Source organism: Rickettsia fournieri (assembly GCF_900243065.1).
Classification (GTDB): domain Bacteria; phylum Pseudomonadota; class Alphaproteobacteria; order Rickettsiales; family Rickettsiaceae; genus Rickettsia; species Rickettsia rickettsii.
In genome coordinates this window covers 47,501-162,843 of record NZ_LT978484.1, presented here as the reverse complement: position 1 = coordinate 162,843, position 115,343 = coordinate 47,501, and the positions used below count along the sequence as shown (strand labels likewise).

Sequence of the window (115,343 nt, the reverse complement as noted above, 5' to 3'; positions counted from 1 at the left end):
GGTCGATTGTCCCTTAATTAAGTCATCGGCAGCACCTATTCGGCTAAATATTTTGTCGACTACCCCTATTTTAGCACTTTTTGCCGGCACAAACGAACCTATTTGAGCAATGATTGCAATAATGGCGTTTTGACGTAAAAAAGTACTTTTACCTGCCATATTAGGACCGGTAATTAACCAAATACGCTCAAGCTCTGATAAATGACAATCATTATATACAAAGCTTTTGCTTTCTTGCTGTAGTGCTTTCTCTACTACAGGATGCCGTCCTTTAACGATATCAAAGCTTAAATCATCGGTAAACTCAGGCTTAACATAATCATATTCATCAGCGATGTAAGCAAAATTACAAAATACGTCAAGCCCGCTTAAGGAGTTTGCAAACATTCGTAAATAGGAAGCTTTTTCGATTACTTGGCTACAAATATCCGCATATAATTCTTTTTCTAAGCTTATTACTAAGGTTTTAGCGTTGACTAACTCACTTTCAAGCTTTTGTAGTTCAGCAGTAGTGTAACGAACATGATTAACCGTTGTTTGACGGTGAATAAATTTGGGATCAAGGATTTTATTAACATTTTTAGCGGTGATATCGATAAAAAGCCCTATAACATTATTATGAGATATTTTTAAACTGTCTATTCCCGTTTCTTTGCGATATTGATCTTTTAGCTTTTCAATATATAATTTTCCGTTATTAATTAAATCATGTAATTGGGCTACTTTCGGATGATATTCATGTTTTATTATACCTCCGTCATTTAAATTATTTGGTGCATCTTCTCGTATTGTTTCGTCTATTAAATTATATAATTCTGCATCGCCTGATAGAGGTTTAATAATTTTTTCGATAAAATCAGGTAAATTAAAACCGTAAGCGTCAAAGAATACTCCTTTAATAATCGTTGCCGTTTCTAAAGTATATTTAATGCTCAGTAAATCACGACCTGAACTTCTGTTCATCGTAATACGTGTTAAGCAGCGTTCTATATCACTAGTTTTTTTTAGAAGTTCTCTAATTTTTTTGACTATTTCTAAGTTGGAATAAAAGAACTCGGTAATATTTAAACGATGATTTATTTTAGCAATGTTGGTTAAAGGACTTGAAAGAAAATTATATAATAAACGTCCGCCTTGTTTAGTAACCGTATGATTAAGGGTGCTTAATAAACTTCCTTGCGAGCCGCCTTGTGAGTTTGTTACAATTTCAAGGTTGCGTCTAGTAGAGAAATCAATAGTCATATAGCTATGAAAATTGATAATTCTAGGGATTGGCAAATGAGGAATATTTTGTTTTTGTGTTAACGATAAATATTCTAAAACGCTACCTATGGCACAAATTTGACTACTAGATATCTCGCCAATTCCTTTAATATCTTTCATTTTATAAAAATCTAAAATGATTTTTTCGCATTTATTAATCGCAAAAAAACTATCAACTTGATAGGTAATACGAAAATTTAATTGTTTGAAAATACTATCCGCAAGATTAGAAGATCTCAGATTTTCGCTAAGCAGAATTTCACGAGGTTTTAAACGAGCCAGCTCATTAAGAATTTCCGTTTCCGGTACATTAACTACAACAATTTCGGAAGTAGAAAGATCAACATAACAAAGGCTAGCTGTTTCTTTATTTTTCGGTATTACGAGACTTGCTAAATAATTAGGTTCGGCTGAAGCAATTAAATTTTCTTCAATTATAGTTCCCGGAGTTATAATACGTGTAACATCCCTAGTAACTACCGCTTTATAACCGCCTCTATTCTTTGCTTCTTCAGGTGTTTCTAGTTGATCACAAATAGCAACCTTATAATTTTCTTCAATTAACTTAGTTAAATAATTCTCAAGGGCATGATAAGGTACCCCGCACATCGCAATTTCTTCTTCGCCGTTTTTGCCGCGCTTTGTTAAAGCAATGCCAAGTACATTGCTTGCTAGAATTGCATCTTCATAGAACATTTCATAAAAATCACCCATTCTAAATAGTAGTAAACAATCTAAATGAGCAAATTTAATGTCTAGATATTGCTGCATCATTTTCGTTGCAACATCGTAATTATATTTTTGTTTCAACTCTTGAAGATTCATATTAAGCAGCATAATTTATATTATAGTTTGGCTTTATTGCATGGATACCGAATCGTCATTGCGAGCGACTACAAGGAGAGTAGCAATCTTATGAAATAGTGCAAAATGCCTGAGATTGCCACGTCGAGGCTTTGCCTCTTCTCGCAATGACGGATAATAACAATGTTTAACAGTTTATACAACTATTTTATCTTTGATAGGCGGGTGCTATGTCTGCCGCCTTCAAATTGGGTAGTTAAAAACTTATCTATAATATCAAATACTATTTTTGGGTCTATGGTTTTTGCTCCGAGTATCAAGATATTAGCGTCATTATGAGCTTTAGCATTTTCGGCAGTTAATATATTGTTGCACAAAGCGGCTCTTATTTCCGAGCTACGATTCGCAGCTATAGACATACCAATCCCCGTATCACTAATTAAAATACCGATAGGTGCTGATTTTTCAATAATAATATCTACTACTTTCTTAGCATAATCAGGATAATCAACGGTTTGTGTATTATTTGTTCCGCAGTCATAAATCTTTAGAGATTTCTGCTCTAAATAATTGATAATTTCAGACTTAAGCTCATAACCTGAATGATCACTAGCGATGACAATATTATAAGTTTTCATAGTTAATTTTTTGATGGAAAATAATGATAAAAATTATATACTATGTAAGATTTGTTTTCTAATGTAAATAATAGTTTTGTTAAATATATGAAATATCCTGTTGTACTTAGTATCGTTATATGTTTTTGTTTAGTTGCTTGTGTTGATCAGACACCGGCTCCAATTGAGTATAAAGTGGGAGATGTTACTGCAAATAATAATTCTACTGCACTAGATCACGATGAGGGTATGATAGTTCAAAGAACTATGGAAGACAATCCCGCGTCAGAAAAAGTTAGCGGTAGACTCGAAGAGCCAAAGGCAAAAATTATAGAAGATGATAATGATGATATTGAGATTCCTATGTCTCGGAATGAAGACGAAGATGAAGAAGCGATAGAACAATTAAACTTTGTAAAACCGTTAAATGGGGTAATTATTAACGAGTTTAAAGCTGGTAAAAGTAAAGGGATAGATATTGCAGCTAAAGAATATAGTGAAGTTAAATCGATAGCTGCAGGAACGGTAATATATTCAGGTTATAATAAGCAATTCGGTAATTTAGTAATAGTTAAATTAGATAAAGACGATCTAGAAGTAGCATATGCGAGTTTAGATGATTTATTACTGAAAAAAGGTGATAAAATTGCTAGAAATAGTGTTATCGGACATGTAGAACATAAATTATATTTTGCTATGCGTAAAAATAAAATAGCAGTTGATCCTAATAAGTATATAGAATTTTAAATGGAAGATGTTATTACTCTTACCAAATATGGTGAACCTCAAAATGTTATAGTAAGAAGGAGTAGCAAAGCTAAAAATATAGCCATCCGCATTACGTCTAAAGGTGCAGAGCTTGTATTACCTCTTAAGGTAAAAGCCAAAAAGGGTCATAATTTTTTGTTAAGTCAAGAATATTGGGTTAGGCAAAAATTACGTCGTAATGTAACTGCGATACCAAAAGATGAAGATAAGATTTCTATTTTGGGTAAATCTTATGAAATAATACATATTGATTCGTCTAAAAATCAGATAAAATTAAATGATTCTACGTTAGAAGTGTATTGTTGTAGTCAGGTACTAAAAAAACTTAGTATAGAAGTATTCCTTAAAAAGAAATTATTAGCAGAAATAAAAATAATAGTAGAGAATATATCTAAAAAACATAATTTGACTTATTCCAATATTAGAATAATGGAAAATGTTAGCCGTTGGGGGAGTTGTTGTAGCAAAGGGAATCTTGTTTTTAATTGGCGGGTAGTTTTTGCCCCCTTTGAAGTACTGAAATATTTAGTAGCTCATGAAATGGCACATTTAAAAGAAATGACCCATAGTAAAAATTTTTGGGAGCTAGTTGAGGATATATATCCCGAATACCAACCGGCAAAATTATGGCTAAAAAGAAACGGTAAGAATTTATATAGTTATTTGCCATAACTTTATGTCATTCCCGCGAAAGCGGGAATCCAATCCAATACTTTAAAGCTTTTTAAAAGCTCGATTTATCTTGCTTTACGCTGGATTCTTGTTTTTGCAGGAATGACATCGGAAAGGTTAATTTAAAGAAAAACATAAAGGACAAATAGAATGCATAACACCACAAAAAGAGTAACAGTCCCGGCACTTGAAGAAATCTTATATGAGCCTATAAAAGTGTTAGATTACGGCTTTATTAGAGTTATCGACTATATGGGGGATGATAGTGCTATAGTACAAGCAGCTCGTGTTTCTTACGGTAAGGGTACGAAGCAATTAAACCAAGATAAAGGGCTGATAAACTACTTGTTTCGTCATTATCATACCACTCCTTTTGAGATGTGTGATATCAAGTTCCATATTAAACTACCGATATTTATTGCAAGGCAATGGATTAGGCATAGAACAGCTAGCGTTAACGAATATTCGGCAAGGTATTCTATTTTAGGTAATGAATTTTATCTACCTGAACCGGCAAATATTGCTTCCCAATCTGCTGTAAATAAACAATGTAGGGAAGGGGGTAGCTTACCGAAAGAAGTGGCTGAAAAGGTCCTTGCAATTTTAAAGGAAGATGCTAGACAGTGCTACGGGCATTATAAGGAACTGATGAATGCCGATGAAGATGGTAATATTATAGATGAGAACGCCACAGGGATAGCAAGAGAGCTTGCTCGTATGAATTTAACTTTAAATTATTATACGGAATGGTATTGGAAGATTAATTTACATAATTTACTTCATTTTTTAAGATTGCGAGCCGACCCTCACGCTCAATATGAAATTAGAGTTTATGCTGAAAAGATGCTTGAGATAGTCAAAGCTTGGGTTCCTTTTGCTTACGAAGCTTTTGAAGAATATAGTTTGCAGGGAGCAAATATTTCACGTAAAGGTTTGTATGTAATTAAAAGAATGATAAATGGTGAAAAAGTTACCTATGAAACTAGTGATATGACTAAGAGAGAATGGGAAGAACTGATGAAGATTTTTGGGTAATGTATGTCATTCCTGCGAAAGCAGGAATGACATACAACAACCATAACGGAATTTGATAAAAAGGAGTATTTTAAGTGCGAAATATTATATATTTTATACTATCACTATTATTTAGCGTTACCAGCTATGCACTTGAAACAATAAACATTGAGCATGGGCGAGCTGACCCGACACCTATAGCGGTCAATAAATTTGATGCCGATAGTTCTGCCGCTGATGTATTAGGTTACGATATGGTTAAAGTTATCTCTAATGATTTAAAGCTTTCTGGGTTATTCCGTCCTATTTCTGCTGCCTCTTTTATAGAAGAGAAGACAGGAATAGAATATAAACCGCTTTTTGCTGCATGGCGTCAAATTAATGCTAGTCTTTTAGTAAACGGTGAAGTTAAAAAACTAGAAAGCGGTAAATTTAAAATTAGCTTTATATTATGGGATACGTTGCTTGAAAAACAGCTCGCCGGTGAAATTCTTGAAGTACCGAAAAATCTATGGAGAAGAGCAGCACATAAAATTGCCGATAAAATTTATGAAAAAATTACCGGTGATGCCGGTTATTTTGACACTAAAATAGTGTATGTATCAGAAAGCAGCTCTTTACCGAAAATAAAAAGAATTGCTTTGATGGATTATGACGGGGCTAATAATAAATACCTTACCAATGGAAAGTCACTAGTCTTAACCCCAAGATTTGCTCGTTCGGCGGATAAGATTTTTTATGTTTCATATGCTACTAAAAGAAGAGTACTCGTTTATGAAAAAGATTTAAAAACAGGCAAAGAAAGTGTAGTAGGTGATTTTCCCGGTATATCTTTTGCTCCTAGATTCTCACCGGACGGTAGAAAAGCTGTAATGTCGATAGCTAAAAACGGCTCGACGCATATTTATGAAATCGACCTTGCTACTAAACAGCTTCATAAATTAACTGATGGATTCGGTATTAATACCTCTCCTAGCTATTCACCGGACGGTAAAAAAATTGTATATAATTCCGATAGAAACGGTGTGCCTCAATTATATATCATGAATTCAGACGGAAGTGACGTTCAGCGTATTAGTTTTGGCGGTGGTTCTTACGCAGCTCCTAGCTGGTCGCCTAGAGGAGACTATATAGCATTTACTAAGATTACTAGAGGAGACGGAGGCAAAACTTTTAATATCGGAATTATGAAAGCATGTCCTCAAGATGATGAGAATAGTGAAAGGATAATAACAAGCGGATATTTAGTCGAAAGTCCTTGTTGGTCGCCTAACGGACGAGTTATTATGTTTGCTAAAGGTTGGCCGTCGAGAGCTAAAGCTCCGGGAAAAAACAAAATTTTTGCAATTGATCTAACAGGTCATAATGAAAGAGAAATTATGACACCGGAAGATGCTTCTGATCCAGAATGGTCAGGTGTACTGAACTAATGTCATTTCTACGAAAGCATTGTTGGGTGGATCGTTTTTCCGTTGTCATACCGTGACTTGATCGCGGTATCCAGTAAAAATACTATTGTTGTTTTTGGATCCTGTGGTCAAGACATGGGATGACAGTCCAATAAGGCTTAAGCTACTTCTCTACTATGGTTTAAAATAAACTTCTTTATTTTTTCAAAAGCCGTATTTTCTATTTGTCTAATACGTTCCTTAGAAATATTATACTCATTGCTTAGAATATCTAGAGTTTTAGGAGTATCCGTTAATTTACGCTCTGTTAAAATACGAAGTTCCCTGTCGTTTAAAATCTTCATAGCATTTGATAGTAACTGCCTTTTACTGGTAGAATTTTGCTTATTAATAGCCATAGCTTCAGGAGTAGGGCGTGTTTCCGGTAATAGTTCTATTAATTCTCCGGATTCTGCATCGTCACTATTTATAGAGTTATTTAACGATAAATCAGGACCTGAAATTCTAGTATTCATTTCAGAAACTTCATTAACCGAAACACCTAGCTCATCTGCTATTTGTACAAAATCATCGGTAGTAATAGCCCTTGAGTATAAATTAGTAATTTTATGCTTAACTTTATTAAGACTAAAAAATAATTTTTTTTGTGCGGCCGTTGTTCCCATCTTTACTAATGACCAAGATTTTAATATATATTCTTGTATGGCTGCTTTAATCCACCACATCGCATATGTTGATAGGCGAAAACCAAGTTCGGGATTGAATTTTTTTACTGCCTGCATTAAACCTATATTACCTTCTGAAACCAATTCGGTAATAGGAAGACCGTAAGTCCTATAGCCGCTTGCAATTTTTGCAACAAGTTTAAGATGGCTTGTTACTAATTTATGTGCAGCTTGTAAATCATTCCCTTCTAAATAGGATTTTGCTAATAACAATTCTTCTTCTTGCGTAAGTGAAGGAATTTTATTGATTTTCTGTAAGTAGCTATAAAATCTTGATTCGCTAGAAATTGCTAATGCATTATTATTAGTCATACTAACCTTAAAAACTATTTTTTTATACTAACTTTATACTAACACATATATGATCTAAAATAAACTTTTTCTAGAGTATTTTTAAATAAAATCAAATAATGTCTAAAAAATCCAATAAAAATTTAGCTTTTTCCTTGCTGGGATTAATAATTAGTATGGTGTTACTCAGTTTTGCTTCCGTACCTATCTATAATTTATTTTGTAAAGTTACAGGATATGGCGGTACTACTGCAAAAGAAACGGTGAGTGTATATTCTAAGGTAAAAGGCACTAAACCTATAATTATCGAGTTTGATGCTAATGTTGATAAAGATTTACCTTGGCGGTTTATTCCAAGGCAGCAAAGAGTGCAAATTGTTCCGGGGCAGAATACTATAGTGTTCTATGAAACGGAGAATCTAAGCGATAACGATATAATAGGTACTTCCGTATATAATGTTACTCCAAATAAAGCAGGAAAATATTTCGTAAAAATTCATTGTTTTTGTTTTGAAGAACAATTATTAAAAGCCGGCGAAAAAGTCTTAATGCCGGTTACATTTTATATAGATAAGGATTTTGAGCTTGACCCTGAAATGCAAGACATTAAAGTACTTACTTTATCTTATAGTTTTTTTAAAGTACGAGAGATGTCGTCATTGCGAGGAAATTACGTAAGTAATTGACGAAGCAATCTCAGGAGTTTGTTATTATTTCATGAGATTGCCACGCTTTCTACGTTCGCTCGCAATGACGGCTTTGGAATTATGCAACAACACCGGCTCATTGAGTATACTCGATAACCCATTTACGAAGTCTAACAATCGGCGGAGTATTTATAAGAGCGGTAGCAGGTAAAACTTTGCCGTTAGTATTAAAATTAATTATAGGATCTATACCGTATATGCTATACCAAGGTTTTAACGGTGAGCTATTTGAATATTTACGGTGGAACCAAGATAAAGAAGGTGTTGTTTCTCCATATTCTATTACTTTAACCGATTGTGGATTTTTATGATATATAAGGCTCAGTACCGATTGATCGGAATGATGCCATTTATATTCATCGTAATTAGGATGGATATTATAATCTTTACCTGAAAGAATTCTAATATCTTCACAACTTTTTAGCCATTTTTCAATGAAAGAACGAGAAAGCTTGGTATTACGCACAATAATAACGGCACTCCAAATGTGATCGTCATTTCTGCATTCATCTGTAAGGCAATCCATTAAAGCAAAAGTTTCGCCTTTAACAAAACTACCGTTTTTACGATTGCGATCATGTACCAGTAATATATCATTATCGCCTAAAAGATTTGTTAAATTACTGATATGCTTTTTAATAACAAATGCTGAATCTAAATATACTATAATAGCTCCTTCTGGTGCATTTTTCATTGTTTCAAGTATAATATAAGGCTTCCATAGCCATAACCCCGCTCCTGCAGGTTCATTAAAAATTTCTTGGTTTTTTTCTATAAACGCTTGATTTATGTGCTTTTTCTTATAGTTAAATATGAAGTCTATACCTTTATTAATTGCATAATGAGTGGTTGCATTTTGATTACGATAAACATACTCCGGACCGTCGGCATAAGAAACTAAATAAATTGGTTCTTTTATGGAATTCTGAATAGATAAATCTACTTTTTGTAACGATAAGTCATTAATAAAACCTTGACGTGCATATTCTAAAATAATCAGTATGAAATAAATTAGAGCTAATGTAATAACTGTTTTGTATAATATTTTAAATAACATATAATTTTTGCATTATTTGAAGCATCTTGTCATTCCCAGGTGGATTAGTAAATCGTCATTGCGAGGAAATACGAAGTATTGACGAAGCAATCTCAGGAGTTTGTTATTATTTCATGAGATTGCTACGCAGCCTACGGCTGCTCGCAATGACGAAATCGATAATTATTAGACAACGCCAATATAGCATTTTAATATATTAAAAGATAGTGTTGTAATTTAATTATAAATTTAGTATAATTTGCTGTTTGTTTAAGGTTGGTATGATTAATTTAGGGGATAAGCAGTCTACTATAGTTGTCGCAATGTCAGGCGGGGTTGATAGTTCGGCGGTTGCCGCAATGCTGCATGAACAAGGACATAATGTTATAGGTATTACCTTGCAGCTATATGATTACGGTATGGCAGTAGGGAAGAAAAATGCCTGTTGTGCCGGTCAGGATATTTACGATGCTAAAATGGTAGCGAATAAGCTAGGTATTCCCCATTACGTACTTGATTATGAGAGCAAATTTAAAGAGTCGGTAATAGATAATTTCGTTGATAGCTATTTACAAGGTGAAACACCGCTTCCATGTGTGCAATGTAATAAATCGGTAAAGTTCAGGGATCTAATTAAAACGGCTAGAGAGCTTGGAGCAGATAAGCTTGCTACCGGTCATTACGTACGAAAAATAAACGGTGATAACGGAGCGGAATTACATACAGGGCTTGATCCAGCAAAAGATCAAAGTTATTTTTTATTTACGACAACTAAAGAACAATTAGAATATTTACGTTTCCCTCTAGGAGGGCTTACTAAGGATGAAACACGAAAGCTTGCTAGTAAATTTGGGCTTGAGGTAGCTGATAAGCCCGACAGCCAAGATATTTGTTTCGTACCTGACGGAAATTATAAGAGCGTAATAAATAAAATACGTCCAAATAGCAGTGCAAGCGGTAAAATTATTCACGTAAACGGGGTTGAGCTAGGAGAGCATAGCGGTATAATTAACTACACCATAGGGCAACGTCGTGGTCTTGGTATAGCTTATAATGAGCCTTTATATGTAGTAAAGATTGATCCTAAGGACAATATAGTATATGTAGGACCGGAGTCCGCATTAAACGTGCAGGAATTTATCATTAGAGATGTGAATTGGCTTGCAGATGAGATTAAAGATAACGAAAAGTTAGAAGTAGCAGTTAAAATTCGCTCGACAAGACCGCCGCGTCTAGCCGAAATAAGTAAACTCGGTAATGATAAAATGAAAGTAAAATTTTTATGCGAAGAAAAAGCCGTTGCCCCTGGACAAGCATGCGTTATTTATGCCGGTGAAAGAGTACTTGGCGGCGGATGGATTACTAGAGAGATAAGGTAATTGCGTCATTGCGAGGAGCGAAGCGGCATGGCAATCTAGTTAGACTTTCTGAGATTGCCACGCTCCTTTTAGTCGCTCGCAATGAGACACAATTCACAAAAAAATAAGCTCACTAAAACAGGAGAAACTAATGAGTTGTTTAAGGAAGAAAAGTTTTGAATCAGTAAAAGAGATAGGCAGCTCAAGCGGTCTTAGCAAGACGCTTGGAGCATTCGATTTAATATTACTGGGTCTTGGTGCAATGATCGGCACAGGCGTATTCGTCGTTACCGGTATAATTGCTGCTAAATATTCAGGACCTGCAGTAATGTTATCTTATGCGATTGCAGGTATTACCTGTATCTTTGTAGCGCTTGTTTATACTGAACTTGCTGCAATGCTTCCGACATCAGGAAGTATTTACACTTATTCCTATGTAGCATTTGGCGAAGTATTTGCTTGGATGATCGGTAGTGTTATAATATTAGAACTTGGTGTTGCTGCAGGAATAGTAGCTGCAGGCTGGTCGGGCTACGTACAAGGAATACTAGCAGCAGGTGGAATCAATTTACCGAAAGAATTAACTACTGTACCGACAAACGGCGGTATAATAAATTTACCGGCATTTTTAATCTCGGGATTTATTGGATTTATTTTATATTTAGGTACTAAAGATAGTAAGAGACTAAATGCAATTTTAGTTTTCATAAAAATGGCTGCAATATTTGTATTTATACTCGCTGCTGCCCCTCATTTTGATGCTACTAACTGGAGTAATTTTATGCCTTTCGGTTTTAGTAATGTTTTAGTAGGTGCGTCTATTTTATTCTTAGCTTTTACGGGTTTTGGAACGATTGCAACCGCAGCTGAGGAGTGTAAAAACCCAAAACGCGATATAATGATCGGTATTATTGGCTCACTTGTTCTAACTACTATAGTTTATGTAACGATGGCAGGGCTTGTTACCGGTATTGCACCTTTTGATCAGTTAAATAACGATCAACCGCTTGCTTATGCTTTAACTATCAATAATAGCAAGATCGGCTCTGCTATTGTTGCAACCGGAGCAGTTTGCGGTATGATGACGGTGTTGATGATGAATATTTACGGTACTTCTCGTATTTTTTATGCTATTGCACGTGACGGTTTACTACCGAAAAGTTTTGCAAAGCTGCACCCAAAATATGATAGTCCGTATATTATGATTATAATATTTGCTTCTTTAGCCGCTATCCTTGGAGGATTTTGTTCTACGGAATTATTAACGCAATTAACTTCAATGGGAGCTCTTATTGATTATATAACCGTTACAATAATAGTGGTATTATTTAGGGTAACGCTACCTGATGCTCAAAGACCTTTTAGATGTCCTTTAGTATTTATTATCGTACCGTTTATTTTAATTGCTTGTGCATATTTACTATTTATTCAAATATATGACGGTGAATTTAATCTATTAACCGCAGGTCGTGCATTAATATATTGGTTTATTATAATATTTGTTTTATATATTATAAGATCGTTTTTTATGCAAAAAGAGCAGAATTAAGAGGGGGCTATCCGTCATTGCGAGCGAACGTAGAGAGCATGGCAATCTCATGAAGTAGTACAAAATTCCTGAGATTGCCACGTCAAGGCTTTGCCTCTCCTCGCAATGACGAGTTAGTAGTATCCACGCAACAAAACAAAATTAACCAAATGACTGAAAAACTACAACCACTCCGAGGAATGAAAGATCTCTTGCCGGATGATTATAAAGTTCACGACTATATAATTAACAAAGCAAGAGATGTTGGAGTATTGTACGGCTATAAACAAATGAGTACTCCTATTTTGGAGTATACTAAAGTCTTTAACCGTTCGATGGGTAAAAGCTCTGACGTAATCAGCAAAGAAATCTATAGTTTTTTAGATAAAAGCAATGATTCCGTAGCATTACGACCTGAATTTACAGCATGTATTATAAGAAGCCTCATCTCAAACGGATTACAACATAAATTACCATTAAAGTTTTTCTCTACCGGTCCTGTTTTTCGTTATGATAGACCGCAAGCAGGGCGTCAAAGACAATTTCACCAACTAAATTATGAGTATATCGGTGCTAAAGGAGCAATTACTGATGCTGATACTTTGAAGTTAGCCGTTGATATATTAAAAGCACTCGAAATAGAGCAGGATACTACCTTAGAGCTTAACTCTCTTGGATGTAATGAATCAAGAAGCGTTTATCAGCAAAAATTAGTAGAATATCTAAATGATTTTAAAGATCAATTATCAGAAGAAAGCAAAATAAGGTTATCCAAAAATCCAATGCGGATACTTGATTCTAAAAGTGAGACCGATCAGAAAATAATAGCAAACGCACCGGTTTTATCTGAATATTACACTGATGAATCCAAAGAATATTTTGAGGAGTTAATAAAGTATCTAGATATTTTAGGTGTGAAATATAGTATAAATCCACGCTTGGTTAGAGGGCTTGATTATTATTGCCATACTGCTTTTGAATTCACTACAAAAAAGCTAGGGAGCCAATCTACTATTCTAGCCGGTGGACGTTATGACGGGCTTGCTAAAATCATGGGTGATAACGATGATGTGCCGGCTATCGGTTTTGCTGCCGGTATTGAGCGAATTGCTTTAATGCGGGAATATAATATATCTGAAGTTAAGCCGGTATTTGTATTACCTATAGGCAAAAATAATATTTGCTATGCTTTAGAAATTGTAGATAAATTGCGAACAGAAAATATTGCTATTATCATAGAATCCCTAGGTAAAATAGCTAAAAGAATGCAACGCATTTTTAATGAAAATGCTAAATTTATTATTTTTATAGGTGACGAAGAGCAGGCGAATAATAACTTAAAAATTAAAGACTTACAAAAAGAAGAAGAATATATAGTAGATTTTGCAAAAGCTCTTGAGCTATTGAAGAAATAAGATTTTTTATTGTTATACCGTGAACCTTCCATGGTATCCATCAAAACTAACTTTAAGTAATAAGCATTTATGAATCTTGCCACAAGCTCGGCATTGCCCGCATGGCTCTTATGTTATGCCTGCATAGGTCTTGTTGTGTGGATACTGAAGGTCGTCATTGCAAGGAAAAACTGTAAGTTTTGACGAAGCAATCCAGTAAAAAATTCTGATTTACAGAATTTTTTTATTATTGTTTTGGACTGCCACGCAGTCTACGACTGCTCGCAATGATGGGCGGTATCTATGCAACAATGCCTTCGCAGGAATGACATAAAACGAGCCATGCAACAAGACTTGCAGTTGTTCACAATGGCGATTAGGTGTCTATACAATAACACCATTTAACCACGACATCTAAAAATATGATTATTATAAACGATTTAGCCATGAGTTATGGTACAAGAATACTATTTACCGATGTAAATTTGCATATTAAAAACAATAAACGATATGGTTTAGTAGGTGCCAACGGAGCAGGTCAAACAACTTTTTTCAAAGTCTTAACTAAGGAAGAAGAGCCAGCTTTCGGTGAGATTAACATACCAAAAAACTCTAAAATAGGTTATTTAAAACAAGATCAGTTTCTTTATGATAAAATTATAGATACGGTAATAGCATGGAAGAAGGAGTTATGGAAAGCTTTACAGGAAAAAGAAGAGATATTAAATCGGCAGGAATGTAGCGATGAAGATGGGTATAAGTTTGGTGAACTTGAACAGGTAATATACTATAATGACGGTTATACTGCTGAAATTTTTGCAGCTAGCTTGCTTGTAGGTCTTGGAATAGCCGAAAAATACTATTATGAGCCGCTTTCTGCGTTGTCAGAAGGTTATAAGCTTCGTGTATTACTCGTACAAAGTCTATTTAATAATCCCGATATTTTACTACTCGACGAACCGACAAACCATCTTGATATTATTGCAATATATTGGCTTGAGAATTATTTAAAAAACTCTTTTAAAGGAATATTAATTTTTATATTGCATGATTTAGTTTTTTTAAATAATGTCGCAACGGATATTTTGGACATAGATTATGGAGAAATAAAACTGTATACGGGCAATTATGATAATTTTGTTCAAGAAAAGCAGATAATAGCTGCTCAGAAGCTAAGCAAGCGAAATTTCTTAGAAAAGAAAATAGAAAATATGCAGGCTTGGGTTGATAAATTTGGAGTAGGGACGAGAGCAAGGCAAAGTGCCTCCCGAGAAAAGCAGTTAGAGAAAATAGAATCGGATATACAGAAATCTTCAAGAATTAGTCCGTTATTTAGATTTAAGCAGCTAAGCAATTCAGGAAAATTAGTATTAAAAATATAACTAAAGATTTTGAGAATAAGCAAATATTAAATAAAGTTAGTTTTAACGTATCATGAGGAGAAAAAATTATTATTATCGGTGTAAACGATATCGGTAAATCTACTTTATTAAAAATCTTAATGAATAAAATATCAGCAGATCAAGGTAGCTATGAGTGGGGATATGAATCGCAAATAGCTTATTTCGCTCAAGACCATCATGAGCTACTTAATGAAAATATTAGTATTATTGATTGGCTTAAAAGGCAATCTGAAAAAGAAATGGGAAATACAATTAGAAATACGCTCGGACAAGTATTATTTCGTAGTGATGAAGTAAATAAAAATATTTTAAGTTTAAGCGGCGGTGAGGGGGCAAGATTATTACTTGCTAAAATTATGCTAGAAAAAAGTAATATTTTGGTTCTTGATGAACCGACAAATCATCTTGATATAGAGTCAAGAGAAGCTCTTAAAAAATCTCTAATTGATTTTGATGGTACGGTAATATTAGTAACGCACGATCGGAATTATTGCTCTTTCCCATAGGAAAAAGATTGTTGATTTTAAAGGTAAATATGATAATTATATTGAGAAATACGGCAACGATTATTTAAGTTCTACTACAAAATTATCCTAAGTTTTAGGCATTGCTCATTAAATATAGATATCGTCATTGCGAGCAGCCATAGGCTGCGTAGCAATCTCGTCAAATATCCTGAGATTGCTTCGTCAATTGCTATGCAATTTCCTCGCAATGACGATAAAAATCGAGTCATACAACAAAGCAGAATCTTAAAGTTAATCACTCCACATTATAAAACTCCAAATGATGACCGCTAATAAACTTTTTTATTTCAGCATGGTTACCATACTCATCAACATTTAATAATAACCCTTGTTCATTAAAATATAATATATTCGTAAATAATCAGTCATCACAGTCCCACTTAGCTTTAAAAGCATTTTCCTTAATAAGTTTCACTCCGTTTACTCCGTGTTTGTGATATATTATTCCTTTTTTTAAAGCAGAAACAAAAGAGGTAACTTTACTTTTATAAAAGGTGTTATAGATTTTTTTAGACATTGTACCGTAACAATTAAATCCTCTATATTTGCCAAGAAATTTATCTGTACCTTTTGTTATTTCCTGATTATCAATTTTAATTTGACCTTCTTTAGGAATATTCCAAGAATTATTATTGAAGTTGCTAATCTTTTGAATGGCTAGATAAAATTCATGTTTCTTTTTTAGTTGATAATATTGATAGATTTTTTTTGTATCATATTGAAGGGTTAATTGTTCTAAGTTTTCTATTGGCTTATTATCGGGGGAATAGCTTGCAATAATCCCTTCTTGTTTTTTTGACTTCATTTACTTGCATATTCTTGTACTTTTTTGGGTTATTATTTAATAAGGCGGTAACTACTCCAATTTCTAAAGTGTTTTCATTGCAAGAATCATTTTGCAGAGCATTTTCAACATTTTGGGAAATCTTTTCAGATTTTTCAGAAGTTAATTTAGTCTCGTTATCTGCTATTAAACCGGTGTTAACGGCGTTAAGAACCTATGCTTTTTCATTGGACGTTAGAGTATTATTTTTCGGTAACGGGACTGTTGCGAGATGAGAGGATAGCAGGTATAATTAAAAAAAACAAAAAATATGTTCATATGTCTGAGTATCAAATGATAATGGTAAGTTTAGATGAGTTAATAAGTGTGGATCATCAATATCGTAAATTCAAAAGTTTATTCAATTTTAAAGCAGTTGAAGCTGAGTTATTAGCAGTAGAATGCGAAGCTAACTATAAAGGCTATGGTATAGTGAGGCTGTTTAAATGTTTGCTGCTGCAATTTATGGAAGACTTATCGGATCGGGAATTGGAACGTTATTTAGCTGATAGCACAGCGGCAAAATGGTTTTGTGATTTTGCTCTTACAGAGAAGACGCCTGATTATAGTGTATTTAGTAAAATACGTAAAAAAATAGGCACTAATTTACTATCAAAAATATTTGTAAAATTCCGAGATCAACTACGAGCACAAGGCTATATGGGTGAAGTATTTACCTTTGTAGATGCTTCTCATTTAATCTCAAAAGCTAATCTTTGGGAGGAACGTGATAAACTAAGAACACAAAAATATGATAAATTGAATAATGAGACTCTGCCTAAGGTTGTAAAGGATAAACAAGCTAAAATTGGCTGTAAGGGAGCAAATAAATTTTGGTATGGTTATAAAAAACATGTGAGTGTCGATATTCAATCAGGAATGATCAATAAGGTTGCAGTTACCCCTGCAAATGTTACTGATAGCAAAGGTTTTAAGCATGTTATGCCAAGCTCCGGTGCTACATATGTTGATAAAGGTTATTGTACAATCTCTGCCAAGAATGCAGCAGCTAAAAAGGGGTTCCATCTTTGCTCAATAAAGAAAAATAATATGAAAGATAAGAATTTTGACCTTGATAAATATTATACGAAAATCAGAGCACCTTTTGAGAGGGTATTTTCAAAAGATAATAAACGGGTTAGATATATAGGAATTGCCAAAAATCAATTCTCTGAATTTATGAATGCCATATGTTTTAATTTAAAACGATTAGTGGTTTTAACAACTTTAATAGCTTAGAGAAATTTGTTAATAAAAATCCTAACTCTGTAAACAAATCTCTATTAAATTACTATACTATTGAATAAATTTTATCTCAATATTAAACAGAATTTCTTTTTAAAAATATTTGGACAGAGCTAAATATTTATTTATCTGTTTTCCTCTCATTTTACTATTAAAAATTATCTCGCAACAGTCCCACAAAGGTTAGCAGAACAGGTAACGGTAGATGAGATAACAAGAATAGAGCAGCGTTCATTATATTTAGAAAGTATAAAATAATTATAATAAAGTTTGTTAACTGTTACGATTATGTTATTGCCTAGAAACGGTTGATGTCGTCATTGTAAGCGACTAAAGGCCTTGTTGTATGGCTCGTTTATGTCATTTCCACGTAAGCGGGAATCCAGTAAAAAATGCTAAAACAAAGAAAATTACATAAAAATTTAGTATATAATTTGCTTAAAAAACTAGATTCCTACTTTCGCAGGAATGACATCGGCATCCGTGCAACAATGCCCCGCAGCAATGACATCGGTAACTTAGAAACAATGCCACGATTATAAATACAAGCAATCCTTGAAAGAAATTTATTATGTCTCTATTATTAAATATAATTCATTAAATTTAAGGCTAAGTAATCGTGACTGATAAATCTTCTTCTAATTTAGTACCGGTAAATATCGAAGATGAGATGAAAGTATCTTATCTTGATTATGCTATGAGCGTTATAGTCAGTAGAGCTATACCGGATGTTCGGGACGGCTTAAAGCCGGTACATCGCCGAATTATCTATTCCATGCATGAAGCCGGTAATCATGCTAGTAAACCTTATAGAAAATCCGCTAGAATAGTCGGTGACGTGATGGGTAAATACCATCCGCACGGCGATAGTGCTATTTACGATGCGTTAGTACGTATGGCACAAGATTTTTCCTTGCGTTTACCGCTTGTAGACGGGCAGGGTAATTTCGGCTCGATGGATGGTGATGCGGCGGCAGCAATGAGATATACCGAATCTCGAATGGCCAAAGTTTCGTATAAGCTCGTAGAGGATATCGATAAAGAGACTGTCAGCTTTAACCCTAATTACGATGGTTCTGAAGAAGAGCCTTCCGTACTTCCTGCAATGTTTCCCAATTTATTGGTGAACGGTAGCGGAGGTATTGCGGTCGGTATGGCAACTAATATCCCGCCTCATAATCTTGGTGAGGTTATCGATGCGTGCTGTTTATATATAGATAATAACGATATAGAAATATTAGATTTACTTGAAGTTGTTAAAGGACCGGATTTTCCTACAGGTTCAATGATTTTAGGCATTAGCGGTATTAGATCGGCATATCTTACCGGTAGAGGTAGTATCATTATGCGAGGTCGAGCCGAGATTGAGAATATCGGTAATGGCCGTCAAGCAATTATTATTACCGAAATACCGTATATGGTAAATAAGGCAAGGCTCGTTGAGAAAATCGCTGAAATGGTTAAGGAAAAGCGTATAGAAGGTATAAGTGATTTACGTGATGAATCAAATAAAAACGGTGTAAGGATTTTTATTGAGTTAAAGAAAGACGTAGTTGCTGAAGTAGTCTTAAATCAAATATACGCATGTACGCAGCTACAAACTAGCTTCGGTGTTATTATGCTTGCTCTTAAAGATGGGCTACCGAAAGTGATGAATTTGAAAGAAGTAATTGCAGCTTTCGTTAGTTTTAGGGAAGTAGTAATTACTAACCGTACTATATATTTACTCAATAAAGCAAGAGATAGAGCTCATATTTTACTAGGACTAACTATTGCCGTTAGTAATATCGATGAAATAATACGTATTATTAAAGCTTCAAATGACCCGCATGCAGCTAAACAAGAATTAATGGCTCGTCAGTGGGAAACATTAAATATCCTACCTCTTGTAAAGTTGGTTGATGATAAAGCAATGTTAAACGAGCAGGGTAAATGTAACTTTACCGAATTGCAAGCTAAGGCAATCTTAGAAATGAGATTGCAACGCCTGACCGCTATGGAGAAAAACAAGCTTGAAGAGGATTTAAAGAACCTCACTACGGAAATCACCGAATATCTTAATATACTCGGCTCTCGTACAAGGTTACTTGAAATTTTAAAGGAAGAGCTCATTAAAGTTAAAGAAGAATTTGCGACTCCTCGTCTTACTTCAATTGAATTCGGCGAATTTGATCAAGATATAGAAGATTTAATTCAGCGTGAAGAAATGGTTGTAACCGTAACGCTTGGTGGGTATATCAAGCGTGTACCTCTAAGTAGCTATCGTGCGCAAAAACGTGGCGGTAAAGGAAGATCAGGGCTTTCAATGCGTGATGAAGATATTACCACGCAAGTTTTTGTCGGTAGTACCCATACTCCTATGTTGTTCTTCTCAAATATCGGTCAGGTTTATAGTTTAAAACTGTATAAACTGCCTTTAAGTAATCCGCAGGGTAAGGGTAGACCGATGGTTAATATATTACCGTTGAAAGCAAATGAGCATATTACGAATATTATGCCGCTACCTGAAAATCAGGATGAGAGGGATAATTTAAACATTATGTTCGCAACTGCCAAGGGTAATATCAGAAGAAGCGATTTATTAGATTTCAAAAAGCTTCAGTCGAACGGTAAAATTGCTATTAGGCTTGATGAGGACGATAAATTAATAGATGTAAAACCATGTAAAGAAGACGAGCATATTTTACTTGCTACCAAAGCCGGTAAAGCTTTAAGATTCCCTGTTGAATCGCTGCGTGTTATTAAGAGTCGTACTTCTGATGGGGTACGAGGTATGAAGCTTGCCAAAGAGGATTCCGTAATTTCTATGACTGTGCTTAAAGGTATTAGTAGTACAAAAGAGGATAGAGATGCTTATTTATCCGTGCCGTGGGAGCAGAGATTAGAGATTGCTAAAGGTGAGGCGTTTAATCCTGAAGAACTTGGCGTAAGCTTAACTGCCCCGGCTGTTGTAGAAATGGCAAATTCCGAAGAATTCATTTTAACCGTAACTGAGAACGGTTTTGGTAAGAGAAGCTCAGCTTATGGCTATAGAATTACTGACCGTGGCGGTAGCGGTATAATCAATATGGATATTAACGACAAAACTGGTTTAGTCGTCGGTGTTATGCCGGTTAAAATGGATGATGAGTTAATGCTGATTACCAATAGTGGTAAGTTAATTCGCTGTAAACTTGAGTCAGTACGTATTACGGGACGTAACACTAGCGGCGTAATCCTATTTAAGCTAGATGATGGTGAAAAAGTCGTGTCTGTCTCTTTAATTGCTGAAACTGCTGAAAGTGAAGAAGATAGTGAGTTAGAGGAAGAGGGATTAGAGCAATCTGAAGAGGTGTAAGGGCTGAGGCGTTGTTATTCCCGCATAGCTCTTAAAAAGCTCTCGATGTCATTCTTGCGAAAGCATTTTGCATAGATACCTAAGTAGTCATTGCGAGGAGGTATTGTTGCGTGGACCGGTAAAACCCACTTATCACCCCGTGGTCAAGCCACGGGATGACAGAGGTGAAATTGCTTCACGCAACAATGCCTCCTCGCAATGACGTTAATTTATTAATTGATCTGCTTTTAGTTAACAATACCCCCCAAAGAACTTCTAGAAAAGTATTGCAACAATAATTTTTCTCTCTATAATAACTGTATATTGAATTTATGAATATGCAAATATTAACTTTCCAGTCTTTTTTTACTACTACAACCGGTCTAAGCCGGTAACAATATCTCATCTTTCTTTTAATTATATCCATCTATTTAAATTAACTAATTATTATTATAGGTAAGTTTTATGTTGTGTAAAATGCCACTTATTTTAATGGCTATTATCATAGCTATCATATTGTTAAACCCACTAATGAGTTTAGAAGTACAAAGGTTATTGTATTCAATAAGTCTATCTATTAAATCTATAATTGGATTATTTCTACCTTTATTTTTGGTTTACTTTTTAAATCTGTTGTAATGCTAGCCAAAGATGCAACACGTATAGTTTTCTTAATATTATTACTAGTATGTGGGTCTAATGTTTGTTCTAGTCATTATGTAGGTATATACATGTATCAATTCGCTTTATCAATGATCTCTCCTATAGAAAATGATAGCTTAAAGCCTTTATGATTGCTTAATTTTCCTAATATTATTGCTAATGATAAAATCGTATTTAGTAGTATTATCTTAGGCTTTATTTCCTCAAAATTGTGTGCTGAAGTTGCAATTGGATTGGCTTGTAAGCTAGAAGCATTTGTTGCAAAAATATTGCGATTGTTGATCTATATAATTCCCTTATTTATAATGGGCTTTATCGTAAAACTACAGTTTGATGAAGTATTAGATATAATTATTAAAGATTATATGTTCATTTTTGTGACGATCGTATTTGCTCAGTTTGGTTATATCTTTCTTGCTTATTTTATTTTAAGTAACTGTCGAGTTAAGGAATTCATAGCTAGCCTTAGTAATATGATGCCAGCGTCTATAAGTGGATTTAGTGCAATGTCTAGTGTTATAAGTATGCCACTTAGTATAATAGGAGCGGAAAATAATACAAATAATAAAGCACTCGCTCGTACCGTTGACCAATAACAGTCAATATTCATCTTGTTGGCGATTGTTTTGCCATACCGATTTTGGCTTATACTATACTAAAAAGTTATGGATTAGCTGAACCTACTTTATTTAATTATTTTATTTTTACTTTTTATTTTGTATTGGCAAAATTTTCAGTAGCAGCTATACCAAGTGGTGGAATTATTGTAATGTTTCCTATACTTGAACAATATCTAGGTTTTAATACTAATATGATGTCTCTGATTACAGCTCTTTATATCTTATTTGATCCTGTGATCACTTGTGCTAATGTTTTAGGAAATGGTGTTTTTGTTAAACTGATAGATAATATATATTAGTGTAACTCAGAAAGCTTAATTTAAGCAAATTTGCATAGAGCAAGTCATGTTCCACCGTGGGCATTAATAAATATTTTAGCAATAGGACGAGGTTTCTCAAAATACTCTAGGTTCTTGCGTGCAGAAAATTAAATTATTTGTATTGTTAGATATTTTTGAGCAAAAATTAATAAGAACGCAAGAGCCTAATATCTCTTTTTCTTTTAAAGTAATTGTTGAATTATCTATATTTGATAAATTAGATATTTGTGTTCCTTGAATTATTATTTTTTACGAAGAATTAGTGAATTTTTTAACCAAATCTCAAATATTAGATAATTGATTTAAAAGAGAAAAAGCATATAATCTTTGTGTGGAAAGTGATATATTGGTAATAAATTATGATGTGGTTATTAATTGCGATTGGTTTAACCGTTGCGGTTCTTATTATAGGAGTAGTATCGATGGCTATCGGAGGAAAGTTTGATAAGAAATTTAGTTCAAAGTTAATGACTTTAAGAGTTTTTTTTCAGGCAGTTGCTATATTTTTATTGATTATAATGTATTTTTATAAAGTTAATTTATAAATGTCTGAAAATAACTCAAAAGCTACTTAATCGATTTCTCTAATTTCTTCACGTAATTCTTCCCATTTGTCTAAAATTTCTTCTAATGTAACTTCTGCGACTTTTTTCGCTCCATCTTCAAAGTCCTTTAAATCTCTAATCAGTTTCTCTAGCTTTAATAATGAAATTTTTTTTTCATTATACTGATCGCTACAATGTTCTTCGAGTTGTTCGGCAATTTCTTCAATATCACCCCAATGCATGATTATTCCTCCTTAATTTTATGCAAGCCTTATTTATTAAACATGTTATCTGATATTTGCTATTATTTTGTACTAAATATTATTAATTCGACAAATTATTGCAAATAGGTAAGTTTATTATGCAACTATTGCCGGAATTAGGCAGGTTTGCTTTCTTTACATTTTGGTGATTTTATAGTATATTAAAATAAAATATTAAGATTTAATTATTATGTCAATATTACCGATAGTAACGGCACCTGATGAAAGATTAAAGCAGAAATCTCAGCCGGTTTTAGAGTTTACCGATCACACACGAAAATTTATGGATGATATGCTTAAAACTATGTACCATGAAGACGGTGCAGGGCTTGCAGCAGTACAAGTAGGGGTATTGAAACGTATTTTAGTAATTGATATAAAAGATCATGATTCGGTAGCAAGACCAAAAGATTTTTATCCGCTTTTTATAGTGAATCCTGAAATAATAGAAAAATCAGAAGAGCTAGTTGCGGTTAACGAAGGTTGTATCTCATTACCGGAGCAACGTATTGAGGTCGCAAGACCGGAATCTATAAAGATTCGGTATTTAGACTATCATGGTAAATCGCAAAAGCTTAAAGCAAATGATTGGCTTGCAAGAGTTATCCAGCATGAGTATGATCATTTAGAAGGTAAGCTTATGATTGATTATTTAAGTAATTTAAAACGAGATGTAGTACTTCGTAAGCTTAAGAAACTCAAAAATAATATAGTGTGAAAGTAATCTTTATGGGAACGCCTGAATTCGCTGTTCCCGCTCTTAAAAAACTTATAACTCATCACGAAGTTAAAGCTGTTTTTACACAGCAGCCTAAAGCTAAGGGCAGAGGACTTAACTTAGCTAAATCGCCAATACATCAATTAGCATTTGAGCATCAAATTCCTGTTTATACTCCTTCTACTCTTCGTAATGATGAAGTAATAAATCTAATTAATAAAGTTAATGCTGATATTATAGTTGTTATTGCATATGGTTTTATTGTGCCGAAAGCTATATTAGAAGCTAAGAAATACGGCTGTCTTAATATCCATCCATCCGATTTGCCTCGTCACAGAGGAGCGGCTCCTCTGCAGCGTACTATTATAGAGGGTGACCGGAAAAGTAGTGTATGTATTATGCGTATGGATACAGGGCTTGATACAGGTGATATATTTATGAAAGAAGATTTTGATTTAGAAGAAAGAACAACATTGGAAGAACTGCATAACAAATGTGCAAATCTCGGAGCGGAGTTATTAATTAAAACACTTGCAAATATCGATAATATAGTACCAATAACACAGCCAAGTGATGGTGTTACGTATGCTCATAAATTAACTAAAGAAGAAGGAAAAATTAATTGGCATGAATCCGCATATAAAATAGATTGTAAAATAAGGGGCATGAATCCTTGGCCCGGAGCATATTTTAGTTATAATGATAAAATAATTAAAATCCTTGAAGCAGAATATTTAAATGCGGATCATCACTTTACTTCCGGTACCGTTATTAGCGATAAGCTGGAAATAGCTTGTGGAAGCGGTATATTAAGAGTGAAAAAACTTCAGCAAGAGAGTAAAAAAGCTTTGAATATAGAAGAATTTTTACGTGGTACAAATATTTTAAAAGATACAGTATTAAAATAAGAGTATTATTATGGGTAAAGATAAAAAAGAAGTTAGGTTTAATGATAATTGAGACGTTAAGGAGTTTACCTCAAAGCTTGAAAAGAATAATGATATTTATTCTGTAAAAAGGAAAGTCATTAATATAGTAGATGATGAAGTAGAGGATCAAACTAAGCTACTTACGGAAACTCAATTTTTTGTGAAAAAAACTCCACATGGTAAAACATCTCAATATGAAATTAGCGGCTTTATTAATAAAGCAGGCAAACATATAAACAATCCAAAGCAAATAAAAGAAATTTCAAAATTATACGCTCATGCCGTATTTGCTGATTTACAGAAAAATATTTTAGGTACATTTGATAAGAACGGTAATTTAAGTATAACTAAAGATTTTGCAATTGATGAAAATCCAGTCTTTAGAAAAGACGGTAAATTATTGTTGGTTAAAACTCAAAGCGGTTTGGTAAACAGAGAAGGAGAAATGACAGCAGTAAATCATGTTTTACAAAAAGGCAGATTTTTGTTGGAAGATTTAGGCGGTAAGGTAGATACAAAATTAGGGACCGCAAATCTAAACAAAAAGCCGACAAAGCCTACTTTAAAAAGAGGTTAAAATAACTTTAAGCTCTCTCATAAGAAATAAAATTAAAATTATTTGAAATTAGTGTTTGACAAGCTTTAAAAATATAGATATAAAATCATCACACAAAGTTTGAAACGTAAAACTTTGTAGCTGTTTAAAAAGTTGATAAAGCTAAAAACTAAATACACCGCGATAATAAAAATTTATATCGTGAGTAGATGCTGAAAATAATTGTGAAATTAATTCTGTATGCATTGTGTAATCTCAAGTTAAAAGCGTAAGTAAATATAATAAGAGCATTTGGTGGATGCCTTGGCACTAGAAGGCGATGAAGGACGTAATACGCTGCGATAAGCTTCGGGGAGTTGCGAATAAACTTTGATCCGAAGATTTCCGAATAGGGAAACCCACCTAATTTATTAGGTATTGTATAGTGAATACATAGCTATATGAGGCAAACCCAGCGAACTGAAATATCTAAGTAGCTGGAGGAAAGGACATCAACCGAGACTCCGTTAGTAGTGACGAGCGAACGCGGACCAGGCCAGTGGCTTCAAAAAAATAACTAAAACAACATGGAAAGGTTGACCATAGAGGGTGATAGTCCCGTATAGGTAAAAAGTTTGAAGTCCTTGAGTAAGGCGGGACACGTGAAATCCTGTTTGAACATAGGGGGACCACCCTCTAAGCCTAAGTACTCTCTAGTGACCGATAGTGAACAAGTACCGTGAGGGAAAGGTGAAAAGTACCCCGACAAGGGGAGTGAAATAGTATCTGAAACCAAATGCTTACAAGCAGTCGGAGCAAGCGTATTTATATGTCTTGTGACGGCGTACCTTTTGTATAATGGGTCAGCGACTTAGTTTATCTAGCAAGCTTAAGCCGTTAGGTGTAGGCGTAGCGAAAGCGAGTCTGAATAGGGCGTTTAGTTAGATGAATTAGACCCGAAACCGGGTGATCTAGTCATGGCCAGGTTGAAAGCGGAGTAAAATCCACTGAAGGACCGAACCCACTACTGTTGAAAAAGTAGGGGATGAGCTGTGGTTAGGGGTGAAAGGCCAATCAAACTCGGATATAGCTGGTTCTCCGCGAAATCTATTTAGGTAGAGCGTTATAGCGATTACCATCGAAGGTAGAGCACTGAATGAGCTAGGGGGTCCCACAGGCTTACCAAACTCAATCAAACTCCGAATGTCGATGAGTACAGCATAGCAGACAGACTATGGGTGCTAAGGTCCATAGTCGAGAGGGAAAAAGCCCAGACCGCCATCTAAGGTCCCTAAATCATGACTAAGTGTTAAAGGATGTGAGAAGACCAAAACAACTAGGATGTTGGCTTAGAAGCAGCCATCATTTAAAGAAAGCGTAATAGCTCACTAGTCTAAATAAGTTTTCTTGCGCCAACAATGTAACGGGGCTCAAGTCATGTACCGAAGATGCGGGTTTATGCATTTGGCATAAATGGTAGCGGAGCGTTCCGTAAGCCTGCGAAGGTGAACCGTAAGGTTTGCTGGAGGTATCGGAAGTGAGAATGCTGACATAAGTAGCGATAAAGAATGTGAGAAACATTCTCGCCGAAAGTCCAAGGGTTCTTGCGTAAAGTTAATCTGCGCAAGGTTAGTCGGCCCCTAAGATGAGGCTGAAAGGCGTAATCGATGGGAATCAGGTTAATATTCCTGAACCTGAAGGATGTGACGAAAATAGTAAATTGTACAGTCTTATTGGATTGATTGTGCGGTGAATATTTTCCAGGAAATAACACCTTCATTATAGACCGTACCCGAAACCGACACAGGTGGACAGGTAGAGTATACCAAGGCGCTTGAGAGAACGATGCTGAAGGAACTAGGCAAATTGCATCTGTAACTTCGGAAGAAAGATGACCTGTATATGGGCAACCATGTGCAGGTGGCACAAGCTAGGGGGTAGCGACTGTTTATTAAAAACACAGGGCTCTGCAAAGTCAATAGACGACGTATAGGGTCTGACGCCTGCCCAGTGCTGGAAGATTAAAAGGAGGGGTGCAAGCTCTGAATTGAAGTCCCAGTGAACGGCGGCCGTAACTATGACGGTCCTAAGGTAGCGAAATTCCTTGTCGGGTAAGTTCCGACCCGCACGAATGGCGTAACGATTTCCCCACTGTCTCCAGTATCGACTCAGCGAAATTGAATTCTCCGTGAAGATGCGGAGTTCCCGCGGTCAGACGGAAAGACCCCGTGAACCTTTACTATAGCTTTGCACTGGTGTTAGGAATCAGATGTGCAGGATAGGTGGAAGACTACGAAGCGAAGGCGTCAGCCTTTGTGGAGTCACCCTTGAGATACCACCCTTTTGGTTCTTGACATCTAACCGAGATCCTTGAATCAGGATCCGAGACAATGCATGGTGGGTAGTTTGACTGGGGCGGTCGCCTCCCAAAGAGTAACGGAGGCGCGCGATGGTTAGCTCAAGTTGGTCGGAAATCAACTTTTAGAGTGTAATGGCATAAGCTAGCCTGACTGCGAGTCTGACAAGACGAGCAGAGACGAAAGTCGGTCATAGTGATCCGGTGGTCCCGAGTGGAAGGGCCATCGCTCAACGAATAAAAGGTACTCCGGGGATAACAGGCTGATGATTTCCAAGCGTCCATAGCGACGAAATCGTTTGGCACCTCGATGTCGGCTCATCACATCCTGGGGCTGGAGAAGGTCCCAAGGGTTCGGCTGTTCGCCGATTAAAGTGGTACGTGAGCTGGGTTTAGAACGTCGTGAGACAGTTCGGTCCCTATCTGCCGTGGGTGTAGGAAGTTTGAGAGGATCTGCCTTTAGTACGAGAGGACCGAGGTGGACGTACCCCTGGTGGACCAGTTGTCGTGCCAACGGCACAGTTGGGTAGCTAAGTACGGAAGGGATAACTGCTGAATGCATCTAAGCAGGAAACCCCCCTCAAAACTAGACTTCCCCATTAGAGCCGTGGAAGACCACCACGTTGATAGGTCGGGTGTGGAAGCACAGTAATGTGTGTAGCTAACCGATACTAATAGCTCGATTGATTTACTTTACTGTGAGATTACATATGCATATAGTGTTAATGTTATAAGAGTGTAGTATCTATTCACAAAGTTATCAGGTTAAATAGCTTTTTATCAACTAATAAAAATGTTATTGCATAACTAATGTTATACTGTAGCCCTGCCACGATATCCAGCGAAAATTATTTTGCTGAGTATCGTAGTAAAAGTTAAGATATGATATTAAGAATTTTTTTGAGTTGTGCAACAACATTAACAGCAAACTATAATACAAATCTATCTTTTTAAAAGTTTGTATTGCTAGCTTGGTGGTTATAGCATGAGTGAAACACACGATCCCATCCCGAACTCGAACGTGAAACCTCATAGCGCTAATGGTACTATGTCATAAGGCATGGGAGAGTAAGTCGCTGCCAAGCTTGTAATGCAAATTTTTAATTATCTTTCTTTCTCTTTATGAGATATTTTATATTCATAATTTTTACCTTTCTCTATATTAGTAATGCTTACGCATTAAAAAATAAACATCAATTTATTTCCATAGAATCGCTAAAATCTAACATAGAAATTAAAAAGCTATTTAAAGAAAAAAATACTGGTCAATTTATTTTAGAGTTACCAAACGGCACAGTAATTAATGAAGGTGGAATTTTAACTCAAGAAGGTTATATTCTACAAGATACTCAAACAAGCTTAGGTGATCAACATAGTTTATTAAAAAAAACGAGATATTAATACTGAAAATCCTTTATATTTTAATGGACAATTAGCAGTAATTTCATCTTCTGGTTCTGAAAATTGGTATCATTGGCTGCTACAAATTTTGCCTAGATTAATTATATTAAAAGAATCAGCTCTTGAATATGATCGTATCTATATTAATAATTTAAAATATTCATGGCAAATTAAGTCATTAGAAATAGTATTAAATTATTTAAATATACCGGAAGATAAGCTTTTTGTAGTAAATAGTGACTGTATAATTCAAGCTACTAGACTAATTGTTCCATCTGTACCGTTTATTCCGGTAAAAGGTACGCCTTTGCCTTTATGGTTAAAAAAAGATTTAAGAAATATTTTTATTAAAGATAATGGTAAAGCATACGATAAAATATATATTTCTCGTAAATACGCTTCTACCCGAAAAATAGTTAATGAAGAGGAATTAATAGAAAAAATTTAGAGATCCGGTTTTAAAGTAATATATCTAGAGCTATCCTTCCCGTATAAACAGGCCCAGCTTTTTAATAAAGCAAAAATAATAGTTGGATCGCACGGATCAGGATTTGCTAACTTTATTTTTGCGGCTCCAAAATGCAAAGTAGTAGAGATTGATCACGGTACAACTCCCTCTAGAAGTTTTTATAAAAGAATGGAAAATTATATGTCATGCGATTATTATCCTTTTTATGTAGATCAGACAACAGAAGAGTATTTAGAAGACAATATAAAGATCAATATTGATGAATTTATTAAGTTTCTTAGAGGTCATCTGTAAATAAATTTTAATTAGTAATTAAAGAGTTTTTTTAGCGAAAATTGAAGTTAATTCTTAAAATCATTATTTAATAAATAAGATTCGCTATTCATTTCATTTAGTCTTGAAGTAGTGCGTTTAAATTCTGCGGCTCGTGCTGAACCTTGATATATTTTATTTGGGTTATCTTCTAGGCTCATAAATAAGAGTATTTTATAGAAATAGGCATTATCGATAAAGTTGATAAATCTAACGGCTGTATTTGTATCGTTAGCATCGATAGTATGAACGTTCCCCACTATAATAACGTTGAAATTTTGGCAAATATTAACATAATCGATATAGCTTAAGTCTCTTGTAAATAATTCATTATAATCTGTTACTAATATTCTTTTATGCACTTTTTGAAAGGATATTTCTCGACCTAGAACCTGTATATTTTGAGGAGCAAGATTATTATCACTAATATCCGTGATAATTTTTTCAAGTTTGTTTTGGTTTTCTAAAGTTAAAGGATAAATTATCCTTGCCTCTTTAACTCTTAACGCCTTATCAAATCGATAATCATGTTGATTATCTAGATATTTAACATAAAATGTATTATTGATTATCTTTATAAAAGGTAAGAAAGATTCTCGTTGTAATCCATCTTTGTACAGATTATTGGGACTCGTGTTAGAAGTTATAAAAATAAAAATATTTTGCTTTATTAATTCATTAAATAATCTACCGATTATCATTGCATCAGTAATATCTTTAATTTCAAACTCATCTATACATAACACTTTAGTTTGTTTAGCATAGTTTTTAGCAATTTTATGGATGATATCTTTCTGATTTGCTGTTTGTAATTTATGCATAGATTTATGAATTTCCTGCATAAAGTTCTGATAATGTATTATTATTTTAGGTGTGGTTAATTCTTCAAAAAAAGAATTCATGAGCATAGTTTTACCGCTGCCCACCGGACCGTATAAATAAGTTCCGCTTTTTAAGTTGTTTTGATTAAAGAATTTGAATAAACTTTTAGGCTTATTAAGTGCTGTTGCCAGCTGTTTTAATTCTTCTCGTAAAGCAGTTTGTTTTGAATCTCGTATTAATAAATTAGAGGATTTAATCATCTAAAATATTTTTTATCTAGTTTGTTATAGGTTTTTTCTAAAATGTCGTTCCTAGCTAAAAGCAGGAAGGCTTTGTTACGTGGATCAATTTCACCTCCGTCATCCCGTGGTTTGACCACGGGATCCAGTGAAAAATGCTAACCTTTAGCATTTTTTGTTATTTTTGCTAGATTGCCACGCTCCTTTTAGTTGCTTGCAATGACGGTTGTGATTATCATTTCCTACATAAAAGCGTTGCATCGCCGTAGCTAAAAAAACGCATTGCTTCTTTTATAGCATATTTATATAATTCATGCATCTCTTTAAATCCGGCAAAAGCACATATAAGCATAAATAAAGTCGATTTAGGAAAATGGAAATTAGTAAGTAGCATATCGGCTGTTTGAAATTTAAAACCTGGGGTTATGAAAATATCGGTTTCAAAGCTACCTGCTTTTATGATGCCGTTATTGCAAGAACTCTCAAGTGTTCTAAGTGTTGTAGTGCCGACTGCGATAATACGTTTCCCTTCTTGCTTTGCTTTATTTATGATTTCAGCAGTGTCAGGAGTAATAGAGCAATATTCGGTATGCATTTTATGTTCATGAATATTTTCGGTTTTTACAGGTAAAAAAGTTCCAGCTCCCACATGTAATGTTAAAAATGTAGCTTGTATGCCTTCTGCCTTAAGCTTATCAAGTATATCCTTTGTAAAATGCAAACCTGCCGTCGGTGCTGCAACTGAACCTTCTATTTGGCTATAGACAGTTTGATAGCGGTCGTTGTCGTTTTGAGTGTTTGTCATCCCGTGGTTTGACCACGGTATCCAGTCATTATTTAAATATTTTTTGGATCCCGTGGTCGTAGCCACGGGATGACATAATGAGTGTGAACGCCTAATATAAACCGGTAGCGGCATCTCACCGTATTTATTTAAGAACTCGAATACAGAAATATCATTAAGCTCAAATTTTACTTTAATCTCACCCATTGCAAGTTTTTCGGTAATAATTACCTTATGATTATCAAAATAAAATTCATCATTTACATGAAGCTTTCGAGCTGGTTTAGCAAAAGCCGACCAACTATCATCTGATAATTTTTGATTCAAATTTATTGTAACATTTTTCCCCAAATTTAACTTTGCTTTTATTACCTTACTATTATTAAAGACTAATAAGTCCCCTTCTTTTAAGTAATCTATTATGTTGTAGAATTTGGTTTTAATAGGCGGCGTAACAGCAATTAGTAAATCTGAGTTATCACGTTCACTAGATGGATATTGTGCGATCAGTTCGCTTGGTAAATCAAAGTCAAAATCAGATAGTTTCATTGTTTAAATATTAGTGGCTAAAAAAGTGATTATAACAGCATATGACAATATTTAATATAATATTTTAGTTTATTGATTGCTTACTAATAAATAAACTATTTGTTGATAAAATGATTTTTTTCTGTACGATACAAAATACTATCAATTGAATCATTAAGGGAAATACTATGATAACCGATGATATAATTAGAAATAAATTTCATGAGATATTAAGCAGTAAAGATATAGAAGAACAGCAAAATATGGAATTTAATAATATATATAAAATAAAAAGATATGAATTTTTTAGAGAAAGTTTTGTCAAAGAATTCAAAGCTTTGATTGAAGATCCAAATACAAATATTTCTAGTGTGTCCAATATGGCATACTGCACTGTAGATAAAATAGCAAGATCTCCTGACACTGCTATAGTTAAAGCAATTTGTCAAGGTGATTATGATTTAGTTGATAGTATGTTAACCGCTTTAAATATTGATCCAAATACAGAAGTATATACATTGGAAGGTGAGGCTAAATCTTTTTTATATTTTGCGTGTCATAATAATTAGAAAGGGATAGTAAGGCTTCTACTTGCAAAAGGTGCAAATATAATCCTTGACCACAACAGCGGCATGACCGTTTTTCACACTGCCCTAACAGCTCAACATTTTGATATGGCAGCATTTCTAATTGAAAATGGTGCGGATCCTAATTACGTAACAGGTGACAATATGACTTATTTAGAAATATGTACGTTCCTATACCTAAATATAGCCATGGTAACTAAATTGCTCGCTTATGGTGCTAATATGGAATTTATCCGTTGTGAAAAAACCGCATTTAAAAGTTTAGTAGACCTAACTAGAGAGCTTAATGATAGGAAGCAGAGTACAGATATGGTAAAAGTATTTTTACAATATGGTGCTAATCCGGATATACTCGATCTTGACGGTCAAATGGTCCGTGATAAGGAAGCAATTTATGAACCTCTGAAAGCTCTTTTAACGCTTGAATCCGTATTTCGTAAGAATGATTACAAGAAAATTAAGGCTATTGACAAGAAAGATTTAGCTGCATTTGTTCAATGGAAAGCAGCAATATTACCGGTTGTAAAAGATATTTCTAAGGATGAGTATATAAAACGCCTATTAGAACTATATAAATTTTCAAATCAAATGAGTTTGGATTCGGATGATTCTATAAAACAACCATTAATAGAATTAGAGGAAAAGATAGCTAAATTGATACCGCCTTTAGAGTTTTTATGCATTTTAAAAATTGAAGATATTATTGATAGTAACGCTACAGATAAGATAGAATTACCTGAGAGTGCAATAAAAGCGATGACAGAGTACGGACTACTGCAAGTTGAAGCAACAGGAGAAATAGTGGCTCATAATGATTTAGTTTAAAGGTTGAGGCTGGTATTATGTCATTCCTGCTTTCGCAGGAATGACATAATACATGGGTAATACCTCCTCACACTATTAACCCTTTAACTTGAGAGTTCCATAATTTTTGATATAGCTTACTATTTTTTAGTAATTCTGTATGGCTACCGTCATCGATTATACTTCCCTTTTCAAAAACTAAAATTCTATCCATATTGAGTAAAGTAGATAATCTGTGGGCAATGACTATCACGGTTTTATTTTGCATTAAATAATCCATTGACTCTTGAATCAGGCTTTCCGTCTCGCTATCTAAGCTACTTGTTGCTTCATCGAGAATTAAAATAGGAGCATTTTTTAAGATGGCTCTTGCTATGATAATTCTTTGACGCTGACCGCCTGATAAGTTATTCCCCCGTTCACCGCACATAGTATCGTAACCGTCCGGTAGATTATCGATAACATCATGAATATGTGCAGCTTTTGCTGCTTCTATAACCTCCTCAAGAGTAGCTTCTTTTTTCCCGTATCTGATATTGTCCAAAATGGTACGATGAAAAAGCACCGGTTCTTGAGGTATAAGGCTAATGGCTTTTCTTAAAGAATCTTGAGTTACGTTTTTAATATTTTGATTATCTATTAAAATCATTCCTTCTTCTATATCATGTAACCTAGTGAGTAAACTAATAAAAGTGGTTTTCCCTGAACCTGAAAATCCAATTAGTCCTACTTTTTGTTTACTCGGTATTAATACCGATTTATTATAAAATAGATTGTTATTATGATGATAATTAAATGTAACATTTCTAAATTCAATAACCCCTTCTTTGATATCTAATGGAGTAGCGTTTTCAATATCAGTTATAATATGCGGTGCCATTAAAGATAAGCCTTGATTAAATGCCCCGACCTGCTCGAACATATCACCGATTTCTTGCGTTAAATCCCAAATATCGTCTGCTACATTTATACATAATGTTAGCACTAATACGCAATCACCTATGCTTATAGATAATTCGCTACGAAGTTTAGATAAATAATAAATCATTATAAAAATCATTATTGAACAAGAAGTCCCAAGAGCATAACGCAATTTGAACATAAAGAATTGCATAGTCTGCTCATCGGCTACGGCATTTTCTACTCTTGTTTCTAGATGTTGACGTTCAAATTTATGGGCTGTAAACATTCTAACCGCATTAATGTTGCTAATTGCATCTACGATACTACCGGCAACAAAAGATTGGCTTCTAGCATAATTTAATGAGTATTTATTGATTTTATCGGAGAAAAGAACACTAAGTCCTAAAAAAACCGTAATCCATAAAATAAATATCGTAGCAAAAACGTAATGTACCGAATATAAAGCAATTAATGCAAATACAATAATAGCGAGTTTACGAAGAATTTTTTCACCGAATATTGAAATAATCATCTCAAACGATCTTGCAGTTTCGGTAATACGATTGCTAATATGTCCTGCTAGATTATCCTGAAAGAATTTATGGCTATGATATTGGGTATAATTATAAAGTTCATTTAGTATTTTCCCTTTTATTACGGGCATAGTCTTGAGATACAAATAATCATATGAACGATATGCTATATTAATACTCTCCCACCAAAGAGCATAAAATACTGCCCAGTAAATCATGGAAGATAAAAGATTATTAGCGTTCTTATCGCTGAAAGATTCTATTAAATCAATGATTTTCTGAAGTAATATACTATCAATCGCCGGAATCATACCGAGTAAAATACAAATTACAGTCAATAAAGTCATTTTAACTTTATCGAATTTTAAAAAATAAATACCTAAGCTAAATGTTGATTTAGATAAAGTAGGGTATTTTATCACGATAATGTACCTCGATTTTAAAATAATATATTAATTCGTGTTATTTTGGAGCATATTTTAATTTAATTATTTTAAAATATACCTAAAAAATATTAAATCTGTGGAAAAATAATAAACAAGCCTTGCTTCTTACCTTAAATAATGCTACAAAATTCAGAAAATAACTTCAACATCATTAGAAATGCAAGAAAAAGAATTATCTAATAATTTTTTAGAAGAACAAGAAAAGTCTAAGGAAGACGATTCTCCGTTCTTTGATGTAAAATATATTTGTCAAGCAAGTTTATTAATTACGGATTCTATCCGAAAAGGGTATGATGTAACGCAATTGCCCAATGGTGATATTAATGTTACAGAAGTAAGAATAGTAAATGTTCATTATAATTGGAACTCCGAAAAAGGAAAATTTGTTAAAACTAATCAGATAGAATTTAATAATAGCAAAGGTTGATAATGAAATCAAATACTGTATACTCGTTTAATTTGAAAAATTGGCTACGTCGTCCTATAAGTACTGTGGTACTCACGTATTAAGTATACGTTATTACACTGGGAGTATATTGTTATTGTCACAAAGCTTATTATCTTAAAACAGCAGCCTAAATATGGAATTTGATCAAGGATTATTATCAAGGATTCAATTTGCTTTTACCATAAGTTTTCATATAATATTCCCTGCTTTTACTATAGGGCTTGCAAGCTTTTTAGCGGTAATTGAAGGGTTATGGTTGAAAACAAAAAAGCCGGTTTATCAAGAAATATACAAATTTTGGGTGAAGATTTTTGCCGTTACTTTCGGTATGGGAGTAGTTTCGGGCGTTGTAATGTCTTATCAATTCGGTACTAACTGGTCGAATTTTTCAGATAAGGTTGGAAATGTCCTCGGTCCGCTTCTCGGTTTTGAAGTATTTACTGCCTTTTTCCTCGAATCTTCTTTTTTAGGTATAATGTTATTCGGCTTTAATAAAGTCAGTAAAAAAGTACATTTTATTTCTACGTTAATAGTTGCCGTTGGTACTGTAATCTCAGCTTTTTGGATACTTGCAGCTAGTAGCTGGATGCATACGCCTGCTGGTTTTGAACTGCGAGGCGAAGGATTCTTTTATCCTTTAAATTGGCTAGAAATTATCTTTAACCCTTCTTTCCCATATCGCTTTTTCCATATGATTACGGCGGCTTATTTAACTACTTCTTTTGTTATCGGTGGTGTAGCTAGCTTTTATTTACTAAATAATCGTTATAAAGAGCATGCTAAAATTATGCTTTTTATGGCGGTGTTAATGGCGTTAATCGTTGCACCTATTCAAATAGTTATTGGTGATCTGCATGGTTTAAATACTCTTAAATATCAGCCGGTCAAGGTCTCGGCTATGGAAGGTATTTGGAATACAGAAAAAGGGGCAGCTTTTAATCTTATCGGCTTTCCTGACTGGGAAGAAGAAAAAACAAAATATGCTGTAGAAATACCTTATGCTAGTAGTTTAATCTTAACGCATAGTTTAGACGGTGAAGTGAAAGGATTAAAAGAATGGACAAAAGAAGAGCGTCCGCCAGTTGCAGTAGTATTTTTTAGCTTTCGTATTATGGTAGGAATCGGTTGCTTAATGGTATTTATAGGTATTGTAGGGTTATATCTTTACTTGAAGAAAAGATTATATACTACGCATTGGTTTCAATATTGGTATATATTAATGTCACCTTCAGGTTTTATTGCAGTACTTGCCGGTTGGTTCGTAACCGAGGTAGGTAGACAACCTTATATAGTATATAATATTTTAAAAACCGTGGATACGGTATCACCGGTACTCGGCAAATATGTATTTATTTCTCTAATTGCTTTTATAGTAGTGTATGTGATCATTTTCGGAGCGGGTATATATTATATAATGCATTTGATAAAGAAAGGTATAGAAGTGATAGATAATAAAGAAATGTACGGAGAGAGTGGTTTGAATAACCCATTATTAGAAAAGTAATAAGCTTATGTTAAATTTTGCACCTTATATAGATTTACCGCTTGTTTGGGGTGGGCTTATAGCTACCGCTATTTGTTTATATGTTTTATTAGACGGTTTTGATTTAGGAGTAGGAATCTTATTTCCGTTTGCACCTACCGATGATTGCCGTCATAAAATGATCAATTCTATTGCTCCTGTTTGGGACGGTAACGAAACTTGGTTAGTACTTGGCGGCGGTGGTTTATTTGCGGCTTTCCCGTTGGCATATTCGCTATTAATGCCGGCTTTATATATTCCTATTATATTGATGTTACTCGGTCTAATATTTCGTGGTGTAGCTTTTGAATTCCGTTTTAAGGCTCATATAGGTCATCGTTATATTTGGGACTACGCTTTTCATTTCGGTTCTATGCTTACTGTTTTTTGTCAAGGTTTAATGCTTGGTACGTTTGTCCAAGGAATAGAGATAGAAGGACGAGAATTTGCAGGAGGGAGCTTTGATTTTCTTACTCCCTTTTCCGTTATGACGGGGATAGCATTAATATTCGGTTATGCACTATTGGGTGCTACTTGGCTTATTCTGAAAACAGAAAAGACAACACAAGATTGGGCTTATAAATCTGTTTTATATATTTTATTTTACGTTGCACTTTTTATGGGGCTTGTAAGCTTATGGGTTCCTTTCTTAAATAACCACATAAATCATCGTTGGTTTAGTGTACCTAATATTTACTATTTATCTATTGTACCTATTGTAACTGCTTTAATATTTATCAAGTTAATTAAAGCCGTTAAGCAGAAAAAAGAAGTAAAGCCGTTTATTTATACGATCTTGTTATTTTTATTAGGATATTTAGGGCTCGCGATAAGCATATGGCCATATATCGTTCCTTATAAAGTTACGCTTGAAACTGCAGCAGCAGCACCGGAGTCACAGTCTTTACTGTTGATAGGGGCTGGGATATTCCTACCTGTCATACTTGGCTACACATTCTATTGTTATTATATATTCCGTGGCAAATCATCTCATCATCCGATATATTAAAAAATTTAAGAAAATAACCTATTGTCTCAAAGGGTGGCAATGGTTTATTATCCTATGGCTTAGCGGATTATTATCCACATTACTTTTAACTTATGTAGTTAAGCTGGTGTTTAGGGTGATAGTAGGAATATAACCTTGACAAAACGTACTGTTTATAGTACGTTATTAATATTAAGTCTCACTAATTAATAAGGAAAAAATAATGGAAATATATAATACAAGTGAAGCAAGAAGTAAGCTTTATAAACTTATAGATTATGTTTCTGATGTACACAAACCTGTTTATATTAAAGGTAAAAGAAATAATGTAGTTATAATTTCAGAAGAAGATTATCGTAATATGGAAGAAACTTTATATTTATTATCTATTCCAAATATGCATAAGTCTCTAATTGAAGGACGAGCAGAGCCTATAGCAAAGTGTAGCGATAAATTAAATTGGTAATTTTTTATAAATGTATATAATTCGTTATACTACACAAGCACAAAAAGATGCTAAGAAAATAGTGCAAGCCGGTTTAAAGAATAAAGTAGAAGTTTTATTAAACATAGTTAGTACTGATCCTTGGAAAATTTACCCTCCATATGAAAAGCTCGTTGGTGACTTTAGCGGTTGCTATTCAAGAAGAATTAATATTCAACATAGGTTGGTTTATGAAGTTTATAAACAAGAAAAAGTTGTAAAAATTCTTAGAATGTATACGCATTATGAATAAGTCATTAACTGAAAAAATCTCAGCATTTATTATTACCAAAAATGAATCCGCAAGGGTAGCACGAGCTATAAATAGCGTAAAAAATATTACTGATGAGGTGATAGTAGTCGATAGCGAAAGTACTGATGATACGGTAGCAATAGCTGAAAAATTAGGAGCAAAGGTAGTAATAAAACCGTGGCTTGGTTATGTAGGACAGAAATCTTTTGCCGAAAGCCTTTGCGTAAATGATTGGGTTCTTAATATTGATGCCGATGAGGAGTTGTCTAAAGAGTTACAAGACGAAATAGAGTATATTTTTGCCTCTCATAATCAAGATCGTTATTTAGCTTATCAAATAAAGCTGTTAATAATGCATCGTAATGACCAAAAGCCACGAATGTTTGCTCCATTTAATAAATGTACTCGGTTGTATAATAAAAAATTTGCAAGCTTTGCAAATACCGTAAATAGTACTACTCATGATTCGGTAATATTTAATAAAGATGTTGATTTTGCAGGTAAAATTTATCTATTAAATGAAGCTGCTTATCATTATTCGGGTACTTCAATTGAGCAGTTGGTCACTAAAGCAAATTTTTATTCTAGCGAGCAAGCAAAAGATTTAGTTAAGCAAGGAAAAAAGCTTTCAAATTTTCGTTTAACAACTGAAATGATATGGTGGTTTTTTAAAGCGTTTTTTATCAGACGCTATTTTGTATTTGGTTTTGACGGTTTTGTAGATTCAATAATTTTTGCTTTTGCAAGATTTCTAAGGCTTACGAAGTTAAGAGAGTCATCGCTTAAATCAAAAAACGTCATTGCGAGCGACTATAAGGAGCGTGGCAATCTCATGAAGTAATATAAAATTCCTGAGATTGCCACGTCGATGCTATGCGTCTCCTCGCAATGACGATTTAGAAAATAAAAGATAAATTATGAAAGAAAATTTTAATGTTAGTAAATTAAAAAACGGTTTGACAATTTTAACATATAATATGCCTTATGTTAATTCGGTAGCAATAAATTTAATTGCTAAAGTTGGAGCACGTTATGAGAATGCAGAAGAGGACGGCATATCTCACTTTCTTGAGCATATGGCTTTTAAAGGTACAAAAACTAGAACGGCAAAACAGATAGCGGAAGCGTTTGACTCTATAGGTGGACATTTTAATGCCTATACCGGTCATGAGAATACGGTATATTATGCACGAGTCTTGTCTGAAAATTGTGATAAAGCACTTAATATACTTGCCGATATAATTCAAAATTCTATTTTTGCTGATGAGGAAATAGCTAAGGAATATCAGGTGATCATGCAGGAAATTGCTCATCATCAGGATAATCCAGATGACCTAGTATATGAGAAATTTTATAATAAAGTTTATAGAGAACAACCGTTGGGTAAGTCAATCTTGGGTACTGCTAAAACCCTTGCAACTTTTACGAAAGAACATTTTTTTAATTTTATAGATAAACATTATAATGCTGAAAATCTCTATTTATCAATTGCCGGTAATATTGATCATGATAAAATAGTAATTATAGCGGAACAGTTATTTTCTTCTTTGAAGCAAGGAGTAAAAAGTAGCTTTATTCCGGCAAAATATATAGGTGGGAACGGCTTTATTAATAAGGAGTTAGAGCAAACTAGTTTAGTGCTAGGGTTTGAAGGTACATCATATATTAATTTAGAAAAGCTTTACCAAACCCATCTACTTTCTATAATATTCGGTGGCGGTATGTCATCGCGTTTATTTCAAAGTATTCGTGAGAAATTAGGTTTAGCATATGCAGTAGGTAGTTATAATAGTGCTTATTTTGATAGTGGAGTGTTTACAATTTATGCATCCACTGCACATGATAAATTAGAATTATTATATAGAGAGATTAAAAACGAAATAATAAAAATGACTGAACAAGTAAGCACAGAAGAGATTCTTAGAGCTAAAACACAACTGCGTAGTAATTTACAAATGGCTCAAGAGAAAAATACCTATAAGTCAGAAGAAATAGGTAAAAATTATTCTGTTTTCGGTCAATATATTTCTCCTGAAGAGATTATGGAAATTATCATGAGCATAAAAGCTGATGATATTATTAATACGGCAAATAAAATATTTAGTGGTACTACTACGTCGGCAATTATCGGTCCGAATGATCTTCAGGGATTTTAATGATATGCTTGTGTGGATACCAGAGTCGTCATTGCGAGCGGCCGTGGGCTGCGTGGCAATCTCATGAAATAATAACAAGTTCCTGAGATTGCTTCGTCAATTACTTCGTAATTTTCTCGCAATGACGAGGAAAATGAATTTTGAGACAAATAAATGAAAAAAAAATTATATGAAGGTTCAAGTAAAATTTTATATTCTGCCGAAGAAGATTTTTTACTTATAATGGCTTTTTCCGATAAGGCTATTTTAGAAACAGGTGAGATTGTTGATATATCAGGTAAAGGAGTACTTAATAATAATATTTCTTCCTTTCTAATGGATAAACTGGAAATGATCGGCATTGAAAATCATTTTATCGAAAAAATAAATATGAGGGAGCAATTAATTCAATATGTTGAGGTTTTCCCGATACAAGTAATAATATCATCAGTAGCGTGCAGTAGATTTGTAAAAGAATTCGGAATTGATGAAGGGTATGTATTTGATAAACCTATCATTGATTTTAAGGTCCGAAGTCGTGAATTTAAATATCCGATAGTTAATGAGTATCAAATATTAAATTTCGGCTGGTTAACTAGGGATGAAATTAAAGCGGTAAAAGAGCAGGCTTTGCGTATATATGATTTTCTAAGCGGCTTATTTATCGGTGTCGGGATTCGGCTTGTTGAGTGTAAATTAGAATTTGGGCGTGTGTTTAACGGTGAAGAATCTATCATTATGTTAACTGATGAAATTAGTCCGGATAATTGTAGATTATGGCATATTAACAGTAATGAAAAATTGGGATTTGAATTGCTTGAAAAAGAACCAAATAAGGTTTTTGAATCATATCAGCTAATAGCTGATCGTTTAAAAGAAAAATAAATATATTTTTTAAGCGATATATGCTATTTTGGACTGTTTAAGGTTTTATTACAAAGTTCGGTTTTTCGTCATTGCGAGGAAAATTACAAAGTAATTGACGAAGCAATCTCAGGAACTTGTTATTATTTCATGAGATTGCCACGCAGCCTACGGCTGCTCGCAATGACGATTAGGTGTCTACGCAGGAACAACATTTCTGATTTTTAATAATTTTTTACAGTAAAAAAGATGAAAATACGATTTATTATAATAAGCTTTATAGCTCTAATCCTAGTAGGGTGGGGATATGCTGCCTATAAATTTGAACATCAAAGTAAAGAAAATATTATCTCTATTCTTGATAAATATGAAGAATATATAACTTATGATGCAATAAAAGTTAATAAATATGGATTTAGTGTTACTTTAAATAAAGTAATGTTAAAACCTATAGATTTTTATTTTGATGAAATAGTTATTAGACATATACCGTTTTTGAATATTACAAAAATTGATTCTTACGGAAATAATGTAAAAATTACTACCGCTCAAGATGAAAAAAATATTTTTTACTCACCTGATCATCATACAACAATTTGGTTTAGAAAATCTTTGTTTAATAGAGAGCCTGATTATTGGAAATTAAGCTTGAGTGACAATAAATCAACGCTTTATAGTTTTCTAGATGCAGAAAAATTAGCAGAGAGTGATATTAGTAATTCTGTAATTACTAATACTAAGACATCGGATAACCTTAATTTGTTAATTTTGGATGGAAAAAATACTGTTTCTTTTATTTCTGAAAATTACAGAAGAAATTTATATGATAAAATTTTTGAATTTTTGAGAGATCAAATAGCTAATGACTCTGATACTGCTTTCTTTGAGTATGGTTTGACAAAGTTAGATATATTGAATTTACCTATTTCTTACAATTCCAAATTAAAACTAAAATATAGTGATGAGTTAGTAGCGCTTGGGAAATTATTAATTCAAAATTTTTCTCTAGATCAAAAGCAAGATGAGAATATGCATGCTGTTATTTTTATGCAGATGTTAGGAGAATTAGTAAAAGGTAAGCCGTTTTTATTTGCTTGTGATATTGAAAGAAAAGGAAAAGTAGAAAGTAATTTATATAAATTAAATATAGAAAAAGATAAAATTTTTGATTTTGCTTTAAATCTACTATAGAACCTTCTGAAACATACCAAAAAACGGCAGCTGAAGCTTTAGGAAGCTACTTTAGTAATAGTTTAAACAAAAGAGCTGAGTTAGATAAAATTTTTAAACTAACTAGCCCTATTACTCAAGAAGATGGGGAAAGAGTAATGGGTGTTTTTGCAAAAATAAATAATTCCGAATTTAATTTAAAAGGTGAGTTTGATCCTGAAGCAAAAAAATTATCCGGTAAAACTAATCTTGTAATGGATGATTTTAATTTTGCTATTGATATTGATATGCCTACTATAGATAATCCTCTGAATCTAGAAAGCGTAATAAAATTATCGGATCCGAGTGCGGTTATAAATAATTTTGTGCATTATACTAATAATGCTATTGTACCGGTGCTTAATAAAATAGAAGATTCTAAGGAATTTGCTTTAAATCTAGGAAAACAATCTTCAGTAATAAAGCAATACGGCTTTAGGGCAATAGAAGTTTTTAGTAAAAATTCTGAATTAAAAGACGGTGAATCTTTAGTCGTGGATGTAAAAAGTAAAGACGCCGGACTAACCTTTAACGATAAAGCTATTGATCAGATCCTTAGTGATACAAGAGTATTAGAATTTATGAATGCCATGGCTATGATAGATCAAGAAAGAAAGTAGTCTAAGTGTCATTCCTGCTTTTGCAGGAATGACATAAGAGCTACGAGATAAGGTCTACAAGTAAAAAATTTGAAGAAAAAATAAGTTATAAAAGAATGATTAATATTTCCTTTCCCGATGGGAGTATAAAACAATTTGCAAAAAACATTACCGCCTATGAAGTAGCAAGTGCAATTTCAATGTCACTTGCTAAAGCAGCAATGGTTGCTGAAATAAACGGTGAGCTTCAAGACTTAAGTATCGTAATTGAAAATGATTGCAAGCTTCGTATTTTAACTGCGAAAGATCCTGAATGTCTCGAGATAATAAGGCACGATGCGGCACATTTAACAGCAGAAGCAGTAAAGGAACTATTCCCTGAAACTCAGGTAACGATTGGTCCTGCAATTGAAAACGGTTATTATTACGATTTTGCTCGTGATAAACCTTTTACCACTGATGATTTAGCCGTTATAGAAGCTAAAATGCAAGAACTTTCACAAAAGAACGAGCAAGTAACAAGAGAGCTATGGGATAGGGATAAAGCCGTAGAGTTTTTTAAATCGATAGGAGAGCATTATAAAGCCGAAATTATTGATTCAATTCCGGCAGGTGAGCCAATTACTTTATACAGGCAAGGTAATTTTATTGATCTATGCCGAGGCCCACATGCTCCTTCTACAGGGGGTGTTAAGCATTTTAAGTTGATGAAAGTTGCAGGAGCGTATTGGCGAGGTGATAGTCGTAATGAGATGTTGCAGCGTATATACGGCACTGCTTGGGCCACGAAGGAGCAGCTAGATAGTTACCTCTTGATGCTTGAAGAAGCCGAAAAGCGTGATCATAGAAAGCTTGGGCGTGAGCTTGATTTATTCCACTTCCAAGAAGAAGCTCAAGGAATGGTATTTTGGCATGATAAAGGCTGGAGTATATATAATACCATTGAGCAGTATATTAGGAAAAAGATTCGTAAAAACGGTTATACCGAAGTTAAGACTCCTGTTTTGGTTGATAAAAGCCTTTGGGAGGCTTCAGGACATTGGGAAAAGTTTCGTGATGATATGTTTGCGTTAGAAACAGACGACAAGACATTAGCTTTGAAGCCGATGAATTGCCCTTGCCACGTGCAGATTTTCAAACAAGGTATCAAGAGTTACCGTGATTTACCTCTTCGTATGTCGGAGTTTGGTTTGTGCCATCGTAATGAGGCATCCGGTGCGTTGCATGGTTTAATGAGGGTGCGGAGTTTAGTGCAAGACGATGCACATATATTTTGTGCTGCGGAACAAATTACCGATGAAACGGTTAATTTTTGTAAATTACTGACTGAAGTTTATAAGGATTTCGGCTTTACTGATATAAAGGTAAAATTCTCTGATCGTCCTGAAATCAGAGCAGGGAGCAATGAAGTTTGGGATAAGGCTGAGAATGCTTTAAAAGAAGCAGTAGAACAAGCAGGGTTTACTTATACACTCAACCCGGGCGAGGGGGCATTTTACGGTCCGAAGCTTGAGTTTGTATTAACCGATGCGATAGGGCGGCAATGGCAATGCGGTACGCTTCAGATGGATTTTGTTTTGCCGGAGCGGTTAGACGCTAGCTATGTTGCAGCAAGCGGAGAGAAAAAAAGACCCGTAATGCTACATAGAGCGATCCTTGGCTCACTTGAGCGTTTTATTGGTATATTGATCGAAGAATATGCAGGTAGGTTTCCGCTTTGGCTTGCACCAGTGCAGGTTGCTATTGCAACTATTACCAGCGATTTGAACGATTATGCTTTGGAAGTGCAGAAAGCTTTAATTGATAACGGGGTAAGAACGGATTTTAATATCTCACCTGATAAAATTAACTATAAGATTCGTGAGTTTTCTAATCAAAAAATACCGATGATTGCAGTAATCGGTAAACAAGAGCAAGAAAATAAACAAGTAGTGATTAGAAGGCTCGGAACTACTGACCAAGAAGTATTATCTGTTAAGCAGTTAATAGCTGTGGTTAAAGAAGAGAATGAGAAATATTTGTAGATTTTAAATCTAAAGGATTATATAAGATAATAATACGTATCATAGGGATATGATATCCTAATTAGGAAAAAATCCTAAGGAGATTATGTGAGAACTATTATTAATATAGCTGATTCGCAAATTAAAATTCTAGATAAACTATCCAAGAAAAAAATATCAAGAGATAAAACTATTGGGCAAGCTTTAACTAGTTACATTGCTAGTAATGATCACAATAATAAGGCATTTGAAAACGCTTTTGGACTCTGGAAAGATAAAAATCTAGATAGTTTAGAATATCAGGCTAAATTACGTAATGAGTGGAACGAATGAAAGCTACTTTTGATACTAATATATTAATAGATTATCTACAATAATGTCATTCCGTTGATCGCACATGGGTGACAACTTAAGGATCGATGTCATTCACGCGAAGGCAGGAATCCAGGGTAAAGCGAGATAAATCGAGCTTTCCAAAAAAATCTTTTAGACCAAGATTTTTTTATAAATTTTACTTTTCAAATAAAGCTTTAAGGTACTGGATTCCCGCTTTTGCGGGAATGACATAAGAGTCATGCAACAAGGGCACGCAGGTATGATATGAAACGGGCCATGTAATAAGGCCGCTTTTATCTAAGAATTATATTTCTCAACTTATGAAAATCAAAACTTATCCTGTTTCTTTTTTATGGTCTGTTATAAAGCCGTATAAATATTGGTATTTTGTTATGATGCTTGGGCCTATTGCAAGCGGCTTTCATCCTATTATATATAATTATGCCGTAAAGCTTTTGCTTGATTTATTTACCCAAAATGAAAAGATTATATTTGCTCAAAGTTATAAACCGATAATATGGTTTGTAGCAGCACAAGCTATACTTGATGGTGCTTGGCGTGCTCATAGCTTTGCACAACTTAAAGCAATGCCTCATATCTTTCAAGGCATGATGAATAAAATATGTAATCACTGTTTTAATTTGCCGTATACTTATTTTCAAAATAACCTTTCCGGTTCTATCGTTGGAAGAGTACGGGGAATAGGTGATAATTATTATAAAATGCACCAAGCAATCGAGTATCAATTAAGCAAACCGTTATTAATTACCTTGCTTCCCAGTATTGCACTGGGTCTTACTAATATTAAAGTATTTGTTGTCATTAGTACCTTTATGGCTATTGACTTATCGCTTGCTTTACAGTTTTTTACTAAACTTGCTAAAATGGAACAAGATAAGCAAGATTCTTGGTAGCTGATTGTATTATAAACATCTTTACTATTTTTTCGTTTGCAGCAAAGCAGCGAGAATTAAATAAAGTAAATGATTATTACCATAATGTACATATTGCTTTTATTGTGTCCCTTACTTTTTTAGTTACTGAAAATTCGTGGCATGCCACTATGGAACTTAAAGACTTTTTAGAAGATATAGCCGCGTTTCGCTCCGCCTTTACAATAATGCAAATCCCACAAGATATAAAAAATGCTGCTGAATTAAAAATCTTCAAAGGGGAGATTATATTTAAGGATATATCGTTTGCTTATAAAGAAGGGAGTAGTGTATTCCAGTCTCTTAATTTGTATATTAAAGCCGGTGAGAAAGTGGGTATTGTCGGGCATGCAGGTAGCGGTAAATCCACTTTAATTGTATTATTATTGAAAAATTTTAAGCCGGAATTGGCAATATTATAATCGATAACCAAAGCCTTTACGATACTTCCTCTGACAGCCTGTGGGAGCAGATATTATTAATTCCTCAAGATATTATGCTTTTTCATCGCTCAGTAGGTAAGAATATCGGATATGCAAAAGAGAATGCTTTGCCTTGGGAAATAGAAAATGCCGCCAAAGCTGCAAATATCCATGAATTTATCGAAAGTTTACCGGAAAAATATAACACCATTGTCAGTGAGAGAGGAGTAAAGCTAAGTGGCGGACAGAGGCAACGTATAGCAATTGCCCGTGCTATTCTTAAAAACGCTCCGATTTTGGTTTTAGATGAAGCAACTTCAAGCTTTGATAGCCATACAGAGCAAGAAGTACAAAAATCTATTAATACCATGCTTGATATTGAGAATGTAACAATAATTGCTATAGCCCACAGATTATCTACTATCAAGCATATGGATAGAATTATTGTTATGGATAAAGGCAAGATCGTAGAAGACGGCACTTTTAAGGAACTCTGGGAGCATCAAGTTAACGGATTTGTTTAAACCGGCGTTATTAAGAATATGTAAGGTGTCTCTAGGCAACAAAAAGCTAACTATGAAGTTCATAACCTAATAAAAGGCATTTATTACATTTATAATCAAATATTTCATGAAATGTTGTTTTGAATTGCCAATCTTTTTTACAAGATGGACAATTTGAATAATTAGAACGTGCATAGGAGTTTCCTGATACCGGTGCTGCTATAGGATAAAAAACTTTCTTTTTTAAACATTTTTGTATTCGCTTACTCATTTTTCTTCCTTTTATAGAAATATCACTATCTAATTCTGCTAATTGTTTTTCCATTAAAGGTTCTAATGTTTATAGCTTGAAAGCCATAAGCTGTAAGCTGCCGCATAATCATTTTGCCAAGAAGTAATTGTTCCTCCGAGATATCGGTCTTCATTTATTATATATAAAGGTAGATATCTCCCCTCATCTGTACGTAATACAAGCTGCTCTTCATAAGCTTTTGACCATGAAATAGGATATAAATAGAGAAATTTTGCATTTTCAATATCAATAGGTGTTTCACTAACATAGTCTGCTGTTATTTTATAACTAATTATTACGCCAATTGCTCTAATTCATCTTTATCTTTCAATGCATGATAGCTTAAATGTGAAGCATGCAAAGCATCTTTATTAGGAATTACTGCATAAAAAACCAATTTATTTTTTGTAGGACTAAAAATTCTCCATTATTTAATATATTACCGTTTTGGTATAAAGAACCGATAAAACTACAAAGTAAATGCCAAGCTTTTCCGTAAGCATTTAATAAGAATTGCTTACTTTTATTAAACGATATAGTAACAAGATATATATTGGGACTGTTGCGAGATAATTTTTAATAGTAAAATGAGAGGAAAACAGATAAATAAATATTTAGCTCTGTCCAAATATTTTTAAAAAGAAATTCTGTTTAATATTGAGATAAAATTTATTCAATAGTATAGTAATTTAATAGAGATTTGTTTACAGAGTTAGGATTTTTATTAACAAATTTCTCTAAGCTATTAAAGTTGTTAAAACCACTAATCGTTTTAAATTAAAACATATGGCATTCATAAATTCAGAGAATTGATTTTTGGCAATTCCTATATATCTAACCCGTTTATTATCTTTTGAAAATACCCTCTCAAAAGGTGCTCTGATTTTCGTATAATATTTATCAAGGTCAAAATTCTTATCTTTCATATTATTTTTCTTTATTGAGCAAAGATGGAACCCCTTTTTAGCTGCTGCATTCTTGGCAGAGATTGTACAATAACCTTTATCAACATATGTAGCACCGGAGCTTGGCATAACATGCTTAAAACCTTTGCTATCAGTAACATTTGCAGGGGTAACTGCAACCTTATTGATCATTCCTGATTGAATATCGACACTCACATGTTTTTTATAACCATACCAAAATTTATTTGCTCCCTTACAGCCAATTTTAGCTTGTTTATCCTTTACAACCTTAGGCAGAGTCTCATTATTCAATTTATCATATTTTTGTGTTCTTAGTTTATCACGTTCCTCCCAAAGATTAGCTTTTGAGATTAAATGAGAAGCATCTACAAAGGTAAATACTTCACCCATATAGCCTTGTGCTCGTAGTTGATCTCGGAATTTTACAAATATTTTTGATAGTAAATTAGTGCCTATTTTTTTACGTATTTTACTAAATACACTATAATCAGGCGTCTTCTCTGTAAGAGCAAAATCACAAAACCATTTTGCCGCTGTGCTATCAGCTAAATAACGTTCCAATTCCCGATCCGATAAGTCTTCCATAAATTGCAGCAGCAAACATTTAAACAGCCTCACTATACCATAGCCTTTATAGTTAGCTTCGCATTCTACTGCTAATAACTCAGCTTCAACTGCTTTAAAATTGAATAAACTTTTGAATTTACGATATTGATGATCCACACTTATTAACTCATCTAAACTTACCATTATCATTTGATACTCAGACATATGAACATATTTTTTGTTTTTTTTAATTATACCTGCTATCCTCTCATCTCGCAACAGTCCCATAATACCAATCGAGATAAGATAATTATATTATCAGGTGAACATATTGCTTTTGATGATAATCCATACGCTTAATAAATACGTTCTTCTCGTGGAAGATTGGTTGCGTGGATACATGCACCGTCATTGCGAGGAGCAAAGCGATGCGGCAATCCAGAGCAATAATAAAAAAAGGCTATAAATTAGCATTTTTGGCAATGACGGGAACACTGATCCACTTAGCAACTTTCTAAGACCCAAGCAGTACCTGATTTTGTAGTGTAAATAATTCCGCAGCTCCGCCTTTAGCAAGTTTTAACATTGCTAAAAACTGCTCTTCGGAAAAAGGATTTTTCTCTGCCGTGCCTTGTACTTCGATTAAATTACCGTTACCTGCAAACACAAAATTACTATCCACGTCCGCATCACTATCTTCTAAATAATCCAAATCTAGTATCGCCTCACCTTTATATATACCGCAAGAAATAGCTGCAATTTGACTAATTAACGGGTTCACCTTTAAAACTCTCTTTTTCATCAAGGACCTAATAGCTAGGTGCAATGCTACGTAGCTCCCTGTTATTGCTGCAGTTCTAGTACCGCCGTCAGCATTAATAACATCACAATCTATGATAATTTGCCTCTCGCCGAGTTTCCTCACGTCAATTACACATCGCATCGCCCTACCTACTAAACGCTGTATCTCTTGCGTTCTTCCGCCTTGTTTCCCAAGTGCCGCTTCTCTTTTAATACGCTGTGATGTAGAACCGGGAAGCATACCGTACTCGGCAGTAATCCAGCCTTGATTTTGTCCCCTCAAGAATGGCGGTACGGTAGTTTCACAAGTAGCACTACACATGACATGTGTATTACCGATTTTAATAAGACATGAACCTTCCGCATTAATAAGCGGGGATAATTCTAATGAAATAGGACGTAATTGATTGCTTTTTCTTCCTGACTGTCTCATAATACAATTTGTACTCCATAAGTAAAAATAAATAGTAGACGAAGTTTAATTTGGAAAAGAGTAAGGCGTTTCATATTTTTTGACCGCAGCGTACATACTAATAAGTGAGGATAAAAAAATACGAAACAACGACACCAATTTTTCAAATTAAACGAGTATACCATTGAAAAAATTTTTATTAATATATATATATATATATATCTCAAAAAAGAACATAAATATAAAGTAAATAATATGATAGACGATAATATAGAAAATAATGAACAAACAATAAATGATATTGCTGAAGAGGTAGTGGAAACGGCAAATCCGGAGATAACAGCGTTAAAAGCCGAGATTGAAGAGCTAAAAGATAAGCTAATAAGAACTACTGCTGAAATAGACAATACAAGAAAGCGTTTAGAAAAAGCACGTGACGAAGCAAAAGATTATGCAATTGCTACATTTGCTAAAGAACTACTAAATGTTAGTGATAATCTTTCAAGAGCATTAGCACATAAACCGGCAAATTCTGATGTAGAAGTCACAAATATTATTGCAGGCATTCAGATGACTAAAGACGAGCTAGACAAAGTCTTTCATAAACATCATATTGAAGAAATAAAGCCGGAAATAGGATCAATGTTCGACTATAATTTACATAATGCAATTGCGCAGATAGAACATCCTGATCATGCACCGAATAGTATTATTACTTTAATGCAATCAGGATATAAAATTAGAGATAGACTACTTCGTCCTGCTACCGTACAAGTCGTTAAAAAACCTTAATACTCGATCAACTTCAAAAATTGGCGTCGTCGTTTTACAAGAGCTTCAATTCTCACGTATTAAGTATATGCTGTGATCTTCGCCTTGTGAACTCCTAGCTTCTTTTTGAAGTTGATCTTCGTATAGAAAATGAGGAAAATAATAATGAATAGAACCGTTATATTTTGGCTAGTTTTTTTAGGGCTTTTTATCAGCGGTTTTATGCTAATTTCAGACGCAGTAAAGCCATTTTTTATCACATTTATAATATCTTACTTACTACAACCTGCTATAGGTTTTATCGCATCAAAATTTAAAATATCAAATAAATTTGCATCAAGCATAATTTATCTGATATTTTTGAGCATATTTTTCTTAAGCTTAACTATTTTGGCGCCGATAATTTATGGACAAATTTTTACTTTTATAAATAATATTCCAAAATATAACAATTATTTACAGGCAGAAATATTACCGCCTATAATGGTAAAAATTTATTCGATAGAACCTGATATTGCCGATAAAATCAAGAATTCTTTAAGCAATTTTATAAATAGTATATTTACTATACTTGGCAGTATTGCTAATAATTTTTGGCGTTATACTATTATAACTATTAACATATTTGTTTTATTTTTACTTATACCTATAATATTATTCTATTTCCTACGTGATTGGGCTAAAATTATTGCAAACATGAAATCATTATTACCTATAAAAACCCGACCGAAAATCCTTGAAATATTATCGGCAATTAATAATCTGTTATCTGCTTACATAAGAGGACAGCTAAATATTTGCTTATTATTATCTACTTATTATAGTATTGCATTTACCGTAATAGGTATTGATCTCGCTCTTTTACTTGGCATTTTAACAGGATTTTTAGTTATTATTCCTTTCCTTGGTACTTTTATATCGTTTCTTTTAACTCTAATTATCGGCTATTTAACTTTTGGTGTAACTACCAAATTACTATATATAATGATAATTTATCTAGTTGGAAATATTTGCGAGTCCTATATTTTCACCCCTAAAATTATCGGTGATAAAATAGGGTTGCATCCTCTTTGGATTATATTCTCAATTTTTGCCTGCGGCAGTTTATTGGGAATTATTGGAATATTTTTTGCTATACCGATTGCAGGGATTACAAAAATTTTACTTTTGAATCTAATTAAATTTTATAAATCTAGCAAATTCTACCAAATAGACGACTAAAAAATTCTTATAACAGTGCAGCAATATATATTTCGTTTTATTACTTCTAATAAATATCATCCTGATGAATTTATTGTTTCTAGTTCTAACGATCAAGCTTATAATATTATAAAAAATTGGCAGTGCGGCTTTGGCGTTAACCCTTATAAATTTACTTTATTAATTAAAGGACCTTCTTCGTCAGGCAAAACTTATTTAACCAAAATATGGCAAAATTTAAGCAATGCCTATATTATTAAAGATATTTTTTTTAATGAAGAAATTTCAGAAAAATATAATGCTTTCATCATTGAAGATATTGAAAACTGGCAAGAGCCGACATTACTTCATATATTTAATATTATTAACGAAAAACAAAAATATCTTTTACTTACCGCATCTGATAAAAGCAGAAATTTTACTTTACCCGATTTATCTTCACGTATTAAATCAGTACTTAGTATTCTATTAAACTCACCTGACGATGAATTAATCAAAATTCTAATATTTAAGCATTTTGCTATTTCTTCGGTCACAATATCCGGACAAATAATAGATTTTCTTTTAGTAAATTTGCCTAGGGAATATTCTAAAATTATAGAAATATTAGACAATATTAACTATTTTGCTTTAATTGCCAAAAGAAAAATAACAACTTCATTAGTCAAAGAAGTTTTAAATAAGTATAATCATAAAACATTGTAACTTTTTCCTTGACTTGAAATCTTCTCAATATAACCTTGCTATAAATTAACTTTTTAGAAAAAATTGTGTTGGGATACGAAAAAAAACAAAAAAGTTTAAACAGAGAACAAAAACGGGCTATAGGCATAGGCTTAATATCTATAGGTACTTTTTGAGAATATTTTGATCTTATGCTATATGTTCATATGGCAGTACTAATTAATGAGCTTTTCTTTCCGCAATATGATACTCACGTTAATCGACTTCTTGCAGTTTTTTCTTTTTGTTCTACTTTTATTTTTAGACCCTTAGGAGCTTTATTATTTGGCTGATAATATAGGTCGGAAATCCACAGTCATTATTACCACTATTTTAATGTCATTTTCTTGCATAGTTATGGCTAATCTTCCTACTTATGCCCAAGTAGGTGCTAGTGCCGCCTGGATAGTAACAATATGCCGTATAGTGCAAGGTATGTCATCCATGGGAGCAAGAGTAGGAGCAGAATTATATTTAACGGAATCTGTTGGAGTTCCTAAACGCTTTCCTACCGTAGCATTTGTAGGGGTGTGTGCTAGCTTAGGATTAACTGTGGCCCTTGGCGTAGAAACCTTAGTTACATCCTATGGCTTTAATTAGCGTATCGCATTTTGGGTAGGTGCAGGAATTGCATTAATAGGTAGTGCTGCTAGGACTACTTTGCTAGAAACACCGGATTTTGTTGATGCTAAGCATAGAATACAAGAAACGATAAAAGATAGTAATATAATTGATGTAGCAACGATAAAATGTAGCAACGATAAAAAATAATCCTGTATGGCAGGGAAAAGTTAATAAGAAGAATGCAATCTATTATTTTTTAATACAACTAGCACAACCAGTATGGTTTTATTTTGCTTATATTCATTGTAGTAATATACTTAAAGATTCGTTACACTATACCACTGAAGCAGTAATACATCAAAATTTCATTATTTCTATAGTAGAATTTTTTGTAGCACTAGCACTTACGTGTTTATGCTATAAATTTCATCCACTAAAAATTTTAAAAACGCAATTAGTAATATTTTTAACTTTTCTTCTATCTAGTCCATTAATATTAGATAATATAACGCAAGGTTAGCAAATTCTCTTAATTCCACTAATTGTAGTTACTTTTTCTCCAAGTAAACCTCCAGCAATTCCAATATTTTATAAAAGTTTTCCGGTTTTAAAACGATTTACCTATGCTAGCTTTATATATACTTATTCAAGAGCCGCTATGTATGTATGTAATTAGTTCTTTTGGACTTGTTTATTTAACAGAACGTTTTAATAATTTAGGATTGGTGATGATAGTAATTCCTATTATTATAGGGTATAGCCTCGGTATATCACCTTTTAAAAAGCTAGAAGTTGAAGCAGGAAATTATTATTGAATATAAAAGGTGCAATGCGGCTTGCACCTTTTATATAAATTAAATTAGTTATATACTTTATCTTCTTCAGCTAATTCGGTTTTAATTCTTTCAAGCAGAGCAAAAATCTTACAATATTCTTCAAGCTGTGCGTTTATCTTTTGCAGCTCATCTAAAGTACTACTAAAATCTTCTTGTATTAAATAGGTTTCTACAGTTTTATTCTGCTCTAATGTTTTAAGCATAATATCTTGTAACAATTTATTATAGTGATTTTCTAACTTAGGTGTATTTGACATAATGATTAATAAATAACTTTGTATTTTAATTAATATATGAATTTTTTAATAATACAATCACTTTTAGTTAGTTTATGTTATTATTTATCTCTCTTTGCTCTATTAACACTAATTCATGATAAAGATTTACCTTAAATTTGCATTTTAAGTAATTTAATTATAGATAACTATTAACAAATTTTAATAATTATCTATAATGCACCCTAAAACAGATTAAAGGCATACAAATGGAGCGAATAGAATGGCACGACCTATAGAAGAAGAAAATAAATATGCACAATCACTAGAAAAAGATTTAGATATTGTAAAGGCATCATCCAATAATATAGACACAGTACCTAAAAAGCAGCCTATAATATTTAGAAGTATGGATGATATAGAAGTTATATAAAGGCGTAACTTGGAGCGTATAATTTCTCAAGAAACAGTAAAAAGTAAAGATGATTTATAATACATAATGAGCAGCAACAAACGCAAGACAAAAGTAATAAAGGTACTAAATCATTATTTATAGCATCGGTTATAACAAATGGAATAAATAATATAGTGAACGTGGCGGGGATATCAGCAGCTATAGTCGGTAATAATGTAGCACAAATAATTTCATCAATAAATATAGGATTACAATCATTAAAAGGTGCTAAAGATTCGGTCAATCCCAGGATAGGATAAAGTTAATTAAGGAGCTAAACCATAATATTAATCAAGAAACACAAAAAGCAGATATAGGTAATTATAAAAATATACAAGCATTAGCAGAGATAGGATATAAACAAACTATTTAAACTGCAGCATTAAACGCATTACTACAAGATAAGAATTACTTTAGATTTACCGATCAAGAAAAACAACAGCGATTTAATCAGCTTAGTGAAGCAATAACATCACAAAATATAATAGTAGGTATACTAAAAGATATAGATAGGGCACATAGTCCTTTTTATAAACAACCGGAACAAATAACTACTCATAAAAGCGTGTTAACAAAAACAGTTGAAAATACAAATACTAACGATCATAAGGAATACAAAACGATACAGTAAAAAAAGAAATTAGAACTAAGCGGCACAGAAAATATAGTAAATAGAATTGGGAAACAATTAATTAATAATACTATTTCTAATAAAAATACAGGTACGCCAAATAATTATATAAAAAGAATTGAAAAAAAAGATTTAGGGTTAATAAGGTAAAATAGGAAATCATCAATAGACTTCTTGTATAACCTATCTTATAAAGAGGAAACACTCACCGCACACTGCAACATACAAAAAGTAGGTAAGGATATGAGTATAAGATTGACGTACAAATATTTTTCTCTCAATTAGTTTATTATCATACTATTAACATCATTAATGAATAGTAAAAATAAGCTAACAATGAGTTGCATTTTATTTCTTTATTTATCGTATAAGGCGAAATTTCCTATTGACTTTTATACAGTATAGTTCTTTATTAATTTTAACTAATCTGTAAAAAAGTATGTGAAGTTACGCAAAAGAGCAAAAAAGTTTAGCCCGTAATCAAAAAGAAGCAATAGGGAGTCAATCATTTTTTTTGTGTAAGTTCATTTTTTATTTTCCAATAAATCATATTTAAAATTCCCACAAAGTATTTCAAATTGATTTAAAGCTAATGACCAATCTTTTATAGGCATAGTCCATTTTTTAGCCGCATTTTGCAAGGCTAAAAATATTATCTTTTGAATTGATTTATCATCTGGAAATACACCTTTATTTTTAATAATTTTCCTAATTTGACGATTTATAGACTCTATGGTATTCGTGGTATAAATCACCTTTCTAATCTCCTCAGGAAAGGCAAAAAATGGTATTATTCCTGACCAACTACGCTGCCAAATATCAGAAATTACTGGATATTTTTTATCCCATTTTACACTAAATTGTTGCAGTTTTAAACGAGCCATTTCTTCGTTATTTGCCGTGTAAATTTGTTTTAAATCTGATGTTACCTCTTTTAAATCCTTATGTGACACGTACTTTACTGAATTGCGTACCATATGCACTATACATAGTTGTACTATAGTAGCAGGAAATATGCTACTGATAGCCTCAGAAAAACCTTTTAAACCATCAACGCAAGCAACATAAATTTGTTCTACACCTCGATTCTTTAATTCAGTTATACTTGCATCCAAAATTTAGAGCCTTCATTTTTTCCTATCCAAATGCCCAATAACTCCTTCTTGCCTTCTATATTAACCGCAATTGCCAAATATACAGCTTTATTTATTACTATATGATTATCTCTAGATTTAACATATATGCAATCCAAATACAATATTGGGTATATCCTATCTAAATAGCGATTTTGCCACCTAGTTACCTCCTCTAGTACTCCATCTGTTATGGTTGATATTAAATCACTAGATACTTCAGTTTGATATATTTCTTCTAAGTGACCACGAATCTCACTGACTGTCATACCTCTACCATAAAGTGAAATTACCTTCTCATCAAATCCATTAAATCTCCTCAGCCCTTTTGGTATTAATTGTGGATTATACTCACCTTCCCGGTCTCTTGGTACTTCTAATGTCAACTTACGACTATCATCATCAATTACTGTCTTTTCATAGCTACCATTACGACGATTATTGTCTACTTTTTCTACTTTACTATGCTTTGAGTAGCCCAATTCATGATCTAACTCACTTGCTAATATTTTCTCAACTATTTGTTTCTTTAGCTGTTGAAATAAACCATCTCGACCAAATAACTCTGATGGGTCTGCTTTTGATAATAATTCTTCTACTAGCTGATTACTTATGTTTAATTTTTCTTTATCTTTACCTATTTCTTTAGCCATAATTTCCCTTTGTTTTAGTTACTTCTTTTTACAGTAATCTCTTACTGCTTTTTTTGCAACTTACACAAATTTTATTATAGACTCTCAACTAGTTTCAGAATTTTCTATTTTTGCTTTTAGCTCTTCTATTTCTTCTATAGTTAGCCCTGTTGAATCTGCTATTATATTGACATCTATATCTTTAAGTAACAAGTTCTTTGCTATTTCTATGCTTATTTCAGCTTTCCCTTTTTCACACTGTTCGTCTAAAGCTATTTCCTCGGCATCTTCCATTAATTTCGCTCTTATATAGGCATCATATTCTTCGGCGGTGAGGTTATGCATTGCTATTATATTGTATGCATCTAATACTTTCTCGCTCTTTATATTTGCAGGTGGGCTGTTTTATGTTTCTGCACACTTAAATAAATGTAGCCACTCATCTATAGTAGTTTCAATCTTATCTTTATCAAAATTTTTAAGCTCTATAAATACATAGGAAAAATCAAATAAATATTGCTTATTTGTTTTAGTTTCAAGCATTTTATGAAGACTTATACAAGGTACTTCATCATCAAACATTTTAGTCTTAATAAGTGAAATAACTATTACCGGTAATAAATCTTTATGCTTTATTCCTTGTGTAAGTTGCTGTACGTAAGAATGAGCAGAATAATATTGCACTCTTTTTAAGTAATCGCTTTCATTTCTTTTTTGCATCTCGATTATATACCAGCTACTGGCTTCATCTTTAACCTTTAAATCAAATATGCTTTTTGTCCCCTTTATCGAGCATAGGTACTTGCTCTACAGGTATAAATTCTATTGCTTTAATTCTAAGCCCCTCAGGTAGTGCAAGAACTGCATTGATAAATTCCTTGAACCTCTCTAAATCACGAAAGATTTTTTTAAATACACTATCATTAGTGGGATCTAAATATCTTTGCATATTAATTATTACTTTTGGTATTACTCATATTATATAGCTTTTTAAGTAATCAGTAAATAATACTAGAATATGTACTTTTAATAGAATAATTATTGCTATTTTTTAACAAAAATTACGTACTTTGATCCGTTCTAATGGATACGATTGCTGACATGCCGGGAACTAGATTAGCATTTGGGGATTCAAAATCTATTAAAACAGGTACACGTTGTACGCTTTTAGTAAAATTACCGGTAGCATGATCTGGTGGGATTAAGCTAAATTTAGAGCCGGTAGCAGGAGCAATATTACGAATCTTCCCGTAAATTACCTTTTTAGGCAAAGCATCAAATTCAATTTTGACTTTCATGCCGGACTTAAATTTCTGAATTTGTGTTTCTTTAAAATTAGCCTGAATATACATAGTATTATCTTGAACTATAGAAAACAACGCCCTACCCGGTACTATGTAATTTCCGACTTCTAAACTACTATTACCGAATATACCGGGTACCATAGCAATAAGTTTAGTATTTTGTAAGCTCCTTAAGGTTACTTTTTTATTTTCTGTTAGCTCTTTAAGTTTTTCCTGTTCTGCTGCTTTTTCAAGCTCAAGAAGCTGTAAATGTTGCTTAGATATATCTAAATCTAATTGTGCTTGTTTATAATCCGTTTTGGCTTTTTGATATGTGTTTTTAGAATCATCTAACGTTTTAGAGCTAGCAAATTTTGCCTTATTTAATTCCTGCACTCTCATAAAATCTGTTGCAACAATATCAAAGCTTATTTTATTAAGCTTTAATTTTTCAGCTGCTTGCTCTAGGCTAATCTGCCCTATTGAGATTTTTTGCTCTATAATTTCTATATTTTTTATGCAAGCTTCAATAGATGCTTCAAGTGCTGCAAGCTTTGCCTTATAATCTCTATCGTCAATTTCACCTATCAGATCGCCTTTATTAACTTTAGTATTATCGGTAACAAATAACTTTGTTAAAACACCGCTAACTTCAGCACTAACATTTGAAATATCTGCATCTATGTAAGCATTATCCGTGGATTGTGTATTTGCCCAAACATAAATTCTATATCCCAAATAAATAAATATGATTAAGGCTATAATAATTACATATTTAGTAAATGGATTATGTTTATATTTGTCGATAGCTTGTTGTAATACTCTCGGCATAATTAACTTCACCAATACCCTCTATGTTTCAAAAAATAACAAATTGGTATAGAAAGAATATATATAACTGCAATTAACGGCAGTGAATACCATGGATATATGATAAGATTTATAATAACAATAGCAACTAAAATCATTGCAAGCGATAAATATTCAGGTTTAATACTCAAATTTTTTGTTGAGATTGTAGGAAGCCTACTAGCAAGTAGAAAAGCTATAATAGCCAAATATATATTAATTGTTATAGTGTGAGTACGGGTATTGATATTTAATAACATACCGATTTCAAAATCTATCATTACAGGCATTAAAGCAAGTAAAGCACCACATGGGGCAGGTACACCGGTAAAAAAATAGTCAGTTTTTTTATCTTGTTTCGGTTGATAAATACCAACGTTAAAGCGAGCTAAACGTAGTGCCATACACACTATAAATAATAACATTACCGCTGATGAAAATACCTTATACTCATATTGTTGAAAAGACCATAAATATATCAGATAGGCAGGAGCTATACCGAAATTAGCAAAATCGCATAATGAATCAAGCTCTGCACCAAATGGGCTAACTGCATTTAGCATCCTTGCTATTCTACCGTCGATACCGTCAATAATTGCCGCTACTATAATGCAATATACCGCAAGTTCCCATCTGCTATCCAAAGCAAATTTTATAGAACTCATACCGGTTACTAAACCAAGCAACGTAATAAAGTTGGGAATTAATTTTATTAGAGGTACAGGCTTAGTTATTATAGATTTACGAATTTTTAACAATTTTTATACTCAAAATGTATTTATCACGTCATTGCAAGGAAAAAATAGTGTGGTTGCATGGCTGTCAATGTCTCATTCCCGCGTAGGCGGGAATGACATAAACAAACCATGCCTACGGCTGCTCGCAATGACGGTTTTAAAGTTATGAGGCTACTTCCTCTCAAACTTAAATTCTGTTGTCTTTTTACGTCCAAAATCAGCAATGATAGTTTCACCGCCTATAGCAGTCTGCCCTTTACTCACTAATAAAGCTGTTTTCAACGGTAGATAAACATCTACTCTGCTACCGAAACGAATTATACCGTATCGCTCGCCCGTTTTAACTTCATTACCCTCTTCTAAATCACAAACTATACGCCTTGCTATAAGTCCGGCTATTTGAACAAAAACAATTTTCTGACCTTGAGCAGTTTCCATTAATACTGATTGACGCTCATTATAAATACTAGCTTTATCGAGTGAAGCATTAAAAAATTTTCCTGGATTATAATGAAGCGCTAAAATTTTTCCGTTTGCCGGGATTCTATTAACATGGACATTAAAAATATTTAGAAAAATACTAACTCTAATCATTTCCACATCACCAAGCCCTAATTCCGGAGGCGGCAATGCTTCCTTAATTTCTTGAATTATTCCATCTGCAGGACTTATTACCAGATCATTACTTATAGGCACAACGCGATCAGGATTACGGAAAAAATAAATACACCAAGCAGTAGCAATACATCCAATACAGCCAAGTTTTTCATTAAATGATGCTAATAAAAAACTTACTAATGCAAAGCTAGCAATAAATATATATCCTTCGCGGTGAATAATTTTAAATAAATCATTATATTGTTTCATTTTCTATGAATCTCCTTATTATTTTTAACTATGCCTGCTCTGCTTTATCCTCTTGGTTCTCACTCTCGTTTTCATCTTCGTCTTGAGGGGTAGCTTGGACTTCTTGCGCAGAACCAAGAGCATATACGCATAAATCCGGGAGTGGAACACCGTTTTTTTTTGCAAGATCATTTAGCTGTGATATTGCTTTCATAACATCATCAGGAATAGTACCGCCTCTTTCGTCAGATAACCATTTTGCTTGAAATTGTAGCGGATGATGCCCTTCTTGAGGCGTACCTATATAAAACTTAAACTTGGCTCTTTGTCCACTAAAATCGCAGTCAAATTCAAACTCTTTATAATGTGCCATAACTTTATGAATTAATAATTATATTAATATTATTATAACAATAAAAATGCAAATCTAAAATAATTTCTTGTCTAATATTTTTTAAGTTTTTTAGCAATATAACGATTTGAATATAGAAATTTATCGCTAGAATCTATAATTATCCCGCCTGCTTCCTTAATAAAAAGCTCAAATGCATAATATAATGTAAAATTTAATAATGATAAACATATTAAATCCGCTTTACCTGACGCTACAAGCATAGCCCCATAGCAAAGAGAACCAAAAGATCTAATATTATCTACCTCTATCTCCTCCAAATCATTATGATTTACATCTTCAATAATTGCTAAACAGTTTTTTAAATCGGCATTATCGGAAACTCTAAGTCTTAATCCTTGATAATTAGAGTTTAAATTATTTTTTTCTATCCAAGCTCCCTTACCTTTTTCAGCATAATAAATTTCATTAAGAGCAGGAAAATATATTACTGTAGAAGTAGGAGTTAAAACTTCTTGATTCCTTTTTAAATAAGTTACGGATATCGCAAAAAAAGGTATGCTTCTGGCAAAATTATTTGGGCTATCTATAGGATTAATTAAAAAAACACTCTCATAATTATTATTTAAATCGAATTTATCCTCCGGAAAAAATAAATATTGTGTATGTTTTTGTAATTCTTCACATAATAAAGTTTTTAATTTTACATAAGATCGCTTACAAAATTCTTCATTTCTTACAGAATTTTTTTGTAGCATTTCAAGTTCTAAAAAATCTCTATGCAAAAACTTAACAGCTTTACGCAGGGCATTAATTAATAAATTAGTTATAGGTTGCATTTGATATTTTTACTTTAAGATATTAGTTTTAGCAATTATGTCGTATGGCTTTAAAAAATTGATACCATTCCTCGCTAAAAGCATTGCCTGAGTGGATGCTGAAAGTCATCATTGCGAGGAAAAACTGTAAATTTTGACTAAGCAATCTCAGGATATTTGACGAGATTGCCACGCAGCCTACGGCTGCTCGCAATGACGGGGTGGTATCCACACAGGCAATGCCTTCGCTGGAATGACATCCATAGTTCAATAAAACAGCTTACTTCGCTCGCTCGACATATGTCATATCATCAGTTTTAACAACAATTTTTTCTCCTATTTCTAAATATTGCGGGACCTTAACTTTAATACCGTTTTCTAAAATTGCTGGTTTATAAGAAGCGGTAGCGGTTGCTCCTTTTATTACCGGATCAGTTTCACTAATTTCAAGTATAACAGTTGGAGGAAGCTCAATATTTAAAGGCTTATCATTATAAAATTCGACTTTAACAATCATATTTTCAGTTAAGAAAGATAATTTTTCTTCTAACATTTCCTTGGAAATATTTATTTGATCAAAATGTTTGGTATCCATTAATACCAAATCATCACCTTCAAAATATAAAAATTGATATTCTTTTTGTTCAAGTGCGGCTTTTTCTAAATAATCGGCAGAACTGAATCTTTCGTTACGCTTTGTCCCTGTTTTTAAATTTTTCATCTCAACTTGTACATAAGCTCCACCTTTCCCGGGTTGAGTATGTTCCGGTGTTTTGCTGACAACCCATAAATCATTATTATAAACTAATATGTTACCTGTTCTAATTGAATTTGCTGAAATTTTCATATATCATACATTTAAGACTTAAAATTAAAGTATAAATATACAAATTATTTCCTTTAAAAACAAGAATTTAATCTTATGACCACAATATTAGTAGTAGATGATATAGAACCCAATATTAAGTTACTAACAGCCAAACTTTTAAAAGAGTATTATACGGTTCTTACTGCAAATAGCGGTAAAGAAGCACTAGCAATTCTTAAAAAGGGAAAAATTGATATTATACTACTTGATGTTATGATGCCGGCAATGGATGGATTTGAGGTATGTAAAACAATAAAAACCGATCCGGAAACTACTCATATACCGGTTGTAATGGTAACTGCACTTTCCGATATTGATGATCGAGTTAAAGGTCTTGAGGCAGGAGCTGATGAGTTTTTAACAAAACCGATTAACGATACTGCCCTATTTGTAAGACTTAAATCGCTATCTAGAATGAAAAGCTTAATTGATGAGTTAAAGCTTCGTAATAGCACTAATGCATTATTAGGCGTAACAAATATCGCAATGCATGACACTTGTGCAGATAAAAAAATATTACTAATTAATGATGATGTGGTACAAGCTAAAAATATAAAACAAATGTTACTTAAGCTTACCCAAAACGTAAAGGTAATAAGTAATTCCGATGAATTAGATATTATAAATGAATATACCCCCGATTTAGTAATTATCAGTAGTACGCTCGAAGATGACGATCCTTTGAGGATCAGTGTTATTTTAAGAGGTAAAGCAGAAATAAGCGGCGTAGTAATAATTTTACAAATTGATGAAGACGGTATGCCTTTGGTTGTGAAAGGTATTGAACTCGGTATTAATGATTATTTCGTTTATCCTATAGAGGAAAGCGAATTGCTTGCTAGAATTAGAACACAATTAAGACGTAAGCAATATCAAGATAATTTACGTAATGATCTTGAACAAAGTGTCAATTTAGCAGCTAAAGACGGTCTAACCGGCTTATTTAATCGTCGCTATTTCGATATACATCTCAAACAAATGATTGAGAAAACTAATAAAGAAAGTATTAAATTATATTTACTTATGTGCGATATCGACAATTTTAAACATATAAACGATACTTACGGTCATCAAGCAGGCGATAAGGTTTTAACAATTGTATCCCGTATTTTGAAGAATACTCTCAGAGTAACAGACTTAATAGCAAGATTCGGCGGTGAAGAATTTACTATACTCTTAACGGATATAGATATTTCTAAAGCAATTGAAACTGCGGAGAGAGTTAGAGTTAAAATAGAATATATGAATTTTCACATTGAAGATCAAATTGAACCTTTAAAAATAACTATTTCAATCGGAGTTACGAAATATAAAAAAGAAGAATCAATAGAATCTTTCATTGAACGTGCTGACAAAGCTATGTATGAAGCTAAAACAACGGGTAAAAATAAAGTAGTAAAATTATAATTGATTTTTTAAAGTAAAAAAATAATGAGCAATTCTTCCAAAAAACATCTTGATTTACCATATAGACCAGGGGTCGGCATGATGATATTAAATGCCGATAACCATATATTCGTCGGTAAAAGAATAGATACAAAAATATCTGCATGGCAAATGCCGCAAGGTGGGATAGTTCCCGGCGAAACACCAAGTATTGCAGCAATGCGTGAGATGTTAGAAGAAATAGGCAGCGATAAAGGATATATTATTGCCGAAAGCAAATTCTGGTATAGTTATGATGTACCAAGCTTTTTAATACCTAAACTGTGGAACGGTAATTTTCGTGGACAAAAACAACGCTGGTTTTTAATTAGGTTTACCGGAAATAACGAAGATATTAATATAAATACCTCTAATCCGGAATTTGACCAATGGCGTTGGGCATCACTTGATGAACTCTTATCTATTATAATACCGTTTAAACGTAAACTTTACCAAGCCGTCGTAAAAGAATTTGAATCATTAATTCAGTAAAAATTTTATATATATAGTACTTGTAGAGCAGCACTATTTACCTCTTTATCACCTTCAATTCATTCATTTATAGCACTAAATAATGAAATATCCATATCATTGCCTAAAGTAAATACAGCACACTCATTTGTTCCTCTAGACAATAAACTAATATCTTTATCGCAACTAGATTCAATCATATAATATGTACTATTATTCTTTATTAGGTTATAATTATTATCACCGATTATATGTGCAGTAAATGCATTTGCTAGATTAGATATAGTTATATTAGCAATAAAATCTTTTACTTCTCTTATATAAAATAAGTTTATAATAAAATTACTTAGACAGTGATTTGTTGTTTCAGTTTCCCAATTAACCGTATCAATTTGAGTTTCCGGCATTAAAAATCATGAATTTATATCTTCAAACGCAAATTTTAGCTCTCTAACCAATCCACATAAAATATATTTTTTATCAGCAATATGTACAAAGGTATGATCAGGATGCTCATCTAAAAAATATGGAGGTATTAGAAAAAGGTTTTAAATGTACAGAATATACCTTATTTCTATCAAGGCTTTGGTCATAACTATTTTCACTAGAATCAGCTGGTATTAAATTTGGTAATAAGATAAGTCTACAAAAATAACCGATTAAATTAACTATATTTGGTAAAAATTTAATATGATAATTTGGCATAACGTTACTTTATGTTTATTATAACATGTCTTATTATTAAATATTATTAAGATTATTATTATAATTCAATTAATTTAATAAGAAACCATCGTTTAGCTGTTGATACTTGTGTGATTTTTGCTATTATTCTTTTCACTTCAGTAATTCAACCTGAAAATAATTAAATTTTACTTTCTATCTTTGCAGCCAATATAAAGTCGTTTTCCATAAGACCGTCGATTTTATTAGTCCATATTTCCACACTACATGCTCCCCAAGATATAGTTAAATCGGGATGATGTGCTTCCTGCTCTGCAATGTCAGTTATCTTATTTGCAAATTCCATAGCTTTTATAAAATTAGAAAATTTATATTTTTTATAAAGAGGCCCTAATGCATTCACTTGCCACGCACTTTGTAATTGAACTAATAACTTATCAATTTCTTTTTTCTCAAGTGACGGAACTCCACCCTCACATGGTATGCATCTTTTCTCACTTAATACTGTCATAGTTTTTTTCTATATCAAAGTTAAAATATTGATCTTTATAAGGCTCATCTGCAAGTTGTATAATGCCACCACTCAATTTTACATGCTTTAAAATTATGTTTTTGCATCTTAGAACGTAAATAATTACGTTTTGCTATATATTGCTTATCAATTAATTTACTGTCATGAGATAAAGCTTCATCAAATAAGTCAAAAGAAGTATACATGTCTACCGTATTGTCATCTAAAGAGGATTATAACACGCGCGTCTTTCAGCTTTCTCTTAATAATGACTTCAGGATTATTATTAACTTCCTTCTAAAGCTTTATTATTGATCAATCTACAGTACTCCTACTATGACTAGATCTTTCAGCTATATAACCTAATATAAAACATTTAGACTTATCTATATATGGGTAAAAACTTTCCTTATTTTTTTGATCAATATTATCTTTGCTCCATCTTAAAAAATGTTGTACAGCTTTTTGTGGTCTATATGCATATAATCAGTGAATAACCATCGTTTTGTATCTCAGCTTGTACTGCTTTAAGAGCCTTAACAGCTTCTATGGTTAAAATTGCTTCCGGTGCTTTATAACCATCTACCTTTTTACCAACAAAATTTTCATCTGAATAATAATGCATATTTTGAATAATTGTAGGGTCGATATCTTTCAGATACACGAACCCTTTAAGTAAGGATTTAGCATATATTGGAAGAAAGCTCATAAATATAAAAACTAAACTTGTTAAAATCAATTTCATAAAATGCTAGGCTTTGTAAAGATTTCTAATTGATTTGTTATTTTGAGATATTTTTTAGTGCAAATCAAATCGTTTTAGAGATCTTCACAGAACCTAATATAAAATAGACTTCTTGCATAATCTCTTTCTAAAGGTAATTTGTATGTCGATCCGGTACTCGAATCCTTACATAGATTTGGCTACGCTCCGGTTCTATGTTCCGTGCCTCCTTCAAATTCCTCTTTATAAAATAGGTTATGCAAGAAGTCTAATATTTATCTTATACAAAATTTTATTAAAAACTATGGGACTGTTAACAGTACTATAAGTAAACTCACCCCCATTTTGTGACAGGCACGAAGGCAGAGCCTATATATATAATAGACGAGAGGATGAACAACGAAGCACAAAGTTCAAATCAGTTTACTATAGAACTATCAAAAAGACGGATGAATGGTAGCGAGGGAGGGATTTGAACCCCCGACACACGGATTATGATTCCGTCGCTCTAACCAGCTGAGCTACCCCGCCAGGGGAAAAGTGTTTATATAATTTGTTAAGAAGTGTCATTCTAGATAAACGCGGTTGCATGGCTTGGAAAATGTACTTAGTGTCATACCGTGGCTTGACCACGGTATCCCAAAAAAAATAACTTAAAATACTAATTAATTTAAATATTTTAAGCTGGATTCCACGATCAAGTCGCGGGATGACAATAAAAAAATTGATCCATGCAACAATTGACTAGCAACTTCTCAAATTTTATCTTAACGTTTAGAGAATTGTGTTTTCTTACGTGCTTTACGTTGTCCGTATTTCTTACGCTCTACTACCCTAGAATCACGTGTTAAAAGACCGCCTTTACGCAAAATAGCATGAAAATCCGGAGCAGCTTTATCTAAAGCTTTAGAAATTCCATGTAAAATAGCACCTTTCTGTCCTGAAATTCCTCCACCTCTAACAGTACAAATTACATCATACTGATCAATAGTTTTTGTTAAGACAAACGGCTGTAAGATAGTTTTCACATAAGTTTCAGAAGGAAAATACTGGGCTATTGTTTTTTTATTAACAACTATTTTTCCTTTTCCTACTTTAAGCCATACTCGTGCTATAGCATTTTTTCTTTTACCTGTAGCATAAAACTTGCCTAAATTATCTATTTTTTCTTTAAGAGTTTTTAATACTAAAGGTTCTTTAGTTAACTGCTTCTCTACTTTTTCTGTTTTAATTTTTAACTCGGGCATATTCTATTACTTTTTATTTTTTGGATTTTGGCTTGCAAAATCATAAACAGTAGGTTGCTGTGCCATATGAGGATGATCACCATTTGCATAAACATACAAATTACTCATTTGCTTAGCACCTAAAGCATTTCTTGTAATCATTCTTTTTACGGCTATTTTAATAACTCTCTCAGGGTGTTTACCACTTAAGATTTTACCTGCCGTAGTATCTTTTATCCCACCTGGAAATCCTGTATATCTGTAATATATTTTTCCGTCTTTGGGATTTGCTTTTTTACCTGTTAATTTTACATGCTCCGCATTTATTATGATTATATTATCACCACAATCTAAATGAGGTGTAAAGCTAGGCTTATGCTTACCGCGTAGCATATTAGCAACTCTGCTAGCGAGTCGTCCTAGTACAATATTTTTTGCGTCTATGACCCACCATTTCTTTTCAATTTCCGATGGCTTTGCCGAGTAAGTTTTCACAATAGTATCTTTTTAATTAGAATTTAAAATTAAAGAATCAAGCAACATATTTAATAGCATTAATACCCGCTATCTGTCAAGCTAAATATAATTTATTTACTTCCGAATATTATTTTTCTATCGGTAGAAAAATATAAATTATTATTTGCTCTTAGCCCATAATAACGAATATTTTTTATAATTTTGACAATATGAGGTATCATGTTTAATCCATTATTATCAACATCAAAACTATATAAAACACCGTTAACGGAAATAACATTTAAACTTCGCTTATTGTTATTATTAACTCCAACAAAAGGTACTAAAAAAGCAGCAGATTTTAGTTTCTTAGGATCTTGTCCATCATTTAAATCAGCTACAAACTTTACTTTCCCTGTTTCAGGATTAAATGCTGCTATTTGTCTAGCATTATTTGTTACAAATAGGCTATTACCGATTAAAGACATTGATTGAATATCCTCGGCATTTACCTGCCAAATCACACTGCCGGTTGCTACATTAAGCTTAATAAGCTTACCAAGACCGGTTGCTATATACAGATTCATATTATCATGAACGGGAGTACATAAAATACTTGATTCGTCAAAATTCGGTATAGCTGTACGATCATTAAGATTTGCAAACTCAAAATTCCATTTTACTTCACCGTTTGTTATATTTAAGGCAAGTATTTGCCCGGAATTATAAGTTACTATTACATTGTCATACTGTACTATCGGCGTCATAAAATAACTAGCCGACAAAACTTCCGCTAGGCTTTCATGTTCCCATACGGTTTTTAAAGTTTCTGCATTTAAAGCAATAGTTTGATTACTGATAGTTTGCACTAAGACAGTATTATCATTGAGCACAATAGGCTTAATTCTAATAATATCCGGAAGTTCTTTTCTAATTATTTCATAACCTGATTTTGCATCTAACACTACTAACAATCTTGAACCGTATGTTACGTATAATTTTCCGTTATGGTGTAAAATTCCGCCGCCTATATAATTATCTTTTTTATGTCTACTTAAATTATAAGACCAAATAATCTTATTTTTCTCTATAGAAAATGCAGAAATATTCGATCTAATATCCAATGCATAAATCATATCGCCTATAAAAACCGGCTCGGTAATCGTTTTACTTCTAGCGAAACTATACTGTTTATTCTTAAGCATATTTGCATTAAATGCATATATATTTGCATTAGAATCTAAATATATAGGCTCATGAGTCTGAATTGCTAATTTAGGAGTCAACTCAACAATATTTTTTACCCTTTTTGGTCCAAGCCCGTTACATGAAATTAAAATAAACGGTAATAACAGAAGTGCTATTTTTTTTGTCATATTTTTCCTTAAGTACGAATTATTATTTATTTAAATTTACAAGCAATGCTTTAGCCTGATCTTTTATTAGATCAGATACATTATTTGAAATTAATAAATTTTTTAGATTTTTTTCTGCTTGCGGTTTCATATTATTCTTAATATCCCACATAGCTTTTATAATAGTTGCTGTAGCCCAAAAAGGTTTTTTCTCGTCATCAAAATAGTTTAAATATTTGGTCAATTTCTCTTTATCTTGAATATCTAGATTGTGATCATCAATAACAAGACTACACCATGAAATACGTGCATAAGAAGTAGAAATTTCAGAATATTCTTTATTTTCAATAATTTTATTAAGCAGGTCTTTCGCTTCTGAATATTTTTTTTCTGAAATCTTTATGGCTACTTGTTCTAATGCAGCTATTTCTTTGATTTTAGTATTACTAGTAGTAACTAAATTCTCTAAAGTATTAAAAGCTAATTCTTCATTATCTTTTGTTGTTTCCAAACCAACAGTCTTAACAAGAATATCTCCGTTTTTTTGGTTATTTTTAATTCTTTTATCTTTATTATTATTAATAACAACCATTATAGTAATAGCTATTATAGAAATGATTATTATTATAGGTAAAAGCTTTTTGAAAAAAATTAACCTTTTTTCTTCATTTTGATCACTCAGTACTTCATCCCAAATATCAGTCATATTTTATTATTTTTATTTATTTTTACAGCCAAATTTAATCTTAGCATCTTCTGCCATTTTCTTGGATGCAGCAGTTCTATTAGTTGGAAATTCCTTATCAAACTTAGCAAGCATATTACATGCTTCCTGAGTTTTTTTTAGTTCGCCTAAGGAAAGTGCTAACTTCAATAACCCATCAGAAGATTTTGCCCCTTTCGGTAACTCTTTATAGCCTTTTAAATAGTTAACCGCTGCCCCGTTATAGTCTTTTTGTTTAAAAAAGCATTCCCCATACCAGAAATAAGCATTACTAATTAGCGAACTGTTAGGATATTTTTGGATAAAATTTTTAAACTTATCTTTTGCTTCAGTAAGTTTATTATCTTTATAAGCAGCAAGAGCCAAATCGTAGGCTTGCTTATCAGGAGCTATATCCTTATTAACCGCAATAGGTTTTTTAGGCGCATTATCCGGCATATCTTTAAGCAAAGCTATATCAAAAACATCTTGTTTTTTTGAATCACCGGCTTCTAAAACTTCAGTATTTTCTTCTTGATTTGAAATATTTGAGTTCTGTGTTAGCATATCAATTTTATGCTGTAAAACCTCAACTTTACCGATTAGCCTTCTGATTTCCTGTTCCTGTTCATCTAGTCTATTTTCAAAATCATTATTTGCTGCATATTTTAAAGGCTTTCCTTTAATAGTTTCGCTTTCTCCGAAAGAAAACATAGAAAATAAAAAAGTAAATAATAAGACAATCAGTTTCATATATTTTTTAAAAATTTATAATTTTTTTATAATACCGAAATTTTTTTAATATTCCACACAATTTTTTATATTTCAATACTACCGTCATATGTAAAAGTTATTGTTATGGTGGTACCTTCATTTATCTTACTTTGCAAATCAAATTTACCGTTCATAAGTTCAACCAGCTTTTTAGTAAGCGGCAACCCAAGACCGGTACCTTCATATTTTCTACTAAGCTCACTATCAATTTGACCGAACGCCGATAAAGTTTTTGGGATATCTTTTTCCTCAATACCGATACCGGTATCTATAACTTTTATATATACTAATTTTGCTAACTCATCTTTTTCAAGTGCAATAGTAACACTGCCTCCGGAATTTGTAAATTTCACGGCATTTGATAAAAGATTTAAGAATACTTGTTTTAGCCTTTTTGGATCAGCCTTTATAACCACATGCTCTTTCGGTAATCTACTAATTAAAGCCACTTCGGCTTGATCGGCACGAGGCTTAACAAGTATCAGCGAAGAACTAATTAATTTATTTAAATCAAGATCTATACTATCTACTTTTAATTTATCGGCAGAAGCTTTAGAAAGATCTAAAATATCATTAATCATACTAAGCAAATGCTTACCGGCATCATTTATATCTTTAATATAATTTTTACTTTTTTCTGCATCTCTTTCCGACATAAGAATTTCAGAAAAGCCTATTATAGCATTAAGCGGTGTACGCAATTCATGACTAATATTAGCAAAAAACTTTGTATTTGAAGAGCTGGTTTTTTCTACTTTTACTATTTGAGCTTTTAAATTTCTATTTGTTTCAAGCTGCTCCTCAATAATTTGTCTAGCATAGTTAGTATTACTAATAATTATAGTGCAGAATATTATAAAAATAATGATAAAAGTTATAAAAACCTTTTGCTCAAGAGAGGTTATATTTTGCCACTGGCTGGTAATATTAGTGTTAATCTCAAATACTGCATCTACGGGAAAATCTAAATTATTATTTATAACAGGGATATAGCTAGTAACAAAAGAAGCCTCTTCCACTGTTAAATCACTTTCATTTTCTATTACTACCCTTGGTAATAATATATGACTTGTAATACCTTCAAAAGCATCTCGAAGCGGAGCTTTTGAAGTAAAGGATTTTAAAAAAAATTTATCGATTTTTGCGGTAACTATCTCAACCAAACTATCATCTTTATAATTGTCTACACTATACATATGTAACATATTACTAGTGATGAATTTATTACCTTTGAGATCGTAGAGAGAAATATTAATATTAAGATTGGTGAACCATTGAGCGGTAATCTTTGCAAAATTAATAAAATCTTGATCTTGTAATAGTTTTAAATAATCGAATTTGTGTAATTTACTGATTACGTTCTGATGAGTATTCCAAATATTATCAGTGTAAAGTTCTACAATTTTAGTATGTTCCAAAGCCACTTGTTTTACTATCATTTCTTTTATCATAAAATAACGATAAAACATCATATTTATGACAATATTAAGAAACAATATAATGAATGACAATCTTACTATATACTTATTATGGTTCATTATAAGACCTAGTAGTTATTTTTAACTCAACTGATGTCATCCCTGCGGAAGGCTTGCTCGCATACCAAATCGTCATTGTGAGTGACTAAAAGGAGCGTGGCAATCTCATAAACCAGGGTTCCTGAGATTGCATACATACAAAACTTACAGTTTTTCCGTAGCTTATGACGAAGAATCTATACATGCAGCACAACCGAAAATGATATTATCCTCTCTACTTATCTTCTTGTTTAACTCTCTCTTTTGTTTCCAGCTTCTTATTAATAATCAACCCTGTAATTACATCATAAGCACGAGCAAATTGATAATCTTTTTTGTATAATTCCGATAATTCATTCTCTTCTTGTTTATTATTTTTGGCTTTTGTTTCTTTTTTGCTATCTTTGTTTTTTTCATTATCATTCTTCAAATAATTTTTTAAAGAACTCTCAGAAAAACGCTTATCTATTTTTTTCACTTCTGGATACTCAACTTTCGCCGGCTCAATTAAAATATCAGGCTCTATTCCTTCTGCTTGAATAGAACGACCGCTTGGGGTGTAATATTTAGATATAGTCAGTTTTACGGCAGCCCTAGAATTGATTTGCGTTAAAGCCTGAACTGATCCTTTACCGAAAGACTTAGTGCCAAGTATTATTGCTCTTTTATGATCTTGCAAAGCTCCGGCAACTATTTCCGAGGCAGATGCAGAATTACCGTTTATTAAAACTATCATAGGCACTTTGGGAGCTTTTAACGAAAACTCATTTGCTTTAGTTTCGCTATTACTTGATGTAGTTCTACCTTTTGTTGTTACAATTACACCGGAATCAATAAAATAATCACTAACAGCAATAGCTTGATCGAGTATACCTCCGGCATTATTACGTAAATCTAGAATTATACCTTTAAGGTCATCTTTACTCTCAGTTTTTAACTTCTTTACTGCTGCCTTCAGCTCAGAAATTGTTGACTCATTAAAAGTAGTTATACGTATATATGCAATATTATTTTTTTCTAAATGTGCTTTTATCGGCTTGATTTTTACTATTTCGCGAGTAAGCTCTAGCTCTTGCGGTTTTGCCTCTTCTTCCTTAATTATCAACAATTTAACTTTAGTACCAGGCGTACCTCGCATCTCTTTTATAGCTTTATTAGGACCAAGCGTAGAGACTAACTCGTCATTCACGCCTACTATATAATCCCCACCTTTAAGCCCTGCTTTGAAAGCCGGCAAATCGTCAATAGGCGATATTACCTTAATTACTCCACTATCATACATTATTTCAACACCGATTCCGCCGAATTCACCTTTTGTAAAAGTAAAAATATCTTCTAAATCTTCATCGGTATAATAGCTTGAATGAGGATCAAGTGAGTTTAACATACCGTTAATTGCTTCATCTATCATTTTTTGCCTATCGGGTACCTGTACATAAGCCTTTTCGATACGTTCAAATACGTCTTGAAATTGCTTATAAGCTTCCTGATTTGATATTTTATTTTCAGTTTCTTTTTCTCCTTCTGCAAATGCACAAATAGAATTTATAATAAAAAATAGTGTTATAATTAAACGTAATAACATAATACTCCAAATATGTGTGTTTTTTAAGCAAAGCGTCATTGTGAGGAAAATTACGAAGTAATTTGACGAAGTAATCTCAGGATATTTGACTAGATTACCGCGTCGCCTACGGCTCCTCGCAATAACGATTAAATATCCAGCTCACTAATAATTTTATCCATTTTAACTAAAGCCTGTTCATAAATAAATTGAAATCTTTTTTCCGGCTTTTTACCCATTAAATCATCTACTATTTTATCAACATTTTGAAAATCTTCTAAAGTTACCTTTAAAAGCGATCTTTTTTCCGGATGCATAGTAGTTTCCTTTAATTGTGCAGGCATCATTTCACCAAGACCTTTAAACCTACCTACTTCAATTTTAGCTTTACTAGCTTTTAATAATTTATCCGTTAACTTAGCTTTTTCCTCTTCATCGCCTGCATAATAAGTTTTATTAGACTGCGTTAAACGATAAAGCGGAGGCTTAGCTAGATATAAATGCCCCTCTTCTACCAATTTCGGCATTCGTAAAAAAAAGAAAGTCATTAATAGCGAAGCTATATGAGCACCGTCAACATCTGCATCAGTCATAATAATTATTTTTTCGTAACGCAGATTTTCTTTTTTATAATTCTTTAAACTACCGCAGGCAAGAGCTATTTCTAAATCTTGTATTGCTTGATTATTAACGATTTTCTCAAGCGTAGAACTTGCAACATTTAGAACTTTACCCCATAGCGGTAATACTGCTTGCGTTTCTCTATTACGTGCTTGTTTTGCAGAGCCTCCTGCCGAATCACCTTCTACAATAAATAATTCCGTCCCTTCAGGTGAAGTGCGTGTGCAATCGGCAAGTTTACCGGGTAAACGTAATTTTTGAGTGGCATTTTTACGGGAAATATTTTTTTCGTTTTTCTTACTGATTCTAAACTCAGCAATGCTAATTACATGCTCAAGTAAATTAGTAGCTAAAGCTTTATCGCTACTAAGAAAATGGTCAAAATGATCTTTTATTATATTCTCGACCGGTTTACTTACACCGTTTGATACTAATTTTTCCTTAGTTTGTCCTTGAAAAGACGGCTCAGCTATAAAAATAGAAAGTACGACACTTGCGGTTTCTAAAATATCCTCAATAGTTAGATTAGCAGCTTTTTTATTCCCTATCATTGCACCATATGCTTTAAGCCCACGTAAAATAGCCGACTTAAGTCCTTGCTCATGTGTTCCTCCTTGAGGAGTCGGAACAGTATTACAATATGATTGAATAAATGCCGAGCTATCGTTATTTTGCCAACAAATCGCCCATTCAAGTTTTATCCTGTCTGGCGTAGACTCTATATTACCTGCAAAAATTCCCGGAATAACTAAATTATCTAAAGTTATTTTTGAACTTAAATAATCTTTTAAACCGTTCGGGAAACTTATTAATGCCTTTTTAGGTATATCTGACGGTACTTCTACTTCGCATGCCCATTCTATAGTAACACCGCGATATAAATAAGCTTTTGACCTTGCAAGCTCATAAATCTTTTTAGGATTAAAATGTAATTTTTCACTAAAAATTTCCGGATCGGGAGTGAAATTTATTGATGTACCTCTTAGCCTTTTAGATGCTTCTTCACATATTAAATCAGTTAATTTTTCTCCTTTAGAATAACTTTGGCTATATAATTTACCTTGTTTATAAACCTTTATTTCTAAATGTTTAGATAAAGCATTTACTACCGATATTCCAACACCATGCAATCCACCTGCAGTATGATAAACATTATTTGAGAATTTACCTCCTGAATGAAGAGTAGTTAAAATTACTTCTAAAGCTGATTTGTCAGGAAATTTAGGATGATTATCAATAGGGATACCGCGACCGTTATCAAATATAGTAATACTATGATCATGATGCATTTTTATCGTGATGATACTTGCAAAGCCGGCGACTGCTTCATCCATAGCATTATCCAGCACCTCAGATACTAAATGATGCATAGCATTTGAATCTGTACCCCCGATATACATCCCCGGTCTTTTACGAACAGGCTCAAGCCCCTCTAATACTTCAATATCTTTTGCACTATAGTTATTATCGACTAGCTTATTTTTCTTTTCTTTGTTAAAGCTGAATAAATCGCTCATATATTAGAGATTTAATGAATTATTTTCTCTCCTAAATTAAACTATTTAACATAGAAAAGCAATTAAGCTTTAAAGAAATTGTTTGAAAATTCTACGTCATTGCGAGGCAAAACTGTAAGTTTTGACGAAGCAATCTCAGGATTTTATACTATTTCATGAAATTGCCACGCTCCTTACAGTCGCTTGCAATGACGATAAAAATAATCTTATCAATATCCCTTAGCTTTGATTAACATACAAGCTATGTTAGCGTTTCCTTGAGCTAATGCAATATCTAATGGATATTGGCACTCATCATTTAGAGTAGAAATTTTAATACCTCGTATGACCAAAAATTTTGCTAAATAGTAATTATCGTTATAAATAGCAGCAGTTAGTAATGTCTCACCGCTTCTCCCTTTTTCTTGCAATATAGGATAAACGTCAAGTAACGCACGCAACCCAAAAAGATTGTTTCTATCCACTGCTCTAAAAGCATTCTCTACTGCACTACAATAAGATAGATTGGCATAAATATCTTTCTTTTTATTTATATCATTATCATATTTAATAAAACTCTCTACAACTTTTCTTCTTTCGGCACTTGCTATCCATTCTTCTTTCTTTTGGAACAGCTCTATATATGCATACATATCCATCTGCTCTAAAGTCGCCTGCTCTGTTAGTTTACCAAGAACTATATCATCATCAGGTAAAAGTAACATTTGTGTTTCATCTTTAACAAATTTTGTTACCAACTCCGATGTTTCATTATTTACGTTATTATCTTGTTTTTGAATCGTGACATTTGGAGAGCTTACCGGAGGTGATTTCTCTTGATTATTTGTAGTTTGATTATTATTAATTTGCTTCTCTAAAGGCTGAAATTGCTTCAGCTTCACTACAACAACGGGTATAAGCGGCGTATTCCAATCTTGTTTTTTTAGGACATCTGAAACAGCTACAAATGTCTCTTGCGAGTTATTGAGTTCCGCCGAAGAATCGGTTGTAGGAATTACTTTAGACGGAGTAGTAACGGGTGTATTTGGGCTAGTCGGTGTTATAGGCTGTGTAGAAGGTTGATTTGTAGGCATTACCGAAGGTGCAGGTACATTACTAGGTACTGCCGGAGTTCCTGTAGGAGGTACTGTTGTCGGCATAGTGCTTGATGTAGTATCTTGGGTTACCGGCGGGTTAACCACAGGCGGAGAAACAGCAGGCATATTAGGTATAGAGGGCGGTGCTATCGGTGCTACGCTTTCTTCCTCTTTATTAGCATCAGGAGGGGGATTAAGCGGAATAGGCTTATGCACAGGCGGCAAATTAGTTGGTTTATATATTTGCACCGGTCGCTGCGGAGGCACTACATAACTTCCTGCTTGAGCCGGAGGCATAGATACTATCGGTCTCGGTACGTTAGGAGTTATAATATTAGAAGCTAAATTTGTATCATTATGCTCATTAGAAGCAACTTGTGCTTCATGCATTTCATTACTTGTAACACTAGGTAACGTTGCACTACCAATATCTATAAAAGGTTCAGATGCCTCGGCTTCATTAGATTCCTGAATGTCATGATAAGCTAAATTTACACTACTTTCATGACTGGGATTTGCATGAACGTTATCACTTGTAGCACTAGGCAATGCTGTATTACCGACATCTATAAACGGCTCAGCTTGTTCATTGTCATTAGGCTCTTGGGAAGCTAGCTTTGGTTCTTCTTGATGGGCTGCTTTAGTTTGTTCATTTGCTTGTTTAGGGGGTATATCTTTCTTTTTTGGTTTACTAAAAAATTGCCTAAATTTATCAAAAAAAGAAACATCGGCACTAGAGCGAACATCCTTATCTTTAGTATCTACTTCAGCAGCCGGTAATGATGGCGGTAAGGGCGGAGGTGAAGCATAACTTTGAACTATCACTAATAATAGATTTATAAAAAATAATATCTTACATAATTTATTTAACATATAATTCCTTATTAAATAATTTATTTGATAGCAGGAGGTTGTTCGATGTCATTCCTGCGGAAGCAGGAATCCAGGGTAAAGCGAGATAAATCGAGCTTTTAATATTAAAACTTACTGTGTATATACCTTTTAATTGCTGGATTCCCGCTTCCACGGGAATGACATAAACAAGCAATACACCTCCCCCGCTTTTAGCTAGCAATGACATTCACTCCCCTACCTCTTACTATTCTGCACCAATTTCTTTATCTCAATCTCTACTAACTCTTTAACAAGTACAGATAGATTTTTATCAAGCCAAGCTTTAAGTTCTGGTTTTAACATCTCAACGACTAATTCTTCAAGTGCATTTTTAGATGAGCTATTATTATCCAGCTTTTTATCTTTAATAGTATCGGTAAAATTTTTAAAAATATCACCTACCTCTTCAGCAGATTTAGTTGATATTAACTTTTCTTCTTCATCTTGATTTACTATTTCCGTTAGCTCTAATACATCTTCATCTTCGCTATCATTTTCATGAATAGGATTTTTACGCTCGTTTATTACTCCTTTAATCGATTTTAATATGTCTTCTATCGACATATCTTGGTTCTTTTTATTTTCCTTACTCACGTTAGAAACCTATAAACATTTTCTTTTTAATAGTCTTAAACTCTTCTTCAGGACTAAAATATTTTACTTTAAGTTTTAAACTTTGAGCCGTTAGCTCGCCGGTTAACAATTTCATTTGATATGCTGCAAGTACTGAAGATTTATACGCATCCACACGAGTTATTTTTGCTTCGTATAATTTTTCTTCGGCAGTTAAAACATCTAATATTGTTTTAGATCCGACTATTTCCTCTTGCACAGTACCGTCATATGATATTTGAGCAGCATCCACTCCTTGATTAGCGGCAACAATACGAGATTTTGCTGCTTCAAATCCCTCCCACACGCTTACAACCCCTGCTTGGGTCTGCTTTATCACACTATCAAGCTGAACTGCACTATTTCTTGTTTGATTTTTAGCCGATCTGATTCTTGAATATTGAGCTCCTCCCTCAGGATAAATAGGGATATTTACCGAAAGAGTAGTAGTATAGCTTCTATTATTTATAGCATTTACATTTCTAGCATTTATATCATCTTGTGGATTGTAGTATGTTCTACCGGATTGCAGTTGCACACTTACTTGCGGTAATAATTTCCCTTTTTCTGCCATTTCTAAAGCTTTAGCCGCAGTTACATTATGCCTTGCCGAATCAATATCAGGATTGAGCTTAGCAGCTCTTCCAGTTAACTCATCTAATGAAGCAGGTAACATTTGAGGTAACTCAGGCATAGTTATATTAGTCGGCTCTATTCCAAATACTCTAATAAAATTTGCTTTTTTTCCTTGAAAATCGGCATAAGCAGCTAGTTTATTCGTTTCTGCTGCTGCAAGCCCCGCTCTTGCGGTTGCTATATCTACTTCCGTTGCTTCTCCAAGTCTTAATTTTTCCTCAACGGCGTTAACTTGTTGTATGTTAGTGCGAACTCTACTTTCGGAAATATCATATTTCGCTTTGCTCTCAAAACAATCAAGATACGCAGTTATTAAATTTAATAATATTTTTTGTTCACCGGCATAATATGCACCCCGTGCAGCTCTAAATCCTGCTTGAGCAGCTTTAAGAGCCGCAACGCTAGAACCACCATTAAATAGAGACTGTTGAATTGTTAATGCACCTTGATCACTATCTGTTTCCCTTGGAGTAAGACCAAGCCTATCAGCATATTTTTTATTATATTTAGTCTTATTATGTTGTCTATTAATCTGTAATCCGACACTAGGCATAAACCCCGAAAAAGCTCGCGGAAACTGCTCAATCGAGTCTAAAAACTTAATTCTAGCAGCTTTCAGCTCCTCATTATTCTTATATCCTTCAGTTAAAGCTCCCTGCAAATCAACTGCTGCAACCGAACTAGTTAGTAATAATGTAACAATAAATGTAGTTAATTTACGCATAAATTTCTTGAATAATTGATAATATGTTAGTTAGATTAGTTTAATCTTTCAAGAATATACCTATATCCTAATAAAACAATATAAATCTATTGTAGCAATGTTAGCACGTAATATAACAAAAATTAATCTCAAGGGCAATGATAACTATTTTACATTTTATTTTACGGTTATAAAGCTTTAAGATTAATTAATATTTGATAACAAAATAAAATTTTATGTCTATAATTGATTTTTCTAGTTTCAGCGAATTAACTAAAGAACAACAAAGACTTTTAACAACATTAAAAGGTTTTACCGAATCTTTGAAAATGAATGTAAAAGATTTAGAAGATCATTTATTTTATATTTTACAAAATTCTTTAAATAAATTATCTCACACTGAAAATATCGATGTAGCGAAAATAGAAAAACTTTTTAATAGGACAATCCAAGAATCTATAACTACTTTATCTGAAGCGCTTGAGAAAGCATATCAAGAACAGTTAAAAACAAAAGATATCTTTTTATTTGACAGGATTATTGTAGAAAAATGTTTAAATGTTTTAGAACACATTTTAAAATTTCAGCAAGAATTAGATAAACTCTATCCTGGAGCTTCTAAAAAAATTATAGAATCATTAGACAATATATTAGTCGGGGTTATATCGACTCAAATACCGATGCTTGGAATATTTATACAAACAAGCGGAATACTTGAAAAAGTAAATAATTGACTCTGAAAAAATTATTGCCAAAAATAACAAAATTACATAATGATATAAAAGAAATAAGGGAAGAAGCTAAATCTCATGAGAAGCTTGAAAACATCTATGAAAAAGCCAAAAAAGTTGCCACAATTTCAGAAATATCAAAAGAACCGACTCGAAAAATTATTGAAATAGCAAATAAAAACCCTAATAACCAAGCTTCACTAGAGAATGTTGTAAAAGCTGCTCAAGCTATACCAAAAAGCAAAGATGAAGTAGAAGAAAAAATAACAGAACTAAAAAGTAATATTGAAAGTGCAATTCCACAAGATATAAATATTGACAAATTAAACTCTGTAAAGAATACTATTTCTGGTAATCTAAATGAAGCTAAAACAGAATTATTAAAAGTATTAAATCCAGAAGCTTCTTGTAGCGAAAAGATAGAATCCTTATGTAAAGCCGCAGAAAAAGCTACGAAAATTGCAAGCGACATAAAAAAATAGTAAGAGTAATACCAGGAAGTCAAGAACTCGGAAATGTTATAAGTCTAACAATAAAAACTAACTTATTACCGCCTCCGGTCTTAGCAATTGCAAAGCTAACTCCTGATATAGCTAACTTAGTTAATATAGGTCAAGCAGTGGTTACTATACTTTCTAAAACACACAACTTAACTCAACAACAAGGAAGAGCAAAATAATGTCTAATTCTAATACTCATATTTTAATTGCCATAGGTTGCTTAGCATTATTATTAATATTTTTAATGTATAAGAAAATAGTAGCACGTAAAAAAAATATATTACCTGCTGAAGGAGGTAATATTGATGATTCGCCAAATGTGGCCCTTAATAGTCAAAAACCAGAAAATAAAACGCTGACATTACAAGAAAGAATAGAACTATCTTGGAAATTCCTTTATAATATCACGGAAGTTATTTTAAATAAATTCTCTAAAGAAGATGTTATTCAAGTGAATAAATGCGGTCAAGTTTTATTTGAAAATGGCGTTAGATATGAACATGTAGTCGATCTTGCAATTCCTCAAGTTAAGTCTCATACTCAAACAGTTGAACAAGAACAATCTAAAGGAAAAAAAGTCTTAGGGGTATAACTCTTTTCTTTGAAAAGTAGTATTTTATACTTTTCTTTAAAGCATGTTTAAAATCAATTATGTTTTTTATCCTTTACTTATATACTAATATAACTATTTAGGAATAAACTCCAAGTAAGTTAGATTATAAAAGGCAGCATTCTTAGCTAAATAGATAAATTTTATTTAAACTATGTCTAATATGGGACTGTTGCGAGATGAGAGGATAGCAGGTATAATTAAAAAAAACAAAAAATATGTTCATATGTCTGAGTATCAAATGATAATGGTAAGTTTAGATGAGTTAATAAGTGTGGATCATCAATATCGTAAATTCAAAAGTTTATTCAATTTTAAAGCAGTTGAAGCTGAGTTATTAGCAGTAGAATGCGAAGCTAACTATAAAGGCTATGGTATAGTGAGGCTGTTTAAATGTTTGCTGCTGCAATTTATGGAAGACTTATCGGATCGGGAATTGGAACGTTATTTAGCTGATAGCACAGCGGCAAAATGGTTTTGTGATTTTGCTCTTACAGAGAAGACGCCTGATTATAGTGTATTTAGTAAAATACGTAAAAAAATAGGCACTAATTTACTATCAAAAATATTTGTAAAATTCCGAGATCAACTACGAGCACAAGGCTATATGGGTGAAGTATTTACCTTTGTAGATGCTTCTCATTTAATCTCAAAAGCTAATCTTTGGGAGGAACGTGATAAACTAAGAACACAAAAATATGATAAATTGAATAATGAGACTCTGCCTAAGGTTGTAAAGGATAAACAAGCTAAAATTGGCTGTAAGGGAGCAAATAAATTTTGGTATGGTTATAAAAAACATGTGAGTGTCGATATTCAATCAGGAATGATCAATAAGGTTGCAGTTACCCCTGCAAATGTTACTGATAGCAAAGGTTTTAAGCATGTTATGCCAAGCTCCGGTGCTACATATGTTGATAAAGGTTATTGTACAATCTCTGCCAAGAATGCAGCAGCTAAAAAGGGGTTCCATCTTTGCTCAATAAAGAAAAATAATATGAAAGATAAGAATTTTGACCTTGATAAATATTATACGAAAATCAGAGCACCTTTTGAGAGGGTATTTTCAAAAGATAATAAACGGGTTAGATATATAGGAATTGCCAAAAATCAATTCTCTGAATTTATGAATGCCATATGTTTTAATTTAAAACGATTAGTGGTTTTAACAACTTTAATAGCTTAGAGAAATTTGTTAATAAAAATCCTAACTCTGTAAACAAATCTCTATTAAATTACTATACTATTGAATAAATTTTATCTCAATATTAAACAGAATTTCTTTTTAAAAATATTTGGACAGAGCTAAATATTTATTTATCTGTTTTCCTCTCATTTTACTATTAAAAATTATCTCGCAACAGTCCCATTATTTATAAATACCTTATGATTAAGATCTGTTACTTTAACACTACTATGTGGTCCTAAGATTAATTCCGCAACACTGCCTAGGCTTTCAAACGTAACACGCTGATTAGCTCCAATTGTTGTTTTATTTGGGATATATTAATATTTGCTGTTCTACTTTCTTCGGTAAAAGTAATAGTTCTATATTTTGGATAGTTCATATTTTCCTCTTTGAATGAATTTTAAGTTATAAAATCATTACTACAATATTCCATATACTACTTCAATTAAAAATTTTTTAACCTAGCCCCCTACTCAATTTATAATTGCTATTATAGTGTATTTTTTAAATTTAAGCGGCTATGGTATTAAGATTATATTATTGTCTAGTATGCCTTATAATTATTTTTTATATTAATAAGGTACATGCTTCGGCATGGTTGTTAGAGCAGGGAAGATATAGATATATTATAGGAGGGTAATAAAGTTAATAAGATATCAAAAAACGAGAAAAAGCAAAGAGAAGAAGCCGTTTTATACATAAGAGAAAGAGTAGCTTATCTATGGGAATACCTCAAAAAAGTAAGCGATCAGCCGAGTTTTCATGCAAAAATCTTACGACAAATAAAAAGATTAGAGCAGAAGATAGTAGAATTATACTCTGATCAATATGAGCAATTTGTAAGTAGTACTGTAGAATACAGTATTACCGATAATCAAAATATTGGAGTACATTTTTTGTACAAAGAAGATAAATTTTTGAATGAAAAAAACATAAGCACGGATGCTTCTATTTACTATAAATTGAAGCTATTTGAAGATAAAGATTTTGTTATTGCGGCTCAGCCTAAAATTTTAATGAGTAAGAGTAAAAAACTTAAAGAAGATTTTTTAGGCGAGATATCTCTAATAATGGGAATGTCTAAAAATATCCGCCCTGTTACTATTTTTAATCAAAATATATTTAGCTTTGGACATTCAATTAATATTGGTTCTAAGAAGATGTATTATAATTTTTCTACTTGTGAAGGGATTAAATTTAAAAATGGCATAATGCTTACAAGTTTTACAAAATACCATACTCGGCAAAATTACGGCTATGTATATGATAGTTCAGTTTATGAGCAGTTAGGAATTGCAAAGATAATTAATTTTGGTAAAGAGAATAGAAACTTGTTAACTGCTCAAATCGGTCATTTTTGGGATCGCAGTCTTTCAAATTAAGAAATATAAAATATCAGGTATAAATTTTTCAGCATGGTTAGATGTATAAATGAAGATATAATATTACAGATAATCAGAGATAAAAACTTATTAAAAAACAAGTTACTAGTTTAAAAGCTATGATCGAAGAAGCAATTATCGATAATGAGATAATGATTGATATATTATATGAAAATAGAATATTGCCGCTAATAAGCAATATTTCTTATATTAAAATTTATAATTATTCTTATATACAAGCCTATGTAGTGAATGGTTATTGTAATATGAAGATGTTCACGGTAATACAATAACTGCTATAAATGCTCTAAAAATATTGTTGAGTAATAATAATATTTTTAGATCTATAATGCTGATCAAGAAATATTATTTTTATAAATTATTAGAAAAAAATTTTGCCCATTTAACTAGTATCAAAGCAAAATATGCTCTTGAATTTAAAGTCGGACCGATTATTACTAAGAATATTAATTATACCAATAAAATAATAATATTTTTCGTCGTGTTTATAGCCACATTGATTTATCTGCCGGTTTTATTTCATGTTGCTAATAATATAAGCTATTGTTTGCAAAATATTTTAAAATCTCTGTTATGTATAAGGGCAGTAAGAGAATCGCATTCGGTAGGGTTGCATGGATTGAAAAGCGTATTCGGTGTCATACCGTGGTTTGACCACGGTATCCAGAAAGTAATTAAAAATACTAATATTAGTATTTTAAACTGGATCCCGCGATCAAGTCGCGGGATGACAGAGGTGGAATCGCTTCACAAAACAAGTAGTACTAAAAATCATTCGGTGGAATCACAAAAATTAATTATCCAAAAGATAAGCTAGGCGTTAAAATTATTATCGAAGATGACGATTATCTAATGATTAAAGAAATAGTGTTATATAATTTACCGTCTTATTTTCATGTTATATCTGTTCCGAAAAGTCTACCAAGAACTAAGCCGAAAGCCCTTAATTATGCTCTAGAATATTCACGTGGCGAGTATCTAGTAGTATATGATGCTGAAGATAAACCTGAACAGCTACTTAAAGCTCTAGCAATGTTTAAAAACTTGCCTCTAGAATATGCTTGTCTTCAAGCTAAGCTTAATTTTATAATAAAAATGAGAATATTTTAACCAAAATGTTGAATATAGAATATAGTTTATGGTTTGAATATATCTTGAAAGGATTAAGTTTGCTAAAACTTTCTACACCTCTTGGGGGTACTAGTAATCATTTTAAAACGGATATATTAAATAAGCTTGGCGGATGGAATTCTTATAATGTAACAGAAGATGTCGAGCTTGGTATAAGAATTTACTCACAGAACTATAAAGTAGCTATTCGTGATTCCTATACTCTAGAAGAAGCTCCGAATAGTTTAGGTAATTGGCTAAATCAAAGATCACATTGGATTCAAGCTTTTTGCAAACATTTTTGGTATTTAAAGCACAAAAAGATAAATGCCAAAAGTTTACTTTATTGCAAGTAATAACAATTTATATTTTCATCGGCTTATCTACTTATAATTTTTGGAGTTTACCCTTTATAATATTTTCTATTGTTATAAATAAAAATTCTATCTTTTATATCTATATGGTACAGCTCTGTATATATTAAAAAATTCTTTAAAAAGCAGAAAAGTAAAATTTCAGGATATAGTAGCTTTGAGCTTATGGGCTAGTTATTTTATATTACATACTGTAACGTAATATAAAGCAGTATTTGAAATAATTTTCTGCCCTTTAAATTTGAAATGGAGTAAAACTAAACACGGCACTAGTTTAGAGGATTTTGAGAGAGAATAGACCTCTAATAAAAAAATTTTTATTCTTGCCCCTTGAACTAACAAAAATAAAATATATATAGTATGTACACTTAAAGATTTAATAATTGGAGGTTAAAATGTCTTTTAAACCATTACATGATAGAATTGCAATAAAGCCTATCGAACAAGAAGAAAAAACTAAAGGTGGAATTATTATTCCGGATACTGTAAAAGAAAAGCCGATGCAAGGTGAAATAGTAGCCGTAGGTAATGGTATTCGTAATAAAAAAGGCGAAATTCATCCTTTAGAGCTAAAAGTAGGCGATAAAGTTTTATACGGTAAATGGGCAGGCACCGAAATTGAAATTAACGGCACAAAACTGATCGTTATGAAAGAAAGCGACGTATTTGGTATTATTAATTAATTATTTATTTTAAGGAGAAATTAAATATGGCAACAAAACTTATTAAACACGGCTCAAAAGCTCGTGAGCAAATGTTAGAAGGCATTGATATACTTGCAGATGCAGTAAAAGTTACTTTAGGTCCAAAAGGCAGAAATGTACTTATCGAGCAATCATTCGGTTCACCGAAAATTACAAAAGACGGTGTGACGGTTGCAAAATCGATCGAGTTAAAAGATAAAATTAGAAATGCGGGAGCTCAGCTATTAAAATCAGCTGCTACAAAAGCTGCAGAAGTAGCCGGTGATGGTACTACTACAGCTACGGTACTTGCTAGAGCTTTGGCTCGTGAGGGTAATAAGCTAGTAGCTGCCGGTTATAATCCTATGGATTTAAAGCGTGGTATGGATTTAGCGGTAAACGCAGTAGTAGAAGAAATTAAAAAATCCAGTAAAAAAATCAATAGCCAAGAGGAAATCGCACAAGTCGGTACTATCTCTTCAAACGGTGATAAGGAAATCGGTGAGAAAATTGCTAAGGCAATGGAGGAAGTCGGTAAAGAAGGCGTGATAACCGTTGAAGAAGCAAAGAATTTTAGCTTCGATGTTGAAGTAGTTAAAGGTATGATGTTTGATAGAGGTTATCTATCACCGTATTTTGTAACGAATTCCGAGAAAATGGTTGCTGAGCTTGAAAATCCTTTCATCTTACTGTTTGAGAAAAAATTATCAAATTTACAACCGATGTTACCTATACTTGAGGCTGTAGTACAATCACAACGCCCGCTATTAATTATTGCTGAGGATGTTGAGGGCGAAGCTCTTGCAACGCTTGTAGTCAATAGATTACGTGGTGGTTTAAAAGTTGCGGCAGTAAAAGCTCCCGGTTTTGGTGATAGAAGAAAAGCAATGATGGAAGATATTGCTATCCTAACTAAAGGTGAGCTTATTACTGAAGATTTAGGTATGAAGCTTGAAAATGTGAGTATTAAGAGTCTAGGGACGGCAAAAAGAGTAACAATTTCTAAAGAAAATACCGTAATTGTTGACGGTAACGGTGATAAGAAAAATATTGAAGATAGAGTATTACAAATTAAATCTCAAATAGCTGAAACTACTTCTGATTATGATAAAGAAAAACTACAAGAGCGTTTAGCTAAACTTTCCGGCGGTGTTGCCGTATTAAAGGTTGGCGGTGCTACGGAAGTTGAAGTGAAAGAGCGTAAAGATCGTGTTGAAGATGCACTTGCTGCTACAAGAGCGGCAGTTGAGGAAGGTGTTGTTGCCGGTGGCGGTGTAACATTACTTCATGCATCACAACCTTTAACAAAGCTTAAAGTAGAGAATAAGGATCAACAAGCAGGTATTGAAATAGTAATAGAAGCTTTAAAGGATCCGCTAAAACAGATTGTTGAAAATGCCGGTGAAAACGGTGGCGTAGTAGTTGGTAAATTACTAGAACATAAGGATAAAAATTATGGCTTTAATGCTCAAGATATGCAATATGTCGATATGATTAAAGCAGGAATTATTGATCCGGCTAAAGTAGTGCGTACTGCACTTCAAGATGCTGCTTCTGTTGCTTCGTTAATTATTACCACGGAAACTTTAATTGTTGACGAACCTTCTGATAAGGCAGAGCCAATGCCAATGCGTGGCGGTATGGGAGGCATGGGTGGTATGGATTTCTAAGTCTATATCTCTATAAGATAGGTTATGCAATAGATCTAATAAACCTGTTTTATTGTATTGCTCGTTCCCCTCATTGTAAGGAGGCATTGTTGCGTGGACCGCAAAACCTGTTCAATGTCATATCGTGGCTTGACCATGGTATCCAGAAAAAAAATACTAATAATATTAACATTTTAAACTGGATCCTGCTACAAGCTCGCAGGATGACAATTAAGAAACTGGTCCACGCAGGCAATGCCTGCTCTGCAATGACGATTTTAACAACGTGCTGTACAATACATTATTAAGTCGCAGTAGGACACTGAAAAACTGATTTATGCAACAAATGGGTTTTAAAGCGATTCTTTGCCTAATTTGAAAATAAACTCTTTAATAAAACTCTTCCTCAAAAAATAAAATATAGAATTTCTTGTAATTATTTCAATAAATGAGTGCAAATATTTTTTAATTATAATAGTTCAACCTTTGGTATTTATCCTATGAGACTGTTAACAAAATAATTTTAAAGCTCATTAAATTCTTTTTAACTGCAAATTATAAGATTTTTTTGAAATAGGGATATTTATTACTGTAAAAATCTTATTAATTTTCGTTTAAAAATCTCTTTAATTATCAATTAAAGTTATTTTGTTAACAGCCTTATATAGGATGATCAAAAGGTTTAAAGCGGTTTTACGCTTTAATTATTAAGAATAGATTTCTTGTTGCAGTTATAGGCAAGGTTAATCTATAATGTATAGATTCGTTTAATTTAAAAAATTAGTAATAACAGTTTCTAGCTTTTGGTCGGTTAAACTATGCTAACTAAAATTAGTAAGGTTTTAGAAAAATTACTATTTTTATTTTAAAAAAGTCTTATAATTTATACAGTTAAGAAAGACTAAAATAAGATAATTTAAATTTTATATATAAAACTTAAAAAATGAGGTTCTAAAAGCAATCTAAAGGATAAAAGATAAAATAATAGGGTAGGGTAGTGCGAAGCTCGCCACAAGCTTAATTTTTCCTATTAATATCACCTAAAGCTGGGTTTTATTAATATTTACTAAAAATAGCAAATTAATTAGAAATATTAATAGAACTTAATTAAGTTTATTGCTTTAATTGGTGTGTAGTTATTCGTAAGTATAACTATTAACTGAATTAGTATAAATTAAAGAGGTAGTTTTGTTTCAAAGGGTTATTAAACATTTAAATCACAATTTATCTAAACATGATATTGCTGCTCAAATAATAGGTAGGATCAAACATCCAATATCAATTTTATATAAATTATATCGTAAGGGTATAAAGTTAGAAGAATTAACAGATATTTTTGTGATAAGCATAGTGGTAATAGATGAAGAGAAATGTTATAAAGCTTTAAAAGTAGTTCATGATCTTTATGAGTATGAAAAGGATAAATTTAAAAATTATATTCTTAATCCTAAGCCAAACGGCTATCAATCTTTGCATACTATTATCACAACTGAGGATAATTATAAAATAGAGATACAAATACGTGATCGTAAGATGCATTATCATGCAGAGAGCGGTGAAGCTGCACACTGGAAATATAAAAATAGTTAATAAAACTTAATAAAAAGAAAAGCATTTTTTATTTATTCTCAAATATTTTTTCACTTTAGTGGTTTATAACTTCTTGCAATGTATTAAAAATTTAGTAAGCATTATTAATTGCAAAGATAGGTTATTATTCAGTCTATTTTTATATATATTGCAATACAATTGAAATTAAAGGTAAATTATGACTAAAAAACTAGTGGATAACAAAATAGCTCCTAATAAAGCGGAGTACGATAAGAAATTTTCGCATGTCTTAGGTATTACCCCATATCATGGGGCAGTAACCTTACCGAAGACAATGGCTTGAGTTTGCGAAGAATTAAAGTTGTTAAAGGATAGCTCACAGAAAAATGAGATGGAAGGAGGAAAAAATCCTTTCCTGGCTATGTGGACTTTCCTGATGATACTCTAAGTACACCGACAATTCAAGAGGGACATCTTCTTAGCGGTGGAAAAGAAGATGAGAGAGATTCTGTTAATTATACTAATGCAGAAATGTGATAACTTTCATCTGACAAAACATTTTATTGGAGAGATGGAAGCAAGTACCATCATGTTCATAAAGTAAAAGCCGGTGACAAGTTTGATATACATTGGGATTATACCATGGCACATAAAACACATGGTTATACATATGCGATCACTGATCATCCTAATGACTTTTCTCAAAGACTAACTTTGAATGAGCTTAAGACATTTTTTGAAAATATAGGCCAAGAAAAACCATTTTGGAGCCATACATTACCTGCTTCTACGGATCATTCAATAATTCTTCTGGAAAGAGAAGCAGGATTTCGCGTTCTTTTCTTTTAGAAAGATGGATAGTCGCTGACCGGCATGGCATTTCATCAATCATGGGTTCTTGAATATGAAGCAAGTTTAGGCGGTGAAGGGCCTGGCCATGGACACTATCATCACGATGCTTAATTAAGCTTTAAAGCAACTTAGTAGCGAGTGGTTATGCGCTAAGCGACTCAAAGCTTTGTTGTTCGGATACCCAAGTCGTCATTGCGAGGAAAAATTGAAAATTTTGACAAAGCAATCCCGGACCAAAATCTTGAGATTGTCACGCTCCTTTTAGTTGCTTGCAATGACGGTTTAGTATCCACGCAACAAAGCTTAAATTCTTGCGTTACTATCTACTCAAAGCTTTTAGGCCTTCCTTTAAGCCGTCTTTTATAAATGAAATTTTAGCTTGTTTGCCGTCTGCGGTAATTAGTTCTATATAATTATCGTTTGATAAAATCATGTCTAGCTCGTCTTTTGTAATAATAGCTAAAGCCTGACAGCCGTTTACTGTACAATTGAGGTATTTTCCGGCTGCTATTCGTTTGTCACCGCTATTAATAACTGTACCTGCCGGAATTTGAACATTTGACGGGACTATTTCTATTATTTTTAATTCCTGTTCTTCTTGTTCCCCATTAAAATAACCTATGTGATAAATGGCTAATATTTCCTTTTCTTTATCTTTCTCTAGATTATTAATTTGTTGTGATAAGAAGCAAAGTTGTTTTTTCTCATTATTAAGAGTACAATTTAAAGTCCAAGCTCCGTACTTTTTTGGTGCTGTTGATGCGTTGACGTTTTGTATGCTATACAAAACAAAAGTGCCGGTTATTATAAATAATCCAATAAAAACAAAAGCAATTTTTTTTATACAATCTTTCATATAATTTTTAACCTTTTTAAAATATTTTCTTTTCCTAAAATTTCTGCAATCTCAAATACGCTAGGTGATGCAGTCATACCTGTTATTAAAGCTCTTACCGGTTTCATAATGTCATTCAGCTTTAAGTCGTTTGCTGCTGCTATTTCTTTAAATTTATTCTGTACGGATTCCTTATCAAACTGCTCAAGTTCGCTTAAGTTTTCTATAATTTGTTTGATTAAATTCTTATCGCAATTTTCTATAATTTCTTTTGAATCTTGGTTGTAGATGATAGGAGAATCTACTAGATAAATTTGAGCAAGGCGTGTTAGTTCTAGTAATGTTTCACTTCTAACTAACAAGTTTGGCATTGCTTGTTTGATATAGCCTATTTCTTGCTCACTAACCTTAAACTTCTTCGGCAACTCTGCTGCTAGGGGTAATTTGTACGTCAATCCGGTACTCGCATCCTCACGTATGTCTATATACGCTGCGGTTCTGCGTTCCGTGTTTCCTTCAAATTCCTTCCTATAAGCGAGCTTCCGAAGAAGTTTATTATAATTTTGTTCCAATATCTCTACAATCTTTGAAGTTAAGCTATCATTGTCAAGCATTCTTAAGTAATGAGCGTTAAGGCTATTCATCTTAGCAAAATCAAGCTTAGAAGGTGATTTACCGAGTGAATCAAGATTAAACCAGTCTATAGCCTGAGTCATTGAGATAATTTCATCATCGCCGTGACTCCATCCAAGACGCAGTAAATAATTACACAAACTTTCCGGTAAATACCCCATATCCTTATAAGCTTCAATGCCTAATGCTCCATGCCTTTTGGATAATTTTGCTCCGTCTGCTCCATGAATTAACGGTATATGAGTCATGCTCGGTACTGCATATCCGAAAGCCTGATAAATAGCGAGTTGCCTTGCTGCATTGGTTAAATGATCGTCACCTCTAATAATATGAGTTATACCCATATCATGATCGTCTACTACAACGGCTAGCATGTAAGTAGCAGTGCCGTCTGCTCTTAATAGTACCATATCGTCTATATGAGAGTTTTCAATTACTACCTTACCTTGTAAAGTGTCATGAATTGTTATACTACCCTCTCTTGGAGTTTTTAGACGTATTACCGGCTTAATATCAGTAGGATAGATAGATGGATCTTTGTCACGCCACTCGCTATTAAAAATAAAATGCTGTTTATTTTCTAAAGCTTGTTGTCGCTGTCTTTCTATTTCTTCTTGGCTAGTAAAACAATAATATGCTTTACCGTTTTGCAGTAATTTTAGTGCAGCTTCTTTGTAAAGATTATGACGTTTAGACTGGAATATAACCTCACCGTTCCAATCAAGCCCTAGCCATTTTAGACCTGAGAATATAGCTTCTACCGCTTCTTTAGTTGACCTTTCTTTATCAGTGTCTTCAATGCGAAGCAAGAACTTACCGTTATGATGCCTTGCGAACAAATAATTAAAAAGGGCGGTTCTTGCCGAACCTATATGTAAAAACCCCGTCGGTGACGGAGCAAATCTAGTAATTACGTTATTATTCATTTATTATCTTTTTTAAATATATACTAAGAACTGTGTCATACCGTGGCTTGCCACGGTATCCAGAAAACAACTAAACATACTAATAATATTAGTATGTTTAACTGGATCCTGCGATCAAGTCGGCTGTGTTGCATGGATCAGTTGTTGCGTCATTGCGAGGAAACTGCATAGCAATTGACGAAGCAATCCAGTAAAAAATGCTAAAAATTAGCATTTTTTTATTATTTTTCTGGATTGTCACGCTCCTTACAGTCGCTCGCAATGACGATTCGGTATTCATGCAACAAGGCTGATCAAGTTAGCTAGGATAACACATACTCTTTCTCCCCAAACACATAAAATAATTTACGTCTATATCATCGCTTAATTTCCACTCATTTTTAGCCGGATCATATACCAAGCCTTTCAGCTCTTTAATTTCAATTTTGGTATCCGTAAGCATTTCGTAAATTTCCAACGGTTTTAGGAATTTGCTATAATCATGAGTGTTTTTTGGTACCCAACCTAAAATATATTCGGCAACTATTATTCCAAGTATATAAGCTTTTTTAGTACGGTTAATCGTAGAAATTATTGCCATACCGTTTGGCTTAATATGCTTCACCAAATTTAGTATAAATTGCTGTACGTTTTCTACGTGTTCAATAACCTCAAGACAAATTACCACATCATATAGCTTGTCACTTGCTAATTCTTCTATAGTAGATTGTAAATAATTTATCTTTACGCCGTTTTCCTTAGCATAAGCAGTTGCCGTTTCAATATTACTTTGCAGTGCATCAATGGCTGTAACGTTAAAACCTTGAGCCGCTAAAGGCGTTGCAATTAACCCTCCACCGCAACCGACGTCTAATATTTCTAATTTAGAAATATCGTTAGACATCTTCTCAAACTCTACTTCTAGAGGTAATTTGTGCGTCAATCTGCTGCTCGCATCCTCACGTACTTCTATGTACGCTGCGGTGCTGTGCTGCATGTTTCCTACAAATTCCTCTCTATAAGCGAGTTTGGAAAGGTGTCTATTGTAATGCGTAGTTATTTTCTCTATTATATATTCAAGGCGAATAGGGTTTATTCGGTGTAAGATACTGAATTCTCCGTCCTTATTCCACCAATTATGAGAAATTTTCTCAAATTTTTCTAATTCTTTTTTATCGATTGAAGACATAGTCTATGATTCTTTCCAATGTCATCCCGTGGCTTGATCACGGGCTCCATAAGTACAGCCTAAGAATTTTAGTGGATCCCGTGGTCAAGCCACGGGATAACAAGAGGCCATACAACAAACATATATAATATACTCAGATGACTTTAATAATACTAGCCTTAATTTTAATTAGCTGCATATTTGCCCCGCTTGGCTGCATTGCCCTATGGAAGAGATATATTTATTTCGGTGACGGGCTTGCTCATAGTAGTTTTTTAGTGGCTAGCATAAGTATTATAGCACATGTTCCATTAATATATTCAGGAATAATAGTTGCAATTCTTTTTTCGTTTTTTGTGTTTATTTTTAAAAATAATTCTGAAAAAAACGCAGTTATTAATTTGATTTCTAGCTTTATGCTAGCTGTTGCTTTAGTTATTAATTATTTTACTTCTTTGCAGAATAATATAGTAAATTTGTTGTTTGGGGATATTTTATCCGTATCTTTTAATGATTTGATGATACTTGTAATAGTGCTAATAACTATTATAGGCTTTATAGTATATTTTTATAATCAAATTCTTCTTATCATTATCAATAGAGATATTGCCGTCATAAAAGGCTTAAAGGTTAATATTATTGAGCTAATATTTTTACTTCTTCTCTCATTATCGGTATTTTCTGCTATAAAGATTGTCGGAGTACTTATGGTAACTGCTATTTTACTTATTCCTGCAATGATTGCACGGTTTGTAGCATATAGCCCCTCCCAGATGATTATAATATCAATTCTTATATCTTTATTTATTAATTTTTGTGCTGCATTTAGCTCTTTCTACTTTGATTTACCTTTAACTCCATTGTTTATTATATTAGGTACGTTTATTTATGGTTTGTTGTATTTAAAGTGATTATTATGAACAAAAATGAATTTACTGAATATGTCAAAGAATTGTTAGAACAATATAGTTCAGTAGCCGTTCGTGTAATGTTTGGTGGATATGGTATATATAAGGGTGGTGTTATGATAGGAATTATTAAGAGCAATGAATTATATTTTAAGTCAGACCTAAGCACTTATGAATATTTTCAATCTTTCGGTTCTGAGTCATTTGTATATCAAAGTAAAGGTAAACTTGTAACTCTATCATATTGGAAGGTGTTATCTGAAATTATGGAGGATCAAGAGTTATTAGGTAAGTGGTTTAAATTAGTTTTGAATGCTGCTATTAATAGTCAAAAGAAAAAATAAATGTTGCCCCGTGGTTGGACCAGCGTTGTTGTGTGCGACGTTTTTTTCCGTCATTGCGAGAAGACGCCATAGGCGTCGACGAAGAAATCTCAGACACGATTCCTGAGATTGCCACGCTCCTTGCAGTCGCTCGCAATGAAGTTAGAATCTATCCACGTTTTTCATAATCTCAAGATAATCAATTTTGCCGCTTGTAAGTAGAGGTATTTCTGAATCGGTAATAATTACTTTCGGTAAATGTAGTAAAGAAATTTGAGCTTTAGATACAGCATCTGCAAAGTTCTCTCTATTTATATTGGAACCGGTAGTAAGTAAAATAATCTTTTCTTCGTGCGTTTTATCGGGAATAGAAATAGCAGCGTGCAAGGAATCAGGATCAATTTCGCTTGCAAGTTCTTCAATTTTTGTAAGAGATATCATTGCCCCTGCTATTTTAGCAAAGTGTTTTAAACGTCCTAGAATTGTTATATATCCTTCAGAATCGATTTTGACTATATCGCCTGTGTCATACCATTCTTTATAAGTACGGTGACCTTCTAAGTCCAAGTAACCAAGCATGATGTTAGGACCCTTAATGAATAAACGTCCCCCTTCATTTATTCCCTCTACTTTCTCAAGCTTATAATCAATTTTCGGTAATAATCTTCCTACCGTGCCTGCTTTATTATGCATAGGGGTATTGCAAGCTATAATAGGTGAGGCTTCTGTAATCCCATATCCTTCAAAAATACGTATGCCATACTTATTAAGCCAAAATTGTCGTGTAGATTCTTTTAATTTCTCGCTACCGGCAAATATATAGCGTAATGAGTAAAAATCATATGGGTGCGCGTAATTAGCATAACCGTTTAAAAAAGTATCGGTAGAAATTAATATAGTTGCTCCAATATCGTATATAACTTCAGGAATGCTACGATAATTTAGTGGAGAAGGATATAGAAACAGCTTAATACCGTTGAAAGTTGTAATAATTGCACCACTAAGACCAAAACAATGAAATAGCGGTAGCGCATTAAATACTATATCTTCAGGGCTAAAAGGTACTTTAGCAGTTATTTGATATCTATTAGTTTGTAAATTTCTGTGAGATAATAATACGGCTTTAGGTTCACCTTCAGTACCCGAAGTAAAAATTATCACTGCCGGTTTTTCGTCATCACGATTACGACAAAAATAATTGTAATAAGTTTGGGCACAATAACTTCCTATTTTTGCTTTTAGTTTTAGAGCTGTACCAATCTGATTTTTAAAATCTTCTAAATATATTATTTTAATACCGAAATCTAATAAGTTAGTTATTAATTCATGTAAATTTGCTTTCTCAATAAATTGTTTTGAAGTGTAAACTACTTTAATTTGTGCAAGTTTGCAGGAGTTAATAATAGTACTTATGCCGCTGCTCCAGTTAATTATAGCAGGAACATAACCGCTAGATTGCATAGCGTAAAAAGTAATTAACGTATTCGTGGTATTAGGCAACATTAAGCCTAAATTTCTGCCAAAGATATTATTCTTTTTGATTAAATCACCTAGGATAAAAGATTTTAATATTAAATCTCGATAAGTAACCGCATTATTTTCAAAATCATCAACTATTTTTTTCTTAAATCCATGAATTTTAGCAGCTTCTATAAGAGATGAGAATACAGTATTTTTATAGTCTGAACTCTCAAACATCATGTCAGCCATGATATCATAAAGAGTCCTAGATATATAACTGCGTCGTTCTTGATTGCTTGTAGCATCCATATTAGCGAATTTTACCGGCGGTAAAACGGTTATAGTAATTTTAGGAAATATTTTTCTTTTTAATATGTTTTTTAATTTTGATAAATGAGTAAATTGAGTACCGTCTATTCTAACCGGTAAGACGGTAGCACCGGCTTTATCGGCAATCATTCCCGGTCCTTCATATATTTTCATTAAAGAGCCGGTAACGCTTATTCTACCTTCAGGGAAAATTGCTACTTTCTGATCCTTTTGTACTTCTTTTACTAAAGTCTTTATTGCCATTGGGTTACTTGGATCAACCGGCAAAGTTCTTGCCATACGTAAAAACGGTTTAATCCACCATATTTTTTGTATATCGGGACTAATTGCAAAAGTCATTTCTTCTCGTAAGTAAGTAGCAATTAGTGGCGGATCTAGATATGAAATATGGTTAGCGACCACTACTACTTTTTTACCTGCTTTTTGAAAATTTTCAAATCCTTTAACTTCAACCTTATACATAAGATCAAAACAGATTTGGAATATTCTTCGCAATAGCTTAAATGGAATAATTTTAACTTCAGGTATTAAACGGTAAATATGTATAGTAACAATTATATTAGCTAGGCTAATAAATAATATAATCCAGGGTATAGTGAAATTTAGGTAAAATAATAAAGATAGAATTATTGTTGATCCCACCATGAAAATGGAATTGATAAGATTGTTAACGGCAATAATTCGACTACGATGAGTAGGGTTTGCGTAATGCTGTAATATCGCAAAAAGAGGAACGATATATAATCCGCCTATTGCCGCTAAGAACAATAAATCTATAACTATGCGCCAATTATGTCTTTTCGATAAAAATACTAAAATACTTTTTAGCTGAGTAGGTTCGTAGTTAACTGAGCTAATTCTACTTGCAAAGAATAAATCAATACCGAAAATACTAATGCCTAGGGCTGAAATAAATAGATATTTAACGGTAATCTCATCTTCAAATATTTTGCTACATAAAAACGAACCGATCCCAACACCAAGCGAGAAAACCGCTAAAAATAAATTAGCAACATTCTCATCAGCTTTAAAAGTTATCTTAGCAAGTAAAGGTATTTGAGAAATTATAGCAGCTCCGATAAACCAAAACCATGAAATACCAAGTATAGCTAAATATATCTGTTTTTTTGCTTTGGCATATTTAATCATATTTATGCTTTCATCTATAATATTAAAATTTATTTTAATATTACGATTTACATTTTTAGATTTTTGGGAAAAAAGGCTTGTAATAAAGCCAAGAAAAGTGATGGTAATTAAGGAATAAATTATAAAATTATTGCTGATTGTATAATAGCTGCCGATTATAGTACCGATAAAAATACCGATAAAAGTTCCGGCTTCAACAAAGCCGTTAGCTCCAAGTAGTTCGTCTTTATTTAGGTGATCAGGTAATACGCTATATTTGATTGGACCGAAAAAAGTAGAATGTATACCCATTAAGCAAATAGAACAAAACAGGATTAACAGATTATTATGATGAAATCCGTAAATTGCAAAGGCAATTATACCGATTTCACAAATCTTAATAATTTTAATAAGATTTGCACGCTCGTATTTATCGGCAATTTGTCCTGCTATGCTTGCGAATATTATAAAAGGTAATACAAAAGTAGCATTAGCAATTAAAACAAGTAGATTATTATATTTACTTAAAGCTCCTGACATACCATAAGTTATAAGGATTACCAGAGCATTTTTTAATATATTATCATTGAGACAACCGCATAACTGCACTATAAAATTCGGTAAAAATCGTCTATCTTTGAAAAGATATAATTTGTTTGTGTCCATGATATAAAATATTTTAAATGCCAATTTTATTGGGTGACTCTTATGTCATTCCCGTGAAAACAGGAATCCAGTAATTAAAAAATATAAATACAGTAAGTTTTTAAAACTAAAAACTTGATTTATCTCGTTTTACCCTGGATTCCCGCCTATGCGGGAATGACATAAGCAAGCTATGCAACAAAACCTAAACTCCCCAGATATTAGCAATTTATATTAATATGTCAAATGTGGTGCTTATTTACTTTTTGTTTCTAAGCGTCTTGATTTTATTAATGCATCTACAAGAGAAATGTTTTCGTCCGTAGAATCAGTGTAATTTTTTACTATTGTTTGTAATGCAGATAAAGCTTGGTTTGTAGTATCTTTCGTTTTAACTTTCTTTCTTCTTTGTAAATTCTTTTTTAAGGCAGTTGATAAATTATCAAATTTAGCCGGTGATTTGGCTTTTTTCGGTGCTTCTTTGATGGCTTTGGTAGATGACATAAATAATTATCTTTTCACATTAGCATTATTATATTATATTATGGATATTTTGGAAAATAAAACTATAAGTAATCTATGAATCAAAGTAATATAATCTCTCCTGAGTTACTGGATAAGAGAAGAAATATTGCAAGGCAAGGGGGCGGTGAAGCTAGGATCAACGCACAACATCAAAAAGGTAAGTTAACTGCACGAGAACGCATAGAAGTATTATTAGATCCGGATAGCTTTACCGAAACAGGTATGTTTGTATCCCATAGATGCGATAATTTTGGGATGCAGGATAAAAAGTTTTTAGGTGACGGCGTTGTAACGGGACACGGTACGATAAACGGTAGGTTGGTATTTATTTATAGCCAAGATTTTACCGTACTCGGCGGTTCTCTCGGCGAATATCATGCTAAGAAAATCTGTGATATTATCAATCAAGCTATAGAAACTGGTGCTCCCGTAATCGGTATTAACGACTCAGGGGGAGCAAGAATTCAAGAAGGGGTTGATGCTCTAGCCGGATACGGTGAATTATTTCAGCGTAATGTTTTAGCGTCGGGTGTCATCCCTCAAATTACCCTAATTATGGGCCCTTGTGCCGGTGGTGCGGTATATTCTCCTGCCTTAACCGATTTTATATTTATGGTTAAGAATAGTTCTTATATGTTCGTAACCGGTCCCGATGTAGTAAAAACCGTTACGGGTGAAGAAGTAAGCCAAGAAAAGCTCGGCGGTGCTAGGATGCATACCACTAAAAGCGGTGTTGCCGATCTTGCATTTAACAATGATATAGAAGCATTGCTTGAAATTCGTAAATTCTTTAATTTCCTTCCATCATCCAATCGTAGTCCTCTTCCTGTTCGTTCGACTGTTGATCCTGCCGATAGAGTTGATATGTCTCTTAGCACGTTAATACCTAACACTCCTAATAAACCTTATGATATGAAAGAGCTTGTTGAGCGTATCGTTGATGAGGGAGAATTTTTTGAACTACAACCTGATTTTGCTAAGAATATAATTATTGGCTTTGGTTATATGGAAGGTTATCCGGTAGGATTTGTGGCTAATCAGCCTTTGCATTTAGCAGGATGTTTAGATATAAACGCCTCAAGAAAAGCAGCAAGATTTGTTAGATTTTGTGATGCTTTCAATATTCCTATAGTAAGCCTTGTTGATGTGCCTGGATTTCTGCCTGGTACATCCCAAGAGCATGACGGTATTATTAAACACGGGGCTAAGCTGTTATACGCTTATGCGGAAGCTACAGTGCCGAAGATTACTGTAATTACCCGTAAGGCTTATGGAGGTGCTTATATAGTGATGAACTCCAAGCATCTTAGAGGCGATATAAACTATGCTTGGTTTAATTCGGAAATCGCTGTTATGGGGGCAGAGGGAGCAGCCGAGATAATATTTAAGGAAGAATGTAAAAACCCTGAAGCTAAAAAACAAAAAATAGATGAATATAGGAAAGTAGTAACTTCGCCTTTTGTTGCGGCATCTAGGGGATATTTGGATGATATTATAAGACCGCAAAATACCAGATGGCGAATATGTAAGGCGTTAAATTTCCTGCGTACTAAAAAAGTAGAACTGCCTTGGAAGAAGCATGATAATTTGCCGCTTTAGCTGTCATCCCGTGGCTTGACCACGGGATCTCAGAATACAGTCTGTGACACAAGACCCCGTGGTCAAGCCACGGGGTGACATTAGGATACAAAAAACTATGAATAAACCATTATTTGATAAAATTTTAATTGCTAATCGTAGCGAGATCGCCGTTAGGATAATACGTACCTTAAAAAAGATGGGGATAAAGTCGGTTGCAGTATATTCTGAAGCAGATACAAACTCAATGTATGTGCAGCATGCAGATGAGGCTTATTATATAGGTGATTCCCCTGCAACGGAAAGTTATTTATCTATTAAAAATATTATTTCGGCGATTCGTGAAAGTGGCGCCAGCGCAGTACATCCAGGTTACGGTTTTTTATCAGAAAATCCAAATTTTGCCAATATTCTTAAAAGAGAAGGTGTTGTTTTAATAGGACCGAGTGCCGGAACTATTAAAAAAATGGGCGATAAAATCGAAGCAAAAAAGATAGCGATAGAAGCCGGAGTTAGCACCGTGCCAGGTTATATGGGAACTATAAACGATGTTAAACAAGCTATAGATATTGCTAAAGAGATTGGTTTTCCGGTAATAGTAAAAGCGGCTGCCGGCGGCGGTGGGCGTGGTATGAGAGTAGTGAATAATCCCGCTGAAATGGCCAATGCTTTTGAGTCGGCAAAGCTTGAAGCAGCCAATAGTTTTAGTGACGATAGATTATTTATTGAGAAGTTAATTCAAACTCCCCGTCATATCGAAATTCAGCTCATTGCCGATCAATACGGCAATAGTGTATGTCTCGGAGAGCGGGAATGTTCAATACAGCGTCACCATCAAAAAGTAATCGAAGAAGCACCAAGTTCTTTTATTACTGAAGATATAAGGCAAGAAATGTATAGGCAGGTAATATCCTTATCTCAAAAAGTGGGATATTATTCGGCCGGTACCGTTGAGTTTATAGTAGATAGCAATAAAAATTTCTATTTTTTAGAGATGAATACTAGGTTGCAAGTTGAGCATCCTGTTACTGAGCTAATTACCGGTATAGATATCGTTGAAGAGATGATACAAATCGCAGCCGGCGAGAAATTATCATTTACGCAAGATGATGTAAAATTAAAAGGTTGGGCATTTGAATCACGAATTTGTGCCGAAAACCCAAGCCGAGGTTTCTTACCTTCTAGCGGTAGAATTATAGCTTATTCCGAACCTGCAAAGAGTCCTAATATCCGTATAGATACAGGGATTGGGCTTGGCGGCGAAGTAAGTATGTTTTATGACTCAATGATTGCAAAATTATGTACTTACGGTGAAACAAGAGAGCAGGCAATTGAGCTAATGCATTCTGCTTTGAGTTCTTATATAATTAACGGTATTGCTCATAATATCAGTTTCTTAGAAGCGGTAATGCTACATCCACGCTTTGTTAGCGGCGATATTTCTACTGCCTTTATTCAAGAAGAATATCCTGACGGTTTTTCTGGAGCTAGTCTAACTTCAGAAGTAACTACCGTATTTTTAGCAACGGCTATTTTTATTTATATATCGGAGCAAAGACGTGCTTCTTTAATTTCCGGCAATATTAACAATCAGGCTAACAAAATAGGTACAAGGTGGGTAGTAACTATCGATGATAAACTATTTCCCGTATTAATTACACCTGTTGAAAACGGCTATAATATACGTCACGAAAGCGATAGAATATATATTCGTAGTAACTGGAATTTAGGTAATGAACTTTTTACGGCTATAATTAATGGTAAAAAGACAAATGTGAAAATTGAGAATATCAGAACCGGTTATTTATTATCGCATGCCGGTATTAGCGTAAAAGCCTTTGTACGCTCTCCTCGTATATCAGAACTTGAAGCGTTGATGGTCTCAAAAGTAGTGGTGGAAGAAAGCTCTGAACTACAAGCTCCTCTAAGCGGTCAGATTGCTGCGATAAAGGTGAAAGAAGGGCAGGAAGTGACGGCAGGACAAGAAATTATGATTTTAACTGCTATGAAAATGGAAAACCTGATTCTTGCCGAAAGAGACGGAAAAATAGCTAAAATTTTTGTTAATGAAAAGGATAATGTTGTAAGAGGGCAGGTATTATTAGAATTTGCTTGATATATTAGGTTCTGTAAAGGAAAATTCAATTATTTATATTTTCAGATATTTTTTAGCGAAAATTAATAAGATGTTTGCAGTAATAGTTGTTCCTATTTCAAAACAATCTTATGATTTGCAGCAAAGAAGAGCAAAAATAGATTAATTTAATTTTCCTTCACAGAACCTAATATATTGTCTTTCGCTTATAATTCGCTACTATAGTAAACTCAGCTCCATTTTATGAAAAGCGTAAGGGTAGAGCCTATATATTAATAAGCAAGACAACGAACAACGAAGTACAAAATGGAGATCAGTTTACTATATTCATTTATTTAGAATTAATTAAGTCAAAATTTTTCTCAATAACTGAAATATTTGAGCTAGCTTTTTCAAATAGATAATGATCTTTGTTTACCTTATTATATGCCTCTACAGCTTCTATAAATTCTTCTTGATTAAGGTAACACTCTCCTAAATAATATTGTGCTTCTTGATAATAATTAGAGCTTTTGTGTATTTTACTATACATGTCTATAGCTTCTTTATAATTTCTCATTCCTAAAATAATTATTTCCTTCAGTAAGATTTGGATGAGCCATGGTTCCTCCGTATTTTAATTAGATTTTTTTATAAAAAAGTATATATTATCATGAAATATGATTCTCATGTTTCGTGGTAATATATATATCTAATAAATGTGCAAGAGGTTTTGTCGTCATTGTGAGGAAAAATTGTAAGTTTTGATTAAGCAATCTAGTTAAAAATACTAATAATATTTAGTATTTTTAACTAGACCCCGTGGACAAGCCAAGCCACAGGGTAACAATTAGGAAACTGGTCCACGCAACAACGTCTATGCGGGAATGACATAAGAGCAGGCAATGAAGCAATCTTATTGTAGGAATGACATTATTAAAGCTCAGAATCAAATATTTTTATATCACCGCCTAAAGACGTTTCTTCATCAAGTCCCTCAAGGGCAAAAGTGCGAAATATACCTGATTTAGAAGGAGTATGTTCTAACCTAGAGCCTGTGTTAGGTTTTTCAGTTTCAACCTTAAAATCAGAAACATAGCCCTCGTCTTCTACTACAGTATTTGTATTTATTGGAATTTTCTTTCCGCTAGAATAATCTCCTAACAGTGCTTTAATTTCTGCGAAATTTTGTAAATCTTTAGATAGTTGTTTTTTGAATTTAGAAAATTTTTGCTTTATTTGTTCTGATGATAAATTCTTATATCCGTCATAATGTGATGATATACTTGTTTTTAATATCCTCTCTAATATATATTGGTGGTTAGGATTATTAGCTTTTTCACACAATGTAGAAATCTTAGTGATTTGGGTTAGTTGACACGATACATCGCTATGTAAGTTATCTTTTTCCCATCCTTTAACATTATAGTTAGCACCGTGTTTAAGTAAATATTTTACTATTGTGACCTGCCCATACTCTGATGCAAGCATTAAAGGTGATACATCTGTATTGCCGTTAATCGTTGCCCCTGCATCTAATAATGTTTTTACCGCATTTAAATTACCGTATATTATTGCTACTTCTAGAGCTACATCTAAATTAGCATTTTTAGATAAAAGATACTTTGCAATTTCTTTTCTATTTTTTAAATTTGCGGTACTTAATGGTGTGTTAAAACGATATTCAGTATTAACATCAAAACCGTATATTTCAACAAATTTTTTAATTACTGCAAGCTTATTTTCGTTTATTGCTTTAAAAAAGATTTGCTTATGAAGATCGTTTACATTTTGACCACCTTGTGCTGCTTCTTCTAAGGTTGTATTTAAATAAGTTGCTCCTTTTATTAAAAGATCACATGTAATGTCTATATAGACATTACATGTGATCTTTTAATATTTGTAAGGTTCTTCCAAACCGGCAGTAACATTTAGTGTATTAGAACCATAATGACTAAAATTTACATTCGCTTCTTTTTCTTCTACAAAATACTTTACTAAAATTAAACTTTTATTGTGTATTGCTTGTATTAGGCTGGGATTAGGTTCAAACGTAAGATGATTAAGTAAATATTCAGCTTGTGCATTATTGTTTTTAAGTGCAAATTCTAATGCTTTGTATTTCCTTGCGATGTAAGGTCTTCCATGAGATTTATTTTATTTAAATTCGGATCATCTAAGCTAGCTATAATATTTAATTCTGCCCCGTCTTTAGGATGAAACGTATCAAAATATTGTTTTAAATACCCTAGAGTTATTACATTTTCTGTTTTAGTAGTTTCCGGCTTAGTAGTTCTTTTAATTTGAGAACCCCCTGGAGCTGTGGAGGAGTTGTGCATGATAATTTACCTTAAATTAATTTATAGCATGCGTACTATAGATTAATCTAAGTAAATTATCAATATCTTAATTGATAGTAAAATAATTTATGATTTCTTAACTTTAAGTTGTATTTGATGGTTCTCTAATTCTACTTTACTTACATAATCAGGCGTGAAATTTTTAGCAAACTCGCCTAAAGTTTGTTCTTTAATAAAGTCTCCATAATTATCAATTATCTTAGATAAATCAAACTCGCTTATTATCTCAATTAAAATCCTGTCAGTGATAGAGAAATCGGCATCTTTTCGAGCCTGTTGTATAAAGCGTACAATGTCTCTTGCGTATCCTTCTGCTCTTAACTCAGGTGTTAGCTCTAAATCAAGTATTAACAAGCTACTATTATTCTCAAAACTTGCTGCTCCTTTGATATGTGAATACGGCTCTAAAACTAGCTTATATTCGTCACTATTTAAGGTTTCACCGCATATAGCTAAACCGCCTGCGATAGCTTCCCACTCACCTTTTTTAGAAGCAGCTATAATCTCTTTCATTTTATGCGGCAAACGTTTACCAAGCATTGGGAAATTAATCGATAGTTTTTTGCTTGCGTAATTCTCTAGATCGTCACGATAAATTACCGCCTTAACATTAATTTCATCTTTAATTAAATCTTCAAAATCTTTGAGGTTGTTATTATGTTTACTGATAATAGCTATGCTAGCAAGTGGCTGCCTTACCCTGATATTTTCAGTGCTTCGGATAAATAGGCTATTACTGCAAATATCAAGCACGTTATCCATATTAGCAACCAGCTCGTGATTTATTTCAAAGTCTGAGAGAGTAGGGTAGTTGCAGAGATGTACGCTAATCGCGTCATTGCGAGGCACTGAAAGTGCCGTGGCAATCTTATTAGATACTCCTGAAATTGCTTCGTCAAGATTTGTGTCTTTCCTCGCAATGACGTTTGATTTTCCTGAGAGTACCGTGTCGTTACGCTCCTCACAATGACGTAATCCCTTATATATCGCTTCCGAAATTATAGGCACTAGTGCCGACATCGCAATAGCCATGGTGTCTAAACATGAATATAGAGTATTATAAGCATTTTGCTTATCTGTATCTTTTTCGCTTTTCCAAAATCTAGTTCGGCTTCGTCTTATATACCAGTTATTCAACACTTCAAAAAATTCTGAAACTGCATGATAAGCTGTTTGCGTATCGAAATTATCTAAGCTCTCTTCAATTTTTTGTACGGCTATTTTAAGCTTAGATAATATATAAACATCAAGTACGTTTTTAGAGCTAAAATTAAGCTTGCCTTTAAGCGAATCAGCATTAGCATACATCGTAAAGAAATGGTAAGCATTCCATATAGGTTTGATAAATAGACGAAGCGTATCAAATACCATTTTGCCGTCTTTATCAATTAATAGCTCCTGACCTTTAACAACGTTTGAAGATAACATCGTAACTCTTAAAGCGTCAGAGCCGTATTTATCAAATAGCTCCAGCGGATCGGCGTAGTTATTAAGACGCTTTGAAAGTTTTTGACCTGTAGCGTCTAAAATTACGCCGTGGCATATACAGTTTAAAAACGGTGGGCGATCAAATAAAGCGGTAGATAGCACCATTAAGGTATAAAACCATCCGCGTGTTTGAGCTGAATACTCAACTATAAAATCAGCCGGAAAATGATCCTCAAACCACTCTTTATTTTCAAAAGGGTAATGGGCTTGCCCATATGGCATTGAACCGCTTTCAAACCAGCAATCAAACACGTCTTCTATTCTGCGCATTGTTGATTTACCGGTTGGATCGTCGGGATTTGGTCTTGTCAGTTCATCGATAAACGGACGATGTAAATCAGTAACTTTAACACCAAAATCTTTCTCTAATTCCTCTATAGAGCCGTAAACGTCTATGCGTGGATATTTTGGATCATCGGACTTCCATACAGGCAGCGGCGTTCCCCAGAATCTATTACGGCTTATCGACCAATCACGAGCATTTTCAAGCCACTTACCAAATAAATTATCTTTAACATGGAAAGGTATCCAGTTAATTTGCTGATTTAACTCTACCATTCTATCTTTAAATTGCGTAACCTTTACGTACCATGACGGAACAGCCTTATATATAAGAGGCGTATCTGTTCGCCAGCAATGAGGATAATTATGAATATACTGCTCGGTTTTTAGCCAATTTCCTTGCTCTTTCAGTTTGATTATTATTTTGTCATTTGCATCAAATACTTGTAAGCCCTCTAAATCAGGAATTTCTTTAGTGAATTTACCGCTATTATCAACAGGACAAACAAGCTCAATACCTTTCGATTCACAAAGTATTTGGTCATCTTCACCAAAGCCTGGAGCCATATGTACGACTCCCGTGCCATCACCCTCAACTACGAAATCGCCTGCAAATATCTTGAAGCTGTTTGGATGATTTTCGAAATAGTCGAATAAAGATTTATAGTTCAATCCTTGAAGTTCTGAGCCTTTAATTATCTCAAAATTTTCTTCACCGCTAAGTCCTAATTCTTTAGCATATTTAGAGACGGAAGAGGCAGCTATTATATAACAAATATCATTTTTAGGGACTAATGCATAATCTATATCACTACCGACTGCTAAGGCTAAATTTGACGGCAATGTCCAAGGTGTCGTCGTCCAAGCGAGTATACGGTATTCTTTAAAAGATCCTGTGGTCGTAGCCACGGGATGACATAGTACAAAACTCACCGTTACAGCTTTATCGGCTCGCTCACGATAAGAATTATCAAGTCTTGTTTCAAAATTAGAAAGCGGTGTTTCGCATGCCCAAGAATAAGGCATTACCCGCATAGATTCATACAATAACCCCTTATTATATAACTCCTTAAATGCCCAAAGTACGGATTCCATAAAATTCTTATCCATCGTTTTATAAGAATTTTTAAAATCCACCCATCTTGCTTGACGAGTTACATATTCTTCCCAATCATTAGCATATTTCATTACCGAAGCTCTGCAATGTGCATTAAACTTCTCTATACCAAAATTAGCTATTGCAAGACGTCCTGAAATGCCAAGTTCTTTCTCTGATTGCATTTCAGCAGGAAGACCGTGACAGTCCCAGCCAAAGCGACGCTCGACTTTCTTACCTTTTACGGTTTGGTATCTAGCATATACGTCTTTAATAAAGCCGGTAAGCAAATGACCGTAATGCGGCAAACCGTTTGCAAAAGGCGGGCCGTCATAAAAAATAAATTCTGACTCTCCGTTCCTATCATCAATAGATTTTTGGAATATATTATTGTCTTGCCAAAATTTTAGTATCTCTCGCTCTAAGCCTGCAAAATCAGCATTCGAGCTAACTTCAGGATAATATTTAGTATTTGTCATTATTTTAGAAATTATTTTTAAAAATATCTTAATTATATGCAAGAGAGGTCATAATACAAGAATTTTTAAGGTATTTAAGAAAGTAATAAGGTGTATTACAGATTAAAAGATGATATAGAAATTTTGTCTAACTCAAGTCATTTCACTATTAGTTACTACCTATCGTTTCAGCTTCATAAGCCGATAATATTTGTGCTTCGTATCCTAAATACTTCCACTCTTCATTTAAATATTACTTCAACTCTAGTATATTTTGTTAAATCGCTAAGGCACTGTGCTTTAGAATCACTTTCTACTTTATTACTTAAATTTAGTAGGAGCTTTTGTTTTTGCTCTAAATTAATAGTTTTAAGAGCTAGCAAAATCGCAGATTTTAAATATTAAATTCTTTATTGTTATCTGTATACTATTAATATCTTCATTATATTTCACTTCGTTAAATTTTTTCACTTGAATCTCTTTATACTCAGGTACATTCTTATATTTAGTAACAGTACGGCTCTTTATCGTCTCTTTCTCTATCCGTGCTTTTTTATAAATTGGCTCATAGCCCTTAATTTGCATTCATACGTTATAATTTAATAGTTGGATATATAAATTGGTTTTGCTAAAGAAATATCATCATAAGTTTTTAATTTTTTCCTAGGTGGATAAGTATATATTGGCTTCGGCTCGATTTGTTTAGTTTCTTCTATAAGCTCTTTGTCTAAATATTGTTGTTCTTCGGTATAGGCGATTTCTTTTAAACCTACATATTTCTTTTCTGTTTTATAAGAATAATATTTGTCATCATTTATCTTCTCTTGAAGATCTAAATTATTTTTATACGCTTTAGCAAGTTCAGAGAAAAGTATCTTTAGTGTTTTTGAATTTTCACCGAAATAACTTATAGGGATAACTTGATTATTAACTAATGTTCTATCATGTTCTTTATTAGAACATTCTTTTTTAAATTGAGTTTTCATATTATGTGAATTAGCGAATCAAAACAATATTGCAACTTAATTGTAAGCTAGCCCAAGCTTTGTCTGCTGTATATATCGGATAATTTTTTCTGTCCTTTTTCTTCCGCAAGTAAAGCCATCAAGGAAGAAGAATCAAGAATTATTGTTATGAGAAGACATTATTGGGTTACAAGTTAAAATTTAGAATTTTCTTTATTCGCTTCTTGATATTTCTGCTTTAAAAATTCATCAACAAATGATTCTGATTTAGAACCATGTTGTTTAAACAATGCTTGAGCTTCTTTTACAGCCTTATGACAAGTGATTAAATGTAATTCATTATTAACTTTATTTATAAGTTTCAATAGCATTTTTATATTTGATATGGAGTTAATATTACCCATTAAGCATATCTACGTAAACATTCTAACTATGGGGATCTTTGAAGGGGCGAGTAATTTTTTCATCTGTGAGAAAGTTTTTACTATATTTGCTACGGCAGTCTCAATCAATTTATCGGTTTCAATATAATTTTCCGATTCGTCTTGGATATAAAAAAGAATAGATGAAACATAAACCGAGAGCAATAAGCTTCTTTTGGTATAATAGTTAAAATCAAAAGATTTATCACCGGCATAACGCCAAATAGCATCACAACTACGGAATGCAACTTCAGTTCCTTGTATTGGATTTAATGCAAAATAAGCGGCATTCTTACTATGAATAATAGGAAGTACGGTTTTGACCCTAATCTTTACGGCTAAAGATATTTTTTCTCTTATTTTTGATGGTTCTGCTATTATCTTTAAGCTTTCTAGCATAATATTATCTAAATACTCTTCCAAGAATCCTACTATTTCGGATAAACCTTCTGGAAAAACTATTAAGCTATAGCCTTTTGCGAAATCGCATTTTTCTTCTGCTTCTTTGAGTAGTTTATTATTCCATTCATTAAACGGTAATAATTCTAATAAAGATTGCACGAAGCTTATTTTTTTGATATGGTGTTCTTCTTGAATGCTCATATTTTTAACCTTGACATATAACTGAATTATAGGGTATAGTTCAATAAACCACAATATCTTTTAAGGAGAGTAATTTTAGTGATATTAGTAAATGTTCACGCCGGTAATTGTGATAATACGCTTAAGAATTTTAAGAAAAAGCTACAAAGAGAGCTTTATTTTCGTAAGATGAAAGAACAGCGTTATTATGAAACACCTTCAGCGAAGCGTGTTCGTAAAGCACAAGAAGCAGCAAGAAGACAGAGAAAATTTGCTCGTAAAAAAATGTTTGATGAATAAAATTTCAAACAATTTTCATACTAAATATAAAGCTAGAAATATATAATATTTCTAGCTTTTTTTATTGTCATCTAGTTGCTTGACCATGTGTTGTACGAACGTTCAAGATGTCATTCCTGCGAAAGCAGGAATCCAAAAAATAGCCATACAAAATTTTACGTATTTGATGAAATAAATATAATAAAAAAACAAGTTTTTATATGTTTGACTGGATTCCCGCTTCCGCGGGAATGACATAAAAACAATCAATGCAACAACACCCCGCTTTTGCAGAAATGACAATAAGATACTTAAAACTTGAAATATTTTCAATTAGCTTTTTTTTATGTTATAAAGAACTGTTATAGTCATATAAACAGTATCTATGCTTAGTTATCTTAAACAAAATTTACGTTCTTATTTTTCTAGTAGAGTACTAATTTGTACTTTAGCAACAGCAGCTATTATTTTTGCTTGTGCTACTTTTTATGTGATATCTTTAGAATCAAAGAATTTTAGTACGATTATTGGATTTTTATTAGTTGATTTAGCAATTTTTTTAATTTTAGGTGTTTTACTAACTCAAAAATTTTTTACTAAAAATAATAATAACGATAGTTCTAAATTACAAAATCGTATTGTAATTGCCTTTAGTTTAGTTGCAGCTATTCCAACTATAATTGTTTCGGTATTTTCTGTTTATTTTTTTAATCTTAGTGTTCAAGCTTGGTTTGATAAGAAGATTTCTACGGTTCTTGATCAATCTGTGATAGTTGCAGAATCTTATATTGCCGAGCATAAATTACAGCTAAAAGAAACGGCTTTAGCCGTTGCTGAAGATTTAAGCGATATGTATTACGATTTAATTCACAATCCCGCTTTATTTACTAAAACACTTAATACTGAAGCAGAGATGCGTTCGCTTGATGAGGCTATAGTTTTAAACAAATCTACTAATACTATAGTAGCTAATAGTTATTTAAGTTTTTCATTATCATTTGCAACTATCCCTGCACATTTAATTAAAAAAGCGGATTTAGGTGAACCGGTGGAAGTAAAATCCGATCCAACCACAATAAGGATGCTGATTAAATTAAAAGAGTATAATGATGTGTATTTATTAGTTGGTAGATTAGTAGATAATAAAATTATCGACCATGTAGATGCAACTAACGGAGCAGCTGCCGAGTATAATAGCCTTAAAAATGAAATAGATAATATACAGATTAAGTTCTCTATAATGTTTATCTTTATTGCCTTATTACTGCTTTTTGTAGCTATAAGTTTCGGGGTTATATTTACTGCTAAAATAGTAAAACCTATTAAAAAATTAGTTACTGCAACCGATAACGTTAAAGACGGCGATTTAACGGTACAAGTGCCTGAAAATGAAGTAGATAAAGACGAAATAGGCACGCTTTATGTGGCATTTAATAGAATGATTAAGCAGCTTTCTCGCCAGCAGCGTGATTTAGTTATAGCACAGAGGGCTATGGCTTGGTCGGATGTTGCAAAAAAAGTAGCCCATGAAATCAAGAATCCGTTAACTCCTATTTTACTTGCTTCTGAAAGATTGCTGAAGAAATTTAGCCCTGAAATTAAGGAAAGGGTAGAATTTGAAAATTATTTAAAAATGATTATTCGCCATACTAACGATATTAAAAATATAGTATCCGAATTTGTTCTTTTTGCACGTCTTCCTGCTCCTAAATTTACGAAGAGTGAATTAGTTTATTTAGTTAAACATATTGTTGAAGCACGTAAATTACTTAATGATAATATTTTGTATAAATTTGAGTCTAACGTAGAACAATTTGATTTTATGTGTGATGCTACCCAAATAAATCAAGTTATGATCAATTTATTGAAAAACGCAGAAGAGTCAATAGAAGGACGAGAATCCGGGAAAATAGAAGTTACTATAGATGTTAAAGACGATTTTATTAGCGTTATTGTAACGGATAACGGTAAAGGATTCCCGCCTGAGCTAATAGGCAAAGCTACTGAAAGCTATGTTACGACCAGCAGTAAAGGTATGGGAGTAGGGCTTGCTATAGTTAAAAGAATAGTCGAAGAACATTGCGGCATTCTAGATATAGCAAACAGAGAAGCAGAGGGAGCAATAATCGATATAAAATTTGATTTAAAAGAATTGGATTTAAAGGCTAAGCGTTTGGAAATGTAGGATTTTACTAGAGGATGAAGTTCTGAAAGAAAATTTAGAACCAATTATTTATCACCTAATATGAACACAAATCATAAACAAAAAGCAAAGTTATGAATGTAGAAATCACGGAGTTTTTAGCAAAAGAGCTTATTGCAGAACAATCCCCTAAATGGTTTCATTTACCTATCAAACCGGTTGAATTTAGTGGTCATGATAATAGAACCTTTCATTTAGGCGATGAAATGTTGATTAGATGACCAAGTGCAGCAAAATATGTAGGTGCGGTTTCAAAAGAACACAAATGGTTACCAATATTAGTACCTAACTTGTCATTTCATATCCCTAA

The 115,343-nt window shown here is 32.9% G+C and carries 114 protein-coding genes, 1 tRNA gene, 2 rRNA genes and 12 pseudogenes (1 of these 129 cut by a window edge); 70 read left to right on the top strand and 59 right to left on the bottom strand.

The window, feature by feature from the left end; genetic code table 11:
* On the bottom strand, positions 1–2,088 hold the 5' portion of the coding sequence (gene mutS / locus C4Q30_RS03730) for a DNA mismatch repair protein MutS (protein ID WP_103897728.1). Its footprint begins 573 nt before the window's first position; only the first 2,088 of its 2,661 coding nucleotides appear in the window; it begins with the start codon at positions 2,086–2,088; its stop codon lies off the left edge, out of view.
* 182 nt (positions 2,089–2,270) lie between these two features.
* Entirely contained in the window at positions 2,271–2,705 is a 435-nt protein-coding gene (rpiB, locus tag C4Q30_RS03725) for a ribose 5-phosphate isomerase B (RefSeq protein ID WP_103897241.1), read from the bottom strand.
* A 51-nt stretch (positions 2,706–2,756) separates the two neighbouring features.
* Here rpiB and C4Q30_RS03720 point away from each other — a divergent pair, with 51 nt between their 5' ends.
* The 4 genes from C4Q30_RS03720 (at position 2,757) to tolB (ending at position 6,568) form a co-directional block, all read left to right on the top strand.
* The gene (locus C4Q30_RS03720; RefSeq protein ID WP_209445203.1) at positions 2,757–3,431 is read left to right on the top strand and encodes a murein hydrolase activator EnvC family protein; all 675 of its coding nucleotides are present in this window, start codon (positions 2,757–2,759) and stop codon (positions 3,429–3,431) included.
* On the top strand, positions 3,432–4,124 hold the full coding sequence (locus C4Q30_RS03715) for a M48 family metallopeptidase (RefSeq protein WP_103897240.1): 693 nt from the start codon (positions 3,432–3,434) through the stop codon (positions 4,122–4,124).
* Positions 4,125–4,274: 150 nt separating this feature from the next.
* On the top strand, positions 4,275–5,159 hold the full coding sequence (gene thyX, locus C4Q30_RS03710) for an FAD-dependent thymidylate synthase (RefSeq protein ID WP_103897239.1): 885 nt from the start codon (positions 4,275–4,277) through the stop codon (positions 5,157–5,159).
* 74 nt (positions 5,160–5,233) lie between these two features.
* Positions 5,234–6,568: a Tol-Pal system beta propeller repeat protein TolB gene (tolB, locus tag C4Q30_RS03705; RefSeq protein WP_103897238.1), complete on the top strand. Its 1,335-nt coding sequence runs from the start codon at positions 5,234–5,236 to the stop codon at positions 6,566–6,568.
* A 137-nt stretch (positions 6,569–6,705) separates the two neighbouring features.
* Here tolB and rpoH read toward each other — a convergent pair whose 3' ends face one another.
* Positions 6,706–7,584, bottom strand: a complete 879-nt coding sequence (gene rpoH / locus C4Q30_RS03700) for an RNA polymerase sigma factor RpoH (protein WP_103897237.1) — start codon at positions 7,582–7,584, stop codon at positions 6,706–6,708.
* A gap of 98 nt (positions 7,585–7,682) precedes the next feature.
* On the opposite strand from rpoH, the gene C4Q30_RS03695 reads away from it, so the two are divergent.
* Positions 7,683–8,249, top strand: coding sequence for a cytochrome c oxidase assembly protein (locus C4Q30_RS03695; RefSeq protein WP_014014111.1), 567 nt, complete (start codon positions 7,683–7,685; stop codon positions 8,247–8,249).
* Positions 8,250–8,346: 97 nt separating this feature from the next.
* On the opposite strand, the gene C4Q30_RS03690 is transcribed toward C4Q30_RS03695, so the two are convergent.
* Complete coding sequence (locus C4Q30_RS03690) at positions 8,347–9,327, bottom strand: hypothetical protein (protein WP_103897236.1); 981 nt, start codon at positions 9,325–9,327, stop codon at positions 8,347–8,349.
* Between the two features lie 260 nt (positions 9,328–9,587).
* Between C4Q30_RS03690 and mnmA the strand changes: the two genes are divergently transcribed.
* The 3 genes from mnmA to hisS all read left to right on the top strand — a co-directional run bounded on the left by mnmA (position 9,588) and on the right by hisS (position 13,607).
* Positions 9,588–10,685 (top strand): tRNA 2-thiouridine(34) synthase MnmA, encoded by a 1,098-nt coding sequence (gene mnmA, locus C4Q30_RS03685; protein ID WP_103897235.1) that lies wholly within the window; start codon positions 9,588–9,590, stop codon positions 10,683–10,685.
* Between the two features lie 130 nt (positions 10,686–10,815).
* Complete coding sequence (locus C4Q30_RS03680) at positions 10,816–12,213, top strand: amino acid permease (RefSeq protein ID WP_103897234.1); 1,398 nt, start codon at positions 10,816–10,818, stop codon at positions 12,211–12,213.
* A gap of 149 nt (positions 12,214–12,362) precedes the next feature.
* A complete protein-coding gene (hisS, locus tag C4Q30_RS03675; protein WP_103897233.1) occupies positions 12,363–13,607 on the top strand; it encodes a histidine--tRNA ligase in 1,245 nt (414 codons plus the stop codon).
* Between the two features lie 152 nt (positions 13,608–13,759).
* On the opposite strand, the pseudogene C4Q30_RS10690 reads toward hisS, so the two are convergent.
* Positions 13,760–14,000, bottom strand: a pseudogene (locus tag C4Q30_RS10690) (MFS transporter); the annotation flags it as partial.
* 8 nt (positions 14,001–14,008) lie between these two features.
* Between C4Q30_RS10690 and C4Q30_RS10780 the strand changes: the two are divergent.
* The 3 genes and pseudogenes from C4Q30_RS10780 to C4Q30_RS09625 all read left to right on the top strand — a co-directional run.
* A pseudogene (locus tag C4Q30_RS10780) lies at positions 14,009–14,542 on the top strand (ATP-binding cassette domain-containing protein); the annotation flags it as partial.
* Between the two features lie 87 nt (positions 14,543–14,629).
* Positions 14,630–14,968, top strand: a complete 339-nt coding sequence (locus tag C4Q30_RS10775; RefSeq protein ID WP_458692643.1) for a hypothetical protein — start codon at positions 14,630–14,632, stop codon at positions 14,966–14,968.
* Positions 14,969–15,033: 65 nt separating this feature from the next.
* Positions 15,034–15,495: an ATP-binding cassette domain-containing protein gene (locus C4Q30_RS09625; protein WP_342447538.1), complete on the top strand. Its 462-nt coding sequence runs from the start codon at positions 15,034–15,036 to the stop codon at positions 15,493–15,495.
* A 382-nt stretch (positions 15,496–15,877) separates the two neighbouring features.
* Here C4Q30_RS09625 and C4Q30_RS03660 read toward each other — a convergent pair whose 3' ends face one another.
* Positions 15,878–16,321, bottom strand: coding sequence for a hypothetical protein (locus tag C4Q30_RS03660; RefSeq protein WP_209445202.1), 444 nt, complete (start codon positions 16,319–16,321; stop codon positions 15,878–15,880).
* A pseudogene (locus tag C4Q30_RS03655) lies at positions 16,272–16,556 on the bottom strand (hypothetical protein); the annotation flags it as partial. The gene C4Q30_RS03660 and the pseudogene C4Q30_RS03655, both read right to left, overlap by 50 nt.
* Before the next feature lie 62 nt (positions 16,557–16,618).
* Between C4Q30_RS03655 and C4Q30_RS03650 the strand changes: the two are divergent.
* Entirely contained in the window at positions 16,619–17,578 is a 960-nt protein-coding gene (locus C4Q30_RS03650) for a transposase (RefSeq protein WP_103896834.1), read from the top strand.
* Between the two features lie 625 nt (positions 17,579–18,203).
* A complete protein-coding gene (gyrA, locus tag C4Q30_RS03645) occupies positions 18,204–20,921 on the top strand; it encodes a DNA topoisomerase (ATP-hydrolyzing) subunit A (RefSeq protein WP_103897232.1) in 2,718 nt (905 codons plus the stop codon).
* 419 nt (positions 20,922–21,340) lie between these two features.
* Here gyrA and C4Q30_RS09620 read toward each other — a convergent pair.
* A pseudogene (locus tag C4Q30_RS09620) lies at positions 21,341–21,576 on the bottom strand (hypothetical protein).
* A 118-nt stretch (positions 21,577–21,694) separates the two neighbouring features.
* Here C4Q30_RS09620 and C4Q30_RS10220 point away from each other — a divergent pair.
* The 4 genes from C4Q30_RS10220 (at position 21,695) to C4Q30_RS03620 (ending at position 23,048) form a co-directional block, all read left to right on the top strand.
* Positions 21,695–22,159: a cation:dicarboxylate symporter family transporter gene (locus tag C4Q30_RS10220; protein WP_280641669.1), complete on the top strand. Its 465-nt coding sequence runs from the start codon at positions 21,695–21,697 to the stop codon at positions 22,157–22,159.
* 44 nt (positions 22,160–22,203) lie between these two features.
* The gene (locus C4Q30_RS10215; RefSeq protein ID WP_103897231.1) at positions 22,204–22,482 is read left to right on the top strand and encodes a cation:dicarboxylate symporter family transporter; all 279 of its coding nucleotides are present in this window, start codon (positions 22,204–22,206) and stop codon (positions 22,480–22,482) included.
* A 118-nt stretch (positions 22,483–22,600) separates the two neighbouring features.
* Positions 22,601–22,741, top strand: a complete 141-nt coding sequence (locus tag C4Q30_RS03625) for a peptide deformylase (RefSeq protein WP_103897230.1) — start codon at positions 22,601–22,603, stop codon at positions 22,739–22,741.
* Positions 22,742–22,862: 121 nt separating this feature from the next.
* Positions 22,863–23,048, top strand: a complete 186-nt coding sequence (locus C4Q30_RS03620) for a twin transmembrane helix small protein (RefSeq protein WP_014013979.1) — start codon at positions 22,863–22,865, stop codon at positions 23,046–23,048.
* 26 nt (positions 23,049–23,074) lie between these two features.
* On the opposite strand, the gene C4Q30_RS03615 is transcribed toward C4Q30_RS03620, so the two are convergent.
* Positions 23,075–23,290: a Fe-S cluster assembly protein IscX gene (locus tag C4Q30_RS03615; RefSeq protein WP_014013980.1), complete on the bottom strand. Its 216-nt coding sequence runs from the start codon at positions 23,288–23,290 to the stop codon at positions 23,075–23,077.
* 211 nt (positions 23,291–23,501) lie between these two features.
* Between C4Q30_RS03615 and def the strand changes: the two genes are divergently transcribed.
* The 7 genes and pseudogenes from def (at position 23,502) to C4Q30_RS03580 (ending at position 30,013) form a co-directional block, all read left to right on the top strand.
* A complete protein-coding gene (gene def, locus C4Q30_RS03610) occupies positions 23,502–24,029 on the top strand; it encodes a peptide deformylase (protein ID WP_103897229.1) in 528 nt (175 codons plus the stop codon).
* Complete coding sequence (gene fmt, locus C4Q30_RS03605; RefSeq protein ID WP_014013982.1) at positions 24,026–24,937, top strand: methionyl-tRNA formyltransferase; 912 nt, start codon at positions 24,026–24,028, stop codon at positions 24,935–24,937. Before def ends, fmt begins: the two co-directional genes overlap by 4 nt.
* 181 nt (positions 24,938–25,118) lie before the next feature.
* On the top strand, positions 25,119–25,535 hold the full coding sequence (locus tag C4Q30_RS03600) for a hypothetical protein (RefSeq protein WP_103897725.1): 417 nt from the start codon (positions 25,119–25,121) through the stop codon (positions 25,533–25,535).
* Positions 25,536–25,784: 249 nt separating this feature from the next.
* Positions 25,785–28,545 (top strand): 23S ribosomal RNA (locus C4Q30_RS03595).
* Positions 28,546–28,819: 274 nt separating this feature from the next.
* A 5S ribosomal RNA gene (gene rrf, locus C4Q30_RS03590) occupies positions 28,820–28,934 on the top strand.
* Positions 28,935–28,971: 37 nt separating this feature from the next.
* Positions 28,972–29,250, top strand: a complete 279-nt coding sequence (locus C4Q30_RS09610; protein ID WP_045805348.1) for a hypothetical protein — start codon at positions 28,972–28,974, stop codon at positions 29,248–29,250.
* A gap of 88 nt (positions 29,251–29,338) precedes the next feature.
* A pseudogene (locus C4Q30_RS03580) lies at positions 29,339–30,013 on the top strand (glycosyltransferase family 61 protein).
* A 47-nt stretch (positions 30,014–30,060) separates the two neighbouring features.
* On the opposite strand, the gene zapE reads toward C4Q30_RS03580, so the two are convergent.
* A complete protein-coding gene (gene zapE, locus C4Q30_RS03575; protein WP_103897228.1) occupies positions 30,061–31,113 on the bottom strand; it encodes a cell division protein ZapE in 1,053 nt (350 codons plus the stop codon).
* A gap of 214 nt (positions 31,114–31,327) precedes the next feature.
* On the bottom strand, positions 31,328–32,425 hold the full coding sequence (gene queA, locus C4Q30_RS03570; protein WP_045805349.1) for a tRNA preQ1(34) S-adenosylmethionine ribosyltransferase-isomerase QueA: 1,098 nt from the start codon (positions 32,423–32,425) through the stop codon (positions 31,328–31,330).
* 167 nt (positions 32,426–32,592) lie between these two features.
* Between queA and C4Q30_RS09605 the strand changes: the two genes are divergently transcribed.
* Both C4Q30_RS09605 and C4Q30_RS09600 read left to right on the top strand, forming a co-directional pair.
* Positions 32,593–32,973 (top strand): hypothetical protein, encoded by a 381-nt coding sequence (locus tag C4Q30_RS09605; RefSeq protein ID WP_245207467.1) that lies wholly within the window; start codon positions 32,593–32,595, stop codon positions 32,971–32,973.
* Between the two features lie 63 nt (positions 32,974–33,036).
* Positions 33,037–33,816, top strand: a complete 780-nt coding sequence (locus C4Q30_RS09600; protein WP_245207466.1) for an ankyrin repeat domain-containing protein — start codon at positions 33,037–33,039, stop codon at positions 33,814–33,816.
* A 67-nt stretch (positions 33,817–33,883) separates the two neighbouring features.
* Here the strand turns inward: C4Q30_RS09600 and C4Q30_RS03560 are convergent, their stop codons facing one another.
* The gene (locus C4Q30_RS03560; protein WP_103897227.1) at positions 33,884–35,653 is read right to left on the bottom strand and encodes an ABC transporter ATP-binding protein; all 1,770 of its coding nucleotides are present in this window, start codon (positions 35,651–35,653) and stop codon (positions 33,884–33,886) included.
* 181 nt (positions 35,654–35,834) lie between these two features.
* On the opposite strand from C4Q30_RS03560, the gene C4Q30_RS03555 reads away from it, so the two are divergent.
* The 14 genes and pseudogenes from C4Q30_RS03555 (at position 35,835) to C4Q30_RS10205 (ending at position 48,396) form a co-directional block, all read left to right on the top strand.
* Positions 35,835–36,104 (top strand): DUF2671 domain-containing protein, encoded by a 270-nt coding sequence (locus tag C4Q30_RS03555; RefSeq protein WP_014013989.1) that lies wholly within the window; start codon positions 35,835–35,837, stop codon positions 36,102–36,104.
* Between the two features lie 154 nt (positions 36,105–36,258).
* Positions 36,259–37,629: a cytochrome ubiquinol oxidase subunit I gene (locus tag C4Q30_RS03550; RefSeq protein ID WP_103897226.1), complete on the top strand. Its 1,371-nt coding sequence runs from the start codon at positions 36,259–36,261 to the stop codon at positions 37,627–37,629.
* Between the two features lie 7 nt (positions 37,630–37,636).
* Entirely contained in the window at positions 37,637–38,656 is a 1,020-nt protein-coding gene (gene cydB / locus C4Q30_RS03545; RefSeq protein ID WP_014013991.1) for a cytochrome d ubiquinol oxidase subunit II, read from the top strand.
* A gap of 202 nt (positions 38,657–38,858) precedes the next feature.
* Positions 38,859–39,101, top strand: a complete 243-nt coding sequence (locus C4Q30_RS03540) for a type II toxin-antitoxin system Phd/YefM family antitoxin (protein WP_014013992.1) — start codon at positions 38,859–38,861, stop codon at positions 39,099–39,101.
* A 10-nt stretch (positions 39,102–39,111) separates the two neighbouring features.
* Positions 39,112–39,372, top strand: coding sequence for a Txe/YoeB family addiction module toxin (locus tag C4Q30_RS03535; RefSeq protein ID WP_012152537.1), 261 nt, complete (start codon positions 39,112–39,114; stop codon positions 39,370–39,372).
* Positions 39,365–40,213, top strand: coding sequence for a glycosyltransferase family 2 protein (locus tag C4Q30_RS03530; protein WP_014120592.1), 849 nt, complete (start codon positions 39,365–39,367; stop codon positions 40,211–40,213). The genes C4Q30_RS03535 and C4Q30_RS03530 overlap by 8 nt, the downstream gene beginning before the upstream one ends.
* 76 nt (positions 40,214–40,289) lie before the next feature.
* Complete coding sequence (locus C4Q30_RS03525) at positions 40,290–41,528, top strand: M16 family metallopeptidase (protein WP_103897225.1); 1,239 nt, start codon at positions 40,290–40,292, stop codon at positions 41,526–41,528.
* 153 nt (positions 41,529–41,681) lie between these two features.
* Positions 41,682–42,392 (top strand): phosphoribosylaminoimidazolesuccinocarboxamide synthase, encoded by a 711-nt coding sequence (locus C4Q30_RS03520; RefSeq protein WP_004996420.1) that lies wholly within the window; start codon positions 41,682–41,684, stop codon positions 42,390–42,392.
* Positions 42,393–42,620: 228 nt separating this feature from the next.
* A pseudogene (locus C4Q30_RS03515) lies at positions 42,621–44,200 on the top strand (phosphoribosylaminoimidazolesuccinocarboxamide synthase).
* A gap of 95 nt (positions 44,201–44,295) precedes the next feature.
* Positions 44,296–46,203 carry a threonine--tRNA ligase gene (thrS, locus tag C4Q30_RS03510; RefSeq protein ID WP_103897224.1) on the top strand — a complete coding sequence of 636 codons (1,908 nt, stop codon included), beginning with the start codon at positions 44,296–44,298 and terminating at the stop codon, positions 46,201–46,203.
* Between the two features lie 87 nt (positions 46,204–46,290).
* A complete protein-coding gene (locus tag C4Q30_RS03505; RefSeq protein ID WP_103897223.1) occupies positions 46,291–46,515 on the top strand; it encodes a hypothetical protein in 225 nt (74 codons plus the stop codon).
* Positions 46,516–46,838: 323 nt separating this feature from the next.
* A complete protein-coding gene (locus C4Q30_RS03500; RefSeq protein WP_245207465.1) occupies positions 46,839–47,432 on the top strand; it encodes a hypothetical protein in 594 nt (197 codons plus the stop codon).
* 350 nt (positions 47,433–47,782) lie between these two features.
* A complete protein-coding gene (locus C4Q30_RS10685) occupies positions 47,783–47,872 on the top strand; it encodes a hypothetical protein (protein WP_158306280.1) in 90 nt (29 codons plus the stop codon).
* 38 nt (positions 47,873–47,910) lie between these two features.
* Positions 47,911–48,396 (top strand): ATP-binding cassette domain-containing protein, encoded by a 486-nt coding sequence (locus tag C4Q30_RS10205; RefSeq protein ID WP_280641696.1) that lies wholly within the window; start codon positions 47,911–47,913, stop codon positions 48,394–48,396.
* 46 nt (positions 48,397–48,442) lie between these two features.
* Here the strand turns inward: C4Q30_RS10205 and C4Q30_RS09595 are convergent, their stop codons facing one another.
* From C4Q30_RS09595 to rph, 3 genes are all read right to left on the bottom strand, one after another.
* Positions 48,443–48,700 (bottom strand): DUF2310 family Zn-ribbon-containing protein, encoded by a 258-nt coding sequence (locus tag C4Q30_RS09595; RefSeq protein ID WP_045805356.1) that lies wholly within the window; start codon positions 48,698–48,700, stop codon positions 48,443–48,445.
* 704 nt (positions 48,701–49,404) lie between these two features.
* Positions 49,405–50,427 carry a transposase gene (locus C4Q30_RS03475; RefSeq protein ID WP_209445172.1) on the bottom strand — a complete coding sequence of 341 codons (1,023 nt, stop codon included), beginning with the start codon at positions 50,425–50,427 and terminating at the stop codon, positions 49,405–49,407.
* A 226-nt stretch (positions 50,428–50,653) separates the two neighbouring features.
* Positions 50,654–51,373 (bottom strand): ribonuclease PH, encoded by a 720-nt coding sequence (gene rph, locus C4Q30_RS03470; protein WP_103897220.1) that lies wholly within the window; start codon positions 51,371–51,373, stop codon positions 50,654–50,656.
* 234 nt (positions 51,374–51,607) lie between these two features.
* Between rph and grpE the strand changes: the two genes are divergently transcribed.
* From grpE to C4Q30_RS10455, 5 genes are all read left to right on the top strand, one after another.
* Positions 51,608–52,144 (top strand): nucleotide exchange factor GrpE, encoded by a 537-nt coding sequence (grpE, locus tag C4Q30_RS03465; RefSeq protein ID WP_103897219.1) that lies wholly within the window; start codon positions 51,608–51,610, stop codon positions 52,142–52,144.
* 144 nt (positions 52,145–52,288) lie between these two features.
* Positions 52,289–53,344, top strand: coding sequence for an AI-2E family transporter (locus C4Q30_RS03460; protein ID WP_103897218.1), 1,056 nt, complete (start codon positions 52,289–52,291; stop codon positions 53,342–53,344).
* Between the two features lie 15 nt (positions 53,345–53,359).
* Positions 53,360–54,028 carry an HdaA/DnaA family protein gene (locus C4Q30_RS03455; RefSeq protein ID WP_103897217.1) on the top strand — a complete coding sequence of 223 codons (669 nt, stop codon included), beginning with the start codon at positions 53,360–53,362 and terminating at the stop codon, positions 54,026–54,028.
* 303 nt (positions 54,029–54,331) lie between these two features.
* On the top strand, positions 54,332–54,646 hold the full coding sequence (locus C4Q30_RS10460; protein ID WP_014014615.1) for an MFS transporter: 315 nt from the start codon (positions 54,332–54,334) through the stop codon (positions 54,644–54,646).
* Between the two features lie 587 nt (positions 54,647–55,233).
* On the top strand, positions 55,234–55,425 hold the full coding sequence (locus tag C4Q30_RS10455) for a proline/betaine transporter (RefSeq protein WP_342447535.1): 192 nt from the start codon (positions 55,234–55,236) through the stop codon (positions 55,423–55,425).
* A 44-nt stretch (positions 55,426–55,469) separates the two neighbouring features.
* On the opposite strand, the gene C4Q30_RS03430 is transcribed toward C4Q30_RS10455, so the two are convergent.
* A complete protein-coding gene (locus C4Q30_RS03430) occupies positions 55,470–55,703 on the bottom strand; it encodes a hypothetical protein (protein ID WP_014120933.1) in 234 nt (77 codons plus the stop codon).
* Positions 55,704–55,944: 241 nt separating this feature from the next.
* Here C4Q30_RS03430 and C4Q30_RS08765 point away from each other — a divergent pair, with 241 nt between their 5' ends.
* Positions 55,945–56,094 (top strand): hypothetical protein, encoded by a 150-nt coding sequence (locus tag C4Q30_RS08765; RefSeq protein ID WP_198913030.1) that lies wholly within the window; start codon positions 55,945–55,947, stop codon positions 56,092–56,094.
* Positions 56,095–57,270: 1,176 nt separating this feature from the next.
* Here the strand turns inward: C4Q30_RS08765 and C4Q30_RS03415 are convergent.
* From C4Q30_RS03415 to efp, 10 genes and pseudogenes are all read right to left on the bottom strand, one after another.
* A pseudogene (locus C4Q30_RS03415) lies at positions 57,271–58,532 on the bottom strand (IS256 family transposase).
* Positions 58,533–58,616: 84 nt separating this feature from the next.
* Positions 58,617–58,856: a hypothetical protein gene (locus C4Q30_RS09585; protein ID WP_245207464.1), complete on the bottom strand. Its 240-nt coding sequence runs from the start codon at positions 58,854–58,856 to the stop codon at positions 58,617–58,619.
* A 60-nt stretch (positions 58,857–58,916) separates the two neighbouring features.
* Positions 58,917–59,237, bottom strand: coding sequence for an Rpn family recombination-promoting nuclease/putative transposase (locus C4Q30_RS09580; protein WP_245207562.1), 321 nt, complete (start codon positions 59,235–59,237; stop codon positions 58,917–58,919).
* Positions 59,238–59,274: 37 nt separating this feature from the next.
* A complete protein-coding gene (locus tag C4Q30_RS09015; RefSeq protein WP_209445200.1) occupies positions 59,275–59,460 on the bottom strand; it encodes a hypothetical protein in 186 nt (61 codons plus the stop codon).
* Between the two features lie 112 nt (positions 59,461–59,572).
* A complete protein-coding gene (locus C4Q30_RS03405; RefSeq protein WP_103897216.1) occupies positions 59,573–60,625 on the bottom strand; it encodes an HlyD family secretion protein in 1,053 nt (350 codons plus the stop codon).
* Positions 60,626–60,633: 8 nt separating this feature from the next.
* Positions 60,634–61,401, bottom strand: a complete 768-nt coding sequence (locus C4Q30_RS03400; protein ID WP_103897215.1) for a CDP-alcohol phosphatidyltransferase family protein — start codon at positions 61,399–61,401, stop codon at positions 60,634–60,636.
* A 150-nt stretch (positions 61,402–61,551) separates the two neighbouring features.
* Positions 61,552–62,247 (bottom strand): phosphatidylserine decarboxylase, encoded by a 696-nt coding sequence (locus C4Q30_RS03395; RefSeq protein WP_014014028.1) that lies wholly within the window; start codon positions 62,245–62,247, stop codon positions 61,552–61,554.
* A 28-nt stretch (positions 62,248–62,275) separates the two neighbouring features.
* Positions 62,276–62,599, bottom strand: a complete 324-nt coding sequence (locus C4Q30_RS03390) for a DUF2610 domain-containing protein (protein ID WP_010976982.1) — start codon at positions 62,597–62,599, stop codon at positions 62,276–62,278.
* Positions 62,600–62,670: 71 nt separating this feature from the next.
* On the bottom strand, positions 62,671–63,417 hold the full coding sequence (locus C4Q30_RS03385) for an inositol monophosphatase family protein (protein WP_014120610.1): 747 nt from the start codon (positions 63,415–63,417) through the stop codon (positions 62,671–62,673).
* Positions 63,418–63,676: 259 nt separating this feature from the next.
* The gene (gene efp / locus C4Q30_RS03380; RefSeq protein WP_103897214.1) at positions 63,677–64,243 is read right to left on the bottom strand and encodes an elongation factor P; all 567 of its coding nucleotides are present in this window, start codon (positions 64,241–64,243) and stop codon (positions 63,677–63,679) included.
* A 75-nt stretch (positions 64,244–64,318) separates the two neighbouring features.
* Here efp and C4Q30_RS03375 point away from each other — a divergent pair, with 75 nt between their 5' ends.
* Positions 64,319–65,671, top strand: a complete 1,353-nt coding sequence (locus C4Q30_RS03375) for a PleD family two-component system response regulator (protein WP_103897213.1) — start codon at positions 64,319–64,321, stop codon at positions 65,669–65,671.
* 24 nt (positions 65,672–65,695) lie between these two features.
* Positions 65,696–66,181, top strand: a complete 486-nt coding sequence (locus C4Q30_RS03370; RefSeq protein ID WP_004996360.1) for an RNA pyrophosphohydrolase — start codon at positions 65,696–65,698, stop codon at positions 66,179–66,181.
* A 59-nt stretch (positions 66,182–66,240) separates the two neighbouring features.
* On the opposite strand, the gene C4Q30_RS03365 is transcribed toward C4Q30_RS03370, so the two are convergent.
* From C4Q30_RS03365 to C4Q30_RS10680, 6 genes and pseudogenes are all read right to left on the bottom strand, one after another.
* Positions 66,241–66,567, bottom strand: coding sequence for a hypothetical protein (locus tag C4Q30_RS03365; RefSeq protein WP_103897212.1), 327 nt, complete (start codon positions 66,565–66,567; stop codon positions 66,241–66,243).
* Positions 66,568–66,573: 6 nt separating this feature from the next.
* Positions 66,574–66,865, bottom strand: a pseudogene (locus C4Q30_RS03360) (hypothetical protein).
* Between the two features lie 160 nt (positions 66,866–67,025).
* Positions 67,026–67,355 carry a 4a-hydroxytetrahydrobiopterin dehydratase gene (locus C4Q30_RS03355; RefSeq protein ID WP_103897211.1) on the bottom strand — a complete coding sequence of 110 codons (330 nt, stop codon included), beginning with the start codon at positions 67,353–67,355 and terminating at the stop codon, positions 67,026–67,028.
* Between the two features lie 44 nt (positions 67,356–67,399).
* Positions 67,400–67,561: a M15 family metallopeptidase domain-containing protein gene (locus C4Q30_RS03350; protein WP_103897210.1), complete on the bottom strand. Its 162-nt coding sequence runs from the start codon at positions 67,559–67,561 to the stop codon at positions 67,400–67,402.
* Between the two features lie 341 nt (positions 67,562–67,902).
* Positions 67,903–68,100, bottom strand: a pseudogene (locus tag C4Q30_RS03345) (D-alanyl-D-alanine dipeptidase); the annotation flags it as partial.
* A gap of 110 nt (positions 68,101–68,210) precedes the next feature.
* Positions 68,211–68,354 (bottom strand): annotated as a pseudogene (locus C4Q30_RS10680) (palindromic element RPE1 domain-containing protein); the annotation flags it as partial.
* Between the two features lie 72 nt (positions 68,355–68,426).
* Between C4Q30_RS10680 and C4Q30_RS10200 the strand changes: the two are divergent.
* Positions 68,427–68,555: a hypothetical protein gene (locus tag C4Q30_RS10200; RefSeq protein WP_280641668.1), complete on the top strand. Its 129-nt coding sequence runs from the start codon at positions 68,427–68,429 to the stop codon at positions 68,553–68,555.
* Here C4Q30_RS10200 and C4Q30_RS03335 read toward each other — a convergent pair.
* The 13 genes from C4Q30_RS03335 to C4Q30_RS03275 all read right to left on the bottom strand — a co-directional run bounded on the left by C4Q30_RS03335 (position 68,534) and on the right by C4Q30_RS03275 (position 81,754).
* Positions 68,534–68,610: transfer RNA gene (locus C4Q30_RS03335), tRNA-Met, on the bottom strand. The genes C4Q30_RS10200 and C4Q30_RS03335 overlap by 22 nt on opposite strands.
* 236 nt (positions 68,611–68,846) lie before the next feature.
* A complete protein-coding gene (gene rpsI, locus C4Q30_RS03330; protein WP_103897208.1) occupies positions 68,847–69,326 on the bottom strand; it encodes a 30S ribosomal protein S9 in 480 nt (159 codons plus the stop codon).
* Between the two features lie 6 nt (positions 69,327–69,332).
* Positions 69,333–69,800 (bottom strand): 50S ribosomal protein L13, encoded by a 468-nt coding sequence (rplM, locus tag C4Q30_RS03325; RefSeq protein WP_103897207.1) that lies wholly within the window; start codon positions 69,798–69,800, stop codon positions 69,333–69,335.
* Between the two features lie 92 nt (positions 69,801–69,892).
* Positions 69,893–71,137, bottom strand: a complete 1,245-nt coding sequence (locus C4Q30_RS03320; RefSeq protein ID WP_103897206.1) for an outer membrane protein assembly factor BamB — start codon at positions 71,135–71,137, stop codon at positions 69,893–69,895.
* A gap of 22 nt (positions 71,138–71,159) precedes the next feature.
* On the bottom strand, positions 71,160–71,822 hold the full coding sequence (locus tag C4Q30_RS03315) for a DUF2659 family protein (protein ID WP_103897205.1): 663 nt from the start codon (positions 71,820–71,822) through the stop codon (positions 71,160–71,162).
* Between the two features lie 12 nt (positions 71,823–71,834).
* Positions 71,835–72,572, bottom strand: coding sequence for a tol-pal system protein YbgF (gene ybgF / locus C4Q30_RS03310; protein ID WP_103897204.1), 738 nt, complete (start codon positions 72,570–72,572; stop codon positions 71,835–71,837).
* Between the two features lie 65 nt (positions 72,573–72,637).
* Positions 72,638–74,131, bottom strand: coding sequence for a sensor histidine kinase (locus tag C4Q30_RS03305; protein WP_103897203.1), 1,494 nt, complete (start codon positions 74,129–74,131; stop codon positions 72,638–72,640).
* 214 nt (positions 74,132–74,345) lie between these two features.
* Positions 74,346–75,695 (bottom strand): S41 family peptidase, encoded by a 1,350-nt coding sequence (locus tag C4Q30_RS03300; protein ID WP_103897202.1) that lies wholly within the window; start codon positions 75,693–75,695, stop codon positions 74,346–74,348.
* Positions 75,696–75,823: 128 nt separating this feature from the next.
* Positions 75,824–77,812: a DNA topoisomerase IV subunit B gene (parE, locus tag C4Q30_RS03295; protein WP_014014011.1), complete on the bottom strand. Its 1,989-nt coding sequence runs from the start codon at positions 77,810–77,812 to the stop codon at positions 75,824–75,826.
* Positions 77,813–78,021: 209 nt separating this feature from the next.
* Entirely contained in the window at positions 78,022–79,761 is a 1,740-nt protein-coding gene (locus tag C4Q30_RS03290; RefSeq protein ID WP_103897201.1) for an ankyrin repeat domain-containing protein, read from the bottom strand.
* Positions 79,751–79,969, bottom strand: a complete 219-nt coding sequence (locus C4Q30_RS09565; RefSeq protein ID WP_103897200.1) for a hypothetical protein — start codon at positions 79,967–79,969, stop codon at positions 79,751–79,753. Before C4Q30_RS09565 ends, C4Q30_RS03290 begins: the two co-directional genes overlap by 11 nt.
* Before the next feature lie 8 nt (positions 79,970–79,977).
* Complete coding sequence (locus C4Q30_RS03280; protein ID WP_103897199.1) at positions 79,978–80,376, bottom strand: DUF2497 domain-containing protein; 399 nt, start codon at positions 80,374–80,376, stop codon at positions 79,978–79,980.
* A 1-nt stretch (position 80,377) separates the two neighbouring features.
* On the bottom strand, positions 80,378–81,754 hold the full coding sequence (locus tag C4Q30_RS03275) for a TolC family protein (protein ID WP_103897198.1): 1,377 nt from the start codon (positions 81,752–81,754) through the stop codon (positions 80,378–80,380).
* A 215-nt stretch (positions 81,755–81,969) separates the two neighbouring features.
* Between C4Q30_RS03275 and C4Q30_RS03270 the strand changes: the two genes are divergently transcribed.
* From C4Q30_RS03270 to C4Q30_RS09545, 14 genes are all read left to right on the top strand, one after another.
* A complete protein-coding gene (locus tag C4Q30_RS03270; protein ID WP_103897197.1) occupies positions 81,970–82,467 on the top strand; it encodes a hypothetical protein in 498 nt (165 codons plus the stop codon).
* Positions 82,464–82,946, top strand: coding sequence for an LMBR1 domain-containing protein (locus tag C4Q30_RS03265; RefSeq protein WP_245207462.1), 483 nt, complete (start codon positions 82,464–82,466; stop codon positions 82,944–82,946). The genes C4Q30_RS03270 and C4Q30_RS03265 overlap by 4 nt, the downstream gene beginning before the upstream one ends.
* Positions 82,947–83,142: 196 nt before the next feature.
* Positions 83,143–83,556: a DUF2660 domain-containing protein gene (locus C4Q30_RS03260; RefSeq protein ID WP_103897196.1), complete on the top strand. Its 414-nt coding sequence runs from the start codon at positions 83,143–83,145 to the stop codon at positions 83,554–83,556.
* A 181-nt stretch (positions 83,557–83,737) separates the two neighbouring features.
* A complete protein-coding gene (locus tag C4Q30_RS03255) occupies positions 83,738–84,760 on the top strand; it encodes a transposase (protein WP_209445172.1) in 1,023 nt (340 codons plus the stop codon).
* An 899-nt stretch (positions 84,761–85,659) separates the two neighbouring features.
* Positions 85,660–86,145, top strand: coding sequence for a hypothetical protein (locus C4Q30_RS03240; RefSeq protein WP_103897722.1), 486 nt, complete (start codon positions 85,660–85,662; stop codon positions 86,143–86,145).
* A 119-nt stretch (positions 86,146–86,264) separates the two neighbouring features.
* Positions 86,265–86,438: a hypothetical protein gene (locus C4Q30_RS09560; protein WP_245207461.1), complete on the top strand. Its 174-nt coding sequence runs from the start codon at positions 86,265–86,267 to the stop codon at positions 86,436–86,438.
* Positions 86,439–86,464: 26 nt separating this feature from the next.
* Positions 86,465–86,983: a hypothetical protein gene (locus C4Q30_RS10675; RefSeq protein WP_410525784.1), complete on the top strand. Its 519-nt coding sequence runs from the start codon at positions 86,465–86,467 to the stop codon at positions 86,981–86,983.
* A gap of 35 nt (positions 86,984–87,018) precedes the next feature.
* The gene (locus C4Q30_RS09555; protein ID WP_245207460.1) at positions 87,019–87,276 is read left to right on the top strand and encodes a glycosyltransferase family protein; all 258 of its coding nucleotides are present in this window, start codon (positions 87,019–87,021) and stop codon (positions 87,274–87,276) included.
* 5 nt (positions 87,277–87,281) lie between these two features.
* Positions 87,282–87,632 carry a glycosyltransferase family 2 protein gene (locus C4Q30_RS09550; RefSeq protein ID WP_245207459.1) on the top strand — a complete coding sequence of 117 codons (351 nt, stop codon included), beginning with the start codon at positions 87,282–87,284 and terminating at the stop codon, positions 87,630–87,632.
* 413 nt (positions 87,633–88,045) lie between these two features.
* Positions 88,046–88,333 carry a co-chaperone GroES gene (locus C4Q30_RS03220; protein ID WP_014014607.1) on the top strand — a complete coding sequence of 96 codons (288 nt, stop codon included), beginning with the start codon at positions 88,046–88,048 and terminating at the stop codon, positions 88,331–88,333.
* 26 nt (positions 88,334–88,359) lie between these two features.
* A complete protein-coding gene (groL, locus tag C4Q30_RS03215; protein ID WP_012151120.1) occupies positions 88,360–90,003 on the top strand; it encodes a chaperonin GroEL in 1,644 nt (547 codons plus the stop codon).
* Between the two features lie 1,167 nt (positions 90,004–91,170).
* Positions 91,171–91,572: a bifunctional (p)ppGpp synthetase/guanosine-3',5'-bis(diphosphate) 3'-pyrophosphohydrolase gene (locus C4Q30_RS03205; RefSeq protein WP_103897194.1), complete on the top strand. Its 402-nt coding sequence runs from the start codon at positions 91,171–91,173 to the stop codon at positions 91,570–91,572.
* A gap of 178 nt (positions 91,573–91,750) precedes the next feature.
* Positions 91,751–91,876 (top strand): hypothetical protein, encoded by a 126-nt coding sequence (locus C4Q30_RS10195; RefSeq protein WP_280641667.1) that lies wholly within the window; start codon positions 91,751–91,753, stop codon positions 91,874–91,876.
* Between the two features lie 299 nt (positions 91,877–92,175).
* Complete coding sequence (locus tag C4Q30_RS09545; protein WP_342447534.1) at positions 92,176–92,382, top strand: molecular chaperone GroEL; 207 nt, start codon at positions 92,176–92,178, stop codon at positions 92,380–92,382.
* 322 nt (positions 92,383–92,704) lie between these two features.
* On the opposite strand, the gene C4Q30_RS03195 is transcribed toward C4Q30_RS09545, so the two are convergent.
* From C4Q30_RS03195 to ubiG, 3 genes are all read right to left on the bottom strand, one after another.
* Positions 92,705–93,241, bottom strand: coding sequence for an invasion associated locus B family protein (locus C4Q30_RS03195; protein WP_103897193.1), 537 nt, complete (start codon positions 93,239–93,241; stop codon positions 92,705–92,707).
* Complete coding sequence (gene gltX / locus C4Q30_RS03190; protein WP_103897192.1) at positions 93,238–94,779, bottom strand: glutamate--tRNA ligase; 1,542 nt, start codon at positions 94,777–94,779, stop codon at positions 93,238–93,240. The genes C4Q30_RS03195 and gltX overlap by 4 nt, the downstream gene beginning before the upstream one ends.
* Positions 94,780–95,077: 298 nt before the next feature.
* Positions 95,078–95,947 (bottom strand): bifunctional 2-polyprenyl-6-hydroxyphenol methylase/3-demethylubiquinol 3-O-methyltransferase UbiG, encoded by an 870-nt coding sequence (gene ubiG, locus C4Q30_RS03185; protein WP_103897191.1) that lies wholly within the window; start codon positions 95,945–95,947, stop codon positions 95,078–95,080.
* Between the two features lie 137 nt (positions 95,948–96,084).
* On the opposite strand from ubiG, the gene C4Q30_RS03180 reads away from it, so the two are divergent.
* Positions 96,085–96,837, top strand: a complete 753-nt coding sequence (locus C4Q30_RS03180; RefSeq protein ID WP_103897190.1) for a metal ABC transporter permease — start codon at positions 96,085–96,087, stop codon at positions 96,835–96,837.
* Positions 96,838–96,842: 5 nt separating this feature from the next.
* Positions 96,843–97,178, top strand: coding sequence for a TfoX/Sxy family protein (locus tag C4Q30_RS03175; RefSeq protein ID WP_103897721.1), 336 nt, complete (start codon positions 96,843–96,845; stop codon positions 97,176–97,178).
* A gap of 141 nt (positions 97,179–97,319) precedes the next feature.
* On the opposite strand, the gene C4Q30_RS03170 is transcribed toward C4Q30_RS03175, so the two are convergent.
* Both C4Q30_RS03170 and C4Q30_RS03165 read right to left on the bottom strand, forming a co-directional pair.
* Complete coding sequence (locus C4Q30_RS03170) at positions 97,320–100,742, bottom strand: acyl-[ACP]--phospholipid O-acyltransferase (protein ID WP_103897720.1); 3,423 nt, start codon at positions 100,740–100,742, stop codon at positions 97,320–97,322.
* A gap of 234 nt (positions 100,743–100,976) precedes the next feature.
* Positions 100,977–101,225 (bottom strand): hypothetical protein, encoded by a 249-nt coding sequence (locus C4Q30_RS03165; protein WP_014014597.1) that lies wholly within the window; start codon positions 101,223–101,225, stop codon positions 100,977–100,979.
* Positions 101,226–101,300: 75 nt separating this feature from the next.
* Between C4Q30_RS03165 and C4Q30_RS03160 the strand changes: the two genes are divergently transcribed.
* Both C4Q30_RS03160 and C4Q30_RS03155 read left to right on the top strand, forming a co-directional pair.
* The gene (locus C4Q30_RS03160; protein WP_103897189.1) at positions 101,301–102,845 is read left to right on the top strand and encodes an acyl-CoA carboxylase subunit beta; all 1,545 of its coding nucleotides are present in this window, start codon (positions 101,301–101,303) and stop codon (positions 102,843–102,845) included.
* Positions 102,846–102,942: 97 nt separating this feature from the next.
* Positions 102,943–104,940: an acetyl-CoA carboxylase biotin carboxylase subunit gene (locus tag C4Q30_RS03155; protein WP_103897188.1), complete on the top strand. Its 1,998-nt coding sequence runs from the start codon at positions 102,943–102,945 to the stop codon at positions 104,938–104,940.
* 310 nt (positions 104,941–105,250) lie between these two features.
* On the opposite strand, the gene C4Q30_RS03150 is transcribed toward C4Q30_RS03155, so the two are convergent.
* From C4Q30_RS03150 to C4Q30_RS03100, 9 genes and pseudogenes are all read right to left on the bottom strand, one after another.
* Positions 105,251–105,478: a tetratricopeptide repeat protein gene (locus tag C4Q30_RS03150; RefSeq protein ID WP_014120952.1), complete on the bottom strand. Its 228-nt coding sequence runs from the start codon at positions 105,476–105,478 to the stop codon at positions 105,251–105,253.
* A gap of 716 nt (positions 105,479–106,194) precedes the next feature.
* A pseudogene (locus tag C4Q30_RS10450) lies at positions 106,195–106,470 on the bottom strand (ankyrin repeat domain-containing protein); the annotation flags it as partial.
* 89 nt (positions 106,471–106,559) lie between these two features.
* Positions 106,560–106,902 (bottom strand): annotated as a pseudogene (locus C4Q30_RS09530) (hypothetical protein).
* Positions 106,903–107,006: 104 nt separating this feature from the next.
* Positions 107,007–107,237, bottom strand: a complete 231-nt coding sequence (locus C4Q30_RS03130; protein ID WP_103897187.1) for a hypothetical protein — start codon at positions 107,235–107,237, stop codon at positions 107,007–107,009.
* A gap of 87 nt (positions 107,238–107,324) precedes the next feature.
* Positions 107,325–110,603, bottom strand: coding sequence for an isoleucine--tRNA ligase (gene ileS / locus C4Q30_RS03125; RefSeq protein ID WP_103897186.1), 3,279 nt, complete (start codon positions 110,601–110,603; stop codon positions 107,325–107,327).
* A 221-nt stretch (positions 110,604–110,824) separates the two neighbouring features.
* Complete coding sequence (locus C4Q30_RS03120) at positions 110,825–110,965, bottom strand: hypothetical protein (RefSeq protein WP_245207458.1); 141 nt, start codon at positions 110,963–110,965, stop codon at positions 110,825–110,827.
* A gap of 216 nt (positions 110,966–111,181) precedes the next feature.
* Complete coding sequence (locus tag C4Q30_RS09525; RefSeq protein ID WP_245207457.1) at positions 111,182–111,568, bottom strand: hypothetical protein; 387 nt, start codon at positions 111,566–111,568, stop codon at positions 111,182–111,184.
* A gap of 173 nt (positions 111,569–111,741) precedes the next feature.
* Entirely contained in the window at positions 111,742–111,951 is a 210-nt protein-coding gene (locus tag C4Q30_RS03105) for a hypothetical protein (protein WP_014014586.1), read from the bottom strand.
* Positions 111,952–111,960: 9 nt separating this feature from the next.
* Positions 111,961–112,572, bottom strand: a complete 612-nt coding sequence (locus tag C4Q30_RS03100) for a COQ9 family protein (RefSeq protein WP_103897185.1) — start codon at positions 112,570–112,572, stop codon at positions 111,961–111,963.
* Between the two features lie 78 nt (positions 112,573–112,650).
* Here C4Q30_RS03100 and rpsU point away from each other — a divergent pair, with 78 nt between their 5' ends.
* The 3 genes from rpsU (at position 112,651) to C4Q30_RS08760 (ending at position 115,254) form a co-directional block, all read left to right on the top strand.
* Entirely contained in the window at positions 112,651–112,851 is a 201-nt protein-coding gene (rpsU, locus tag C4Q30_RS03095) for a 30S ribosomal protein S21 (RefSeq protein WP_012148483.1), read from the top strand.
* A gap of 364 nt (positions 112,852–113,215) precedes the next feature.
* Positions 113,216–115,015, top strand: coding sequence for a sensor histidine kinase NtrY-like (locus C4Q30_RS03090; RefSeq protein WP_103897184.1), 1,800 nt, complete (start codon positions 113,216–113,218; stop codon positions 115,013–115,015).
* A gap of 92 nt (positions 115,016–115,107) precedes the next feature.
* The gene (locus C4Q30_RS08760) at positions 115,108–115,254 is read left to right on the top strand and encodes a hypothetical protein (protein ID WP_012151101.1); all 147 of its coding nucleotides are present in this window, start codon (positions 115,108–115,110) and stop codon (positions 115,252–115,254) included.
* Positions 115,255–115,343 lie beyond the last annotated feature (89 nt).

Coding starts and splice junctions, on each gene's coding strand:
- rpiB (WP_103897241.1), bottom strand. CDS start 2,705: ATGAAAACTTATAATATTGTCATCGCTAGTGATCATTCAGGTTATGAG.
- C4Q30_RS03715 (WP_103897240.1), top strand. CDS start 3,432: ATGGAAGATGTTATTACTCTTACCAAATATGGTGAACCTCAAAATGTT.
- thyX (WP_103897239.1), top strand. CDS start 4,275: ATGCATAACACCACAAAAAGAGTAACAGTCCCGGCACTTGAAGAAATC.
- rpoH (WP_103897237.1), bottom strand. CDS start 7,584: ATGACTAATAATAATGCATTAGCAATTTCTAGCGAATCAAGATTTTAT.
- C4Q30_RS03695 (WP_014014111.1), top strand. CDS start 7,683: ATGTCTAAAAAATCCAATAAAAATTTAGCTTTTTCCTTGCTGGGATTA.
- C4Q30_RS03690 (WP_103897236.1), bottom strand. CDS start 9,327: ATGTTATTTAAAATATTATACAAAACAGTTATTACATTAGCTCTAATT.
- mnmA (WP_103897235.1), top strand. CDS start 9,588: ATGATTAATTTAGGGGATAAGCAGTCTACTATAGTTGTCGCAATGTCA.
- C4Q30_RS03680 (WP_103897234.1), top strand. CDS start 10,816: ATGAGTTGTTTAAGGAAGAAAAGTTTTGAATCAGTAAAAGAGATAGGC.
- hisS (WP_103897233.1), top strand. CDS start 12,363: ATGACTGAAAAACTACAACCACTCCGAGGAATGAAAGATCTCTTGCCG.
- C4Q30_RS03660 (WP_209445202.1), bottom strand. CDS start 16,321: ATGAAGTCAAAAAAACAAGAAGGGATTATTGCAAGCTATTCCCCCGAT.
- C4Q30_RS03650 (WP_103896834.1), top strand. CDS start 16,619: ATGTCTGAGTATCAAATGATAATGGTAAGTTTAGATGAGTTAATAAGT.
- C4Q30_RS03620 (WP_014013979.1), top strand. CDS start 22,863: ATGATGTGGTTATTAATTGCGATTGGTTTAACCGTTGCGGTTCTTATT.
- C4Q30_RS03615 (WP_014013980.1), bottom strand. CDS start 23,290: ATGCATTGGGGTGATATTGAAGAAATTGCCGAACAACTCGAAGAACAT.
- def (WP_103897229.1), top strand. CDS start 23,502: ATGTCAATATTACCGATAGTAACGGCACCTGATGAAAGATTAAAGCAG.
- C4Q30_RS09610 (WP_045805348.1), top strand. CDS start 28,972: ATGAGATATTTTATATTCATAATTTTTACCTTTCTCTATATTAGTAAT.
- zapE (WP_103897228.1), bottom strand. CDS start 31,113: ATGATTAAATCCTCTAATTTATTAATACGAGATTCAAAACAAACTGCT.
- queA (WP_045805349.1), bottom strand. CDS start 32,425: ATGAAACTATCTGATTTTGACTTTGATTTACCAAGCGAACTGATCGCA.
- C4Q30_RS09605 (WP_245207467.1), top strand. CDS start 32,593: ATGATAACCGATGATATAATTAGAAATAAATTTCATGAGATATTAAGC.
- C4Q30_RS09600 (WP_245207466.1), top strand. CDS start 33,037: ATGACCGTTTTTCACACTGCCCTAACAGCTCAACATTTTGATATGGCA.
- C4Q30_RS03555 (WP_014013989.1), top strand. CDS start 35,835: ATGCAAGAAAAAGAATTATCTAATAATTTTTTAGAAGAACAAGAAAAG.
- C4Q30_RS03550 (WP_103897226.1), top strand. CDS start 36,259: ATGGAATTTGATCAAGGATTATTATCAAGGATTCAATTTGCTTTTACC.
- cydB (WP_014013991.1), top strand. CDS start 37,637: ATGTTAAATTTTGCACCTTATATAGATTTACCGCTTGTTTGGGGTGGG.
- C4Q30_RS03540 (WP_014013992.1), top strand. CDS start 38,859: ATGGAAATATATAATACAAGTGAAGCAAGAAGTAAGCTTTATAAACTT.
- C4Q30_RS03535 (WP_012152537.1), top strand. CDS start 39,112: ATGTATATAATTCGTTATACTACACAAGCACAAAAAGATGCTAAGAAA.
- C4Q30_RS03530 (WP_014120592.1), top strand. CDS start 39,365: ATGAATAAGTCATTAACTGAAAAAATCTCAGCATTTATTATTACCAAA.
- C4Q30_RS03525 (WP_103897225.1), top strand. CDS start 40,290: ATGAAAGAAAATTTTAATGTTAGTAAATTAAAAAACGGTTTGACAATT.
- C4Q30_RS03520 (WP_004996420.1), top strand. CDS start 41,682: ATGAAAAAAAAATTATATGAAGGTTCAAGTAAAATTTTATATTCTGCC.
- thrS (WP_103897224.1), top strand. CDS start 44,296: ATGATTAATATTTCCTTTCCCGATGGGAGTATAAAACAATTTGCAAAA.
- C4Q30_RS03500 (WP_245207465.1), top strand. CDS start 46,839: ATGAAAATCAAAACTTATCCTGTTTCTTTTTTATGGTCTGTTATAAAG.
- C4Q30_RS09595 (WP_045805356.1), bottom strand. CDS start 48,700: ATGGAAAAACAATTAGCAGAATTAGATAGTGATATTTCTATAAAAGGA.
- C4Q30_RS03475 (WP_209445172.1), bottom strand. CDS start 50,427: ATGGGACTGTTGCGAGATGAGAGGATAGCAGGTATAATTAAAAAAAAC.
- rph (WP_103897220.1), bottom strand. CDS start 51,373: ATGAGACAGTCAGGAAGAAAAAGCAATCAATTACGTCCTATTTCATTA.
- grpE (WP_103897219.1), top strand. CDS start 51,608: ATGATAGACGATAATATAGAAAATAATGAACAAACAATAAATGATATT.
- C4Q30_RS03460 (WP_103897218.1), top strand. CDS start 52,289: ATGAATAGAACCGTTATATTTTGGCTAGTTTTTTTAGGGCTTTTTATC.
- C4Q30_RS10455 (WP_342447535.1), top strand. CDS start 55,234: ATGCTAGCTTTATATATACTTATTCAAGAGCCGCTATGTATGTATGTA.
- C4Q30_RS03430 (WP_014120933.1), bottom strand. CDS start 55,703: ATGTCAAATACACCTAAGTTAGAAAATCACTATAATAAATTGTTACAA.
- C4Q30_RS08765 (WP_198913030.1), top strand. CDS start 55,945: ATGGCACGACCTATAGAAGAAGAAAATAAATATGCACAATCACTAGAA.
- C4Q30_RS09585 (WP_245207464.1), bottom strand. CDS start 58,856: ATGCATAACCTCACCGCCGAAGAATATGATGCCTATATAAGAGCGAAA.
- C4Q30_RS09015 (WP_209445200.1), bottom strand. CDS start 59,460: ATGCAAAGATATTTAGATCCCACTAATGATAGTGTATTTAAAAAAATC.
- C4Q30_RS03405 (WP_103897216.1), bottom strand. CDS start 60,625: ATGCCGAGAGTATTACAACAAGCTATCGACAAATATAAACATAATCCA.
- C4Q30_RS03395 (WP_014014028.1), bottom strand. CDS start 62,247: ATGAAACAATATAATGATTTATTTAAAATTATTCACCGCGAAGGATAT.
- C4Q30_RS03390 (WP_010976982.1), bottom strand. CDS start 62,599: ATGGCACATTATAAAGAGTTTGAATTTGACTGCGATTTTAGTGGACAA.
- C4Q30_RS03385 (WP_014120610.1), bottom strand. CDS start 63,417: ATGCAACCTATAACTAATTTATTAATTAATGCCCTGCGTAAAGCTGTT.
- efp (WP_103897214.1), bottom strand. CDS start 64,243: ATGAAAATTTCAGCAAATTCAATTAGAACAGGTAACATATTAGTTTAT.
- C4Q30_RS03375 (WP_103897213.1), top strand. CDS start 64,319: ATGACCACAATATTAGTAGTAGATGATATAGAACCCAATATTAAGTTA.
- C4Q30_RS03370 (WP_004996360.1), top strand. CDS start 65,696: ATGAGCAATTCTTCCAAAAAACATCTTGATTTACCATATAGACCAGGG.
- C4Q30_RS03365 (WP_103897212.1), bottom strand. CDS start 66,567: ATGCCGGAAACTCAAATTGATACGGTTAATTGGGAAACTGAAACAACA.
- C4Q30_RS03355 (WP_103897211.1), bottom strand. CDS start 67,355: ATGACAGTATTAAGTGAGAAAAGATGCATACCATGTGAGGGTGGAGTT.
- C4Q30_RS03350 (WP_103897210.1), bottom strand. CDS start 67,561: ATGTATACTTCTTTTGACTTATTTGATGAAGCTTTATCTCATGACAGT.
- rpsI (WP_103897208.1), bottom strand. CDS start 69,326: ATGCCCGAGTTAAAAATTAAAACAGAAAAAGTAGAGAAGCAGTTAACT.
- C4Q30_RS03320 (WP_103897206.1), bottom strand. CDS start 71,137: ATGACAAAAAAAATAGCACTTCTGTTATTACCGTTTATTTTAATTTCA.
- C4Q30_RS03315 (WP_103897205.1), bottom strand. CDS start 71,822: ATGACTGATATTTGGGATGAAGTACTGAGTGATCAAAATGAAGAAAAA.
- ybgF (WP_103897204.1), bottom strand. CDS start 72,572: ATGAAACTGATTGTCTTATTATTTACTTTTTTATTTTCTATGTTTTCT.
- C4Q30_RS03305 (WP_103897203.1), bottom strand. CDS start 74,131: ATGAACCATAATAAGTATATAGTAAGATTGTCATTCATTATATTGTTT.
- C4Q30_RS03300 (WP_103897202.1), bottom strand. CDS start 75,695: ATGTTATTACGTTTAATTATAACACTATTTTTTATTATAAATTCTATT.
- parE (WP_014014011.1), bottom strand. CDS start 77,812: ATGAGCGATTTATTCAGCTTTAACAAAGAAAAGAAAAATAAGCTAGTC.
- C4Q30_RS03290 (WP_103897201.1), bottom strand. CDS start 79,761: ATGTTAAATAAATTATGTAAGATATTATTTTTTATAAATCTATTATTA.
- C4Q30_RS09565 (WP_103897200.1), bottom strand. CDS start 79,969: ATGTCATTGCTAGCTAAAAGCGGGGGAGGTGTATTGCTTGTTTATGTC.
- C4Q30_RS03275 (WP_103897198.1), bottom strand. CDS start 81,754: ATGCGTAAATTAACTACATTTATTGTTACATTATTACTAACTAGTTCG.
- C4Q30_RS03270 (WP_103897197.1), top strand. CDS start 81,970: ATGTCTATAATTGATTTTTCTAGTTTCAGCGAATTAACTAAAGAACAA.
- C4Q30_RS03260 (WP_103897196.1), top strand. CDS start 83,143: ATGTCTAATTCTAATACTCATATTTTAATTGCCATAGGTTGCTTAGCA.
- C4Q30_RS03255 (WP_209445172.1), top strand. CDS start 83,738: ATGGGACTGTTGCGAGATGAGAGGATAGCAGGTATAATTAAAAAAAAC.
- C4Q30_RS09560 (WP_245207461.1), top strand. CDS start 86,265: ATGATCGAAGAAGCAATTATCGATAATGAGATAATGATTGATATATTA.
- C4Q30_RS09555 (WP_245207460.1), top strand. CDS start 87,019: ATGATTAAAGAAATAGTGTTATATAATTTACCGTCTTATTTTCATGTT.
- C4Q30_RS09550 (WP_245207459.1), top strand. CDS start 87,282: ATGTTGAATATAGAATATAGTTTATGGTTTGAATATATCTTGAAAGGA.
- C4Q30_RS03220 (WP_014014607.1), top strand. CDS start 88,046: ATGTCTTTTAAACCATTACATGATAGAATTGCAATAAAGCCTATCGAA.
- groL (WP_012151120.1), top strand. CDS start 88,360: ATGGCAACAAAACTTATTAAACACGGCTCAAAAGCTCGTGAGCAAATG.
- C4Q30_RS10195 (WP_280641667.1), top strand. CDS start 91,751: ATGACTAAAAAACTAGTGGATAACAAAATAGCTCCTAATAAAGCGGAG.
- C4Q30_RS09545 (WP_342447534.1), top strand. CDS start 92,176: ATGGCACATAAAACACATGGTTATACATATGCGATCACTGATCATCCT.
- C4Q30_RS03195 (WP_103897193.1), bottom strand. CDS start 93,241: ATGAAAGATTGTATAAAAAAAATTGCTTTTGTTTTTATTGGATTATTT.
- gltX (WP_103897192.1), bottom strand. CDS start 94,779: ATGAATAATAACGTAATTACTAGATTTGCTCCGTCACCGACGGGGTTT.
- ubiG (WP_103897191.1), bottom strand. CDS start 95,947: ATGTCTTCAATCGATAAAAAAGAATTAGAAAAATTTGAGAAAATTTCT.
- C4Q30_RS03180 (WP_103897190.1), top strand. CDS start 96,085: ATGACTTTAATAATACTAGCCTTAATTTTAATTAGCTGCATATTTGCC.
- C4Q30_RS03175 (WP_103897721.1), top strand. CDS start 96,843: ATGAACAAAAATGAATTTACTGAATATGTCAAAGAATTGTTAGAACAA.
- C4Q30_RS03170 (WP_103897720.1), bottom strand. CDS start 100,742: ATGGACACAAACAAATTATATCTTTTCAAAGATAGACGATTTTTACCG.
- C4Q30_RS03165 (WP_014014597.1), bottom strand. CDS start 101,225: ATGTCATCTACCAAAGCCATCAAAGAAGCACCGAAAAAAGCCAAATCA.
- C4Q30_RS03160 (WP_103897189.1), top strand. CDS start 101,301: ATGAATCAAAGTAATATAATCTCTCCTGAGTTACTGGATAAGAGAAGA.
- C4Q30_RS03155 (WP_103897188.1), top strand. CDS start 102,943: ATGAATAAACCATTATTTGATAAAATTTTAATTGCTAATCGTAGCGAG.
- C4Q30_RS03150 (WP_014120952.1), bottom strand. CDS start 105,478: ATGAGAAATTATAAAGAAGCTATAGACATGTATAGTAAAATACACAAA.
- C4Q30_RS03130 (WP_103897187.1), bottom strand. CDS start 107,237: ATGCACAACTCCTCCACAGCTCCAGGGGGTTCTCAAATTAAAAGAACT.
- ileS (WP_103897186.1), bottom strand. CDS start 110,603: ATGACAAATACTAAATATTATCCTGAAGTTAGCTCGAATGCTGATTTT.
- C4Q30_RS09525 (WP_245207457.1), bottom strand. CDS start 111,568: ATGAAAACTCAATTTAAAAAAGAATGTTCTAATAAAGAACATGATAGA.
- C4Q30_RS03105 (WP_014014586.1), bottom strand. CDS start 111,951: ATGGGTAATATTAACTCCATATCAAATATAAAAATGCTATTGAAACTT.
- C4Q30_RS03100 (WP_103897185.1), bottom strand. CDS start 112,572: ATGAGCATTCAAGAAGAACACCATATCAAAAAAATAAGCTTCGTGCAA.
- C4Q30_RS03090 (WP_103897184.1), top strand. CDS start 113,216: ATGCTTAGTTATCTTAAACAAAATTTACGTTCTTATTTTTCTAGTAGA.
- C4Q30_RS08760 (WP_012151101.1), top strand. CDS start 115,108: ATGAATGTAGAAATCACGGAGTTTTTAGCAAAAGAGCTTATTGCAGAA.